The organism is Alistipes sp. ZOR0009, from assembly GCF_000798815.1.
Taxonomy (GTDB): domain Bacteria; phylum Bacteroidota; class Bacteroidia; order Bacteroidales; family ZOR0009; genus Acetobacteroides.
This window is the reverse complement of record NZ_JTLD01000033.1, coordinates 115034-206185: the sequence shown is the minus strand read 5'-3', so window position 1 is coordinate 206185 and position 91152 is coordinate 115034. Positions and strand designations below refer to the sequence as shown.

Genomic DNA, 91152 nt, shown 5'->3' with positions numbered 1-91152 from the left:
GAGCAACAGGATTCGAACCTGTGACCCTCTGCTTGTAAGGCAGATGCTCTGAACCAGCTGAGCTATGCTCCCTTTTCAAAAAATTCGACCTCAAAAGAACGTTGCGTTTGTTTTCAAAAGCGATGCAAAGGTAAGGCAAATTTTTAAAACTGCAAGAGGCGCTCGAAAAAAATTCGTCTCTCGTTGCGTTTTCCTAAACCACTTCTGCCACAACAAACGTGCTACCTCCAATGAATATCAAATCGTTATTCGAAGCCATTTTTTTTGCGCGCAAAAGAGCCTTTTGAACATTTTTTTCAACCTCACCCTTGAAGCCAACAGCATTACATTTCTCTGCAAGCAATTCAGCATCCATTGCACGAGGAATACTTGCCTGCGTAAAAATATAGTAAGCATCTTTAGGAAGCAGCGTAATTACCTTACTAATATCCTTATCGCTAACCATTCCGAAAACCCAAAATAGCTTCTCGTAGGGTGTTTTTGCTATTTGATCAACAATAAAGGTGATGCCATCTACATTGTGCCCGGTATCACAAATAGTCAACGGATTAGAGGACAGCTGATACCAACGCCCTCGCAAACCTGTTTGCTTTGAAGCATGCCTCAACCCTTTCCTTATGGTTGCTTCTGAGAGCTCAGGAAAGTATGGTTTCAGCTCATCAACTGCAGCAAGTACGGTAAGAATATTTTTTTGCTGGTAGCTCCCCTGCAAATCAACCTCCAAGTTACGATATGCCGATACACCGTTGCAATCCTCAACCGAAAACACCTGGATGCCATCTTCCTGCAAAAATGTTTCTGTCACCACATATTTTTGATCTGCAAAAACTAGCTTAGCATTACGACCTTTCGCTATTTCCTCAAATACAGGAGATGTTTCTACGTGAGTTTCCCCTACAACGACAGGAATCCCATCTTTTATAATACCGCCCTTTTCGCCCGCAATTTTAGCCAACGTATCCCCTAAAAATTCGGTATGATCAAACCCAATATTGGTGATTACGCTTACCAATGGCGAAATAATATTGGTAGAATCAAGGCGGCCACCCATTCCAACCTCAACAACAGCAATATCAACCATCTCCTCTGCAAAATACTTGAACGCTAAAGCCACCGTCATTTCAAAAAAAGATGGCTGAACGGTTTCAAATAGATGCTTATGCGCCTCAACAAAGTCAACCACGTACCGTTCCGAAACCTCAACTCCATTCACCTTGATGCGTTCACGGAAGTCGCGCAAATGCGGAGATGTATATAAGCCCACCTTCAAACCGGCATCTTGCAGTATTGAAGCCAGCATGTGAGATGTTGACCCCTTACCATTGGTTCCTGCCACATGTATTGACTTAAACTGCCTGTGCGGATGTCCAAAAAACTCATCAAGTGCTAAGGTGTTGTCTAAATTAGCCTTGTAGGCACTTTTACCAATCCTATGAAACATAGGAAGCTGGCTAAACATATAATCGAGCGTCTCCTGATAGGTCATGTTGATAAATTTGCTGCAATTTTAGCTATAAAAGGGGAACATTTGTCTTTAAAATGGACTTAATATTTACATAAATGTGCGTTAAATTGACTATATTGTTAGTGATAACGACACATAAATCTAGTTGATTATGAGTAAAACGAAGTCCTCAAAAGGTGTATCCAAGATATTCGTTTTGGACACCAACGTTATCCTACACGACCACAGCTGCCTTCGCAACTTTCAGGATAACGACATTGTTATCCCTATCGTGGTTTTCGAAGAGCTCGACAAGTTTAAGAAAGGCAATGACGAGGTCAACTATAACGCCCGAGAATTTACCCGAGAGCTGGACAAGGTAGCTGGCGACAACCTCTTTAACGGAGGCATTCCTCTTGGGAAAAACCTAGGAAAACTCCGGGTCGAACTTGGGCACAAAGCATCCGACAAGGTTAGCGACTCCTTCTTCGAAGATACCGCCGACAACAGGATTCTTAGCATTGCTCTTTACGTGAAGGATCAGAATCCAGACCGACCTGTAATCCTTGTCTCCAAGGATATCAACCTTCGCCTTAAGGCTAAAGCCTTTGGACTTCCAGCCCAAGATTACCTTACCGACAAAGTTGCCGACATTGATATCCTTAAGAAGGAAATTGAGGAGGTGCCGCTTGCCGACGAAATGCTCGAACTCTTCTATAAAAACAACGAACTTCCCGCAACGAAACTCAAGCAAACCTTCCACCATAACGAATATGTCATTTTAAGAGGAAACTCAAAATCCGCACTCGCCTACTACGACAAACCGTCAGGCAACTTCAAAAGGGTTGAAAAGCATCGTGCCTACGGAATTGAACCAAGAAATTCAGAACAAGCTTTTTCGCTTGATGCACTACTAAGAACAGACGTTCAGCTCGTAGCTCTAACCGGAAAGGCTGGAACAGGAAAAACGCTGCTAGCCCTAGCTGCGGCTTTAGAACAGGAAAAAATTTACGATCAGATACTGATTGCGCGTCCGGTTGTCCCGCTATCAAATAAAGATCTGGGATATCTTCCAGGTGATGTTGAATCAAAAATTGCGCCGTACATGCAGCCGCTTTACGACAACATCAACTTCATAAAAACTCGATATAAATCAACCAACCGCGAATACGTTCGAATCGAAGAGATCTCGAAATCCGAAAAGTTGGTTATTACGCCTTTAGCGTACATTAGAGGACGTAGCCTTACCAACGTTTTCTTTATTATTGACGAAGCTCAAAACTTAACACCCCACGAAATCAAAACCATAATCACCCGAGCAGGCGAAGGTACTAAGCTGGTTTTTACAGGTGATATATTCCAAATAGACTCACCTTATCTCGACATCAAGTCAAATGGGTTAACCTACCTTAGCGACAAAATGCTCGGACAAGAGATTTTTGCTCACGTTAATCTGGTGAAAGGGGAGCGCAGCTTACTTGCAGAACTAGCAAGCAACTTACTATAAAACAAAAAGCGAAGGAGGTTTCAACCTCCTTCGCTTTTATATCATTAGCCTTAACGACTAGTTAAATAAAAAGATTTACCCCTGCATTTTCAGCTCGCTCCATATAGGTGGCAACGCCTCCCACCGAAACGTTGTCAAGCAGCTCTTCGTGCTTTACGCCCATAACATCCATTGACATTTGGCATGCAATAAATTCAACCCCATTATCTACGGCTTGTTGAATCAAACTTTCCAAAGAGTCGATACTTTTGCGCTTCATCTCGTTGCGCATCATCATTGTTCCCATACCCAGCATGTGCATCTTAGACAGTTTCAACTTCATACTGTCTGATGGCATCATCCAGCCAAACATTCTTCCCATAAGATCTTTTTTCACCTTTGGCTTATGTTCCTTTTTGATGACATTCAACCCCCAAAACGTGAAAAACATGGTAACCTTATGCCCTGTAGCAGCAGCTCCGTTGGCAAGAACAAAAGACGCCAATGCCCTATCTAGGTCATCGCTAAACACAATTAGCGTCTTATTCATTGAGCCTCCAGCCGTCGAAAAGACTTCCTTCTGGCCAATTTTTTCTGCCATTGCGGTTATCACACCTTTATCTGTAGTCAATGATATCAGCTTATTACCCGTACTATTGCACCAACTTTGAACATCACGTGCAAAGCCAGGATCGGTAGATGTTATCTCAATAGTATCCCCTACCTGAGCCTCATCAAACGACTTCTTCAACTTCATAATAGGGCCAGGACATTGCAATCCACAAGCATTTACCTTATACGTTCCCACCTTTATTTTAGGAGTTGTTTGATAAATTTGATCATCCTTTGCTACTGTTAGGTTAGCATAGATATCCTCATTACCTTGCTTCTGAACCGCTGTTTGATAAGTTTTATAGCCGCCGGACAAGTTGAAAACTTGCTGAAATCCGCTCTGCATCAAAATGCGAGTAGCGACATGTCCTCGCAAACCAACCGCACAAAAAACGGCTATTTCCTTATCTCTAGGAAGTTCATCCAAATGCTGGCGAAGTTCATCTAACGGAATATTTACAGCGCCAGGAATAGTTCCTAGCTCGCTCTCCTCTCGGGTTCTTACATCTAAAAGAAAGTATTCCTTGGCTGTATCCTCCACCAACCTACGCCAGTAAATAGGAGCCATTTTTCCATTTAAAATATTCTCGGCTACATAGCCAGCAATATTTACAGGATCTTTGGCAGAAGAATAGGGCGGCGCATAGGCATGTTCTATATCTATTAAATCGTAAATGGTACCATTATTTTTAATAATAGTAGCGAGCATATCCAAGCGCTTATCTGTACCTTCATAGCCTACCACTTGCGCACCGTAAAGTTTCCCAGTTTCGGGTGCAAACATAATCTTTATCGACATCGGAATAGCCCCTGGATAGTAACCAGCATGAGATGCAGAATGGGTTGTTGATTCAAGATAGGGAATTCCTTCCTTCTTCAACGTTTTTCCGGCAACACCTGTAGAGCCCACTGTAATATCAAAAACCTTAGCAATTGCCGTAGAAATTGATCCTTTGTACTTTATTTTATTTCCAAAAACGATGTTATCAGCACAAATACGCCCCTGCCTGTTAGCAGGACCAGCAAGATAGGTTATTGTGGGCTTTTGAGTTATAGGATTTATGTACTCGATAGCATCTCCTACTGCATAGATCTTTGGGTCGGTCGTTTGAAGATGCTCGTTAACCTTTATACCTCCAGTTACCCCTATCTCCAAACCAGCATCTTTCGCCAGCTTGTTTTCGGGACGTACGCCTATAGAGAGGATAACCATATCAGCCGACAGCTCTCGACCGCTACGTAATGAGACTTTCAGCACGCTATCCTGTTTACGAAATGCGGTAACCGCTTCCTTCAAATAAAACTCAACATTCTTTGTTTTTAGATGCTGATGAACAATCGAAGCCATTGAGTAATCTAGCGGAGTCATCACCTGCTCCGACATCTCTACAATAGAAACGAGCACCCCCAACTGATGAAGGTTTTCAGCCATCTCCAGCCCAATAAAACCAGCACCAACAACAACCGCACGCTTAATCTGATTAGCAACAATATAGTTCTTTATCCTATCTGTATCAGCCACATTGCGCAAAGTAAATATCCCTTCGCTATCAATCCCAGTCAAAGGAGGACGAACAGGCTCGGCCCCTGGAGAAAGAACTAACTTATCATACGATTCTTCGTAGCTTTCGCCTGTTAATAAATTCTTCACGGTTATGCTGCTAGCGGCACGATTAACGGCAACCACCTCCGAATTCACCCGCACATCTACGTTAAAGCGGGCTCCAAACGACTGTGGTGTTTGCAAAAAAAGCGCATCACGCTCCTCTATTGTTCCTCCAATATAGTATGGTAAACCGCAGTTCGCATAGGAAACATGCTCCCCGCGTTCAAACATTACAATCTGGCTATCTTCGTCCATTCGACGCAATCGAGCTGCCGTAGTTGCTCCTCCAGCAACGCCTCCTACAATAAGATACTTCATATTTTGAATTTTGTTTTTACTTCAAAAGATTTGACAAAGGAGTTGGAATGCAAATATCTTCAGCCTTCATAGCAGTAACTTTATCCAATCCCTTCTCTGTTAAACTTACAATAACCACCCTTCGATCTTTTTCTCCAATAGAGCGAGTTACATACCCCTTCACCTCTAACGATCCCAACACCTTGGAAAGACGTGAGGTAGAAAGAGAGCAATCTGTACATATTTCCCCCGCATTTCGAGAGCCTTCGCTAAGCATGCATAGTATAATCCCCTCGTTTATGGTAATCCCATAAGTAGACAAGAACATAGCCTCGAATTCGAACAATGCTTTGTATATGTCTTTAAGCTTACAAATTGATTTCATTTATTTGATACTATCAACTATTAACACGCGCAAATATATTCCCTTACTCTATCACGACAAAGCGACCTTCTCCTAATGTTAGCTAAGTAACACTACATCTTTGTTTGATAGAAAAAATCACAAGACTAAAACAAAAAACTCGACCATTACCACTTGGTCGAGTTTGTGCTATAGTAGCCTAAAAACAGAAAAACTACGAGAGTAAAAGTCGGCTTCCTACCGAACTATAGTACGAAACATTGGGGAGGTTACGCTTAAAAATAGCATAAGCGTCAAGACCAGAACAATGACATACGCCTAGTTTTTCGAGATTCAACGTTTCGAGGTACGAGCTAATTCTGTCAACCTCTTCGTCTCCTGCATTCAAGAGATGAAATCCTCCAAGAACAACTCGAACTGGTTTTCCAAAGCGTTTTTGAGCAGCCTGTATCATATTGGTAATCCCCCTATGCGAGCAGCAACTCACCAAGGCCATTCCACTTGAAGTTGCAATAGCAAGAAAGAGTTCATCTTCGAACCAATCCTGCGCAAATTGATCGTTATGCTTAACTGTAAAACCGCTCATATGCGTTTCCTTGGTATCAACAATCGGAATATCTGGAATAACGTAGACGCCATCTGCGACCTCCTCTACCTGATCTACAAAATGTAACCGGTCTCCTAAGTCTCGAATATCCATGTCTGATCCTACATAACGGGATGTTCCTCTGTACTTCTTATCAAATATTGCTCTTTTTACAAACACTTTAGCACGCTTATTCATATCTAAAAAGGCGCTAAGTCCCCCTATATGATCGTAATGACCATGGCTAATAACGACTACATCTACGTGCATAAGGTCAATACCCAGCTTTTTTGCATTATGCAGCAACAGATCGCTTTGTCCTGCGTCAAACAGAATGCTCGTTCCATTTGCCTCTATATGAAAAGCGAGCCCATGCTCAGCCTTCAATTCTGACTGAAAAGAGGTATTTTCTACCAGCGTTGTAATTTTTACAGCCATAAGAAGTAAAAAAATTGAAGAATAAAGAACTTCTAATGCTTACAATTATGGCCATCCTCCTGATGATGGCTGCACCCCACACCAGAATCGGCCAACTGTCCTTCAAGCCATGCTTGAGCAACCTCCAGAACCAACCCCGAGCAACCACGTACAACTGCTATACCATGATTGGTAAGCACATTCAGTGCACCACCTCCCATATTACCGGCCAGCATAATCGTTACTCCCTGCGCCTGAAGTTCTGAAGCAATGTTAGACTTACAGCCACAACCTTGTGGCGATGGTATTATCTCCGTTTTTACAATCTGACGATTCTCATCAACTGTTATTACGGTATACTTTTCGCAGTGACCAAAATGATCATCAATTTTCTCACCACGCGTTGGAAGTGCAATTTTCATTGTGCCTATTTTATTCGGTTAATAATATATTCTACAGTCTGTCCTTGAGCGACAACCACCATTTGAACTCCTTTTGAACGAAGTATTTCTACCACCTTATTTCCAAATCGACCGGCCACTACCACCGTCGTCCCCAGCTCTAGCAGCTGCTCCACAACGAACCGTCCAGCCTCTTTGGAATTATCCATCTCCCTATTTTCAACAAATGACAGCACTCGAGTCGCTGTATCGTAAATTCCAAAGAAAGGGCTACGTCCAAAATGAAGGTCAACGGGAGCCAACAAATCCGAGTGGCTAGCAGATATAGCTACAATCATAAATCAGATATTTAGCGTTACACATTCAGTGCGACAGAGTGGGCAACTGCCCACAGCCGCCTCTCCGTCAATATTAAAGTCGATTTGACAGGAAGAACAGCGATACCAGCGTGTGGCCATAAGCACATGCCCCCCTTCTATTCGGATAGTAGCCGCCTCTACCAACGCTTTGGCCAACTTCTGACGAGCCCCGCTATATATTCTTGTAAACGTAGGTCGGGATACCTCCATTAACAAAGCAGCCTCAGCATGAGTCATTGACTCATAATCGCATAGTGTAAACGCCTCATACTCCTCATAGGACAAAACAACCTCCGTACCTTGCGAGTGCTGCACTCCGAAAGGCATAAAGCCTCCGAAATTGGGTGCTCGCTGTATTAACCGTTGTTTTTTTCGCCTTGCCATCAGTCTTGTTTTGGTCAAAAATAACGAACATATGTTCATTACTTGAATTTTTAAATTTATTTAAGAATAACATCTGTAGTCAACAACTACTATATGAAGAATATCGAAAACCTATCCCAGATTCCCCAACAAGACTAATATCGTATACGAGGGTCTATAGCAAGCCTAATAGCCCAAAAAATACAACCTCTCGTCAAAACCACTTTTTTTTGTACTTTTACGTTAATCAATACCCCGCGTATGAAAACCCTTTACATCCTACGCCACGCCAAAGCATCCAATAGTTACAGCACATTTGCAGACATCGACCGTCCTCTTAAAGAAACAGGAGTACAAGAAGCCTACCTGCTCGGTCGCACCCTTAAGAAAGCGAACTTTCGAGTAGGCCAAGTAATGGTGAGTACAGCAGCACGCGCCCTTCACACTGCAACCATAGTGGCACGCACGGCTCTCATCCCCTTTGCACATATATCTATAGACCATCGCCTATATCTCCCTGAAGCTGGCGTAACCCTTACCATAATTCGGCAAACAAACAACAATATAAATGAGCTAATGATAGTGGGACACAACCCTGATCTTTCAGAACTATGCAATGAACTTCTCGACAACTTTAGTACAGAACTTCCAACCTGTGGCTTAGTAAGCATCTCCTTTAATGCGAGTTCGTGGAGTTCTATTGGTAAAGAAAACAGCCACAAAGAATTCACCATATTTCCCCAATAACCTATGCCACTAAAAGATAGAAAGTACATCAACAGAGAAATTAGCTGGTTGGCATTCGACCTGCGCGTCCTTCAGGAGGCACAGGACAAGAATGTTCCGCTCATTGAACGCATTCGCTTTTTAGGTATTTTCTCAAACAATATGGACGAATTTTTCCGTGTACGCGTCGCCACACTGCTGCGCTTATCCATGCTAGACAAGAAAGAGCGCGGATATTACGGAGAAAGCCCAAAACAAATACTAAACAGCATTGCCAACCTCACCAAGCAGTCGCAAATACTTTTTGAAGAGGTATACAACGGGCTGGTGGAGGAACTCAAAGAGCACAACGTTTTTATCGTAAACGAAAATGAGCTAACCTGTGAGCAGCAGCTATACGTGAAAGACTTTTTTCGCACCAACATTCGCTACCTGCTAAGCCCCATCATGCTAAATCAGGTAGAAAAGCTCCCCCAACTCAACGATAAATCGATATATCTTGCCATAAAATGTTCGAGTACCGAGCACAACCGTAAGGACTTTGCGCTAATTGCCGTACCTCGAGATACCTCCCGATTTGTGGTACTTCCTCAAGATGGAAAACGAAAGATGATCATCCTTTTAGATGATGTTATTCGGGCCAACCTTCCCGAGGTTTTCAAAATTTTGCCTTACAACAAGTTTGAAGCGTACACCATTAAGCTCACCCGCGATGCGGAAATGGACGAAGATACAGACCTTACAGAAAGTATTTTAGACAAGATATCTAAAGCTGTAAAAAACAGAAAGAAAGGTGACCCCGTTAGATTTGTTCACGATCGTGAAATTCCTAAAGATTTGCTAAAGTTTTTAACCTCTAAGCTAAGCATTAAGAGCACCAACGCGCAGGTGGGTGGTGGACGCTACCATAACTTTAAGGATTTCATTAGCTTCCCAAACCTAATCGGCAGCAGCGCCGAAAACACACCTCTACCACCACTTTCAATCAAATCGTTCGATACCAGCAGCAGCCTAATAAGCGAAATCGAAAAAAAGGATAGATTTCTACACTATCCCTACCACAACTTTGCCTATTTTATTCGGCTATTACGCGAAGCGGCCCTCGACCCTGATGTCGTAAGCATTAAAATATCACTTTACCGCGTTGCCTTCGAGAGTAAGGTGGTACGTGCGCTAATCAACGCTGCCGAAAACGGTAAAAAGGTAACAGCAATGGTAGAACTTCGCGCCCGCTTCGACGAGCAGGCCAACATCTACTGGTCACAACGCATGGAAGAAGTCGGCATAAACGTACTCTTTGGCCAACCAGGATTTAAAGTACATAGCAAGCTCCTTCTAATTACCAGAAAAGATGGAAAGCAGCAAAATCACATTGCAGCTATCAGCACCGGCAACTTCCACGAAGGCAATGCTGGACTATACACCGACTTCACTCTATTCACAGCCAACAAACGGATTACCTGCGAAGTAGCGCACGTGTTCGATTTTATCGAAACTCCATACCACACGTTCCGATACAAGCACCTGCTCGTTTCTCCGCACGGAATGCGCAAAGGGTTGATGTCTTTAATAAACGCAGAAATAAAGAATGCAAAAAAAGGGCTTCCTGCCTTCATTTTTTGTAAGGTAAACAACCTTGTAGACGAAAGCATTGTCGATAAAATTTACGAGGCCAGCAGTGCTGGAGTTAAGGTACAACTCATCGTTCGAGGCATGTGCTCCATGATTGCAGGCATAGAAGGCAGAAGCGAAAACATTCAGATGACGAGCATTGTAGACCGTTTCTTGGAGCATTCTCGTATCTTTGCGTTTGGCAATAATGGCAAAACAAAATATTTCATTTCCTCTGCCGACTGGATGACCCGTAACCTTGACCATCGGGTAGAAGTTGCTGCGCCAATTTACGATCCTGAAATTCAGATGGAGATTCAGAAGATTATCGATCTAAATCTAGCCGATAATCAAAAAGCTCGAATTATAGATGCTGAGCTAAAGAACCAGTATCGGCACGAACCCAATTCGGAACCAATACGCTCCCAGATAGAACTTTACAACTACTACAAGCAAAGAGTATACTAACAGAACCAACATGAACTTTTACAGATTTGCTGCCATAGACATCGGCTCTAACGCTATTCGCCTACTCATCACCAACGTGTTTGAAAGTGATGGAGAAGTCATATTTAAAAAATCTTCCTTAACCCGCGGACCACTCCGTTTAGGAGTAGAAGCTTTCGAACTGGGATACATCAGCGAAGAGAAGGAAGATAAGTTGCTACATCTTATGACTGCCTACAAGCACTTGATGATTGTAAACGAGATCGAAGGCTATAGAGCATGCGCCACTTCAGCCATGCGCGATGCCAGCAATGGCAACGATATTGTAAAACGAATAATGGAAGAAACTGGAATAGAAATAGAGATTATCGATGGCAAAGAAGAGGCTAAAATTATCTATGACAGCCACATTGCCGATATGCTAGAGCCTGGTAAAAACTACATGTATATGGATGTTGGTGGTGGGAGTACCGAACTAACACTACTTATCAACGGAAAATTCGAAACATCGAGATCGTTCAACATAGGGACACTTCGTCTGCTCAATAAAACGGTAGAGAAGCACACCTGGGATCAAATGCACCAGTGGGTTTCAATTATAACCGAAAAATATGGGGATATCGAACTTATCGGGTCGGGCGGAAATATCAACAAGCTATACAAGCTAGCAGGAAGTAAGCCCAACGCTCCCTTAACAAGAGCTAAGCTTATGGCTCTATCAAAACAACTTGTAGACCTTACTGTTGATGAACGGATCATCCAGTACGGCATGAACCCCGACCGTGCGGATGTTATCGTCCCTGCCACCGAAGTATTTTTGATGGTAAGCCGATGGCTCGGTTCGAAAAACATCTACGTTCCAGTAATTGGAGTTGCTGATGGCATTGTTCGCAGCCTTTATGCCCACTATAAGAAGGGGGAAACTCTTAAAAACATAGAAAAGAAGTAACATGGAACTAACGCTTACCACTCCGGCTCTGCTCTTTCCTGCAATTTCGCTGCTGCTGCTAGCCTACACCAACCGTTTCCTACACTTGGCTCAGCTCAGCCGCAACCTGTATTCCCAGTACCGCAACAGCCCCGATAAAATGGTGCTCATGCAGCTTCAAAACTTACGCAAGCGCATAAATATCATTCGAAATATGCAGGTAATGGGAAGCGCAGGCTTTTTGCTTAGCGTTTTATGCATGCTGGTTCTGTTTAGAAGTTGGATGATAATGGCCAAACTGCTATTTACAGCAAGCCTTGGACTTCTAATCATTTCTCTAGCACTATCAGTTTGGGAATTGTACATCTCGGTAGGCGCCCTAAACTATCAGCTCGAAGATATGGAGCATATTCTCGAAGACAAAAAAAACAGCGGGGAAAAGTGGGACGTGCAAGAGTAACTTTTCAAAAGAGCGGAATATCGCTCTTTTTTTATTCATGTACCACAAATATTCCGCATCCTTTAAAATATGAATTATTAACCATCAACATTTTAGACCAACCATAGGATTAAATCAAAAGCAGTATCTTTGCCCCACTTTAGTAAAAAGATGCAAACAAAAAATAGAAAAGTAGCGTTCTACACGCTAGGTTGCAAGCTCAACTTTTCCGAAACGTCGACGCTTGCCCGTCAATTTCTTGATGGAGGCTACGAAAAAGTCTCGCATCATGGTGCAGCCGATATATATGTGATCAACACATGCTCCGTTACCGAGCATGCCGATAAAAAATGCCGCCAAGCAATTCGTAAGTTTGTAAAGCAATCTCCTGGCGCAATTATCGCCGTTACAGGCTGCTACGCCCAGCTAAAACCAGAAGAGGTAGCCAATATCGATGGAGTTAAACTCGTTCTTGGTGCAGCGGAAAAGGGTGATTTATATCAAAAAGTGGAGGAAATTATGTCGCATAATCAGACCTCCACAGAAGTTCACTCCTGCGAAATAAAAACGGTAGACAACTTCTTTAAAGCCTACTCGCTTGGAGATCGAACTCGATCCTTCCTGAAGGTTCAAGATGGATGCGACTACAAGTGCTCATACTGTACCATCCCGCTAGCAAGAGGAAAAAGTCGAAATATTCCTATTGCAGAGTTAGTAAAACAAGCAAATGAAATTGCAGCAAACGGAGTAAAAGAGGTCATCCTAACAGGAGTAAACATAGGTGACTTTGGAAAAACAACAGGAGAAACATTCATAGACTTAATAAAGGCACTTGATGAAGTGCAAGGTATTGAACGTTACAGAATATCGTCCATAGAGCCTAACCTGCTCACCGACGAAGTTATTGAGTTTTGTGCCCAATCAAGTAAGTTTCTCCCCCACTTTCACATACCTCTACAAGCTGGTACCAATAAAATATTGGGGTTAATGCGCAGACGCTACCGTCGCGAGATTTTCGAGAATAGACTTCTAAAGGTGCGCTCTGTTATCGAAAGCCCCTTCTTTGGAATTGACGTCATTGTTGGGTTTCCTGGAGAAACGGAAGAAGACTTTCAAGACACCTACAATTTTCTTGAAAGACTCGCTCCTAGTTTTCTACATGTATTTCCCTACTCTGAACGCCCCAATACTCCAACTGTTTTCATGGAAGGAAAAGTTAAGGATAGCGAAATAACCCACCGAGCCCAAAAGCTAGGACAACTCTGCGAAACACTTCACCACAACTTCTACAAAAAGAATATTGGTAACGAAGGGTTGGTGCTGTTTGAAAGCACCAATCGGAATGGAAAAATGTTTGGTTTCAGTGAAAGGTACATTAAGGTAGAAGTTCCGTACGATAAAAAGATGATCAACCAAATTGCAAGGGTAAAGTACATCAGCATTGCCCCTGATGGAAATATGATTGGAGAACTTGCTTAAGATATTACAATTAACGCAGAGAGGGATGTCTGTATGCATCCCTCTCTGTATTTTTAGCGAATTCATCAAGATTACAGCTATCTACAAGCATATAATATGCACGCCCCCTTTCGAGAATGAAACCATTCTTTCTTAATTTTAGCAAGTGCAAACAAAAAAGCCGGGCTGTAAGGATCATCTTTTAATCAATGATTTTACCTTTGCAGCGTTATTTTGGATAATTATTTAACCTCAAAATCGACTCTAAAAATGCTAGACTACGAAAAAATTTGCAGACAAACGATATCGGTAGCCGTAGAAGCAGGGAGCTTGCTGAGGGATGAACGAAAAATATTTAAAAAGGAGGCTGTTGAAACAAAAGGTCTACACGACTTTGTCTCATACGTTGACAAAGCTTCTGAACGGCTAATTGTAAATGGTCTACAGAACATACTCCCAGAGGCTGGTTTTATTGCAGAAGAAGGAACTATCGCAACGGAAGACAAGCACTACAAATGGATAGTAGACCCTCTTGATGGAACCACCAACTTCATTCACGGCTTAAGTCCATTCTCTGTAAGCATTGCTCTTATGGAAGGAAGCGAGATTGTTGTGGGCGTAATTCAAGAAGTTAGTTTAGACGAATGTTTCTACTCATGGAAAGGATGCCACACCTCTTTTCTAAATGGCACACCAATAAACGTATCCTCTGCAAAAACGACACAAGATAGCCTCATCGCGACAGGATTCCCCTACCACGATTTTTCTAAAATGCCAGATTATTTAAGTATCTTGGAATACTTTATGAAAAATTCTCATGGAGTCCGAAGACTTGGATCCGCAGCTGCGGATTTAGCGTACGTTGCCGCAGGAAGATTTGATGCCTTCTACGAATACAGCCTTCAACCTTACGACGTCGCAGCAGGTGCCTTTATTGTACAACAAGCAGGTGGACGAGTATGCGACTTCAAGGGAGGCAGCAACTATATCTTTGGGAAAGAAATTGTAGCTTCGAACGCCCTTTTTGCTGAAGAAATGAACCGTACTATACAGATATATTTGAATAAATAACAACAATGATTTCGAAAATTGGATACATGGGTTTCTATTTTTTAAGCTGGATAGCATGGGCTCTCCCATTACGCGTCGCTTATGGAATATCAGACCTATTTTACTTGATTATCTATAGAATTGGCAACTACCGCGTAAAAGTTGTTAGGCAAAACCTACAAAACGCGTTTCCTGAAAAGACAAAAGAAGAGCGGCTCGCCATTGAAAAAAAATTCTACAAGCATCTTTGCGATCTTTTCATCGAATCGATGCAGCTTCTGCATATGACTAAAAAGGACATAAAGAGAAGGTTTAAATATACCAACATAGAGGTATTCCAAAAATATTACGCCGAAAACCGTCATGTTGTAGTCGTGCTAGGACACTATGGAAACTGGGAACTAAATATAGGCTTCCCACTATGGTGCGGATTCCGAACACTAGCCACCTATAAACCGCTAAACAACCTCCATTTTAATAAAAAAATGCAAGAGTCTAGAGGCAAGTTTGGAGTCGAAGCCGTATCTATGAAGCAAACTGCCAAAAAAATGTTCGAAAGTGCGCGAATTCAGCCTACTGTGCTTGCCCTAATTGCAGATCAAGCACCAATGGAATCAGAAAGTGATTTCTGGACCAAATTTCTAAATCAAAATACATCCGTATTTCTAGGACCCGAAAAAATCGCTCAAAAATTGAATGCGCCTGTCATCTTTCTTGACATAACAAAGCCTAAGCGAGGATTTTACGAAATTGAGGCAAAAGTTCTCTTCGATCAATCGAAAAACACGCAACCTCTAGAAATAACCAAAGCCCACGTTAAAAGTCTGGAGGATCAAATAAAAAGACAACCAGAATACTGGCTTTGGTCGCACAGACGATGGAAAAGATCTATGCCCAAAACCGCTACATTACAAAACATTCATGAATAGAGTTGCGGTAATAATTCTCAACTGGAATGGAATTACGTTTTTAAAACAGTTTCTACCTTCCGTTATTGCAAATACCCCGGCTGCTATTGCCGATATTATTGTTGCCGATAATGGTTCGAACGACGAAAGCGTTCAGCATATAAAAGCCACACACCCATCTGTGCAGATTATCCAATTTGACAGAAATTACGGATTTACTGGCGGATACAACAAAGCCATTTCAAGTATCAACCACGAGTATACCGTTCTTTTAAACTCTGATGTAGAAGTTCCTCAAGGATGGTTGGAACCTCTTGTTGCTGAGATGGACAAAAATAAAGAAGTGGGAGCCTGTATGCCTAAAATTATAGCTCAGCAAAACAAGGATAGTTTTGAATATGCAGGTGCTTCAGGCGGTTTCCTCGATAAGTTTGGCTACCCTTTCTGCCGTGGAAGAATTTTATCTTCGCTTGAAAACGATAATGGACAGTACGACAATCCAACTCCCGTTTTCTGGGCCTCTGGTGCCTGCCTAATGGTACGCACAAGACTCTATCGTGAGTTAGGAGGGCTTGACAGCGATTTCTTTGCCCATATGGAGGAAATAGATTTTTGCTGGAGGTTACAGCATGAAGGATACAAAGTAATGGCATATCCACAAAGTAAGGTTTACCATGTTGGAGGAGGAACTCTACCTAACAACAACCCTCGCAAAATGTACCTTAACTTTCGGAATAGCCTTCTAATGCTCACCAAAAACCTCCCTAAAAGACTGTTATTCCGAACGCTCTTTATAAGAATGATACTCGACGGAGCAGCTGGAATCGTATTTCTACTTCAAGGCAAATGGAGTTTTTTTGTTTCGGTTTTAAAAGCTCATCGAGATTTTTATAAAATGGCTGACAAATTTATCGAAAAAAGGAAAAGTATCAGCAAGCACTCAACGTTAGGACTTTACAAAAAAAGTATCATTTTGAGCTATGTTGTTAAAGGGAAAAAAACTTTTAGCAGATTAAACAAAGCAGATTTCATTGAAAAATAAAAAGCGCCAATTGGCGCTTTTCCTATTTTAAAAATACATCTTCAAAGTTAAATCGATCATTATAATCCTCCATAGAGCATTTAATAACCTCGTAAGCTTCTTCTCTATCGTAAACATGGCTAATCTCCACGTTACGCTTCTCTCCTGGAAGATCCTTATAAGTTAAGAAATAGTGTTTCAACCGCTCTATTGCCATTGGCGGACAATCCGTAATATCTTTGTATCCTCCATAAACCGCGTCGTTCTCAAGAACAGCAATAATTTTATCGTCCGAATCAACGCCATCAATCATCCTAAAACCGCCAATAGGCCTTGCACTTACAAGAATATCACCATGCGCAATATCTTTTTCTGTTAAAATGCAAATATCAATAGGATCTCCATCTCCTTTAATTCCAGGGCGATTGGTCTTATCAATAGTCATTTGAGCAACCTTCTTCCCTGAGTATGTTTGCGGAATAAACCCGTAAAGAGCAGGGACAACATTCGAATACTTTTGCGGTCTATCAAGCCTCAGGTATCCCGATATTTTGTCAACCTCATACTTCACCGTGTCGGTTGGAACCATTTCTATGAAACATGTAACAACTTTGGGAGCATCATCTCCAATAGAAACTCCATGCCAAGGATGTGATTTGTATCTCAAACCCATCAGTTTTCCTACAATTGGATCCATCGATCTCATAGTCCACAATTTGAATGATTATAGTAAAGATAGCGAACTTTCCAACTTTATACCTCGTGATCCCTTAACTAATACCAAAGAATCAGAAATTGGATTGTTCTTAATGTAATCAATAAGCTCGTTAGTATTACTAAAAAATAGATGATCAGCATCTTCTAGCGCCTTAAATTCAGCACCGATAAAGAAAGCTGTACCTACTTTAAGGTCTTCAACAAGGGTTATAATTTTACGATGCTCCTCAACAGAAGCGGTGCCTAATTCAAGCATATCGCCCAAAATGGCAACCTTCCTAGCTACATTAAACTTAGAAAAGTTTACCAAGGCTGCATCCATGCTGGTTGGATTGGCATTATAACAATCTACAATTACCAAGTTGTTATCTGTTCTCATTAGCTGAGAGCGATTATTATCTGGGGTATAATTGCGAATTGCGTCCCTTATTTTCATAGGCTCTACGTCAAAAAAGATCCCCAAAGCGACGGCCGCTAAAACATTATCAGCATTGTAACCTCCAACAATTTGGCTATCCAACTCCAATCTTTTAACGGAATCTGCACTCAACTCCATTCTTAAAAAAGGATGATCTAAGTCTGTAGGTAGAATGGCAACCTTCATCGCAGACTTTCCGTACGGAACAAAGGTAGCAATTCCTCGCTCTTGAGCCATCCCCATTAAATGCTCATTATCTGTATTTAAGAAAACTTCCCCGTTCACAGATTTCAGGTAATCATACAGTTCTCCTTTGGTCTTTTTAACACCCTCAAAAGACCCAAAACCCTCTAAATGAGCCTTCCCTACATTTGTAATTAAACCCAACGTTGGCATCGCAATCGATGTAAGCTCATCAATATCCAGCGGGTGGTTTGCACCCATTTCAACTACTGCAATCTCACAATCGCTAGGAATTGCGAGTACGGTAAGCGGAACACCTATATGGTTGTTAAGATTTCCTTTGGTTGATGACACCCGGTATTTTTTCGAAAGCACAGCGGTAATCAGCTCCTTTGTAGTTGTTTTCCCGTTTGTACCCGTTAGGCCTACAAAAGGAATTGACAACGAACGACGGTACATCCGAGCGAGCTCCTGCAATGCATGCAGTACATTATCTACAAAAACAACCTTATCACCCGTTATCCCAACCCTATCTACAATAGCCATGGAAGCACCTTGCTCCAATGCTTGTAAAGCGAAGTCATTCCCATCAAAATTACCACCCTTTAAGGCAAAAAAGATTGTACCTTTCTCAATCTTCCTTGTATCGGTAGATACTGAACGACATTCTAAGAATTGCTGATAAATTTTTTCTAGTGCTTTCATACCTATCCATCTAAAAAAAGAAAACCTCAAAAATGAGGTTTTCTTTAATAAACACAATTATTTCTTTCTTGTTTGCTTCGGAATCCTATCACCTAGGCTTTCCATTGCGCATCTAAATCCTATATCGTCTCTAGATTCATTTTCATCCAAGTAACGTCGTGTTCCAGGAATCAACCAGTATGCTCTATCTCTCCAAGAACCTCCTTTGTAAACACGAGATTTATCGCTAATTAAAGATGTCATACCTTCATTTGGACGCTTCTTTGCCTTGTTATTTCCAGGGTAATACATCTTGTTGGTGGTACTAACGCTATCAGAACCATTCTCATTTTCATAGCCCAATAAAGTACCTAAATCACCATCCTTGATATTTCTGTTATCACCCTTACGATAGTTGTAACGATTAACAGATTTAACAGTATCCATTCTTAGCCTTTTCAAAGAATCGACCATTGGTGTTCCATCTTCCTTCTTCAAGTACTCGGTAAATACGTTACCACGGAAAGGACGGAAATCTTCAACATCTTCAGACGATTGAGGACGATATACATCCAAAACCCACTCGTTAACATTCCCGGCCATATCGTACAAGTTGAAGTCGTTAGGCCAGAATGATCGAACTGGAGCTGGCTTTGAATAGCCATCATTCGCGCTACCTGCAGTACCTTTATAGTCACCTCGCCCGCGTCGGAAGTTGGCGGTTAGATCACCTCTGTTCTTTGGATCAGGGTTACGCAACGAGTGACCATTCCAAGGATAGGTTTTACGTTCAACAACGCGCTCGTCAAACGTGTTCCCGATAAGCGCAATGGCTGCATACTCCCACTCAGCCTCGGTAGGAAGGCGGTACTGTGGCAACAAAATACCATCTTCTAAAGTAACACGACGTGTTCCCTTGCCATCTTTAGAAGAAAGACTTGGCAAGTTCTTATTCACCAACCCTTCATACTGGCCAGCCAAGTAAGCATCCGTATTAAACTGAGAGTTTGGATCGTACTTTAGAACGCCAGCCTCAATCAAACGCAGCTCATTAACTCGATCCGTTCTCCAAATACAATAGTCGTTAGCCTGTCTCCACGAAACACCAACAACAGGGTAATCGTTGAACTGAGGCAAACGAAGATAGTTCTTCATCAATGGATCGTTAAATGCCAATTCGCGTCTCCAGACATTGGTGTCAGGAAGCGCATTTCTATAAACCTGAGGGTAGTTAGGATATGCCTTTCTCAACCAGAAAAGGAACTCTCGATAGTCGACATTAGTTACCTCGTTTTCATCCATGTAAAAATTGTCGATGGTAACTCTTCGAGTAACGTTATTCCAATCGTAGTAAATGTCATCATTTGTTTGTCCCATCTGGAAGGTACCTCCTTCAATGAACACCAAATTTGGGCCTAAATCCTGCTCCTGTGCCTCACGTACCTCATACCCGCCCATCGATGGATCGTTGTAGGCCCATCCTGTTGTTGGGGATGAACCTTTTCTTGCCGTATTGCTATTCCCACCACAACCAACTAATGCTAATGCGGTAATAGCCAACAGCGGGAATACCTTGCTTCTAATTTTCATAGTAAAATCCTTTGGTCTTCTTTATCCCTTCTTTTTCCACCCCAAATATAAATAATTAATATTCGAAGAAGAATTTTAACTGTAGATTTCTTAGTACAACTTACAAAAAAGGCAACTACTATAGAATAAAATATTTAGAAATAGAAAAAATCTAACAGCGGGAAAAAGTTTTAACTTTACAAGTTAGAAAGCAGCATTTACCACCAAAAATTGAAACGAAGAAACATGAATATTAGAATTGGCAATGGATATGATGTACATCAACTTGCAGAAGGACTCGATTTATGGCTAGGAGGCATTCAGATTGAGCATTCCAAAGGATGCGTAGCCCACTCGGATGGTGACGTGCTAATCCACGCTTTATGTGATGCGTTACTTGGAGCAGCTGGTTTGAGAGACATCGGATTTCATTTCCCCGATACCTCCGTTGAATTTAAAGGTATCGACAGTAAAATACTACTTAAACGCACCGTCTATGCCATACTTCAACACGGGTTTGCCATTGGCAATGTGGATTGCATCATCTGCTTACAACAGCCCAAAATTAAAGATATGATCCCTTTAATGATTGCAACGTTGGCAAATGTGATGGAAATCGACCGAAATCAGGTAAACATAAAAGCAACAACTACCGAAAAGTTGGGTTTTGTAGGAAGGGAAGAAGGCATCGAAGCTCATGCCGTTGCCCTTTTATTCAAAAAAGAGTAACTCTATGAGAAAGGATATAACCTCTCTGAGCGAATTTTCCCAAGAAATTTCAAGAAACAGGATCGTTCTCGCCTACTTTGGACGAGAAGAATGCCAAACCTGCGTAGTTCTAAAACCCAAAGTGAAGGAGCTGGTTACATCTAAATTTCCTGAAATTGTACTTTTAGATATCGATACTTCACTTGCTCCTGAAATTTACGGGCAATATACCATATTCACAGTTCCTTCAATTCTTCTTTTTCTTGATGGCCGCGAAATTTTAAGAAGAAGCCGGATTATAAGTATTAAAGAATTAGAAGACAGCACTAACAGAATATATAATACGCTTTAATCAAGTATAAAAGGAGATTGGCTCCCGTTGTTTTCTTAAGCAGAAATTTAATTCTTGTAAAATTTAACCTACTTTTACCCACACAACATTAAATCCTGAAAAATGCAAAAACAAATTCGAACCTTTTTAATTTGTACTTTTCTTGTTCCTATCTACTCCGCCTTTGCACAAGAAGCCCCTAAAGTTGGTGCTCCTTTTCTAAAAATTGCCCCTGATGCACGTTCTGCAGGCTATGGCGATCAAGGTGCCGCAACAGCACCCGATAATAACTCTCAATTTTGGAATCCGGCAAAATACATCTTCTCTGATTACAAAACAGGTGTCTCCTATACATTTACACCTTGGCTCAGAAACAGTGCTGACGACATGAACCTTCATTTCCTATCAGGCTTTTATAAAATTGACGATAGACAGGCTGTGAGCGCTTCGTTACGATATTTTTCTCTTGGCAGTATTCCATTTACCGATATTTCGGGGAATCTCATGCAAGATGTAAAAGCAAATGAGTTTGCAATTGATGTTGCCTACTCTAGGAAATTTTCAGAAAACCTATCTTCATCTGTGGCTTTTAGGTACATTAGATCTGACTTAACAGGCAGTTCTAATGAGCAGTATAAAGCTGGGTCCGTTTTTGCTGCAGATGTTGCGCTTTACTATCAAAAAAAGTTAGAAATTAATGAGATCGCATTTGGTGTAAACGTATCAAACCTCGGTCCTAAGATTTCGTACAGCACCGACGGTGAAAAATCATTTATCCCTGCCAACCTGCGTTTAGGAGCCCGCTATACCTTTAATTTAAATGAGCAAAACAAGCTTTCGTTACTTGCAGAAACCTCCAAGTTGCTTGTTCCTACGCCTAATATAAAAAATGGAATCGATAAAAATGCCGACAAAACAGTACTGGAGGGAATATTTTCCTCGTTTGGTGATGCACCCAGCGGATTTAGCGAAGAAATGAAAGAATTTGTATACTCGCTTGGAGCAGAATACACCTATGCCAAGACAGTATCGCTAAGAACTGGATACTTTCATGAGGCAGAAACCAAGGGTAACAGAAAGTATTTTACTTTTGGTTTAGGAGCAAACTACAAATCATTCATCTTTGATGTAGCTTATCTTGTTCCTACTAGCAGCGGAAACAACAGCCCGCTTGCAAATACCCTGAGATTTTCAGTTGGCTTTAAGCTTGATAAATAAAATATTATCAGTAAAAAAGGGCGGTCTTAAAGATCGCCCTTTTTTATTATGTGTGTTAAACAGTATCGACAAGCTTCTTTTAAAAGTTGGTTTAACAAAAAAATACTATATTTAGGAAATAAAATAAGTATTCGGAAATGTTTAAGGAGCTAGCTGTTGGATTGTGTGTTGTGGGGGGATGTTTGTGTTCAACGCTTGGCTATTCACAAACAGATATAATTGGAAGGGAATATAATCCGATAAAAGTCGGCGCTGCTTTTTTGTCAATAACGCCCGATTCGCGTGCGGCTGGTTACGGCGACCAAGGAGTCGCATCCATAGCCGACAACAACGCTCAATTTTGGAATCCCGCTAAATATCCATTTCATGAAGCCAAAGGCGGCGCATCTTTTACCTATACCCCTTGGCTAAAAAATTTGATTAGTGGAATAAGCTTAAATTACCTTGCTGGATTTTACAAGATAGATCAAGTTCAAGCGGTGAGCGCCTCGCTTCGCTATTTTGCTCTTGGGAAAATTGAATTCAAAGATGAATCTAACATGCTCCAAAAGCAGTTTAGCCCAAACGAGCTCGCTTTTGATGCCGCCTACTCCCGCATGTTTAGCAACGAAATTTCATCTGCAATTGCTTTTAGATACCTACGCTCTGATATAACAGGAAACTCGTTAGAAACTAAAACAGCCAGCTCTTTTGCGGCAGACATTGCCCTTTACTACCAAAAAGAGCTACGTAGAGGTTACAACAAAAACGAAATAGCATTGGGAGCAAGCATAACTAACATAGGATCGAAAATAGCCTACAGCAACGATGCCAACAACAAGGCATTCATTCCCACTACGCTTAGGATAGGCGGACGATACACCGCTGAAGCTGACAGAAAGCATCTTTTTTCTATCATGCTTGAAATTTCGAAACTGCTAGTTCCAACCCCAAAATACGACGAGAACAACCAAAACCTAAACGCCAATAAATCTGTAATAGAAGGGCTATTTTCATCATTCGGAGATGCGCCGAACGGATTTAAGGAGGAGCTGCAAGAAACAATGCTTTCAGCAGGGGCAGAATACACCTATAATAGTGCAGTTAGCCTTAGAGCAGGACTCTTTAATGAGTCCAAAAACAAGGGGAATAGAAAATTTTTCACATTTGGCGGCGGAATTAAGTATAGCGCATTTATACTCGACTTTGCCTACTTAGTACCAACAGCCAATGGAGCAAACAACCCTCTGGCCAACACCTTCCGAATCACGATTGGCACAGAACTTGGCAAAGATAAATACGGACGACGATCGTCATCCAGAAGACGATTTAGATAAACAAAAAGGCTCGATAAATTCGAGCCTTTTTCATGCTGCTGAGCGGCTGCATCAAACACCTCTGCCAAAATGTCGCGACATCAAGATCGTAAAAATGACAAAAGCATGGCAGTATTACACTTTTATACCGTAAATTGCAGACATGTAGCCCTAAAATGTCAGTGCATCTATTTTGAAAAAGTTTGCATACATTTTGATGCATACTGCTACGATTAGTATCACAAATTAATTGTTCCACTATGAAAAAGACTTGGATTGTCTTGGCTGTAATTGCCGCAGTTATTCTGATTATATTTTTATGGTTCAAGAATTCGTACAACGGACTTGTTGTCCTTGACGAAAATGTTAAGGGAAAATGGGCTAACGTTGAGTCGCAATACCAACGCAGGGCAGACCTTATCCCTAACCTTGTAAATACCGTAAAAGGATATGCCGACTTCGAAAAATCTACGTTAACACAGGTAATGGAAGCCCGTGCAAATGCGACAAAAATCACCATTAGCCCAGAAAAGTTAGATGAGAATAGCATCCAAAAGTTCCAAAATGCGCAAAACCAAGTTTCGTCTGCATTGGGTAGATTGATGGCTGTTGCCGAAAACTATCCTAATCTAAAAGCAAACCAAAACTTTCTAGACCTACAATCGCAGCTAGAAGGAACTGAGAATAGGATAACGGTTGCCCGAAATGATTTCAATGCAGATGTAAAAACCTACAACCAAACCATCAGAAAATTCCCTCAAATGATTTTCGCATCGATGTTTGGTTTTGAAAAGGCAGCCTACTTCGAGGCTGACAAGGGCGCAGAAAAGGCTCCTGAGGTAAAATTCTAGCATACAAATGGAGCAACGCAACGTTGCTCCTCAACATTTTTACCATGAAAAGCCAACCGCTGTTCAGCGAAGCAGACAAAAAAAAGATTGTAAACTCAATAAAGGAAGCAGAGATGAACACCTCTGGTGAGGTGCGCGTACACATCGAAGCTTACTGCAAAGAGGCAAATGTGCTTGATCGAGCTTCTAAAGTATTTGCAGAGCTAAGCATGCACAAAACAGACCTCCGCAATGGGGTCCTATTCTACCTTGCCACCCACGATCGAAAGTTTGCCATACTTGGTGATGCCGGAATCAACCAAAAGGTTCCTACCAACTTCTGGGAATGTATCAAGGAAAGAATGGCGGATAAATTCCGAAAAGGCCTTTTCACCGAAGGGCTTTCTGAGGGAATTATAGAGGCTGGTTTACAGCTTAAAAAGCATTTTCCAAGAGCCTCCGATGACAAGAACGAGCTATCCGACGATATTTCTTTTGGAAATACAACGGAGTAGCAAAAACTAAAGCCAATGAAATTACTTTACAGCATACTATTCGTTGTAATCTCGGCCCTATCCGTTTTTGGACAGAAGTTGCCAGAGCAACCTAATCCACCACGAATAGTCAACGATTTTGCCAACCTACTTTCGCCCCAAGAGGTGCAGCAGCTCGAATCTAAGCTTCGGGCATACAACGATACCACATCTACCCAAATTGCGATTGTCGTTGTACCTTCACTAGACGGTTACGATCCAAGTGAATACGCCTTCGCTCTCGGAAAAAAATGGGGTATCGGCCAAAAAGGGAAAAATAACGGCATCCTCGTTCTTATCAAACCAAAAGTTGGAAATGAACGTGGTCAGGTATTTATTGCTACGGGCTATGGCATGGAAGGCTCCATAACTGACGCCCGCGCAAATCGTATTATCGACCAGACTATAATACCTGCATTTCGGCAAAACAAGTATTACGAAGGGCTGGACCAAGCAACAACGCAGCTCATACAATTTGCCAGAGGTGAATTTAAGGCAGATAAAAAAGGGGCTAAAACAGTATCCCCATTTGCCTCTATCCTAATATTTATTGTGCTGGTAGCCGTCTTTGGAATTATTGCGGCAATAGCCCGCTCCAAAAAATACACCTCTGGGTCAGTTTACTCCTCGGGTGGATTTCAAAGACATAGCTCTGCAGCAAGCAACCTACCTTTCTGGCTCTTGCTTATGGGTATGGGAAGCAACTTAGGAGATAGACACCGAAATAGCGGTAGCGGCTGGAGCGATTTCTCTGGCGGTGGCGGCGGCGGTTTCGGAGGCTTTGGCGGTGGAGACTTCGGCGGCGGAGGTGCTGGCGGAAGCTGGTAAAAACGATCTAGCTAAATATAAAAAAGGTCTCGGAAGAGACCTTTTTCTATTTACAAGTATGAGCCTTGTAGCTCGGTGCCGATATCTTAACGTAGTAGATTATAGCCAGTAAATTGAGTACGGAGGAAACAATCAGAGATGTTGATAAGCTTGTTTTATCGGCAATGATACCGCCAAGCAGCATACCTAGGCCAACTCCAATATCAAACCCAGTAAAGTAGGTTGAGTTAGCCGTTCCGCGCTGGTTATGTGCACCAAAATTCACAATCATGGTTTGTATGGCAGGGAAAAGCATTCCATAACCGCCACCCAACACCAGCGCCATTGCAAAATAAATAAACGACACCTGAAACACCCCCAGCATTCCTACGCCAATCGTAAGGAGAGCCATAGAGATAAGCGCTATTTGGTTAAAAAAGCCCTTATCAATAAACCGCCCTGTGAATAATCGCGATGCGATTACACCAATTGCCATGAGAATAAAGAATAGTCCAACATTCTGTATCCCCATTTCGCGCCCATACAATGCCGCATAGGCCACCAAGAAACCATATGAAAAGCAAACCAGCAAAACGTTAATCCCTACTGGGATTGCTTTTACCAAAATAAACCGATCCAACGATATGGGCTCGTTCCTTTTCTCAATCTGCTTGCGAGGCGCCTTTATCAGCAAAGCAAAAAGAACTCCAAGAGCAGAGGCTGCCATTGAAACCATTGCAATAGAAGGAAAGCCCAAAGAATCGAGCAACGTTAGCCCGACAACAGGCCCCAACGCCATTGCTAGGTTAGATGACATTCCATAAATTCCAATGCCCGTACCTCTTCGGTCTGATGGCATTATATCGATAGCCAGCGTATTTCCCAACGGGATAATTATCCCCCACACAAATCCCTGTAGAATGCGAACCACCAGCAGCATTGCAAATGATGCAAAAAGCGTATAGCCTCCAAAGATGACGGTAAACAGAGAAAAAACTATCACATAAAATGGCTTACGCCTAAGAGAATCTATCAAAAAGCCAGATAGCGGACGAATTACTACCGCCGAAATAATGTAGGACGAGACAATAATCCCCACATCGGAAGGTTCGAAGCCCAATACATTTATAAGGTATATTGGCAGCGTCGGCATTAGCATATAAAAAGCCAGCATCATCAACGAGTTGGCTAGAAAGGCAAAAATAAAGCTAGACGTAAATAGCTTTGCGGAGTTATGTTCCATGCGCTGGATACAATTTAAATTTAGGAGAACAATAAAGGCTGCCTACTACGGGCAGCCTTTACTTTATAATTGGTGGAATGCTATTCTTCGCTTTCGCCAGCAAACGAAGCATCTACAAGGATACGTCCGCAGTACTCGCAAACGATAACCTTCTTGCTTAGCTTAATATCAAGCTGACGTTGTGGTGGGATTCGGTTAAAGCAACCTCCGCAAGCATCACGCTTAACGGTAGCTACGGCCAACCCGTTGCGAGCGTTGCTACGAATACGCTTGTAGGCGTAAATAAGACGAGGCTCGATAAGCTGCTCCAGCTTTTGAGAACGCTCTGTCAACTCGTCCTCCTCTTTCTGAGTTTCAGAGGTGATTTCGTTTAGCTCACGACGCTTGTTTTCTAGGTCGATAGCACGCTCCTGGATGTGAAGCTTTGCATCCTCGATTAGGCGATTCTTGTCCTTAACCTGAACGGTAAACTCACGAATACGCTTTTCTGAAAGCTCTATTTCTAACGTTTGGAATTCGATTTCCTTTGCTAGCGACTCAAATTCGCGGTTGTTGCGAACGTTGTTTTGCTGCTCTTCGTATTTTTTGATTAACCCCTTCGAGTTTTCGATATCCGATTTTTTCTTGGCAATCTGGCTATTTAGATTAAGAATTTCGTTCTCGAGGTTCCTTACGCGGGTGTCCAACCCTTCTATTTCGTCTTCAAGGTCTTGAACTTCGAGCGGAAGTTCCCCTCTTAGCGTTTTAATCTTATCGATTTCAGAATCTACAACCTGAAGCTCATAAAGCGTTCTGAGTCTTTCCTCTACCGAAAGCTCGTTGGCCTCTACGGCTTTGTTTTTTTCTGTTGCCATATTCAGTGAAATAAGTAATTTACTGGGTTATCAATGTACTTCGTCTTGTAAAGTGCGAAATTAACTATTTTTTCCATAATTAAATCATAAAAAATATCAATAGTAAATCGCTCTGTTTCAAAGTGACCTGCATCAACCAGCAGCAGCTTATCTTGGGCATCAATAAAGTCGTGGTATTTTACGTCGCCGGTAACGTACGCATCGGCCTGCTGAGCGGCTGCAAGGCGGGTAAACGAGGCTCCGCTACCGCCACAAACAGCCACCCTCCTCACCTGTTTTCCGGTTGGGTTGGAGTAGCGAAGCAGCTTGGCTCCAAGCTTTCGCTTTACGTAGGCCAGAAAATCGGCTTCGTCCATCGGAAAATCCAAATCGCCAATCATACCAAGCCCTACCTGGGCATACTCGTTTTCGAGAGGAATAATGTCGTAGGCCGGCTCCTCGTAGGGATGCGCTTTTACTAGCGCTTTTATAACACCAGATAGCACCAAGCGCGTGCAGATAACCTCTACTTGCACCTCTGACTCAAAATGCACCTTTCCTAGCTCGCCAACAAACGGCTTGGCTCCCTCCTGCGGACGAAACGACCCCTCGCCGCTAAAGTTGAAGCTGCAGCAATCGTAGTTGCCAATAGCGCCAGCGCCAGCCGCAAACATGGCCGAACGAACCGCGTTGGCATGGCTAATAGGGATAAAGGTTGCCACCTTTACCAGCTGCCCCTTAAGCGGACTCAGAATTTTTCTGTTGGTAAGCCCCAGCACCCGGCTCAGCTTATCGTTTACCCCGCCCCAAACGCTATCGAGATTGGTATGCGCGGCATATAGCGCTATGTTGTTTTGAATAGCCTTGAGCACAATACGCTCTACAGCATTCTTTCCGGTAATTGTTTTTAATCCCGAAAAAATTACGGGATGGTGCGAAACCACCATGTTAGCACCAAGCGAAATGGCCTCCTCGACCACCTGCTCCGACACATCCAAGCAGACAACCACACCGGTTACCTCCATGGTAGGCGAGCCTACAGCCAACCCCGCATTATCGTAGCTCTCCTGGAACTCGCGGGGGGCAACTCCCTCTATCAGCGCTGCTATATCTTTTACTTTCATCCTATAAATGGCTATAAAATCACACGAAAAACAATAAATACCTTTGGAAAAGCGCCACTACCGGCGGAAGATAGCTTTTGAACATCGGAAAACGATAAACGGACTGCGGAAAATGACCATCTACCTTTGGAAAACGCCATCTACCTTCGGAAAATGACCATCTACCTTCGGAAAATCATCATCTACCTTCGGAAAATTACCAACTACCTTCGGAAAATGGGCAACTACCTCCGGAAAATTCATCCCTACCGAAAGAAAAGAGCCATAGACCTGCTGAGAATTGGGCTCCTCGAACAAGCTGCTCGCCTACCGTAAAGGGCTGCTGTACTTACAGGCTGATGGTTAGCCATCCTTCTTAATTAATGGCAACGTACCGACCTGCCGTAAGCGCCCAGCAAGGAGCGCTTGAGGCACCTTTTATGGTAGCTTTGCGCTAACCTCTACCAGCATTTCCCTGATTTTGGTTAGACGGTCGATAATTTCGAAGTTGTGTTCGGCCCCCTCCTTGTTCTCCTTCAGGCGCTTTTGAGCCCCTTCGAGCGTCATGCCCTGCTCCTTTACCAGATGGTAGATGAGCTTAAGGTTGTCAATGTCCTTAACGGTAAATAGACGGTTCCCCTTCTTGTTTTTTTTCGGGTTGATGATGGGAAAATGCTTCTCCCAAAAACGAATGAGCGAAGCGTTTACAGCCAGCATTTCGGACACCTCGCCGATGGTGTAAAACAGCTTTTCTACTTTTGTTTCCTTGTAAGGCATAGCGTAATTTTTAGTCTAAGCTTTGACCGCTACGGCTAACCTTTTGGATTAGCCTATGGTAATCTGCCGGACTAATATCGGCAAAAAAGAAATGCGCAGGATTAACTGGGCGATTATTTTTTACTACTTCGTAGTGAAGATGAGGCGCAACGCTCATTCCGGAGCTTCCAACGGTGCCTATTTGGGCTCCCTTTTTCACGCGTGCACCTCTACGAGCCGTAACCCTTTCGAGGTGGGCGTAAAAAGTCATGTACCCATTTCCGTGGTTAATGAGCACCGAGTTTCCGCTCGATCGGCGGCTGTCAATCTTTACAACCGTACCCTCCGCTGCGGCCAGCACAGCCGAGCCTGCTGGCGCCGTAAAGTCGACCCCGTTGTGCATCTTTAACGTTTTATAGAAAGGGTGGATACGAATCCCCTGCGGGGCTGCCAGCTGGCGAATATCCTTACTTTCTAACGGTATAATAGAGGGTATAAAGTCTACTGAATCTTTTAATCGGGCCGAGAGCTGCTCTACCCTACGCAGCAACGAGTAGGTTGCAGGCACTCCCTTTTGGTTTACCCGCTCTAGCGTAGATTGGCTTTGCTTGATAAGCTCGGTATTATCTTTTCCTTCGATCTCCTCAATTTTAAGAGCATAGGTTCCCCCTGCTAAAAAGACGCTATCCTTGTAGGGCTCGGCCTCAAAAATTACCCGGTAAATATTCTCATCGCGCGTTTGAATATCGCCTACCACCTCCTGCACCTCCTCGTAGCGCTTGTTTAGCTCGCGATACTGCTTCGAGAGCAGCTTATTTTCGTGCTTCAGCTTCTTTTCTATGGGCGTGTCGAAGAAAAAGGAGTACACCGTGTAGTAGATGGCCGAAATTACAGCAGCCGTAATGACGATGTATAAAATTCGGACAATACGCTTTTTGAGCGTAGGTACCACCTTGTGGTAGCTGAGCGACTCGGGGTTGAAATGGTATCTATGCTTGCTCATCGCCTTCTTCTTTTTTTCGATTTGGGCTCCTTAACATCGTGCTTAGCCTTAGGCGCACTGCCGATGATATCCTCGTAGTCGGATAGCTCCATATCGCGGCTGAGGTAGTTTACCGGATTAACGGGCTTGTTACGCACCAGCACTTCGTAGTGCAAATGCGACCCGGTAGACTTTCCGGTGCTTCCCATCAAGCCAATCTTTTCGCCGCGCTTAACGCGCTGCCCCTGCTGCACCAATACCCGAGTAAGGTGCGCGTAACGGGTGTGGTATCCAAAGCCGTGGTTAATCAAAATCTGATTTCCATATCCACGGAAAGAGTATTCGGTTAGCTCAACATAGCCATCGCCTGTAGCGTAAATGGGTGTTCCCTTCGGACCAGAAATATCGATTCCCTCGTGGTATGCCCAACGGTGGTAAACCGGATCCATACGTCCTCCAAAGTTCTCCATAACACGCAGCGGTCCACGTAGAGCAACCGGGTTGATGGCTGGTACGCAAAGCATCATCTTTTCCTTATTCTTGGCCAAAACAGAAACCTGATCGAACGACTTAGACTGCAGGTAAACCTTTTTGGTGATCATATCCAGCTTTTCGGTCATGGAGATGAGGATGTCCGAATTTTCGAAGCCATCCAGCTTGGCATACCTGTCAGCCGATCCGATTCCTGCTTCGCGAACCTCGGATGGAATAATATCTAGCTCAAAAATTGATCGGTAAACGGTATTGTCGCGCTCCTGTATGTCGGTAAGCAGCCGATCGGTTTCGTCAAAGCGCTTGTTAAGCAGCTCGTACTTAACCCTAAGCTCCGCATTCTGACGACGAAGGTTGTGCGACTTGGGCGTATCGAAAAATAGCCCGTAAATAATCATAAAAACAGAGGCAATGGCAAAGCCAATAAGAAAGGTGGCAAGGCCACGGGTGAATCTAGTCTTTAAAGGAATGGCAACGATATCGAACGAGAGCGTCTCCGGATTGAATCGATAGTGCATTTTTGCCATTAAACCTTGGATTGTGAAGTTAACATTTTACTTTTGGAAGGGCGAATCTAGCAGAAATAAACTAATTTTACAACCTGCTAATTTTGGCCATGAAACGGGTAAAACGCCCATTTTATTGCCCGTAACTGTTAATAATTGCAGAGAAGGGGCGCTCCGCTTTGCAGATAGCGCGCCAAAAGGTAACTTGCAAAGCTCATCAAAATGAGCCATAACCTGAAATTAAGTAAAATTGAAATAAAGTCGGTTCTCTATGAATTCGAATGAGATTAGAAAAACATTCTTTGATTTCTTCCGGTCGAAGCAGCACGAAATAGTGCCATCGGCTCCAATGGTTGTTAAAAACGACCCAACGCTTATGTTTACCAACGCTGGTATGAACCAGTTTAAGGACATCTTCCTAGGCAATGCGCCTGCCAAGTATCCACGTGCGGCCGACACCCAAAAGTGCCTCCGCGTATCAGGTAAGCATAACGACCTTGAGGAAGTAGGCCACGATACCTACCACCATACCATGTTCGAGATGTTGGGAAACTGGTCGTTTGGAGACTACTTTAAGGAAGAGGCCATTGCATGGGCATGGGAGCTCCTAACCGAAGTTTACAAGCTACCTAAGGATAGGTTGTACGCATCGTACTTTGGCGGTAGCGAAGCCGATAAGATGGAAGCCGACGTTGAAGCATTCGAAATTTGGAAAAAATACCTGCCAGAGGCACAAATCCTACCAGGATCGAAAAAGGATAACTTCTGGGAGATGGGAGATACAGGTCCATGCGGTCCTTGCTCCGAAATTCATATCGACCTACGCGACGACGACGAGCGCCAAAAAGTGGCCGGTCGCGACCTTGTAAATAAGGACAATCCGCTAGTTATAGAGATTTGGAATAACGTATTCATGCAGTTTAACCGCAAGGCAAACGGCGAGCTAGAGCTGCTACCTGCCAAGCACGTGGATACAGGAATGGGATTCGAGCGCCTGTGTATGGCCCTTCAAGGAAAGAAGAGCAACTACGATACCGACGTTTTCCAGCCAATGATTCTTAAGCTAGCCGAACTTTCCAACAAGAAGTACGGCGAAAATAAGGAGGCAGATATCGCCATGCGCGTTATTGCCGACCACGTTCGGGCCATTGCCTTCTCTATTGCAGACGGACAGCTACCTTCGAACGTAAAGGCTGGATATGTGATTCGTCGCATCCTTCGCCGTGCCGTTCGTTACGGGTACACCTTCCTAGGCTTTACAGAACCGTTCATCAACAAGCTTATTCCAACCCTAGTTGGACAAATGGGCGAACAGTTCCCAGAGCTTAAGTCGCAGCAAACGCTTATAGAAAAAGTTATAACCGAGGAGGAGGCTGCATTCCTTCGTACCCTCGAAACAGGAATTCGCCTTCTTGATAATATCATCGAAAAAGGGAAAGCCGAAAGCAAAAATGAGATTGATGGCAAAACAGCCTTCATCCTTACCGATACCTACGGTTTCCCCTACGATCTTACCGAACTTATTGCCCGCGAAAAAGGATTCACCATCGATAGAGCAGGCTTTGAGAAGGAGCTAGAGGAGCAGAAGAGCCGCTCGCGCAACGCTGCCGCTGTAGAAACCGACGACTGGATGGAGCTTCGTAAGTTCGAAACCGAAGAGTTTATTGGCTACGATCACACCTCGGCTGATGTTGTTATTGCTCGCTACCGTGCGGTAAAAAGTAAGAACAAAACACTTTACCAGCTGGTTTTCGACCGCACTCCATTCTATGGCGAAAGCGGCGGACAGGTTGGTGACTCGGGCTACATTGAATCTGAAACCGAGCGTATCAACATCATTGATACCGTTAAGGAAAACAACCTGATTGTACACATTACCGATAAGCTGCCACAGGATGCTTCGGCAAATTTCCAGGCGGTAGTTAACGAAGAGGCTCGCACAGCAACAGCCAACAACCACTCGGCTACCCACCTTCTTCACTTTGCGCTTCGTCAGGTGCTTGGCACACACGTAGAGCAAAAAGGATCGCTAGTACGCCCCGATGGACTTCGCTTCGACTTTGCGCACTTCCAAAAGGTAACCGACGAGGAAATCCGTCAGGTAGAAAAAATAGTAAACGAGCTTATCCGCAAAAACTCTCCGCTTAACGAATACCGCGAAACTCCAATCGAGGAGGCTCAGAAAATGGGTGCAATGGCGCTATTCGGAGAAAAGTATGGCGATAAGGTACGTGTTATTAAGTTTGGCGAATCGGTTGAGCTTTGTGGAGGAACCCACGTTCCTGCTACTGGCCAAATCGGATTCCTAAAAATTACCACAGAGAGCGCTATCGCTGCCGGTGTTCGCCGTATCGAAGCCGTAACGGCTCAAAAGGCCGAAGAGCTGGTGTACTTCCACCAAGATCTTATTAAGGAGGTAAGTAGCCTATTCCATAACTCTCCAAACCTCGTTAACGCCATCAAAAAGGCTATTGAGGAAAATGTCGACTTTAAAAAGAAGGCAGAAGAGTACATGAAGGAAAAGGCAGTTGCCATGAAGGAGCACCTTCTTAAAAGCATGGAAGACTTAAACGGAAAGAAGCTTATCCGATTTACGCTTGATATGCCGGGCGAAATGGTTAAAGATATAGCCTACCAGCTTCGCGGCCAAATTACCGAAGACCTTGTTTTCGTTGCCGGAACCTACGATGGTGGCAAACCGCTTCTAACCATCATGCTTAGCGACAACCTCGTTGCAGGTGGATTAAATGCATCAACCATTGTGCGCGAAGCAGCCAAAGAGATACAAGGCGGTGGTGGCGGACAGCCATTCTTTGCCCAAGCAGGCGGTAAAAATGCCGACGGAATTGCTGCTGCAGTTGCTAAAGCAGTTGAGCTTGCTACAAAATAGTCAGATTTGTTAGACGTTAGAAACAACGTTAAACTCTAGATAGAATCCCGCCCCTGTGATTGGTCGCGGGATTTTTTCTTTTACCAAAAGCCACAAAAAGCCGCGCTTTCTTGCTATAATTGCAGTCCATCTAAATAAAGGTAAAACATGGCAAAAAATGCGCTAGTAATCGGCGGCGGCTCCGACATGGGCAAGGCAATCATCCAAAAGTTACAGTCAGACTATACCATATACTATACGTACAACACCCCAAAAGAAAATCTGCCCGAAGGAAATCGCCTGCAGCTCGATATTACCAACGTAGAGGCCATCGAAAAAACCTTTGAGCTAATCGGGAATCTGGATTTGGTAGTTACTGCCGCATTTCCCTACATCAATACCGACTTAGCCTCGTTTGACGACTACGAACGTATAGAAAAATTTCTTAGAGGCCACGTTGCGATATTTACCCTTGCCAAAAAACATCTAAACAAAGTGGGGCTACTTGTAAATCTTTTAGGACAAAGCGCCGACTTCGGTTTACCATCCGCTCCACACTACGGCGCCAGCTTTGCCTATATAGATAACCTTGCCAAGAGCTACAACGCCCGCTATGGACGTGCTGGCGAAATGAAAGTTTTTAACCTACAGCTTGGCCCTGTCGAAACGTCGTTATGGGCTGGCGTAAGTACCGACGAACGTAAATATTTCGAAGATAAGGTACTTTCATTCATCCAACCCGACGAAGTAGCCGAGCTGGTTTACAACATCGCACAAATGAAGGTTGTTCCAACCAAGCTGGTGCTCGACGGTTTCTTTAGCTTACCCGAATAGGCTATGGGCAGCACTAAAGGGCTTTCAACACTTATTTTAGGATGCCTACTAATGGGCTCGATGGGCGTTTTTGCCCACTTTATAGAGGGCACACACCCTATTAATGTGCTGCTATACCGTTTCACCTTTTCGCTGGCAGGATTTTTGGTTATTGCAGCACTTTGCCTAGCCTTTAGCCCCAAGTCGGCCAACGCATACATCAAAAGCAACCTTTCTTCCATAAAAAAGCATCCTGTAATCTACCTTTTTACGGGATTGGTGTCGGCTCTTGTAATGGCCACCTACGTTTGGGGTACGCTTCTTTTTTCGCTGGGCATGAGCGTTGTGATGCTTTACACCGCATCCATTTATCTGCCCTTTGCCGAAAAGATGATGCGCCGATATTTCCTCCCCAGCATCCCTAAAACATCATTCGGAACAAAATACTACGTTTCATCGGCCATTAACCTCACCGGATTGCTACTAATTGTGGGTTCTACCCTCTCCAACGCCAATCTAAACGTTGTTGGACTTGTATCCGCCATTTCGTCGGGCTTTTTCTTCAGCATTATGATGGTTATGGTGCGCGCATTAAAAAGCGTTGATGTAGCCCCCGAACATACGCTTATAAGTGGGATTGCCGTAGGATTTGTGCTTTTTATACCCTTCGCGTTCATTCTTCCGGTAACCATTTCGGTTTCAAATATAGGATTTGCGACAGGTCTAGGAGCCTTTGCCACTACCATCGGCGGTATCTTTTATTTTAAAGGATTTAGCAGCGTTCGGGCCGATATTGCCCCGCTGATAGCCTACTTCGAACCAATATTCGGATCGTTACTTGCGCTCATCTTTCTAGGCGAAAAATACTCGCTCCTAGCCATAGTTGGCGTACTTCTTATTATTGGTACAAACTTCGTTTACACCATTTACTCCCGTAAAGCGCTGAAGTAAAACCGATACACTCAAAAAAAGAAGCGGCACTCCGCATTCTAGCATACTTACCGTACTTTAGCAAAGTAGCCAGCCAAAAGTGGCCTATCCAATTTAGTTTTAATATTTTTGTATGGTTAGATTGACTCTACAATCTAATCCTTTATTAACCATGACTCAAACACCATGAGAAAATTACTTTTGATAGCAGCCATCGCCTTCTCGCAGCTTGGCGGATTTGCACAGGCTATCTACGAAGACGAACGCTATGTTCCAGAAACAGATCCTTTAGCAATGGCGAAGGTAAAGCAGTGGCAGGGCCTAAAGTTTGGGCTTCTAATGCACTGGGGAACCTACAGCCAGTGGGGTATTGTCGAAAGCTGGCAGCTGTGCCCCGAAGATGAGGGTTGGTGCGAACGTACGGCCGGAAAAAACTTCAAAAACTACTTCGAATATAAAAAGGAGTACGAAGGATTGAAAAATACCTTCAACCCAACCAAGTTTAACCCCGACATGTGGGCTAAAGCCGCAAAAGAAGCAGGAATGCGCTACGTGGTTTTTACCACTAAGCACCACGATGGCTTCTGCATGTTCGATTCAAAGTATACCGACTACAAGGTAACCGATGCAGCCTGCCCTTTTTCTAAAAACTCGAAGGCAAATATTGCCAAGGAGGTGTTTTCGGCATTCCGCAATCAAGGACTATGGGCCGGAGCCTACTTCTCTAAGCCCGACTGGCATTGCCAGTGGTACTGGGATCCTTACTACCCTCCTTTCGATAGAAACGTGAACTACAACCCCGTTACCTATCCCGAAAAATGGAATAAGTACGTGGAATTTACCCACAACCAAATTCTCGAGCTGCTATCGGACTACGGTAAGATCGATATCCTTTGGTTAGATGGAGGTTGGGTTGCCAAAAAAGACGACAAGGTAATCGCCGAAGCCTATAAAGGCATTATGGACGAAGCTAAAGGCGGTTTTGTAAAGCGCCGCATCGTAAATCAGGATATTAAAATGGACGAGCTGGTAGAAAAGGCACGCCAAAAGCAACCAGGCCTCATTGTTGTAGACAGAGCGGTGCATGGTAAAAACCAAAACTACCTAACGCCCGAAAATCGCGTTCCCGAAAAAACGCTTCCCTACCCTTGGGAGTCTTGCATCATCGCTGGTGGCGGCTGGTCGTACACGCCTAACGCCAAGTTTATGAGCGGACGCGAAGGCGTGCAGCTGCTTGTCGATATTGTAGCTAAGGGTGGAAACCTGCTGCTAAATATTGCTCCTGCCCCCGACGGAACTTGGCCCGATGGCGCCTACAACCTGCTAAAGGAGTACAGCAGCTGGATGAAGGTTAACCAGGAAGCTATTTACGACACCGAACCCGTTGCCCCCTTTAAGGAAAACAACATCTGCATGACTCAAAAAGGTAGCAGCACCTACTTCCTGTATATGGCAAAGGATGGCGAGAGAATTCCCTCCGAAATTGTCATAAAATCGCACCAGCCAGCCAAAGGGGCTAAGGTAACCCTGCTGGGATACAAAGGAAACCTCAGCTGGAAAAAGGATGGTAACGGATTCCGTGTTTCCATTCCTTCCTCGCTCAAAAATACGCCTCCATGCAGCTACGTTTGGACGCTTAAAGTCTCGAAGCTCGCAAAATAAGCTGGCTCTCGTAACAAAACAGCATAGGGCTGCTCCACATAGGGCAGCCCTCTTTTTTCAACAAAGCCGCCATAATATCGTCCCAGCACCCCCTTGCGCGCTTATTCAAGAAAAAACGCCTCCCCTAAAAAGGCAGAGCGACTCTTATGGGGTGAGCCCCTAAGAAGCCGTAAAATCAGGTCTACCAAAAGAAAGAAGACCTCCCTCTACCCTACACCAAAGATCCCTTGTAGCAGGAGACTCTTGCAATGTAAAATAGCCATCCTTTTAAGGCGGTTATTCGAGTTTCTTTAAAAGGTGCTACGATTAAAATCGGCCAGCTTAGCAGCGCATCAGGCTAGGCGTACCCTCCTTGCCTATTTTGCCCTTTGCCGCGCTCTGCTCTAACATTATATTACACTACGGTGATGCTCCTGTCCAAGGCTTCGAACTTCGGATTTTTATTCTCCAGCATTTTCACCTCAAAGTGGCCCATAAAGCAGCTTATAGCCTTCATAAGCTCGCTTTGCAAGGCGGTAGACCCCCAATATACGCTTTGTAGCGCCATTCCAAATGCACCAAAACAAGGAAACACTTGATAATCTGCGTTTTATTTTTGCAGGTACGAAAAATGATTTTTCGTACCTGCAATTTGATTTTGCAGATAGGAAAAACCATTTTTCGTACCTGTTTTTTGCTTTCGTAGATAGGAAAATCCATTTTGCATACCTGCTTTTTGATTTCGTAGATAGGAAAAAGCATTTTGCACATCTACTTTTTGGTTTCGGAGATATGAAAAACCGTTTTGCACATCTACTTTTTGGTTTCGGAGATATGAAAAACCATTTCGGAGACCTACTTTTTGCTTTCGTAGATAGGAAAAATCATTTTTCATATCTGCTTTTGGGTTTCGGAGGTATGCAAAACGATTTCGGAGACCTGCCTTTTAGTTTCGGAGGTATGCAAAACCGTTTCGGAGTCCTACTTTTTAAAATTGCTGGAAGTATCCCTTCTAAGTGAGTAAGCAAAATGGTTTTTCTAGAAAATCGTTGAGCCCATATTTCCCTATTAGAAAAAAGATGATGCCGAATGAGCCTAAAATTCAAATCAAAAGGGTTTAGATGCCATCGAATAAAAAAAATCGAATAAAAAATCGTCCTAACCAAACTAAAGATTCAGAAAAGCCCCCTCGTTCCCTCCCTTTTCGCTTAAATACGCTACTGTCGCAGCTACAAAATCGAAGAAAAGGGAATACATCCCCCAAAAAACCATAAGCGCTGCTTCAAAAAAAAACTTTTTTTTTCAGAAGCAGCACATTTTTATCCCTGATTTAATGGCAGTTGCTTCAACAAGCCCCTTCCAAAACTAAAAATATAAAATAAATACTATAAAAATAGTTGTTATTACTATTTTTATAGTTACATTTGTTTGTAGATAATTTTAAATAGCAATGGAAAAGTTAACACGTCAAGAAGAGAAGGTAATGCTAGCAGTATGGAAAACCGGCGAAGGTACTGTAAAGGATGTGCTCGAAAACTATCCTGAAAAGAAAAGGCCTCACTACAACACGCTTGCTACCGTTATCAAAGTGCTGGAGTCTAAAGGTTTTATCGATCACAAAACCTACGGAAACGTAAACGTTTACTTCCCCATTGTAAAGCAAGAGGAGTATACCTCCAGCTTCCTGTCGAGCTTCGTTAATAGCTACTTCGAGAATTCGTACAAAAACATCGTATCGTTTTTTGCCAAAAACGAGAAGCTTACCGAAGACGACCTGAAGGAGATCCTCGAGATGGTAAAACAAAATAAGAAGGAATCATGACCGTCGAGTTTCTAATATACTTAGGGAAAGCATCCCTAAGTATACTGCTCCTGATGCTGCTCTTTAAGGCAGCCCTATCGGCCGACCAGACGCTCGTCCGAAACCGATTCTATCTGGTTGGAGCAATCGTTTGGAGCGTAGTGGTTCCCATTCTAACCATGCAGCAGGGAACCTCGCAGGGAAACTTACTTCCGGCGGTGGTCATAAGCCCAACCTACACCATAAATATTCCCGAACTCGTAGTTACCCCCAGCAGCACCAGCGCCAACGGCGATTGGGGCAGCACCTGCAACATTATTCTTACCGTTTACCTTACTGGAGTGGCCATTTTCCTGCTTAAAATGGTAGGCTCGTACATCAGAGTAATCTATATCATTGCAACCGCAAAAAATTTGGCTATCGATAGCTACCAAATAAAGGTGACCCGCGCGGCCATCTCCCCCTTTGCCTTCTTTGGATGGATTGTCTTTCCCGAGAAGCTAATTGAACACCGCGATTTAACCAAGATGCTCATCCACGAGCGCGTTCATAGCCGGCATTGGCACTCGTTGGATATGCTTTTAGGCGAAATATTTACGGTGTTCCAATGGTTTAACCCAGCGTCGTGGATGCTTAAGCGGCTAATTGTCGAAAACCACGAGTACACCGCCGACCGAGCGGTTGTCGATCTCGGAATCGACACGTACGAGTATCAAGCCTCGCTGGTAAACGCCACGGTAGGGAGAGAGGTGGTTCCGGTAAACCATTTCAGCTTAATCCTTATTAAAAAACGCATCAAGATGATGAACAAAAATCGTAATTCAGCATGGTTACGAGTAAAAGGAATACTCGTTCCAGTAGCATTCGTATCGGCACTCGCGCTTACCTCGTTTACCGTGGAAATGGGGGTTGATAAGATATCGAAAAATAACGCAACCTCAACTTCGAACGATGCATCCACCAATTTTACTCAATTAGCAAGTGAAGCAACACTTCAGGATGATAAGATCTACAATACTGCTGAAGTGATGCCCACCTTTAAAGGTAAAGATGCAACTCTAGGCTTCCGAGAGTACATTGTTAAGAACCTTAAATATCCTGAGGTTGCTCTTAAAAACGGCATCCAAGGAAACGTTTACGTACAGTTTATTGTAGAAAAAGATGGCTCTGTTTCCAATGTAAATATTCTAAAAGGAGTTGACCCATCCCTGGATAAGGAGGCCATACGAGTAGTATCTCAAGCAACTGGATGGAAAGCAGGCGAAATAAAAGGAACGCCAGTACGAATTTCCTTCACCTTCCCTATTCACTACATGCTCTCCGATTGGACAAAGGTCTCAAAAAAAGGTAAAGGAGAAGAGGCAATTTACTTAGTTGCCGAGGACATGCCCACCTTCAATGGTAAAGAGGCCAGCTTAGGCTTTAGGGAGTACGTAGGTGCAAAGCTGAAATACCCCGAAGAGGCAGCAAAAAAAGGAATACAAGGAACCGTATATGTACAGTTCATTGTAGAAGCATCAGGTGAAGTTTCTAACGTAAAAATACTCAGAGGCACAGATCCCTCTCTCAACCAAGAGGCCATCCGAATTGTTAAGAATTCTCCCAAATGGGATCCAGGAAAGCAGAAGGGAAAGCCAGTAAGAGTATCGTTTACCTTCCCTATTAAGTTTAAGTTCGACGGGGCTCCCGAATCTACACAAACGAGCGAAGACCTATCAAAGGTTCTCAAAATCGTGAACGGCAAAGAGTACACAGGAGATGTTAACAACCTCGGAACCGTAGATAAAATTACTATTCTAAAAGGAGAAAGTGCCGTTGCAAAGTATGGAGAAAAGGGGAAAAATGGTGTAATTGAAATGACTGTAGTAGAAGGCACCTCAGAATCAAAAGTTCTAACTGGCGCAAACATAATTGGGAAAAAGTAGGTATAGCGATTCATTCTTACAAACAATCCTAAATCTTTCATTTTAAGCTATACACTTAATTAAGTCTCCCAAGTCAGCATTAATTTAAGCACTGCCGCCCCCCTCGGCAGTGCTTAAATTAATCCTACGAAACCGAATCTAACGCTTACCCATGAAAGCATTACAAATCTTAGTATCAACACTTCTATTCTTTAGCAGCACTACCCTCTTCGCACAACGCGAGGAGTACAACCGCGCCATCATAAACGACGATAGAGAGGCCATAATCAGGTTTGGCGAACAGCTGCTGTCAACTGGACAACCATCTAAAAAGGTGTACAGTCGTTTGGCGCTTGCCTACAAGGACAAGAACAGCTACAGCAAAAGCATCGACTACCTCAACCGAGCCTACCTACTCGACTCTAACGATGTGAAAACATCCCTGCTGCTTAGCGAAGTTTACCTCGCCAAAGGCGAGGAGGACAAGGCTCTGCTCTCCCTACAAAAAGTTAACGAGCTCGACTCCAACAATACGCAAGCCCTTAGCCTGATGCTAAAATTTTATCTTAGCAGTAGAAACATGCAAAGCGCCCTCTTTTTTGCTCGTAGACTTTGCGCTATAGATAGCAGCAACGCATCCTACTTCCGAAATCTAGGACGCGTATACGAATCTAACAACGAATCAAAAAATGCGCTTCCGGCCTACATAAAGGCAGTTCAGCTCGACTCTTCCAATATCGGAACAGTGCTTCTCCTTTCCAGCGCGCAAATAGCGAATAACAAATACACTGAAAGTATTGCTACTGCCCAAATGGGGCTTGCACAGCTTCCCGACAAAAACTCACGCCTAGCAATTCTACTCCGCCGCAATATTGCCAACGCCCATTACAGAAATGAGGAGATTGACTCGTGCCTTACCTACATAAAGAATCTAATAAACGACGGTGATAGCACCGAAACTTACTGCGACAAGCTGGGCGGCTTTGCCAGCTTCAAAAAAGGATTTTATCTCGATGCTTCGGAATATTTACAGCGGGTTTACAACAAAAGCGTAGATATGGATAGCTTAATGTTCGAAATCCCCTACTATCTAGGCAAGTCGTACTACGAAGTTAACGATAATAAAAACGCATTAAGATATATTGCCAAGGCCATCGACAACTTAAAGCCCGATCACACCAAGCTATTTATGGGCTATATCGAGTATGGCAACATATTCGAAAAAACTCGAAGATTTTCAGATGCCATAGAGAGCTTCAACAAGGCCAAAGAGTACGATCCAGAAAGCACAATCCCTTACTATAGCATTTCCGATATCTATAGCAACGAATTTAAGGAGTTTCCTAAAGGAATTAACGAGCTGAAAAGTTTCCTTCGAAAGGTTGACGAAAAACGGAAAATGGGTAAAACCATTTCGCCCGAATTAGAAAGCAGCTACTCCAGCGTAAAGAAAAAAGTTGAACGAGATAACGAATACTTTTTCTTCGAAGTTGGTACCGATGGGAAAAAGCAGGCCTATAAAACAAAGGTGAACAGTAAAGGTGAAATTATAGAGAAAAAGCCCCTCTCCCCTAAAAAAGTCAATTAACGAAGAAAGCGAGCACCTAGGCTCGCTTTCTTACAAATATCTTGAGAATTCCAAAGGTTAGAATTCCAAAAACGGGAGCAGCAATCAGCGCAAGCACCACGCTTCCTATTATGTACTGATGCAGCGCAGCCATTACCAAATCGTAGTTGGCTGTTGCTAACGTTATATGCACCGCCTTATCTACAAAAAAAGCCCCTAGCCCCATGCTTAAAACCAAAATTGGGCCAAGTATCGGCGGAACGCTCAAATAGCTAGCCGCAATAACCAGCGGCTTGTTTAACCTAAACAGAAAAGCCGCACCAACAGCAATTAAGGTCTGTAATCCCCAAGCCGGAACTATCGAAATAAAAACGCCCACCGAAATGGAGATACTTTTCGTAAAATCGCTCTCGTTGGGGTCAACCATCAAATCTTTTACCTTTAAGGAGTATTCCCTAAACCTTACCCCAAGAGATTTCTTCATCTTTTCGGGCTCTTGCTCCTGCTGCATGGTAGAGTTGTTCTCTGCTACGCTCATTCATTTAATATTTTGAATTCCAAAATTAACAAAAATCAGACCGAAACCACTTGCCATTTTTGGCAGTTCTAAAATTCGTTACTTATTTTACAATAGACGTTAACTGAACAAGTAGATTAGGTTATCAGTTTATCAACTAAACCGCAAATATTATTTAGTATGCAACGATTAACATTACTAACGGTAGCACTGATGGCGCTATGCGCGTACACCAGCGCACAGGAAGCGCCTAAAGATTCCATTAAATATGGATGGGCAGTTAAAGGAGAAGGAAGCATAGGGTTTTCGCAGGTGGCTCTGAGCAACTGGACTGCGGGAGGCGAAAACACCTACTCCCTAAACAGCATCTTCAATATAAACGCTGTTCGTACTTGGAGCAAGTCTATTTGGCAAAATGGAGTAAACCTAGGCTACGGAATTCAGCATCTCGAAAGTAAGGGGACAAAAAAGGTGAACGATCAAATTAGCCTCAACTCCCAATTTGGCTATAAGGCGTCGGGCCATTGGTACTACTCGGCACGCGCCAACCTCCAAACGCAATTTGCCAACGGCTACGACTACGGGGTCGATCCAAAAAAGTTTACCTCACAATTCTTTGCTCCAGCGTTTCTGATTACCTCGTTGGGTATGGAGTTTATCAACAAAAGCCAAACGCTCTCCATTCTCATCTCGCCCATATCGGCCAAGTACACCTTTGTGCGCAACGATTACCTCTCGAGCATTGGCGCCTTTGGCGTAACGCCAGGTGAGCATAGCAAATCGGAAGTGGGTGCTGTAGTTGCCGCAAAGTACAAGAAGGAGAATATCATCAAAAACGTAAACATCGAAACATCGCTGCAGCTCTTCTCCAGCTACAACGACAAGCCCCAGAATATCGACGTCAACTGGCAGATGATACTCTTTATGAAGGTAAACAAATATTTGGCCACCACGCTTACTACCAACCTGATTTACGACGATAACGTAATCAGCAAAATTCAGTTTAAGGAGATTTTGAGCGTTGGGCTAGCCTACTCGTTTTAGCCAATGCAGCCACAAGCGCTTTGCGTAAAACAGATGCTACCACACCGATTTAAACAGTTCTACCTACTTTAAACTTACGCCATAGTTAATATATTTGCCGCAAAATAAGCTATATGGTAAAACACGTTGTTTGCTGGAAACTAAAGAGTGAGGTAAACGGAAGAAGTAAGCTTCAAAATGCGCTCGAAGCAAAAGAACGGCTCGAAGGTTTAAGAGAGGTGATTGATGAGATCCGTTACATCCACGTAGGGATAAACGCCCCTGGCACTCCCGAAGGAAACTGGGATCTGATATTAGAAAGCGAGTTCACCACGCTTCGCGATCTGGAAGCCTACGCCGTGCACCCCGAGCACCTAAAGGTGGTTGAGTTTATAAAGCAAATTACCGAAGCGCGCATCTGCGTGGACTATGCAAAAGGTTAACATCTTGGTATAATATAAAGCGAGGAGCTCCCATTTAAATGGGGCTCCTCGCTTTTCTGTGCATATTGCCTCGAAGGCTACTTTTTATCGGGAATAAACTCCAGCGAGATGGAGTTAACGCAGTGGCGCGTGTTTGTCTTTGTAAAACCTTCGCCTACGAAAACATGCCCCAAATGCCCTCCACACCGGGCACAAGTTATCTCTGTGCGACGCCCATCGGCATCGGTGGTGCGCTTTACTGCCCCCTTAATCTCATCGTCGAAGGCAGGCCAGCCGCAACCCGAATTAAACTTGCTATCCGAATGGTAGAGCGGAGCGCCACATTGCCGGCACACGTAGGTTCCTTTATCAAAAAACTTATCGTACTTTCCCACAAAAGGGCGCTCAGTTCCCTTCTTAAGTATCACGTATTCCTCCTCGGGTGTTAGCTTACGTAGCTCCATTTTTCCTCTTTTTTTCGATTTGACATCCTTCTGCTGCGCCGCAACACCACCTACAACAAGCAGCATTAGCAGTATCGTAATCCATTTCATGGCATCATTTTTTATGAGGAGATAAACAACATAAAAGGTAAAAAGCTAGACAATCCTCTACCATTCGTTCAAAATATATAAAATTTAGAATCGATGCGGATCGAAAACGGCTATCTTCGCAAAAACCAACCTGAAAAAGCTCCCGCATGAGATACCTCAACAACGTTTTATGTATACTTGGTGCCACCCTTTTGCTTACACAAGCCAAAGCGCAGGAAATTGGCAAACTACGGATTGGGATCGAAAGTGGAACATCCACCTACGTCTCGGAATTTAGGGAGAGCGCCTCTATTAGAGCCACCAACTCCATCTCGCTATGGGAAAGCACCGCACACGACGAAATAGAAACCTCCCTTAACCGCTTCTATACCGGTATTAAAGGCGAATACCTATCGAGCGATGGCTATCTGACCCTACTTTCGGGAGTTCGCTACACCCACTTCGAAAGTACTATTGAGCGCGACGATTTTTGGAATCTAAGTAGCAACACCTCCAAATTTTACATTCTTTACAACCAAAACGGGACACTCACCGAATACGCCCAAGCCAGAAACGTGAAGCAGTCGGCCGACTATCTAGGGATTCCCTTAGAGATGAGAATGTACACCATGCGCCCCCGCTTTTTTCGGCTATTTGTAAAAATGGGGTTCGATCTCAGCTTCAAGGTAGGACACCGCACCAAAGTCGATCTGGTAAGCCCAACCATGCGCCCCTACGAGCATCTGGTAGCCAATTCGCTTGGCGCTCCAGCGTCGTTCCTCTCCACGTTTAATCCCAGTATCGGATTTAAGCTCGGCAAGGAGCACAGCCTCAACGCCAACTTCGAGGTGCTGCTTCCTGCCTACATCCTCAGCAACAACACCTCGTCGATCGTAACCAGCAAGGCTGGTATCGGCGTGCAGCTATTCATCTCCTATCCCATAAACTAAGAAAATGAAAAACATAGCCTACCTTATAGTAGCCCTTTTTGCAGTAGCTGGTTGCAGCAGGGAGTCCGATCTCCGAAAATCCATCTTTATTCCCGATCCCGACGACGCCCGCCTGCCCGCCTACACCGAGTGGGGCTACAACACCTTTGGAGCCTACCTAAACGAAGAGGCATTTACCAACGAGCAAGTCTCGAAGCCAGTAACCATATACGCATCGAGCACCAGCACCGAATTCCGTTTTGAGGGCTACATCGGCGAGAACTACTTCGATAAAAATGGGAAAACAACCGTGCTCGCGATCAAAACTACCGCGCTTACGCTTAAGGCTATTGAGGAGATAGAGTCACTCAACGGAAAATCCATCTCGTTGTCCGACCCCGCTGTTGCTGTTACCGTTTATGATGATGGCGCAACGCAGCCGCTCCATATCACCACCGGAAAGTTGACCTTCAACCGTGTCCAGAAGGTGCTAATCGACAAAAAATATAGCCAAATGATCATATCTGGCTACTTTGAGCTAGCTGGAGATAGAGGTAATGGCTCGCGGGTGGTTCTAAGCAAAGGAAGATTTGATGTTGGCGTAAAAGACTACTACAACTTCATTACGCTGAAATAGCCAACGCCCGCACCGCATACCCAAAGCCCGGCCATGCTGTCGGGCTTTTACGTTGATGGCTGTTGCCCCTTGTGCCGCTCTAGGATGAAGCGCTCCACCTCTGCCATATCCTCCACAGGCAGGCTCTGCACGAGCTCCACCAGGGCCACCGCGCTATCCTTTCGGCGGATGGCCTGCAGCGGATGTTCGGCCATATCGTCGGTAGGCTTGGTGGGCGTCCACTCCAGTAGGTCGTTGGGCGTACAGCGGAGATGCAGGCAAAGATGCTCCATGTCGGCCAGCTCCACCATTCGATGCCTGCCGTTGGATATGTTGTAGGCCTTTGTGCGTTGGTAACCTAGCTTTTTAAGGTAGCTGGTAACATCGTCAATCCCCTTAAGCTTTAGCGCACGGGCTACGTTTAACTTTAGCATAAAGTTAGATTTTAATCGGTTAATACTATTTCATCCGATTAAGTTTTACGGATAGCCGTAGCGAAGGTTGCAAAATGGTGCCGTTTTGTTACGCTTGCTACCTATCCTTGACGCTTCAGCTACTCTTGTAGGCTACTTTTGCCGTGCAGCAAAGTTTCAGCTACCCTTATAGAATATCTCCGCCGTGCAGCAAAGTTTCAACTACTCTTGCAGAATATATCAACCGTGCAGCAAGATTTCAACTACTCTTGCAGGATACATCCACCGTGCAGCAAGGTTTCAAGTGCGCTTATAGACGTAATGCACCGCTTATCGGCGCTACCATTAGGCTTACGGACGCCTTGCGACTTAAGGGGAGGCTGGTTGGTAAGCTGGAGGCAACTCTCCATTTTTACAGCTTAAAGAAAACGGCTCTTTCCGTTGCCTTTAGGCAGCAGAATAAAAAAAGGGCGAAAGTTACTTCGCCCCAATGCTATCCTTTTAGCCCCTCCAGCTCCTCGTGGGCTATCTCCCACTCGTACATTTTTTCCTCTATGGATTTCTTAAGGGCATTATACTTCTTAAATAGTTCCGGATCGGAAGGGTCTATATTATGGTCGGATGGGTTGCTGAACATCTCGTCCATGCGGGCAACCGCCTCCTCCAGCTCCTCCACCTGCTTTTCGATGCTAGCAACAAGGTTTTCGGCCTTGCGAATTTGGCGGTCGAGCTCCTTCTTTTCGAGGTACGACTGCTTACCATCTGATACGCCACCGTCGTTCTTGCCCGACTGCAGCGGCGTTGCCTTGCGCTCCAGCTCCTGCAGGCGCTCCATCTTACGCTTGGAGAGAAACTCCTGAATGCCCCCGAGGTGCTCTTTTACCACCCCATCGCGAAACTCGTACACCTTGCTCACCAGCCCATCGAGGAATTCGCGGTCGTGCGATACCACCAGCAGCGTGCCATCGTAGTCCAATAACGACTGCTTTAGAATATCCTTCGAGCGCATGTCCATGTGGTTGGTGGGCTCGTCGAGAATCAGCAGGTTGTGAGGCTCGAGCATTAGCCGAGCCATAGCCAATCGCGACCGTTCGCCTCCCGAAAGCACCATTACCTTCTTATCGGCCTCCTCGCCACGAAATAGGAATGCTCCCAAAATATCGCGCAAACGGGTACGAATATCTCCCACAGCAACGTGCTCTAGGGTATCGTAGACGGTAATATTTCCGTCCATCACATCGGCTTCGTTTTGGGCAAAATAGCCAATCTTTACGTTGTGCCCCAACGCGTATTCGCCCCTTGTTTTGGGATGCTCGCCCATTAAAATCTTGGCCAAAGTCGATTTACCCTCGCCATTACGGCCAACGAGCGCCACCTTTTCTCCGCGCTCCACCACAATATTGGCTCCGCTAAAAACGTGCTTCTCGCCGAAGCTCTTACCTAGCTCCTTGGTTTCCACCACCACCTGTCCCGATCGGGGTGCTGGCGGAAATTTGATGTTCAAACGGGAGTTATCCTCGTCGTCTACCTCTATAATATCGAGCTTTTCGAGCTGCTTAATGCGGCTCTGCACCTGGTTACTTTTGGTAGCCTTGTAGCGGAAACGCTCTATAAACTCCTCTGTGTCGGCAATCTGCTTTTGCTGGTTGGTGTAGGCCGCCAACTGCTGCTCGCGGCGCTCCTTGCGCAGCTCCACATAGTGGCTGTAAGACGTTTTATAGTCGTACACCTTACCCAACGATATTTCGATGGTTCGGTCGGTCACATTATCCAGAAAAACACGGTCGTGCGAAATTAACACCAGCGCGCCAGGATAATCCTTCAGGTAGGCTTCCAACCATTGGATAGACTCAATATCGAGGTGGTTGGTGGGCTCATCAAGCAGCAGCACCGACGGGCGGCGTAGCAGCAGCTTGGCTAGCTCTATGCGCATGCGCCATCCTCCGCTAAAAGTCGATGTAGGGCGCTCGAGTTCCTCTCGCTTAAAACCTAAACCAAGAAGAGCCTGCTCTGCCTCGCCTTCCTGGTTACCTCCACCAAGCATATGGTAATGCTCGTTGGCATCGGATAACCGGCTGCACAGCTTAGCGTATTCATCACTCTCATAATCCTCTCTCGAAGCAATGAGGGTTGTCAGCTCCTCGAGCTCTCGCTCTAAGGCCTTCAGGTGTTCAAAAGCCGTTAGCGTCTCCTCCACCACCGATCGGGTATCGTTCACCTTCATCTGCTGAGGTAGATATCCGATGGTAACCTCGCTGGGTATAGCAATCACCCCTCCATCGGGCTGGCGCTCGCCGAGAATTACCTTTAGCAAGGTAGACTTACCGGCACCATTACGACCAACAAGACCAATACGGTCGCGCTTGTTAATCATAAAGGATATGCCCGAAAAGAGGTCGGTTCCCCCAAACGAAACGGTTACATTATTGATAGATATCATTTCTCGCCTAATTTATTGGCTGCAAAAGTAAGAAAATAGCGGTTATCTTTTAGATAATAAATATTGATAGATGCAAAACTAAACAGGCCGCTGCATGAGCAACGGCCTGTTTTTATCGCTTAGGCTATCCCTACACCGTAGTAAGGGCTGCACGTATTTTTCCTTCGAGCTCTTCGGCCAACTCGGGGTTATCGCTTAGCAGCTGCTTAACCGCATCGCGTCCTTGTCCCAACTTAGTGTCGCCGTAGCTAAACCACGAGCCGCTTTTCTTCACAATTTCATACTCCACACCAAGGTCGATAATTTCACCAATCTTCGAAATACCTTCGCCGTACATGATGTCGAACTCGGCTTTACGGAAAGGTGGAGCCATCTTATTCTTAATAATCTTCACCTTAGCGCGCGTACCCGTAGCATCCTCACCATCCTTGATTTGGGTGCTCTTACGGATATCAATACGCACGGAAGCATAGAACTTAAGCGCATTACCCCCTGTAGTTGTTTCGGGGTTACCAAACATAACGCCAATCTTTTCGCGCAGCTGGTTGATAAAAATACAGGTCGTGTTGGTTTTGCTAATAGTTGCCGTTAGCTTACGAAGCGCCTGAGACATCAAACGAGCCTGTAAGCCAACCTTATTTTCGCCCATGTCCCCCTCAATTTCAGCTTTAGGGGTAAGTGCCGCAACAGAGTCGATTACCACAATATCAATTGCTCCAGAACGGATTAGGTGATCGGCTATTTCCAAGGCCTGCTCTCCATTGTCGGGTTGAGAGATTAGCAACGTTTCCACATCAACGCCCAGCTTCTCGGCATAAAAACGGTCGAAAGCATGCTCGGCATCAATAATGGCAGCAATACCTCCTGCTTTTTGAGCCTCGGCAATAGCATGAATGGCAAGCGTTGTCTTACCAGATGACTCTGGCCCGTATATTTCGATCACACGTCCGCGAGGATATCCACCGATACCCAGAGCGACATCCAAGCCAATAGAACCAGAAGAGATAACTGGAACATCTTGAGTAGGCTTATCGCCCATCTTCATGATAGCCCCCTTACCAAAATCCTTCTCAATTTTATCAATGGTCGCCTGAAGTGCTTTTAGCTTGTCCTTGTTAATTTCTTGTTTTACAGCGGTCATTTTATGGAATGTTATTTTTTGTACGCGTCTAAAATCTGCTGATCGTGACTCTTCACCTTTACCTTTTCAAAAATTTGCTCGATGATCCCGTTGCCGTCAATCACGTAAGTTTTTCGGATAACCCCCATGTACTTCTTACCGTACATGCTCTTTTCACCCCAAGCGTTGTAAGCCTCCAGAATTACCTTGTCGGTATCGGCAACCAGCGTAAAAGGAAGGCTATGCTTTGCTATGAATTTTTTATGCGACTCCTCGGAATCGGCGCTTACGCCAACCACCTCAAAACCTTGAGCTTTGAGTTGCTCCCATCCGTTGCGCAGGCTGCACGCTTCGTCGGTACATCCAGGGGTGTTATCTTTGGGATAAAAGTACAGAATTAAACGCTTCCCCTTGAAGTCACTCAAGCTAATCTTTTCTCCGTTCTGATCGCGTCCCTCGAAATGAGGAGCTACATCTCCTATTTGTAGTGCTGCCATATCCAATAATTTTACAATAAAACTAAGAAATAAATCTGATAAAATATGGGCTTTTTTAATATCGCTGATGATTTTTAGGTTGTTAAACCCCTACGAATAGCTATTTTAGCGAGGTAAATTTCAACTGGCTATGCATAATCTTCAGAAATACCTAACATTACTGCTACTTCTTTTTTTGGGATTTAGGGGGGAGGCACAAACCGGCTCGTCGTCCGAGGCTAACGACCTTTTTGCAAAAGGGAAGTATGCGCAATCTATCCCGATATACCGCACGCTACTCAACCGCTTTCCAGAAGATCCCACCTTCAACTACCGAGTTGGTGTGGCCTACTTTTTATCCAACGAAAATTTACATGAAGCATATAAGTACCTAAAAATAAGTTCCACCAAGGAAGTTCCCTCTATGGTATACTACTACCTTGGAGAGGTGTGCCGCTACCTTTACCGATTTGACGAATCGTTGGAGTACTACAAACGTTTTATGATGAACGGAGGCTCTCCCGATATCTCCAAAACAACCATCGAAATGGCTGCCAGCGCTGCCTCTAACGGACAAAATATGCTAAAGTACGCAGCTAAAGTAACCCCCATCGCTACGGCAGAAGTCCCTTCGTCCGAGTTCTACAAGGCATACGATAGCTACGCTGAGGATGCTGGGTTTGGCGCCATCCCAGATAACCTAAAAACCGTCGTAGATAAACGAAAGGGAAATAAGTCGCTAATTTTTTCGAAAAAAGACGGAGGAGCAGTTGGCGACATTTCCGTTTACGCCAGCTATGGGCTGGGAGAAACCAACAGCTTAGATCTGTACTATATAGAAAAGCTTTCTGACAACACATGGAGCCGTCCTCAACGGCTACCTAGCTCGATAAACTCACCGTTCGACGAGAGTTACCCTTACATGTGCGCTGACAATTCCACCCTATACTTTGCATCTAAAGGCCTATACAGCGTTGGAGGGTTTGATATTTACAAAGCAACCTACAATAAAGAGTCAAAAGAATGGAGCGCCCCCGAAAATTTAGGTTTTCCCATCAACAGCCCCTATGATGATTTTCTATTTGTACCCAATCCCGATAAATCGTACGCATGCTTTGCCTCTTCGCGCAGCACTAAATCGGCAGATAGCCTTTCCGTTTTCAAAATTGGTGAGATCGGAAATCCGCTGCATCTAGAAATTACGGCTCCCATGGCATTAGAGATGCAGTCTTTACAGCTAGCACCAAAGACAGAAACCTCACAAAGCGAGACAACAGAAGTCAATACAAATATAAAGCCAGCCACAGGGGTAGAGCAGCTAGCCAGCTACCGCAAAATAAAAGATATGCTAGCAAACAACGATATGCTGGCAGATTCTACCGTAAACAAAATAGAACGGCTGCGGGCGGTTTGGTCAGACCTTCCTGATTCTTCACGAAAAGATATCGAGAAGCTCATATACCTCAACGAAAAGAAGCTTGCAGAACTAAACACCATGCATTCGCAGCTGACAGAAAAAGCAATGAGCATGGAGCAAGACTTCATTTCGGGGAAATTAAAAATTGAGGTTGAAGCCAAACCCATAGTTAACGAATGGTTTGCGCTAAACAGTAAGCTATCAGGATACCTTAGCACTGAACAGCTGGAGAAGTTGAAGCAATCCCCGTTAAGAATGGGTGCCGCAATTGCAATGATCGATAGCATCGCATCTACCACTACACAGATTAGCGATATCAAGCAGATATACGAAGCCTCAAGTGGCGAAGAAAAAAGTGGAGCCGGGAAGAAAATGGAGGAGCTACAGGCCCTGTCTGCACGACTAATGAACAATGCAACCCTAAAATGGGGATGGTTCTACAACGCCTACTTCGAAGTGATGGCTAGCCTTGCAAGCACCACAAAAGGAATAAACAGTAGCGCTGACACAACCTTAATCCAAGCTGCGATACAAAATAATCTTGCAGCCAAAGGTATCCGAAACAACATGGATCAAACAGGCGATACCCCGAAAGACTACCTCAAGCTACAGGAAGCCTACCAAGTGGAGGCTGCATCTTTAAATAGGCTCAACATCTTTTTGGCCCAAATAGCGGGCGAAAAAGCCTTAGCGGACTCTATCAAAAGCACCCTTGCTCCAGATCTCGAAATTGCTGACGCTGCTGAAACATCAAGTCAAAATACCCCGTTAAACGATTTTGGTGCTATAAAACGAGACAACGTTCACCTGCCAACAATAACCTTCTCCGCTGCAAGTTTACCCAGCGAATTCAGCATCGGGACAACAGCTCTCTACAATAAACAAGCTCAAATACCAAGTATCCAAACAATACCATCTGGTATCATTTTTGCGATACAGTTAGGATCTTTCTCGCAAGATTTAAATTATTCGCTCTTCAAATTCGCTCCCATGTTCTACGAAACAAGCGGACAAGGAGCCGTAAAGAAGGTATATGCGGGAATTTTCAGGAGCTATCAAGCGGCACAAAATGCGCTACCCGAGGTTAAGATTAACGGCTTTAAAGATGCCTTTGTAGTAGCATTTGCCGATAAAAAAGCGACATCGGTAGCCAAAGCCCGTCAGCAAGAAGGAAAGGTTGCAATAAAAGACCAACCCTCTCCAACAGCATCTTCGCTCATGTTTCGAGTTGTTTTGGGCACGTTTAACAAGGAACTCCCTTCAAACATAAAGAAGATTGCAGAAGGATATCTTGGCGACAAAGAAATTATTCGATCCGATTTGGCAGATGGAAGCACCACTTTCAGCATCGGGAATTTTGATAACTTTGAACAAGCAATTTCAATAAAAGATAAGCTTATATCCGAAGGATTAGTTGAAGCTTTTGTTACTAAAATAGATTTAAACCAAGCAGCACAATAGGGAGGTTACAATGAGTTTGGAGAGCCTTTTTCCTGATTTGAAGGAAAACATTAAAAAAAAACAGACCAACAAGTACGCGTTAATACTTCACAACGATGAGGTAAATGATTTTGAACACGTAATGGAATCGCTAATTGAAGTATGCCGCCACAATAGCGAGCAGGCCGAACAATGCACTCTTTTGGCCCATCTAAAAGGAAAATGCGATGTTAAGCATGGCGAATACTCGTATCTCGAACCCATGCGCGAGGCGCTTTTGCTACGCGGAATAAGTGCTACAATTGAATAATATCACCTATTCAAACAAATTAAGGGGATTGTCATTTTTTAACAACTCTCTTAATTTTCAGAACAATGAGGAGCAAAACCAAGCGTAAAATCGGTGTAGAGGCAAAATAATGTAGATAAAATGTTCCTCGAATGTTTGGCAACTTGGAAAATGTCCTTATCTTTGCACCGCAATCACGAAAAACTGGTGAGGTGGGTGAGTGGCTGAAACCAGCAGTTTGCTAAACTGCCGTACGGGTAACCGTACCGGGGGTTCGAATCCCCCCCTCACCGCAGTTAAACGGGGTGTAGCGTAGCCCGGTTATCGCGCCTGCTTTGGGAGCAGGAGGTCGCAGGTTCGAATCCTGCCACCCCGACAAAAAACCGGAGACAAGTTCGTCGCTTGTCTTAAAATAAAAACGACGGGGTGTAGCGTAGCCCGGTTATCGCGCCTGCTTTGGGAGCAGGAGGTCGCAGGTTCGAATCCTGCCACCCCGACAAAAGCCATCGATTTATCGGTGGCTTTTTTGTTTGAATTTATATGCATTACGGGGAATCAAAAGGATGCTTCGACATCCTTTCCCTTTCTAGTACTTCTGCAAGAATTCGCCTAACGACTCATTATGTTCTAGCTCAAATGTCCGCCTAAGCTTAGTTCGTATTGCTTCTGCGGTCTTAAACCCAACGTTCACAATTTCGGCCATATCTTTTGTGGTAATTCCAACCCTAACCAACGCGCATATCTTAAGATCGGCAAGCGTCAAATCAGCATAATCTTTCTTCAGGTTTTTAAAAAAAGTAGGATAAGCAGCTGAAAATTTCTTTTCAAACAACAGCCAAAGCCTTGTTTCCTCATGCTTGCTCAGCTCTATCACGAGCCCATCTATCACCCCAACGTCCTTTCCTGTGAACTTTTCGCGCACCTTTTTGATTTTTATTTTTAAGCTACGAATGAGGTTGTTCCGAGATATCGGTTCCATAATTTTCAGAGCAATCTCCTTGTTTGTCACATTCTGCAAAATTTCGTCTTGCTCCTTTTTGATCTGCTCAAATCTATTTTCAACCTCAGCAACCTGCCGCCGAAGATTCTTGTTCGCAATCCAGAGATAAGCAGCCAGCATCACCAAGCATAAAAACAGAACAAAGAAGGTTATGCTGCATATGGAGTTTCCTATCAACTCTTCTACAATAACATTCGAATGTAAACAGCAAATCAAAATATTATCTGCAACCTTCGTATGCCCCATTTCGCGTACAAAAAAGAGCCCAAAATCAGAATGGAAATCACGAAAGGCCATACAACCGACATCCACTTCCTTGAAAATCAACAAAGAATTAGAGACAAAATACCCGAAACCCATAATATTAACTTTAGTATGCTTTACTGGTTTAAATTTAAATATTTTTCACACATTACAACGTGCCTAAAAAGTCCTAAATTTAGTTTTGGAATGTGTAACCTTAATCGTATTTTTGGCCTCATTCATAAAAATGAAACTATTAACTCATGGAAGTAAGTGTAAGCTCTGAATTTGGAGTACTGGAAGGCGTTATACTCCATACGCCAGGTGCTGAAGTTGAGAATATGACTCCAGAGAATGCTCAAAGGGCATTATACAGCGATATCCTTAATCTTGCCGTAGCCAAGAAGGAATACCAGCAAGTAAAAGGCGTACTAAGTAAAGTAACTCAGACTTTTGAAATTGGCGACCTGCTAACCAAAACCCTATCGAATCAGACGGTCAAGGAAGTTCTTATTCAAAATATCTGCGCGTCAGAAAAGGTTCTCCCGCTTGTAGAAGATCTAATAGACCTACCAGCGCCCACATTAGCCAAGCTTCTAGTAGAAGGTTTACCGCTTAAGCGTAATACGCTTACCAACTTTTTAAGCAAAGATCGCTATTCCCTACAACCCCTTTACAACTTCTACTTCACTAGAGATGCTTCAATCTCGGTAAACGACAAAGTTTTAATCGGGAAGATGGCCAACGGCGTCCGCGATAGAGAAGCCATCATTATGGAGGCAATATTCAACCACTCTGGTGAATTTATAACCTCAACGGTCAACCCATACAACTCCATGGATGCAAAAGCGATATCCATAGAAGGAGGAGATGTTATTGTAGCCCGAGAAGACGTATTGCTCATTGGCAATGGATGCAGAACAACCACTCAAGGAATCGACTTCATTTTAACTCGCCTTCTGAAAAGGACTAATAAAAAGAAGTTCCACATCATTGTACAGGAACTACCCGATACCCCAGAGTCATTTATCCACCTAGACATGGTGTTTACTCTACTGGACTACAACAAGTGTATGGTTTACGAACCAATTATCCTTGAGAACAACAAGTATCAAACAGTGCATATCACCATTGACAACAACAAAGTTGATATTAAGGCTGTCGACAATATGCTTGTTGCACTTAAGTCGCTAGGAATGGATTTGGAGCCTGTTGTTTGTGGAGGAACTAAAGACATTTGGAATCAAGAGCGCGAGCAGTGGCATAGCGGCGCCAACTTCTTTGCCTTTGCACCAGGAAAAGTGATGGGGTACGCCCGCAACATCTACACCATGGAGCAAATGAATAAGCATGGATTTGAAATCCTCAGAGCAAAAGACGTAATCAACAATATTGTTGACATCAACAGCTACAGCAAATGCGTTGTAACAATAGATGGATCTGAACTTCCTCGTGGTGGAGGTGGTGCCAGATGTATGACAATGCCCGTAAGAAGACAAAGCGTTAACTGGTAAAATAAAAAAGGCTGATCAGATGATCAGCCTTTTTGCTAGTAAACAATTCAACCAACTGCATCCTTAACCAGCTTTGCAGCATCTAGCAAGGATATCGCAGATAAAACTTTTAGTCCAGATTCATCCAAAATTCTCTTACCTTCTACAGCATTTGTCCCCTGCAAACGAACTATCACTGGCACATCAATGGCTCCTATTTTTTGATAAGCGCCAACAATACCTTGAGCAACCCTATCGCAGCGAACAATACCGCCAAATACATTAATGAGAATCGCCTTTACATTGGGATCCTTAAGAATTATTCTAAACCCTGCTTCGACGGTAGTTGCATTAGCCCCTCCTCCAACATCCAAAAAGTTGGCGGGCTCTCCACCTGAAAGCTTAATAATATCCATTGTAGCCATTGCCAAGCCGGCTCCATTCACCATACACCCGACATTCCCATCCAGTTTTATAAAGTTAAGGTTGCTTTCTGAAGCCTCTACTTCAAATAAATCCTCCTCGTCTTTATCTCTATAAGCCGCAATATTAGGATGACGAAATAGCGCGTTATCATCAATGCTCATTTTGGCATCAACAGCGAATATTTTATTATCAGAAGCCTTTAAAAGCGGATTAATTTCAAGTAAAGAAGCGTCCGATTTCAGGTAAGCATCGTAAGCCGCTCTAATAAACTTTCCGAAGTTCTTTAGGCTTTCTCCTCTCAAGCCTAACTTAAATGCAATATTTCGAATCTGATTTTCCTGTAAACCGACTGGCTCCACAACTTCCTTGTGGATTAGCTGAGGTGTTTTATGTGCAACCTCCTCTATATCCATACCACCCTCGGTCGAAAAGACGATGGCATTTTTACCGAGTTTTCTATCAAGCAATATGGATAAATAGAGTTCCTTGGGTTCAGACTCTCCTGGATAGTAAACATCCTGAGTGACCAACACCTTTCTGACAAGTTTTCCTTCTGATGTTGTTTGCGGCGTAACGAGATGCATTCCAATAATCTTCTCAGCAACATCTTCGACCATATCCAATGTTTTGGCCACCTTTACACCGCCACCCTTACCGCGTCCACCAGCATGTACTTGTGCCTTAATCACCCAGAGTTTTGAGCCCGTTTTATCCTCTATCTGCGTTGCCGCATTTCGAGCCTCTTGAGGTGTATACGCCAAAATTCCATATGGAACTTGAACTCCATATCCGGTGAGAATTTCTTTAGCCTGATACTCGTGTAGATTCATATTGATAAAAGTTAGGAGTGGTTTAAATGTTAGGTTGTTGTATCTTTACCCCTCAATTTTGAAATTAAAATGAGGAAGCTAGAAATACACGAGTTAAACAGAATAGATGTTGAAGAGTTCAAAAGAGTCGAAAAATACCCTATAGCAATCGTTCTCGATAACGTCAGAAGCCAAAACAACATAGGCTCCGTATTTCGTACAGGAGATGCCTTTAGAGTTGAAAAAGTGGTGCTAACAGGAATTTGTTCAACTCCCCCCAATAAGGAAATCCACAAAACGGCATTGGGCGCAGAAAAGAGCGTTACATGGGAATACTTTGGCGAATGCCTCGATGCCATAAAACAGCTAAAAGAAGAGGGTTATACCATAATTGCTGTAGAACAAGTGGAAGGTAGCATTAAGCTCCAAAATTTCGAGGTGAAAAAAGAAGAGAAATACGCGCTAATATTCGGTAACGAAGTAAAAGGTGTGGACGAAGAAGTTGTCAAGGCGAGTAATCTCGCCATAGAAATTCCACAAGAAGGGACAAAACATTCCCTAAATGTGTCGGTAACGGCAGGTATTATTATGTGGGACTTTTTTAGAAAAATGGCCTTATAAAAAAAGGCGATCCTAAAGGATCGCCTTTTTTATTTATCTTAACTCAGTTACTGAGCAATTGCCTGGAATGCTGCATTTTGAAGGTAAGCACGGAATTCGTACTCTGTTACAGCAAGTTTCTTTAAAGAAGCATCACCAGAAATAGCTTGCTTCAAGTTGCTCAATACTGCAGATTCGTTTCCTTGACGAGCAGCAATAACAGCCTTTAGGTAGTACCCCTTAGGTGAATTTACTTGCTCAAGAACTTTTGCAGAATTTTCAGTCTTGCCTACAAGAAGAAGAGCAAGAGCTTGGTTGAATGAGTTTGTACCTGCAAGGTAATCTACTGCTGCAGTGTATTGACCCTTAGTTATAGCAATTGCACCAAGGTTGTACTTAACCTGCTCACCAGCATCACCTGCTTGGATGAATAATTTTTCAGCCTCAGCAACCTTGCCTTGAGCTAGAGCAACAGCTCCTAGGTTATTCTTTACAATACCGTCATTGTTGATTGCAGCAGCAGCCTCGAATTGAGAAGCAGCGTCAGCAACCTTACCTTGAAGTAGGTAGATAGCTCCTAGGTTGTTAATTGCCTTGTAGTTCTTAGAATCTAGTTGGATAGCACCTTGGTAAGCTGCAATCTTGTAGTTCATATCAGAAGAAAGAGTTGCACCATAAACCAACTGATCTGCAGATACATTAGTAAAGTCTTTGTTAGCAATCTTAGCCTTGATCTGATCGTCAGAAAGACCAATGTTGTTAACATTAGCAATTAAGCTAGACTTTCTAAGAGCAGGAAGAATGGTGTTCTTAAGATCTGGCCATGCAGCAGAAATATTCTTGATTTCGCGATCACGTACGTTTGGATCATTGTACATAGAAACAACGCGAAGAATAAGTTCCTTATCAGCAATATTAGACTTGTTAACTAAAGCAACAAATCCGTCCCAGTCTTCACCAAGAGATGAAACTTGAGCATTGATTGAAGATCCCTTAGCAACCTTAGCCTTCTTCGCTTTTTTAGGTGCAAAAACAGATGCTACAGCCTTGTTAGTTTCAGTACCACGCTTTGCAGATAGCTTATCATTAAGCTCTACAGAACCGTCTGGAGAAGCGTAAGATTTGATAGCAAGACCTTCGAAAGATTTGTTTACAGAGTCAGCCTTAGCAGCAGCAATGTAAGACTCTAGAGCCTTAACTTGATCTTTTGTAAGTTCTTTCTTACGAACAACTGCTTGGTTGATCATAAATAGAATGTCAGCGCTTTGTTGCTCTGGGGTAACTCTTTGGTAAGTTTGTTGGTAGAAAATAGGTTGAGCAGCGTTGTTTGCCATTGTGTAAAGAGCGCTAACTCCATCTGCCAACTTAAATGGTTGATCGAAAGGAATTGACTTCTTCTTGTAAAGAATATTTACACGAAGCTGAAGTGTTGCCATGCGCAATTGATCGTTGAAAGGGAATTCAACTTCTTGCTCGTAGCTACCACCTGTTTCGTAGTTAATAACTTGGTAGTTATCCTTTACGTCTTCACCTTGAAGAACCTTGGTTGGTGCAAGAACTTCGCCACCACTGTAAACAAGAACAGGAGTTACTTCTAGAACCGCCTTCTTGTTAAAGAATTTTGGAGGAAAGCTAACGTTAATCTTCGCCTTTACCACTCCAGCCTTAGCTTCCAATGAGGTAGGAACACAAGTCACCTTCACTTGATCAGCAGCTTTCTTCATCTTTTCTGGATTGCTACAACTTCCTAGAAGTAGAATAGCAGCCACCATCGATGCTAAATAGCTAATACGAATGTTTCTCATAATCGCTTGTCTATTTTGTATTAAAGTTTTATTTAAATACAGGTCATTTACTTGCAAACTTATAAATCTTTAAGCTAAAAACGAAATAATGCAACAAATAAATGCTCTTTTTAAAAAACAAAAACGCCGTTCGGCATTTAGTCTACAGTAAGCAACTTTTAGGCCAAAAGTTCAAAAAATATCCTATTCCATTTATCCTTGTTAGCAAAAAAGGGGGAAAATGATTCTCCCCCTCCTCTATCTCTATTCGATAATGCTAGTCGGCCTTATTTGGATTGGCTGGTCTATCCCCTCTTTTAGGTCCATCAGGACGAGGTTCTCTTGGAGCCTGCTCTGGTTTTGGAAGAAGCGCCCTACGGCTCAACTTCAGCTTGCCAGTTTTTTTATCAACCTCTATAAGCTTAACATCAATGATATCGCCTTCCTTAAGAACGTCTTCAACCTTTTCTACACGCTTATGATCAATTTCCGAAATGTGAAGAAGCCCGTCTTTACCTGGAAGAATCTCTACAAATGCACCAAACTGAAGAATTGACTTAACCTTACCTCGGTAGATTTCACCCTCTTCAGGAACAGCTACTATTGCCTTAATTTTCTGAGCGGCAGCCTGTAGCCCATCTCTATCTTCGCTGTAGATATCAACAATACCCTTGCTGTCTACTTCAGAAATAGTAATGGTAGTATTGGTTTCTTTTTGGATCTCTTGAATGATCTTTCCTCCTGGCCCAATAACAGCACCAATAAATTCTTTTGGAATAATCAACTGCTCAATACGTGGCACGTGAGGCTTGAAGTCCTCGCGAGGCTCCTTCATTGTTTCTAGGATCTTACCTAGGATATGCATACGTCCAGCACGAGCTTGCTCTAAAGCTTGAGATAGCACCTCATAGGATAAACCATCCACCTTGATGTCCATCTGGGTAGCCGTAATCCCGTTTTCAGTACCGGTCACCTTGAAGTCCATATCACCTAAGTGATCTTCATCTCCAAGAATGTCTGAAAGTACAGCAAATTTACCGGTCTTCTTATCAGCGATAAGCCCCATGGCAATACCAGAAACTGGACGCTTAATCTTAACACCAGCATCCATAAGCGCAAGTGTACCTGCACATACAGTAGCCATAGATGAAGAACCGTTTGATTCTAGAATATCAGAAACAATACGAACTGCGTATGGATTTTCTGGATTCAAAGGTACCACAGGCTTAAGAGCGCGGAATGCCAAGTTTCCGTGTCCCACCTCACGACGGCTTAAGCCACGTGATGCACGAGCGTCACCTGTCGAAAATGGAGGGAAGTTATAATGCAATACAAATTGCTCAGTTCCTTGAATAAGAACCTCATCAACTTGTTTTTCGTCAAGTTTAGTACCTAAGGTTACGGTCGTAAGCGACTGGGTTTCGCCACGAGTAAACACAGCAGAACCATGAGCTGCAGGAAGGTAGTCTACCTCACTCCAAATTGGACGAATCGTTTTGGTATCACGACCATCCAAACGCAACCCTTCGTCAATAATCATACGACGCATTGCCTCCTTTTGCACATCATGGAAGTAGCGACCTACTAAGGCTGCCTTTTCTGCAAGAACCTCTTCAGGAAGAGTGGTTTTATACTCCTCTAAAACGGCCGCAAACTTGTCAGAACGCTCATGCTTAGAGGTCATTCCTTTAGCCACCTCGTATACCTTATCGTAGGTAGCAGTCCAAACCTGCTCGCGAAGCTCATCATCATTACGCTCATGGCAGTAAGTACGCTTTACGGTTTTTCCCACCATTTCAGCCAACTCCATTTGAGCAGTACAATGCTTTTTTATTGCCTCATGCGCAAACTTAATAGCCTCTAGCATGTCAGTTTCAGAAACTTCCTTCATTTCACCTTCTACCATCATTATATTGTCGATAGTAGCGGCAACCATGATGTCGATATCTGCCTGCTTTAGCTGAGAAAAAGTAGGATTAATCATCATTTCACCGTTAACACGGGCAACGCGCACCTCCGAAATAGGTCCGTTGAACGGAATATCAGAAACGGCTAATGCTGCCGATGCTGCCAATCCGGCTAGGGCGTCGGGCATAATATCTTTATCGGCAGAAATTAGGTTTACGGTAACAAAAACTTCTGCATGAAAATCATCAGGGAATAGCGGACGAAGAGCTCGGTCTACCAAACGAGATACAAGAATTTCGTAGTCAGAAGGCTTTGCTTCACGCTTCATAAAGCCACCAGGGAAACGCCCTGTAGCTGCAAATTTTTCCTTGTAATCAACCGATAGAGGCATAAAATCAACATCCTCTTTAGCATCTTTAGCGGCGGTAACCGTAGCAAGAAGCATTGTCTTGCCCATCTTAACAACCACTGAGCCATCGGCTTGCTTGGCTAACTTGCCAGTTTCAATCTCGATAACTCTGCCATCACCAAGGTCGATTGTTTTCTGGATAGCATTATACATATAAACTGTTTATTTAATTCTAAACTCTGTATTAGAAACAAATATACTCCCTTTTAACAAAAGGGAGTATAAAAAAAGGCAATTTTGCAATTGCCTTTTAAAATTATTTTCTCAAGTTAAGAGCCTTAATGATTGCTCTATATCTTTCAATTTCTGTATCCTTCAAATATTCGAGCAGTCTTCTTCTCTTACCCACCAACTTAAGTAGCGAACGCTGAGTGTCATAGTCCTTACGGTGAGTTTTGAGATGCCCGGTTAAGTGATTGATACGGTATGAAAATAGCGCAATCTGACCTTCTGCTGAGCCAGTGTCGATATTAGACTTCCCGTACTGTTGAAAAATCTCTTCTTTCTTTTCTGCTGTTAAATAGCTCATCTCTAAAAATTTTTATAACGTTCGCCTTACAAAAAGGACGTGCAAAACTACTGATTATTTTTTTACTTAACAACCAATCGCTCATATTTAAGCGATATTTTTTATCTAAAAGCCCACCATTCAGATTTTTTAAGATGCCCCCTCCACTATTTTTTTGCCTATCGAGCAGTGCAGACATTTTTTCAGATCGCAGTATTCGCTCTTTAGATGCAGCAGCGCCTGAGTGTAGAAGGCGCTACCTGTGGGCATCCCCAACTCCCTCCACTTATCAATAAGCGAATTGTCGTCAGGAGAAATAGTCTCAAGCAAATCCAAGGCTCGCTCTTTAAACGAGTAGCTATCGTTAAAATGGCCATATGCAAAAACAAAAGGAATCCAGAGATTTATTGCCAGCAAGTTAAGAGCGCTATCGCCCAGCCATTTTGAGCGACCTTTAGAAGGGCTCCCAAATGCAAAATGGGAGATCCAGTAATCCGACACTTCGGCATCCTCGAAAAAACGCTTAAACTCTTGAATGTTTCTACACGAAATGACCATCGAAAAAAGATTCACCTCGCGGCATAGCACGGCAGCAAGCTGAGCGATGCGGATAGTTGGGAAATTATGGGGACGAGTGCGTAAAAATTTCCACAAGCTGCCCTCCAGCGGCTTTAGCTTATACTTAGCGCGCAAAAAAGCATACTCCGCTTTTAAGCTACGGTAATACTCATCATCAACAACCTTCTCCAACAAGCCCGACTGCCCAAAAAGCAGCGCTTCTACGGCCATTCTTCGGTTACGATGCTTTAGGATCAGCTGATAAGGAAGCGACTTAGCCAGCAGCTCGAACGGAAGGGCGTTTATGGAGAAACCAAAGGTTCTCAACAGGAAAATGTAAAATACCTCCTCCCAATTTTTCGAAGTTCGGATCAGCTCCTGCTGTATGGCCTCTACCCGCTTCCCCAGCCGCTCCACCAGCAATCGGCCCATCAGCTGCTTAACAACAAACTCGTCGACCTTTTTGATGTGCGGCTCACATGCCACCCAGCCGGTTGAATTTTGTATTTCGCGGTAGCGCTCCTCCAACTGCGAGTTAAAGTTCATCACAGCGCACTTTATGAGGCTACCGGTTGTCCTATGTATAGTAGAGTCGTCATCATGAGCAACAACATGTAGAATTACATTGTCGTACGCCTTATTTTTATGATGGTTATGCCGCACCCAATCTGATGTTCGCTGATGAATCTCAACATTCCCAGCCCAAACCTCCTCGCCAATTTGGATCTTTGCATTGAAAAAATCGGGCCCGGCAGCAGTGTTGTGGCTACCAACATGGAGAGGCACCACCTTTTCGCCCGTAGTGCAGTACAGGTTTTCAACATCGAAAAGCTGAAATTTCCACAAAAACTGAAGAAACTCTTCGTTCATAATCGTCACTTTTAAAAAGTCAACAACCTGACTTTAAATATATAGTAAAGATTTTAGATACGAAACAAATCCATCCTTTTTGTGAAATATCCGCATAAAAACTTTAAAACAGCTTAAATCAAGATGAACGCTTATTTTTATACATTGCCAAAGTTCGATCAAAAGGCAAAACATTCAATTATCTACGCTTAAAAAGATATGATGATGCAGCACAAAGTTGAAATTATAGTCGAAAATGTAGGATTAAGAGAGAAGATAGATCCAGGAATGTCGCTTGGAGAAATCGCGCAGCAGCTTAACGTTGGCTTAAAGCAACCTATTCTTGGCGCCTTCGTAAACAACAAGCTCCGGGAACTTTCTTACAAAGTATTCTCACCAAAGGTTGTTCGGTTTATAGACATAAATCATCCTTCGGGCCGAAGAATGTACGAACGCTCGCTCTTCTTTGTGCTATCGATGGCGATCAAGGAGATTCTTCCGGGCAAAAACCTTCGGGTGGAGCACTCCATATCGAAAGGCTACTACTGCGAAATAGAGGGAATGGCAAGCATCGACCCCAAAATCGTGATGGCGATATCGAACAGGATGAAGGAGATTATCAACGAAAACCTGCCATTCCGACGCGAAAAAATGCTCACCGAGGATGCAATACCGATGTTCGAAAAGGAAGGTATGCTCCAAAAAGTGAAGCTTCTAAAAACTAAGCCCAAGCTATTTACCTCGGTATACTTCCTAAACGGCATCATAGACTACTACTACGAAGAGCTAATTCCATCGACAGGCTTACTTACCAACTTCGACTTGGTTAACTACTTCGAAGGAATGCTGCTGATGATTCCCCGAAAGGACAACCCCGAAAAGCTCGAGGATATCATCCTTCAGAATAAGATGTTCGATGTATTCCAAGAGCAAAAAGATTGGCTAACAATTATTGGAGCAGAAACGATTGGCGATATCAACCGCATAATACTAGACGGAAACGGCGGCGACCTTATTAAGGTGGCAGAGGCGCTCCACGAAAAAAAGGTTGCCCAAGTTGCCGACCAAATATTTTGCCGCAAGGATGTGCAGCTAGCTCTAATTTCAGGGCCATCATCCAGCGGAAAAACAACCTTCTCCAAAAGGCTGGCCATACAGCTTCGGGTGCTTGGATTAAAGCCAGTTGTAATTGGCATGGACGACTACTTTGTAGACCGAGAGCATACCCCAAAGGACGAGAATGGGGATTACGACTTCGAATCCATTTACGCCGTAGATATCGATCTCTTCAACAAAGATCTTACCGCCCTTATGAACGGAGAGTCGATACAGGTGCCCCGATTCGACTTTGCAACCGGAAGGCGCACGTACGATGGGCATACCCTAGCGCTAGAGAAGAACAGCATAATTGTTGTGGAAGGCATCCACGCGTTAAACCCGCTGCTTACCTCAAAAATAGAGGAGCGGAGAAAGTTTAAAATCTACCTCTCTGCCCTAACCTCCATTTCGATGGATAGGCACAACCACATACCGACCACCGACAACCGGCTTATTCGCCGTATTGTTCGAGATGCGCGCTACCGCAGCTACTCGGCGTACGACACCATAAAGCGCTGGCCAAGCGTAAGAAAAGGAGAGGATAAAAACATATTTCCCTACCAAGAGTACGCCGACGTGATGTTCAACTCGGCGCTCCTTTACGAGCTGGCCGTGCTGAAGCACTATGCCGAGCCGCTTCTTAGGGAAGTTCCGCCCACTGCACACGAATTTGCAGAGGCCCATCGGCTTCTTAAGTTCTTAGGATACTTTGTCCCTCTTGCCGAAAACGAAATTCCGCCTACATCTATTTTAAGAGAATTTTTAGGAGGAAGCAGCTTTAAGTTTTAATCGTATTACACTTAATACATGACCCTTACAAACACCAACGCGCTTTACCCTAAATAAAAAAAGGGTAGAGAGCGTTGGTGTTCCTGTTTTTTCTGATTTTCTTTTATATTTTTAAGCTTCCTTTTGATGTAATTTCATCAAATTACATTAGTTCCGTGGATTAAAAAGTAACCAAAATATAGGGAATGGTGCGTTTTTTGGGAATGTTGGTGGTGTTTTTGTTGCTTTCGAGCTCCTATGCAAGTGCTGGAGATAATCCGTCGTTAATAATTACGGCTCCAAAGCAGGTTGTTGCGGGGACATCCTTTACAGTTAACGTAGAAATAGCAAAAAATGAAATAGAAGGGATTGCCCGCTACCAGCTGGCGCTTCCTCAAGGTATCAGCATTGAACCTGGTACCTGCTCTAATGCCGATTTTGAGTTTAGCAACCAGGTGCTAAAGCTCATGTGGTACCGTCTTCCCAAAACTACCTCGCTAAAGTTCTCGTTTAAGGTTAAAACGCACACCAACATTAAGGGAGACCTAACCATTGGCGGCTCGTTTATCTGCATTACCTCTGCCAATATCACCAAAAACATACCAGCCGAAGCCATCTTGGTCGACATCACCCAGTCGCCAGGGGTAAACCCAAGCACGGTTGTAGACTTAAAGAACTTCAAACCCAAAGAAACTCCTGCCGAAGATAGGACGCTAACCTTTGTACCCGCAACCCAGCAAATGGAGTCGGTAAAAATGGTATCGAAGGCGCTAAGGCAGGCACCCAACTTCGACCCAAAAAGTAACTCGTACCTAGTAAGCATACTGCTAGATAAGGGCAATGCCACCAAATATGCCAAGCTCGAGGAGGCCATCCCCGAAGGGTATACCGCCGAACCGGTGGAGACACGTGGAGGAATCTTCGACTTTAAGGAGGGAAAGGTAAAATTCCTTTGGCTCGAGCTACCCAGCCAAACCCGCTACTTTGTTAGCTACAGGCTGAAACCCAAAGGCGCAACAACGGCAACCAGCCGACCTACCATCAGCGGGTACTTTGCCTTTATCAACGGCGACAATACCGAGGTGCACGAGGTTGCCCAAGTACAGGACGATATCAAGAAGTTTGCACTTGGCTCCGAGGTTGGCACCGCTACCTCGCAAGGCGGCGCTCGCGACATACCTATTAAATATGTAGGTATTGCAAAGCAAGCTGGCAAGGAAACCAAAACGGCAGAAGTGAAGGCTCCACACGAAGAGGTAAAACCTGCCGCTGAGAAGAAGGCTGCAGCAAAGGTTGACGACAAAGCACCAGCGACCACCACCCCTGTTGTGGCAACAAAACCTGATACCCAAAAGCCCGAACCAGCCAAGGAGACCTCCAAAGCGGTAACCAAAGAAGCCCCCAAAGAGACTTCGAAAACCGTAACCAAGGAAACCACCAAGGAGGCCAACGAAAGTACCAGCAAAAAGCCTGTAGAAGGCGTCATCTTTAAGGTGCAGCTGGCCGCTGTTAGCAAGGAGGCCGACAAGGCAGGTGCCGACGAGAAATTTAAAATACTAAGCTCCTTCGCAAAGGAGGAAGCAAATGGTCTTATACGCTACTTAATTGGCCCTTACCAAACGTACCAGGAGGCGCTGGATGCCAAGAATAAGGCAAAAAGTAATGGCATTAAAGACGTATTTATAGCCCCCTACAATAGCAAGGGTGTACGGATTAGCATTAAGGATGCTTTTGCATCAGAAAAAAATTAGGTTGTTGGATGAAGCGTTTTATAAAAAAAATTACGGCAGCAGTCGCATTTCTTGCCATAGCTAGCGTTGCAGGCGCGCAGGACGATGAGATTACCAAGCTGCTGGAAAAGTACTACCAGGATAAGCTCCGAACAGAGGTGGAGGTCGAAAACCCGACCTACCGTCCGGTTATTGGGCTTAGCACCGGGTTTATGACATTCTGGGGCGACGTGCAAAATCAGGGAAACTCTCCCCTACTCGGAAAGCCCGCCTTTAAGCTCAACCTATCGGGTTTTATAGATCGCAAGCACAACTTTAAGTGGAATGTGTTTTGGATAAACGGCGAGATATCGGGCTACTACGATAAGGACATCAACTTTAAGACGCAGATTAACCAGTATGGCGTAAACCTAGAGTACACCTTTGCCACCCTATTCAAGCGTGGCAAGTTTAATCCGTACCTCTCGGTTGGCTTTTCGCCCATCAACTTCTCGCCCATGGGCCTTAACCCCCTAACGGGCAAGTACGACCGAAACCTTAGAAAAGAAAGCGAGAAGAAAGGAACAAAGTACGGCGAAACATCATTTACAATACCGGTGGATGCGGGGCTTAACTATGCGCTGCACGATAGGGTAGCCATACGTCTTGGTGCAACCTACAACTATACGTTCTCCGACTATCTGGACAACGTATCGCCCACCAACCGCCCCGACTCGTACGCAAAAAAAACGAACTCGCAAACCGATAGCTACCTGTTTACCTACCTAAGCCTCAACCTCGACCTTTTCTCCGACCCTAAAACATTTAGGCGCAAAACCTACATGCAGGTGCTCGAGAATGAGGATGCGCTTACCATGGATCAGGATGGCGACGGCGTTTTCGACTTCGACGATATGTGCCCCGATACGCCATCGGGCGTGGAGGTCGACGAGAAGGGCTGCCCGCTGGATAAGGACAACGACGGCGTACCCGACTACCTCGACCAGGATAACAGCACCCCGCTCGGAACAAACGTAAACGGCAAGGGGGTTGCCATCTCGAAGGACGACTTTGCCATACTCGACAACCAGTTTGGTGCCGTACGCCGCGAGGATGCAGCCGTTACCCTATCGGACAGAGGAGCCCGAAAGTACAAGCAAAAGGGCGCAATGCCCACCAAGTTTGCCAGCGTAGATAAGAATAGGGATGGCGACATCTCCTACGAGGAGCTCAAGCAAACGGTTAACGACTTCCTCGATAAGAAATCGACCTTTACCACACAGGATATAAACGAGCTTTACGAATACTTCTTTGCTCAGTAAACGAAAACAAATCGGGCCTCCATTGGAGGCCCGATTTTGTTTTGTGGAGCCACTAACGCGTAAGCGCGCTAATCAAGTTTCCCGCCATCAAAGAGGTTTAAATCTTACTAACTCTACAGAAGTTCGCTCCACCAATTTACCCTACTCTTGCCCCAACTTATCCGATCGTTGGGGTTATACAACCACATCGTTTAGGTTGGTGAACCCCAACGTTTAGGTTAGGTAACCACATCGTTGGGGTGTTTTACCCCATCGTTGCGTCAAATTATATAAACCTTCGGCTACAGTAACCCCAACGTTGGGGTTATGTAACCCAAACGGAGGCATGTTTTGACGCAACGTTGCCTTAAGTTGACGAATTGATGGGGTTAGCTAACCCCTCGGTTGTGGTTGTTTGACGGAACGATGGGGTAGTTTGACGGAACGATGGCTATCGGAACCACATCGGTTCGTCACGGAACCACAACGTTGGGGTTGTACAACCACATCGTTTAGGTTAGGTAACCACAACGTTTGGGTTGGTGAACCGCATCGTTGGGGTTAGGGAACCACATCGTTGGGGTTAGGGAACCACATCGTTGGGGTTGGTGGACCACAACGTTGGGGTTACACAACCTAAACGGAGGGGTTCTGAACGTATCCCGAACGGTGTTTTATGGTAGAATAGGTGTCGGGGCAAGGCAGGGCCGTTAATGCATCCAACCTATAAAGTAGAAATACGAGCATCGCGCCCCTACAGCACTCCTATAGCAACAGGGAAGTACATTTGGAGCCGATGCGGCGTGTACCGCCCTTGCGATAAATAAAAAGGCCCGCACTGCTGCGGGCCTATATGCCTAGTTAAAGAATTCGTCGTTAGGTGGAGTGGCTGCGCCATCCTGATTGTCGTCGAGGTGGAGCTCGTTATCGAGCAGCCCATCCAGCGAGTCCCTCTGCGGAACATATCGGGTATGGCAGGTATACATCTTGGCAATCTTCCCCTTGGGTTTCTCGAACTTGCCTTGATACTGAGGGTAGCGCGCATCCTTCATCACCTTCTCCATAAAGAGCCCGTAAACAGGGAGAGCCGTTTTACAGCCTTCGCCGGTATCGGTAGTTCGGAAGTGAACCGCACGCGACTCGGCACCTACCCAGCAGCCAGATACCAGGTTGGGCGATATCCCGATAAACCATCCGTCCGATTGGTTGGACGAGGTACCCGTCTTGCCACCAAATTCGGTGTTCGACTTAAATAGGTCGTACTCGAAAAGCGCTTGGGTGGTAGCACGAGGCTCGGTTAGCCCAGCCTTCAGCATCTCGAGCATGTAAAATGCGGTGTACTCGTTGATAACCCGCTTCTTTTCGGGAGCAGCCTCATAAATGACATGCCCCTTACGGTCTACTATTTTTGTTACAAGAATCGGCTTAACGGCGTATCCTCCATTAATCATCGGGGCGTACGAGTCTACCATTTCGTATAGCGAAACATCGCTCGATCCTAACGATACGGATGGAACGCTAGCCAGCGGTGTGGTGATTCCCATTTTGTGGGCATACTCAATCACCTTATCCCAACCCACCTGCTGGGTTAGCTGTACGGCTATGGAGTTGATCGATTTGGCGAAGGCATACTTCAGCGTCACCTCGCTACCCGTAAAGTGGCCGTCGGCATTTTTGGGTGTCCACGATTTGGGTTGCCCCTTCTCCACGTAGTTTACGGTGATGGATCTATCCACCATCTTGTCGCAAGGGCCCATACCAGCATCCATAGCGGCGGTGTACACGTAGGCCTTAAATAGCGAGCCTGGCTGACGCCTCGACTGCTTTACGTGGTCGTACTTAAAGAATGGATAGTTGATACCGCCCACCCACGTTTTAATGTAACCCGTATTCGGATCCATCGACATAAAGCCTGTATGCAGGAATTTCTTGTAGTAGCGCAACGAGTCCATTGGGCTAAAGGTGGTATCCTTAACGCCATCCCAAGTAAACACCTTTATTCTATTGGGCTTATTAAGATGGTAGTATATCGAATCTTTGTTTCCTTTAAACTTAATGGATAGAGCAGAGTAGCGCGAGGTTTGCTTGGCAGCATCCTCTATAAAGTTAGGAATCTCCACGCCCCTATCGTCGGCCCAAGGGTTGCGTCCCTCCCAGTGCCATGTAAAACGACGCTGCAGCAGCTTCATTTGCTGCGCCACCGCCTCCTCGGCATACTGCTGCAGGGTAGGATCGATGGTTGTATAGATTTTCAACCCGTCTTCGTACAGGTCTATTTCGTTCTCCTTAAGCCACGCCTTTAGGTAGCTGCTCACCGCATCGCGAATGTACGAGGCGTTGCCGTCGATGTTTTCGTAGGGGTTATAGGCAAGCACCAGCGGCAGCTTCTTTAGCGAGTCGCACACGGCCTTGGTAATATACCCGTACTTTTCCATCTGCTCGAGCACCACGTTACGGCGAGCCAAGGCGCGCTCGGGCTTACGAACGGGGCTATAGTAGGTGGGAGCCTTAAGGATGCCCACCAAAAGGGCCGCCTCTTCGGGCTTCAGCAGGCGCGGCTTCTTGGAGAAGAAGGTGGCTGCCGCCGTTTTTATCCCGTGCGAGTTGCTACCAAAGGTTACCGTATTGAAGTACATGGTAAGGATCTCCTGCTTATCGTAAAAGAGCTCAATCTTCAACGAGGTAATCCACTCCTTTATCTTATATAGGGCAACCTTTACTCCCGGAACATATCCTAGCAGCCCACGAGAGTAGTCGTCTCTGGTTTTGAATAGGTTCTTAACCAGCTGCTGGGTGATGGTGCTCCCTCCTCGCCTATCGCCACGTGCGGTGGAGTATAGGGCGCTGACGGTACCTCTAAAATCGACCCCGATATGATCGTAAAAGCGAGCATCCTCGGTAGCCACAAGGGCGTTAACCAATGCAGGAGGTAAATCCTTATAGCCAACAGGCGTTCTATTTTCGACAAAGTACTTCCCAATAAGCTGGCCATCTTGGGAGTATAGCTCCGAGGCCACGTTCATGTTGGGGTTCATCAGATCCGAAATTCTGGGCGAACGACCGAATAGCCAAAAGAGATTGATGTCAATTATAAATGCAAATAGGAAAATGGAAACCAGAACGACACCTATATAAAATAGGATTTTCTGGTACCAGTTGTAGGACTTTGCCTTTTTGAATTGTCCTTTAATTAGGCTAACGACCTTTTTTACAAAATCTTTCAGCCAAATGAGCAGCTCTAACAAACGCTCCTTTGTAATCTTCATTCTACATCTTAGATTTGCGCCAAAGATAGCTTTTCTGGGATTTTGAACGCAAATTTAACAGTTTAAAATAGCTTTTCTATGATTTTAATGCTGGGTAACTCGCCCAATAATAATTACTTTTGCCGCCATTATTACGTTAGTTGAAAAAAATGAGGCTGAAGTTTTCGAAATCCCTGCTGCCAGCGCTGGTAGCATTAATTATAATGCCGTGCTGCGGCAGCAAATCAAGCGATGGTGGCAACGAGTTTTACTTTGACGTAGACAAAACCAGATACCCTGTTTGGGGAATTGACGTATCGCGCCACCAAAGCCACATTAACTGGGAAAAGGTTTCCGATTCGGGCATCGATTTTGTGTTCGTAAAGGCTACCGAAGGGGTTACCGTTCGAGATCCGCTATACAAGAATCACTTCGAGGAGCTCAAAAAGCACCAAATAATTCGTGGGGCCTACCACTTCTTCAGCTACAAATCAACCGGTAAGGATCAGGCCAAAAACTTCATCAACACCGTAAGGCTTGATAAGGGCGACCTTCCTCCAGTACTCGATGTCGAGTTCAAGCGCAGAATGCCTTCGCGCAAGAAGATCATCAGCGAGGTGAAGTCGTGGCTAAAAGATGTGGAAAACCACTACGGCGTAAAGCCCATCATTTACCTAGATTACGATTTCTACCAAAAATATTTAAAGGGGTCAATCAGCAAAGACTACGTTCTCTGGATTACCGATTACTACGGAGAACCTGAAGACTGGACCTTCTGGCAGCAAACAGACCGATACAAAATACCTGGGGTAAACACCAGAGTCGATCGCAACGTTTTTGTAGGCTCGAAAAGAGAGCTGCGAGAGCTGCTGATGAAAAGATAAAAAAGAGAGAGCCCCAATGGGGCTCTCTCTTTTTTATACTATATCCTTTAAGCTCGCCAGAAATGCCTTTCGCTGCTCCTCGGTTGATCCCATAATGCCTGCAAAAAACTTATGCTGCTCGAGCTCAAAACCACAGAAGCCGAACACACCCTTGTCCTGCGTATCCACAAACGAGCTGTACATGCCATCATGGTATACCGACTCCGGCTGTCCATGGGTAGATATCAGCAATGACTTCTTCCCTTTTAGGGGCTGCCCAAATCCGCTCTCGTCAACCGTATAGGCGAAACCGTAGGTTAGCACCCTGTCGAAGTACCCCTTTAGTATTGCCGGAAACCCCGTCCACCAAATGGGCGAGATAACAATAATCCTATCTGCCCAACGAATTTTATCCTGCTCAACCTTCACATCTTCGGCCACAGTGCCGCTAAAAATAAGGTTGAAATCTTCGGGCATTAGCACCGGATTGAACTCCATTTCGTACAAATCGGAAACCTTCACGTCGTCGCCCTTAGCCTTAAGCAAACGAACCACCTCCACCTTAATCGAATGGTTAAGGCTAAAGGGATTGGGATGAGCATAAATAACAAGTGATTTCATACACGTCAGATTTTATAGAGGTTGGGTAATCTGGCATTTTACTTGCGTAAAACGAAAGTTGCCGGTCGTAATACCACCAAACGCCACTCTTAATAACAAGTTTTTGGGGCATTTGTTGCTCTACAACATTCCTCTAATATAGCAGCTTTTTTAAGCTAAGATTCTATTTCGTCGTAAATAATTTGCTTAGTTTTCATCCTCTAAAACCTAAATTTGCAGTTCATATAAGAAAGTGAAGATGAGAATATACCAAATTGCAATAGCCTCCGCACTTACCATTTTAGTCAGCATCGCATTTGCATGCGCTGATAACGGTACGGGAGATAAAAAAAGCACGGCCTCCATCTCAGAATTACCCCCCATCCCTAAGGAGATGAGCTACGCCAACGAGCCTGTTCCCCTTGTAAACTTCGATACCTACGAAAGCCTACAGCGCGAAATTATGGTGAACACGTTCTGGCACTCCCAGACGCTATTTAACCTGATGCAAGCCTCAAGATACTTTCCGCTTATAGAGCCAATACTCAAAGCAAACAACGTCCCCGACGACATTAAGTATATTACAATTGCCGAAAGCAGCTTGCAAAACGTGGTATCGCCAGCTAAAGCGGCAGGACCTTGGCAAATACTGGAAGGTACAGCCAAGCAGTACGGCTTAGAGGTAAACGAGAATGTCGACGAGCGCTACCATGTCGAAAAGGCAACAGAAGCCGCCGTCAAATATCTTAGCCGTGCTAAAGAATCGCTAGGAAGCTGGACATTGGCTACCGCCTCGTACAACATCGGGCTAACAGGGCTAAAGCGCCACATCGAAAGGCAGAAACAAGCATCATACTACGACCTTCTTCTTGGAGATGAAACAGGACGCTACATTTTTAGGGTGCTTGCCTTTAAGCTTATTCTTTCAGATCCTAAGTCGTACGGCTTTGATTTGACGAAAAAAGACCTGTACCCACCATTACAATACACCCAGGTTCAGGTTGACTCTACTATCGAAGATTTAGCTAGTTTTGCCATCGCAAACAAAACCAACTATAAGCTGTTAAAGCTCTACAACCCATGGTTGAGAACTAATACCCTACCTAAAAACCCAGGAAAGGTGTACACTATTAAAATTCCAAAGGAAGGTTTTAGAGAGAATGCCTACACACAACGATAAGACCATTGACGACGCACTCCTTCATGATGAAGGAGAAATAAATGTGCTTGGTGCGCGCGTCCATAACCTACGCAACATCGACGTAACCATACCTCGCAACGCGCTAACCGTAATTACAGGCCTCAGCGGCAGCGGTAAATCATCCTTAGCGTTCGAGACAATATATGCCGAAGGACAACGACGCTACCTCGAAACGCTATCGGCCTACGCCCGCCAATTTATGGGCAACATGGAGCGCCCTGATGTAGATAAGATAACTGGCCTTAGCCCCGTTATTGCCATCGAGCAAAAAACAACCAACAAGAATCCCCGCTCAACAGTCGGTACCATTACCGAAGTGTACGACTTTATGCGTCTTCTTTTTGCGCGTGCCTCCATTGCCTACTCCAAAAATACGGGAGAGCAAATGGTACGTTACACCGACGACCAAATTGTGGATCTCATCACCGAGAACATGGAAGGCAAAAAGGCGGCGGTGCTTGCCCCTCTGGTAAAAGGAAGAAAGGGACACTACAAGGAGCTATTTGAGCAGCTAAGTAAAAAGGGCTTTCTATACGCCCGCGTCGATGGTAATATCCTCGAAATTAAGGCGGGGATGAAGCTCGACCGCTATAAGGTTCACCATGTAGAGCTGGTGGTTGATAAGCTGGTCGTAAAACAGGACGACCGCAAGCGCCTTCGCGAATCGGTTGTTACCGCCATGAACCAAGGTAAAGGTACCATCATGGTGCTCGACTACGAAACGGATGCAACCCGTTTCTATAGCCGCCATCTGATGTGCCCATCTACCGGTATTTCCTACAACGAACCAGCCCCCCACTCCTTCTCGTTCAACTCCCCACAGGGAGCTTGCCCGCACTGTAACGGACTTGGACATGTGGTGGAACTCGACGTAGACAAGATTATTCCAAACCCCAAGCTTAGCATCCGCAAGGGAGGGATTGAGCCAATTGGAGCTTTTAAGAATGCCCTCATCTTTTGGCAGATCGAGGCTATTGGCCGCAAGTATGGCTTTACCCTAAACGATCCTATCGAAGATATTTCGGAGGATGCCATGAACATCATTCTATACGGCTCTGACGAAACATTCCGCCTATCGGAAACGCCAATGGGAACAACAGGATACGTTCTTAGCTTCGATGGTATAATTGCGTACCTGAGCAAAGACGACGACGATAGCGAAAAGGCCAAGAAAAAGGTAGAACAGTTTACCCGATATACCGTATGCCCCCAATGTAACGGCACTCGACTTAAGGAGGAGGCGCTTTACTTTAAGGTGGCAGAAAAAAACATATCAGAGCTGTCGGCCATGGATATCGAAACCCTTCTTGAATGGTTTCTCCATGTCGACCCGCTGCTAAATAGCAAGCAAAAAGCGATAGCTCGGGATATTTTAAAGGAGATTCGCGAGCGCCTAAGCTTCCTAATTGATGTTGGTTTAGGTTATCTCTCGTTAAGCCGCTCTTCGGGAACCCTTTCTGGGGGTGAGAGTCAGCGCATACGTTTGGCTACCCAGATTGGCTCTAAGCTGGTTAACGTACTCTACATTTTAGATGAACCTAGCATCGGCTTGCATCAGCGCGACAACATGAAGCTCATCACCTCGCTCAAGCAGCTACGCGATTCGGGAAACTCCGTAATTGTAGTAGAACACGACGAAGATATGATGAAGGAAGCAGACTATATTGTAGACATGGGACCTCGCGCAGGCGTTCATGGTGGAGATGTGGTTGCTGCAGGCACTTTCGAAACGATTAAAAACGCCGACTCCTTAACGGGAAAATACCTTCGCAGCGAAAAAAAGATAGCAATCCCCGAGCAACGACGCCAAGGCAACGGCGAATGCCTTACCATAAAAGGAGCAACAGGCAACAACCTGAAAAATGTGTCGGTATCCCTTCCTCTAGGAAGTTTTATCTGCGTAACGGGAGTGTCAGGAAGCGGAAAATCAACGCTTATAAACGGAACGCTACACCCCATACTCAGCAAGCATTTCTACCGATCTACAAAAGAGCCAATGCCATATAAGGATCTGGAAGGGCTTAAACATCTCGATAAGGTTATTGATGTAGATCAATCTCCGCTCGGTAGAACCCCACGATCCAACCCTGCGACCTATACCAACGTGTTCGGCGACATTAGGAAGCTATTTGAATCAACCCCAGAATCCAAGATTCGTGGATTTAAAGCGGGACGATTCTCCTTCAACGTAAAAGGAGGACGCTGCGAAAAGTGTAAGGGGGCTGGAGTACAGACTATAGAGATGAACTTTCTCCCCGATGTATACGTAACCTGCAAAACATGCAACGGAAAGCGTTACAACCGCGAAACGTTGGAGGTTAAGTATAAAGGCAAAACGATTAGCGATGTGCTAAACATGACCATCGATCAAGCTGCCGTTTTCTTCGAGCATATCCCATCCATACATCAAAAAATTAAAGCACTAAAAGATGTTGGACTTGGCTATATAACCTTAGGGCAGCCATCAACCACCCTTTCAGGAGGAGAAAGTCAGCGAGTAAAACTCGCTACCGAACTCGCCAAACGGGATACCGGTAACACCCTATATATACTAGACGAACCAACAACAGGCCTCCACTTCGACGATGTACGCCAGCTGCTGGATGTACTACAAAAGCTGGTAGACAGAGGTAATACAATGATCGTTATAGAGCATAATCTTGACGTAATCAAAGTTGCCGACTACCTTATTGATATGGGGCCTGAAGGGGGAGCCGGAGGAGGCGTAGTTGTTGCTACTGGCACTCCCGAAGTAGTTGCCAAAAACAAAAAAAGCTACACCGGACAATTCCTGAAAGCATATCTTAAATAAGAGAAAGATCCTGTAATTGAGAGAATAGCACCACGAATCAACTTTTTAACAAAAGTTAAATTCAGCTATTTACTTCACCAATACAGGAGCACGGAAGGAATAAACGATTAATATTGCATCGTTAAGCATTGAAATGATGAAAGCAAGTCAGCAAATAGCAAATTGGTTTTATTTCTTTTATTACTTCTTTTTTGAAAAAAGAGGGGGCTTAACTATTGTGTAGACTTAACGAATACGACATATAGCGGAGCCCCAAATGGGGCTCTTTTTTTTACCCAAAATCGCAAATGAAAAACAAGCTCAATATACCGCCCACAAAAGCAGAATTAGGACAAGCACCGAATTCCTTCTTTACCGTGTATTTCTTTTACTTTTTCTATTACTGGAGAAAGCAGGGATCTTTATGTGTATACTGAAATTAAATAGGAAGTAACAAAACATAAAGGTCCCACAGGTTGGGGCCTTTTTTTATTTAGCAATTCAAAGAACTAGAACAATGACATTAGAATACGAATCGCCAATAATGGTAGCAATCCAAGGTGTTAGAGGCGCTTTTCACGAAATAGCAGCACGCCAAGCGCTAGGTAACGACATTGTCACCGTCGAGTGCCTTACGTTTAGAGAGCTCGTAGAGGCAACCTCCTCAGAGCAAGCAGATGCTGCACTTATGGCAATTGAAAACTCTGTAGCAGGAGGAATCCTCCCCAACTACGCACTTCTTCGAAATTCCGAACTTCAAATTGTCGGAGAAGTATACCTCCGTATTGTTCAAAATTTGATTGCACAACCAGGCCAAACATTAGATGATATTACAGAAGTAGCATCACACCCAATGGCAATACAGCAATGCGTTGATTTTTTGGAACAACATCCGCACATGCGCGTAGTGGAATCGGAAGATACCGCCTTAAGCGCAAAAAAGATCGCTGAAAAAGGACTTAAAGGTAAAGCGGCTATCGGCTCATCGCTTGCAGCAGAAATTTTCGGGCTAGAAATCATCGCCCCAGAAATAGAGTCCAACAAAGAAAACTATACGCGCTTCCTTATTCTTACCCGTAAAAATGGAAGAATACATAACACCACATCGGACAAAGCCAGCATTTGCTTCTCTGCCAAGCACGAACCTGGCGCACTAGCTCGGATTCTAAACGACATTGCGGAGTGCGGAGTAAACCTCACAATGCTTCACTCACTACCTAAAGTGGGTTCCAAATGGGAGTACGTATTCCATGCCGACCTGAGTTACAACAACTACATGCAGTATTTGGCCACCGTTAAAATGCTAAGCGAAAGCGTCACCTACTTCAAAATATTAGGCGAATACCAAGCAGGTTCTGAGATATTCTAACGAATTAAACAGCAAAAAATGCACGTAAAACCATCGAGTCGAATCGAAAAAGTTAGCGAATACTACTTTTCAAAGAAGCTTAAGGAAATTGATCAAATGAGAGCAAATGGCGTCAAGATCATCAACCTAGGCATCGGCAATCCTGATCTCCAACCAGCATCGGAGATGATAGAGAAGCTTTGCGAAACCAGCCAAAAGAGCGGCGTACATGGGTACCAAAGCTACATAGGAACCACAACGCTTCGACAGTCATTTGCCGATTTTTACCAGCGCTACTATGGTGTCGATTTAGACCCTGCAAATGAAATTCTTCCACTTACAGGATCTAAAGAGGGCATCATGCACATCTCGATGGCTTTTTTAGACGAAGGTGATGAGGTCCTTATTCCAAACCCCGGTTATCCTACCTACTCTGCCGCAACCAAGCTTGCAGGTGGAATACCCGTAGAATACAACCTGCTGGAGGAAAATGATTTTCATCCCAATTTCGAAGAGATTGAAAAGCAGGACCTGAGCAAGGTTAAGCTGATGTGGGTAAACTACCCGCATATGCCAACAGGCGCTCAAGCATCACAATATCTTTTTGAAAAGCTCGTGCAATTCGGGAAAAAGCATAAAATTCTGATCTGCCACGACAACCCGTACAGCTTCATTCTTAACTCGAAACCGATAAGCATGCTATCAGTTGACGGGGCTAAGGATGTGGTGCTAGAGCTAAACTCCTTGAGTAAATCCCATAATATGGCAGGATGGCGTATTGGTATGCTTGCGGGGAAATCAGAACACATTGGCGCAGTGCTTACCTTTAAAAGTAATATGGACTCGGGAATGGCACAACCAATTCAGATGGCCGCCTCGGCTGCGCTAACTGCAAAACAGGAGTGGTTTGACCTCCTAAATACGGAATACTCCAAAAGGCTTACCATTGCAAAAGAAATTGCCAGCAACATTGAATGCCAGCTTCCCCGACAACATTCGGGCATGTTTCTCTGGATAAAAATACCAGACAACATCGAAAACGCAGAAATTATGGCAGATAAAATTCTGTACCAAAAAGGAGTATTCATAACACCAGGATCTGTTTTTGGCAGCAATGGTAATCGCTTTTTACGCATTTCTCTTTGTGCTGATGAACCAACACTGAAAGAGGCTGCCAACATTTTAAGTACTTTTGAACTCGACTAAAATGAATATAAGCATAATCGGCCTTGGGCTAATAGGAGGCTCCATGGCTCTAGATTTAAAAATGCTGGGGCATCGAGTTGTTGGAGTTGACAACAACCCATTTCACCAGCGTGAAGCGCTTGATCTTGGGCTGGTAGATCAGTGCCTACCGCTGGAACAAGCTGTCTCTGCATCGGACATTGTGGTTGTCGCTGTTCCTGTAGGCTCAATGCCAGCAATCATCAAAGAAGCGCTAAAACATTTACCTCAAGAGGGTGTTATCTTTGATGTTGGTTCTACCAAACAGCAGATTTGCAAAGAGCTAGAGGGGCACCCTCGACGGAATAGATTCGTAGCGGCACATCCTATTGCAGGAACGGAATATAGCGGCCCTTCAGCAGCCCATTCAGGACTATTCTTTAGCAAGTTGGGCATAATCTGCGATGTGGAACAAAGCGCTCCAGATGCAGTAAATAAGGTGGAGGACCTTTTTGTTCAAATTGGGATGGAATTAAAAAGAATTGGTTCGGAAGAGCATGACAAGCACCTAGCCTATGTCTCACACATTTCGCACCTTTCTTCCTTCACGTTAGGTCTTACCGTGCTAGACATTGAAAAAGATGAAAGTTCAATTTTTGATATGGCTGGCAGTGGTTTTGCATCTACCGTCCGGCTGGCTAAGAGTTCTCCCGAGATGTGGGCACCTATAATGGTGGAAAACTCAAAGCATCTGCTTGAAGCCTTAGATAGCTATATTGAGATTCTAAATCAATTCAAAAAGAAGATTCTCAACAACGACGAAGAAGGCCTTAAGGAAATGATAAAAGATGCCAACCGAATCAGAACTGTACTAGAACGAAAAAATTAGAAAGAAAAAAATAAAGAGCAATGGCAGCAAATGAACTAAACGACTTAATTCCAATGTCTGAATGGCTTCCTGGAATTACACTTGAACGCCCGCTAATCATTGGAGGACCATGCAGCGCAGAAAGTGCAGAACAAGTAATGCAAACAGCAAAGGAGATTAAAGCCTTAAACAAGGTTGATATATTCCGTGCAGGCGTATGGAAGCCTAGAACCTTCCCTAACAACTTCGAAGGAGTGGGAAGCATTGGGCTCTCATGGCTACGCGAAGTTAAACAGAAAACCGGTCTTCCTGTTGCAACTGAAGTTGGATCTGTACAGCATGTGTACGAAGCAATTAAGTATGGCGTTGATTTAATTTGGATTGGGGCACGTACCACAGCCAATCCATTTGCCATGCAGGAAATTGCAGATGCTCTTAAGGGTGTAAACATTCCTGTTCTTGTCAAAAATCCATTGAGCCCCGATTTAGAACTCTGGGATGGAGGGATCAACCGTATTTACGCTGCAGGGATCCGTAAGTTAGGTGCCATCCATCGCGGTTTTTCGAGTTGGGGAAAAACAGAACTTAGAAATACGCCTCACTGGCAAATTCCTATCGAGCTAAAGCGCCTACATCCAAACCTCCCTATAATCGGAGATCCTAGCCATATTTGTGGAAATAGAACTATGATCGAGGAGATTGCGCAACGTGCAATGGATTTCAGCCTAGATGGATTAATGATCGAATCGCACTGCAATCCAGACGCAGCATGGAGCGACGCAAAGCAACAGGTAACTCCACTCCGCCTTGGCGAAATTCTCGGCAATCTAAAAATGAAGGCAGAAACCACCGACAACCCTCAATTTAACCGTACCCTGGAGGAGCTTCGCCTGCAAATAGACTCTTTTGACGATCAACTTTTAAGCATCCTAGAAAATAGAATGAAAATTGCAGAAAAGATTGGGATGTACAAAAAGGAAAACAATATCAGTATATTGCAATCTACCCGATGGAGCGACATTATCATTAAGATGATAAACAAAGGGGCGAACAAAGGATTGAGTGACAAATTTATATCTGAAATATTTCAGTCTATTCATGAGGAGTCAATAAACCATCAAATTAACATTACGAAAAAAAAGGAATAAAAATGATGGTAGAGGTAAAAGTAAAAGGGACAGATGCAGAATCGTCCATCTTGATAGGAGAAACGATCGCCAATATTGGTAAATATTTGCCTTCGACTGGCGTTTACGTTCTCACCGACAAAAAGGTAGAGCATCTTTATGGCCAACACTTTGCAGCGTATCCCTCTTTTACCATTGGGCAGGGAGAAGAGCACAAAACCCTGCAAACAGTTGAAACCATCTACCGTTGGCTGCTAGAAAACAACGCCGATCGCAGCTCTTTCATTTTGGCAGTTGGCGGAGGACTTGTTTGTGATGTTGCTGGGTATGTTGCCTCAACTTTCATGAGAGGAATTAAGTTTGGCTTTGTATCCTCCACCCTTCTTTCTCAGATTGATGCTAGCGTGGGCGGCAAAAATGGGGTAAATCTGGATGGCTTTAAAAATATCATAGGAACTTTTAATCAGCCTAAGTTCGTTATTTGTGATCCCAATATGCTAACAACCCTCGATGAGCGCGACTACAGAAGTGGCCTCGCCGAGGCTGTAAAGCACACCCTCATTGCTGATGCCGAAATGTTCTCTTTCATCGAAGAAAACTCTGAAAAGCTACTTGCACGCGACGCCAATACTGTAAGTAGGGTGGTAGAAAATTCTGTGAATATTAAGGCAAGAATCGTTTCTATGGATGAAAGAGAAACAGGCGAGCGTCGGAAGTTAAATCTTGGACATACATGGGGACATGCTGTTGAAAAAACAACCCAACTACCTCATGGAGAATCGGTAAGTATTGGACTCGCATTCGCTGCAAAACTTTCGAATCGGTACGGCCTAATGAATGAAAATGAAGTCCAGCGCCTCCTTAACTTGCTTAATAAGCTCGGGCTACCAACTTCCGTTTCGTTAGATAAACAGAAGGCATATAGCTACATGCTAAAAGATAAAAAGAAAGAAATGTCATCCATCCACTTTATTCTGATGGAAGGAATTGGGTCTGCCAAAGTTGAACTATTAAGCACCAAGCAGCTTCACGATCACTTTAACGAAATGGAGGCATCCCTATGATCTGCACCAGCTTTGGGAATATCGATTTCCAACCTCTTATGAGCAAACTTTCTGCTTGTGAAATGGCAGAAATCCGTCTTGATTTAATGAAGTTAAGCGATAATGAGGTTGCCGAAATCTTTCGTTCGCATCCAAACCTTATTGCCACCTGCCGCCCACAAGCAATGGGATCTGATGAGCAAAAAAGATTGCTACAAATGGCCATTAAAAATGGAGCAGCTTTCGTTGATTTAGAAGTCGAATCGCCTATATCTCTAAAAATAGAAATGATGGGACTTGCTTGTCAACATGGTTGTAGGGTTATTATCTCGTACCACAACTACGAATGTACACCAAGCACTAACGAGCTACATGCAATCATAAATTTGATTATTAAGGAAGGTGCTGATATCGTAAAAATAGCAACAACGGTACAAAACAAAGCAGATGCAGCCAGAATTCTAAGTCTATATGAGCATTATCAATCTCTAGTTGCTTTAGGAATGGGAGATGAAGGAAAGATAACCAGAATAGCCTCGCCCCTGCTCGGTGCCCCATTTACCTTTGCTGCACCAAACACCTCAAAAACAGCACCAGGACAAATGACCGACGTGGAAATGAGTACCATCTACAAAATAATCGAGGGTGATGCATAACCTACTTGCCGTTTTTGGATGTCCAATATTACACAGCAAAAGCCCCCTGATGTTTAATTCATTATTGGGAGGTGAGGGTTTGTACACTAGAATTAGGGTAAACTCCTCGTCCGACTTGGTTGATGCCATTAAAACCCTAAATCTAAAAGGAGCAAATGTTACTGCTCCTTTCAAGGAGGAGATAATACCGCTCTTAGATCAACTCTCGGAAGAAGTTCAGTTTATTGGTGGTGCAAATACGATTTGTAACAAAGAGGGTAAGTTAATTGCCTATAATACGGATTGGTACGGTGCAACTGAAGCAATAAAACTTTCGGGACTTTCGATTAAAGGTTTAAAAGTCGTACTTCTAGGCCTTGGTGGAGCAGGAAAAGCTGTTGCCTATGGCCTTTTAAAAGAAGGTGCTGATGTGACCTTGGTAAACAGAACCGCATCGAAAGCAAAAACAATTGCCAATAAGCTAGGATGCCAATATCAAACAATCGAGAATCTCCCGACGCTTTTAAATCACGCCGAGCTTTTTGTCTCTGCGATTCTACCAGATTCAAAATTGGATAATTTGCAATGTATTCCTAAAAACATTTGGGTATTCGATGCCAACTACCACGGTTCGTCAATTACTCAAATGGCTATAGCAGGCGGTAATCCAACTATTGATGCAAAAAAATGGCTACTACACCAAGCTATAAAATCATACGAGCACATATTCGATGCTTTCCCAAATATTCAAAAAATGGAGAAAGCATTAGAATCTTGCACTACAGCAAAAATCAATGTGGTAGGGGTGTGTAACGAACCTGATAAAATAGAAATAAACAGCGAGCTAATACTCATCCCCCAAAACGAGGCCTCCAATTACATTCGAGCAAATAAACCTGATTTGGTTATTTACACCCCAAATTTGGGCATTAAAGAAGTTGAAGAAATTTATGCTTATGAAAGAAATAAAGCCCTTGAACGTTAACGGAATTGTTCGCATTCCTGCTTCTAAAAGCATAGTACAACGGGCAATAGCAGCGGCAATGCTATCAAATGGCACATCCGTGATTCATAATCCGAGTACCTGTGACGACTGCTTGGCAGCACTCAACATCGCCAAACAAATGGGAGCCACTGTTACAGAGGAATTAAATCGATGGACAATTTCAGGAAATTTCAGACCCAGCAATAATGAACTTTCGTGCGGAGAGGCTGGTTTGGGCATAAGGATGTTTACCCCAATAGCAGCAACGCTAAACGTACGACAAACCCTCTCCGGACATGGTTCGCTTATTACCCGCCCAATGACCGGATTGGAGGACGCAATCAATCAGCTTGGGGCTAGCTGTAGTACATCCAACGGATTCCTTCCGGTAACCGTGCAAGGGCCTATGGTTGGAGGTAACGCAACTATAGATGGCTCCTTAAGTTCACAAATACTGACAGGCCTACTGATGGCTGCTCCGCTTGCTCTGAAAGAGGTAAATATTAAAGTCAAAAATCTTAAAAGCGTCCCATATATCAATATGACGATTGAGATAATGAAGCAGTTCGGAATCAATGTAAACCATAATGGCTATGAAGAATTTTTTATTGCCTCGAACCAATCTTACAAGGCAACAGAAATAAAATCAGAAGGCGATTGGAGCGGTGCTGCATTCTTTCTTGTAGCAGGAGTCATTTCTGGCAACTTAAGGGTTGAAAATATTTCCTCAAAATCACAGCAGGCAGATAAAGAAATCGTCTCAGCAATACAGCAAGCAAACGGGAAAATACTCGAAGAAAATGGCTGCTATACCGTTGAAAAATCGCAGTTAAAGGCATTTTCCTTTGATGCGACGAATTGTCCAGACCTCTTCCCTCCTCTAGCAGTACTTGCCGCCGCCTGTAAAGGAACCTCCTTAATAAAAGGAGTTAGTAGGCTAAAACACAAGGAGAGTAACCGAGCCTACGCAATCCAAAAAGAGTTTAAAAAAGCAGGCATTAGAGTTGAAATAGAGGGTAACGAAATGTACATAACTGGAGGAAAGCCAAAAGGTTGTGAAATGGATTCACACAACGACCATAGAATGGCAATGGCAGCAGCAACACTTGCTCTCATTGCTGCAAGCCCCATTCAAATTAACAACCCAGAATGCGTCACAAAATCGTATCCCGAATTTTGGATGCATTTGGAAAATATTCAATCTGAAAATCATAAAATCTAAACAGAATGAACTCGTTTGGCCGTCTATTTAGAGTTACCATATTTGGGGAATCCCATGGAGCATCGGTCGGAATTAACATTGACGGATGTCCTGCTGGTTTATTGCTTTCCGAAAGTGATTTAATTCCCGATCTTGCCCGTCGAAAAAGCGGCGCAAAAGGAACAACCCCTCGCAACGAAGAAGACCTTCCCGAAATAATATCTGGCATTTTTAATGGACATACAACAGGGGCTCCCATAACAATCATTTTCCGAAATAAGAACACTATATCAAAAGATTACCAAAACCTTGTAACATCACCTCGGCCTGGTCATGCTGATTTTGTAGCACAAGAAAAGTTTAAGGGCTATCAGGATTACCGAGGTGGAGGACACTTCTCCGGAAGGCTAACTTTGGGCATCGTCGCTGCAGGTTCCGTTGCCAAAAAGATAATTGACCAGGTAAAAATCAACGCGCAGCTCACTTCTGTGGAAGGACGAACTGATATTGATCGCGCCATAGACGAAGCCGTTGCCACAAAAGATTCAATAGGTGGCATTGTAGAATGCCGTGCAACAGGAATACCCATTGGGTGGGGTGAACCATTTTTTGATTCAATAGAGTCCTGCATTGCCCATATTGTTTTTGCCATTCCTGCCACTAAAGGAATTGAATTTGGTTCTGGCTTTAGCTCCTCCGCCATGCGAGGTAGTGAGCACAACGACACCATCATTGCCGCTGATGGCAAAACAAATTCAAATCATGCAGGAGGTATAAATGGAGGCATTAGCAATGGAAATGAATTAGTATTTCGAGTTGCGATCAAGCCCACCTCCAGTATTGGTGTTCCTCAACAAACGCTCAATAGAGAAAGTGGAAGTGTTGAAGAGTTAGTTATAAATGGAAGGCATGACGCGTGCATCGCTTTACGTGTACCGGTAGTTGTTGAAGCAGCTACAGCAATTGCCCTTGCCGATTTTTCATTGATTAATAAGAATTCGTAGTGCAATTACAAATAAAAATAGGCTAACCATATGGTTAGCCTATTTTTATTTGCTAAAAACTAAAAAAATATTTCGGCATAAATATCATTGTTCCCAATTCCTTGAGAACGAAGAATCGCATGTACATCATCAATCATAAGGTTATTTCCGCAAAGATAACAAAGCGTACCTCGTTCTACCGGATTAGCCTTTAGATAGTCGGTCACCCGCCCATGAAAAACACCTTTCTTATCACGCGAAGTACAGCTGACATACCGATCTGAAGGATATTCCTCTTTTTCGTACTGATCTTCTCCGTTCCTAATGCCATGAAGCAATACGTAATCTAATTCTGGATAACTTTTTATAAAGCTATGAAATGGAGATATTCCAGTTCCGGATGCTATAAATAAGAATTTCTTAGCTGCAACATCAGCTGGCTTAATTCTAAAATGTCCCCAAGGACCTTCGACCAATACTTTATCACCAGGTTTTAATCGATGCAAAGCTGTTGAAACCATTCCGTTATCTACCTCTTTTATCAAAAAATCAATAGTATTGCTTTGCTCTCCACTATAAATCGAATAATGCCTCGACTGAATATCTCCTGGAACATTTAAGGCTACATACTGTCCACTTCTAAATGTCCTACCCTTTTTTTCCAACCTAAGAATATAAGTTGCATTAGGTAGCTCATCAACACTAACAACCGCATGAAGCTGTTCAATCTCTTCCATCTTAATTTTCTCAATTAGGGGTATTTGCTGGCTAACTTCCATCGCTGATATCTGCGTACTAAAAAGTAAATAATTGTTTTTCCCTTTCTTCTTCGATTTACATCCGCATCCTGAATTTTCTCCAGCTTTAGATGACGAATTCGATTTGCAGGCACATTTTCCCATACTTCTCCGTCTTTTTTCTGGCGGATAAACGCAGATCTAAGAGAAATGTTTGCTGACTTTTTATTTTAGCTGATTAGCAAAGTATTTAACATCATACCCTACAACGCATTAGTAACCTTATTTACCAGTTTTTGTGGAAGTTCATGCAGCTTACGAAGGTGAAGAGCCCCACCAATTTGTATGAGCCCAAATAAAATATACGCCCACGATGTCAAAATAGCCAATCCAAACATCCCAACGGCAGGATAGACTATTACCTGCAAAGCGATAACCCCTATTAATGATGATATCAAAAGCATCCACCACCACAATTTTACACCATATTCCTTTAAATCAATCGCCAGACTCATCCCATTTGACGATTTAAGAATAAGCCAAAGTCCCACAAAAAAAGGAAGCTGCTCTACGGAGAATAAAGGGTTCCAAATAAGTATCGAACCGAAAAATATATCAATAAAAGCACTCGAAAGATACCATCCCCATCCATGCAGCTCCTTTCTGTTCGTAACCGTATAGAATAGCTGGCTAAACCCAACAATAAGGCAGATGATAGAAATAAGCATTGTTAACGAAAAAAAACTTTCATCGGGAATTTGAATAATTCCAATACCAACACCAATAAGTAGCAGTCCATTTAAGAGTTGAACCCACCAATATCTAATTGCTTTGGTCAGCTGTTTTTTAGGTAAAATTCTCATAACATGGGATTTTAAATAAAACAAAAAGCGTTTACTTCTTTCTCTTACACTATTTAACAATGGTTTTTATCAATAAGTTCTTTAATCCCTCCTTTTTAAGAAAGGAACGACTATTTTGCACCGAAAATCACAATAAATTAAACCTATGAACTCTTTCGACAGCAAAGCTCAAGGATGGGATTCTCCTGAAAAACAAAAAATGGCCACTCGCATTGCCAATGCCATTGCTTTAGAAATCGACTTTACCCAAATCAAAACTCTCTTAGATTATGGAGCAGGAACAGGGTTGGTGGGACTGCATTTTGCCGATAAGGTAGAACACTTAACTTTCATGGACACCTCAGAAGGAATGCTTAACGTATTATCAGATAAAATAAAAGACTACTCAATAGAAGCAAATGTGTTAAATATAGACTTGTCAAAAGACTTAAACTATGATCAGAAATTCGACGCGATAGTCACGTCAATGGCGTTACATCATATTTCAGACACACTTGCCATCCTCTCCAGATTTTCAAAATTGTTAAATCCTAACGGGAAGCTTATTATTGTTGATTTAGAAGAGGAAGATGGTTCGTTTCACGGAAATTGCTTTGACGGACATAACGGTTTTAATGTTGAGAAACTATCCTCCCTATGCCAGAAAGCGCAACTTAATGTAAGCAACACGAACACTATTTTAAAAATAAAGAAGAACGATCGTAGCTACCCGCTATTTATGCTAGTTGCTCAAAAGTATTAAAGTTACTGGCAGTATTTTGAAAAAGTTTGCATAACACTATCCACGTAACTTTTGCTTACAGGAATATCTAGCGTTGAAGGCAAATCCAACTCCAACTTTAAACCATCCTTATCTTTCCTTATAATCTTAACCTTTTCGAAATTGACCATATACGAACGATGACAGCGAAGAATTTCGCTATTAACAAATGTTTCTTCGAGTTTTTTTAGCGAATTACGAAGCATGAACTTTGAAATTTTCTCCTTGTTGTAGTAATGAATATTCACATAGTTGTCTGCAGCCTCAATAAAAATAAGATTATCAATCTTAAGAGATAAACGCAAGATGCCTTTTTCATCATAAAAGGCAACCATCTTGGATGGATCAAAAATAGGCTCCCCTTGAGTTAGAGCATTCAGTTTG

General features: G+C 43.9%; 83 protein-coding genes, 3 tRNA genes and 1 pseudogene (1 of these 87 running past the window's edge). 51 read left to right on the top strand and 36 right to left on the bottom strand.

The features are described from left to right. Positions 1-193 precede the first annotated feature (193 nt). Positions 194-1486 (bottom strand): bifunctional folylpolyglutamate synthase/dihydrofolate synthase, encoded by a 1293-nt coding sequence (locus L990_RS10910; RefSeq protein WP_047448827.1) that lies wholly within the window; start codon positions 1484-1486, stop codon positions 194-196. A gap of 130 nt (positions 1487-1616) precedes the next feature. On the opposite strand from L990_RS10910, the gene L990_RS10905 reads away from it, so the two are divergent. Beyond that, entirely contained in the window at positions 1617-2951 is a 1335-nt protein-coding gene (locus L990_RS10905) for a PhoH family protein (protein WP_047448824.1), read from the top strand. A 61-nt stretch (positions 2952-3012) separates the two neighbouring features. On the opposite strand, the gene L990_RS10900 is transcribed toward L990_RS10905, so the two are convergent. From L990_RS10900 to L990_RS10875, 6 genes are all read right to left on the bottom strand, one after another. Further along, positions 3013-5466 carry an FAD-dependent oxidoreductase gene (locus L990_RS10900; protein ID WP_047448821.1) on the bottom strand — a complete coding sequence of 818 codons (2454 nt, stop codon included), beginning with the start codon at positions 5464-5466 and terminating at the stop codon, positions 3013-3015. A gap of 16 nt (positions 5467-5482) precedes the next feature. Next, a complete protein-coding gene (locus tag L990_RS10895) occupies positions 5483-5830 on the bottom strand; it encodes a MarR family winged helix-turn-helix transcriptional regulator (protein ID WP_047448818.1) in 348 nt (115 codons plus the stop codon). Positions 5831-6023: 193 nt separating this feature from the next. After that, positions 6024-6833: an MBL fold metallo-hydrolase gene (locus L990_RS10890; protein ID WP_047448815.1), complete on the bottom strand. Its 810-nt coding sequence runs from the start codon at positions 6831-6833 to the stop codon at positions 6024-6026. A gap of 32 nt (positions 6834-6865) precedes the next feature. After that, entirely contained in the window at positions 6866-7234 is a 369-nt protein-coding gene (locus L990_RS10885) for a NifB/NifX family molybdenum-iron cluster-binding protein (RefSeq protein WP_047448812.1), read from the bottom strand. Positions 7235-7239: 5 nt separating this feature from the next. Beyond that, complete coding sequence (locus L990_RS10880; RefSeq protein ID WP_047448809.1) at positions 7240-7551, bottom strand: NifB/NifX family molybdenum-iron cluster-binding protein; 312 nt, start codon at positions 7549-7551, stop codon at positions 7240-7242. Between the two features lie 3 nt (positions 7552-7554). Further along, the gene (locus L990_RS10875; RefSeq protein WP_047448806.1) at positions 7555-7956 is read right to left on the bottom strand and encodes a DUF134 domain-containing protein; all 402 of its coding nucleotides are present in this window, start codon (positions 7954-7956) and stop codon (positions 7555-7557) included. A gap of 240 nt (positions 7957-8196) precedes the next feature. On the opposite strand from L990_RS10875, the gene L990_RS10870 reads away from it, so the two are divergent. The 8 genes from L990_RS10870 to L990_RS10835 all read left to right on the top strand — a co-directional run bounded on the left by L990_RS10870 (position 8197) and on the right by L990_RS10835 (position 16544). Then, a complete protein-coding gene (locus tag L990_RS10870) occupies positions 8197-8682 on the top strand; it encodes a SixA phosphatase family protein (protein WP_047448803.1) in 486 nt (161 codons plus the stop codon). 3 nt (positions 8683-8685) lie between these two features. Beyond that, positions 8686-10740 carry an RNA degradosome polyphosphate kinase gene (locus tag L990_RS10865; RefSeq protein ID WP_047448800.1) on the top strand — a complete coding sequence of 685 codons (2055 nt, stop codon included), beginning with the start codon at positions 8686-8688 and terminating at the stop codon, positions 10738-10740. Between the two features lie 10 nt (positions 10741-10750). After that, positions 10751-11668, top strand: coding sequence for a hypothetical protein (locus L990_RS10860; RefSeq protein ID WP_047448797.1), 918 nt, complete (start codon positions 10751-10753; stop codon positions 11666-11668). A gap of 1 nt (position 11669) precedes the next feature. Further along, positions 11670-12107 (top strand): DUF2721 domain-containing protein, encoded by a 438-nt coding sequence (locus tag L990_RS10855; protein WP_047448795.1) that lies wholly within the window; start codon positions 11670-11672, stop codon positions 12105-12107. A 150-nt stretch (positions 12108-12257) separates the two neighbouring features. Beyond that, a complete protein-coding gene (mtaB, locus tag L990_RS10850) occupies positions 12258-13565 on the top strand; it encodes a tRNA (N(6)-L-threonylcarbamoyladenosine(37)-C(2))-methylthiotransferase MtaB (RefSeq protein ID WP_047448792.1) in 1308 nt (435 codons plus the stop codon). Between the two features lie 249 nt (positions 13566-13814). Next, positions 13815-14615, top strand: coding sequence for an inositol monophosphatase family protein (locus tag L990_RS10845; RefSeq protein WP_047448789.1), 801 nt, complete (start codon positions 13815-13817; stop codon positions 14613-14615). 5 nt (positions 14616-14620) lie between these two features. Next, positions 14621-15523: a lysophospholipid acyltransferase family protein gene (locus L990_RS10840; RefSeq protein ID WP_052180921.1), complete on the top strand. Its 903-nt coding sequence runs from the start codon at positions 14621-14623 to the stop codon at positions 15521-15523. Further along, entirely contained in the window at positions 15516-16544 is a 1029-nt protein-coding gene (locus L990_RS10835; RefSeq protein ID WP_047448786.1) for a glycosyltransferase family 2 protein, read from the top strand. Before L990_RS10840 ends, L990_RS10835 begins: the two co-directional genes overlap by 8 nt. Positions 16545-16566: 22 nt before the next feature. Here L990_RS10835 and L990_RS10830 read toward each other — a convergent pair whose 3' ends face one another. From L990_RS10830 to L990_RS10820, 3 genes are read right to left on the bottom strand one after another with little or no spacing between them, the layout of a single operon-like run. Continuing rightward, entirely contained in the window at positions 16567-17229 is a 663-nt protein-coding gene (locus tag L990_RS10830) for an inorganic pyrophosphatase (protein WP_052180920.1), read from the bottom strand. 18 nt (positions 17230-17247) lie between these two features. Continuing rightward, positions 17248-18546 (bottom strand): UDP-N-acetylmuramoyl-tripeptide--D-alanyl-D-alanine ligase, encoded by a 1299-nt coding sequence (locus L990_RS10825; RefSeq protein ID WP_047448781.1) that lies wholly within the window; start codon positions 18544-18546, stop codon positions 17248-17250. Between the two features lie 57 nt (positions 18547-18603). Further along, positions 18604-20115 (bottom strand): SUMF1/EgtB/PvdO family nonheme iron enzyme, encoded by a 1512-nt coding sequence (locus L990_RS10820; RefSeq protein ID WP_047448777.1) that lies wholly within the window; start codon positions 20113-20115, stop codon positions 18604-18606. A 225-nt stretch (positions 20116-20340) separates the two neighbouring features. Between L990_RS10820 and ispF the strand changes: the two genes are divergently transcribed. The 7 genes from ispF to L990_RS10785 all read left to right on the top strand — a co-directional run bounded on the left by ispF (position 20341) and on the right by L990_RS10785 (position 25837). Next, entirely contained in the window at positions 20341-20823 is a 483-nt protein-coding gene (ispF, locus tag L990_RS10815) for a 2-C-methyl-D-erythritol 2,4-cyclodiphosphate synthase (protein WP_047448774.1), read from the top strand. Between the two features lie 4 nt (positions 20824-20827). Further along, positions 20828-21154, top strand: coding sequence for a thioredoxin family protein (locus L990_RS10810; protein WP_047448771.1), 327 nt, complete (start codon positions 20828-20830; stop codon positions 21152-21154). A gap of 102 nt (positions 21155-21256) precedes the next feature. After that, complete coding sequence (gene porV, locus L990_RS10805; protein WP_047448768.1) at positions 21257-22351, top strand: type IX secretion system outer membrane channel protein PorV; 1095 nt, start codon at positions 21257-21259, stop codon at positions 22349-22351. Between the two features lie 137 nt (positions 22352-22488). Next, complete coding sequence (porV, locus tag L990_RS10800) at positions 22489-23667, top strand: type IX secretion system outer membrane channel protein PorV (RefSeq protein ID WP_052180919.1); 1179 nt, start codon at positions 22489-22491, stop codon at positions 23665-23667. A 239-nt stretch (positions 23668-23906) separates the two neighbouring features. Next, positions 23907-24497 (top strand): LemA family protein, encoded by a 591-nt coding sequence (locus L990_RS10795; RefSeq protein ID WP_047448765.1) that lies wholly within the window; start codon positions 23907-23909, stop codon positions 24495-24497. A gap of 44 nt (positions 24498-24541) precedes the next feature. Beyond that, a complete protein-coding gene (locus L990_RS10790; protein ID WP_047448762.1) occupies positions 24542-24991 on the top strand; it encodes a TPM domain-containing protein in 450 nt (149 codons plus the stop codon). A 15-nt stretch (positions 24992-25006) separates the two neighbouring features. Next, complete coding sequence (locus L990_RS10785; RefSeq protein WP_047448759.1) at positions 25007-25837, top strand: TPM domain-containing protein; 831 nt, start codon at positions 25007-25009, stop codon at positions 25835-25837. Between the two features lie 46 nt (positions 25838-25883). Here L990_RS10785 and L990_RS10780 read toward each other — a convergent pair whose 3' ends face one another. The 3 genes from L990_RS10780 to L990_RS10770 all read right to left on the bottom strand — a co-directional run bounded on the left by L990_RS10780 (position 25884) and on the right by L990_RS10770 (position 29016). Then, the gene (locus L990_RS10780; protein ID WP_047448757.1) at positions 25884-27059 is read right to left on the bottom strand and encodes an MFS transporter; all 1176 of its coding nucleotides are present in this window, start codon (positions 27057-27059) and stop codon (positions 25884-25886) included. Between the two features lie 80 nt (positions 27060-27139). Next, the gene (locus L990_RS10775; protein WP_047448756.1) at positions 27140-27913 is read right to left on the bottom strand and encodes a zinc ribbon domain-containing protein; all 774 of its coding nucleotides are present in this window, start codon (positions 27911-27913) and stop codon (positions 27140-27142) included. A gap of 2 nt (positions 27914-27915) precedes the next feature. After that, positions 27916-29016, bottom strand: coding sequence for a Nif3-like dinuclear metal center hexameric protein (locus L990_RS10770; protein WP_047448755.1), 1101 nt, complete (start codon positions 29014-29016; stop codon positions 27916-27918). Positions 29017-29142: 126 nt separating this feature from the next. On the opposite strand from L990_RS10770, the gene L990_RS20005 reads away from it, so the two are divergent. Further along, the gene (locus L990_RS20005) at positions 29143-29331 is read left to right on the top strand and encodes a hypothetical protein (protein WP_156121504.1); all 189 of its coding nucleotides are present in this window, start codon (positions 29143-29145) and stop codon (positions 29329-29331) included. A gap of 102 nt (positions 29332-29433) precedes the next feature. Here L990_RS20005 and L990_RS10765 read toward each other — a convergent pair whose 3' ends face one another. From L990_RS10765 to L990_RS10755, 3 genes are read right to left on the bottom strand one after another with little or no spacing between them, the layout of a single operon-like run. Beyond that, the gene (locus L990_RS10765) at positions 29434-29772 is read right to left on the bottom strand and encodes a MerR family transcriptional regulator (RefSeq protein WP_047448752.1); all 339 of its coding nucleotides are present in this window, start codon (positions 29770-29772) and stop codon (positions 29434-29436) included. A 10-nt stretch (positions 29773-29782) separates the two neighbouring features. After that, complete coding sequence (locus L990_RS10760; protein ID WP_047448749.1) at positions 29783-30754, bottom strand: M23 family metallopeptidase; 972 nt, start codon at positions 30752-30754, stop codon at positions 29783-29785. Continuing rightward, positions 30751-31752 carry a M23 family metallopeptidase gene (locus L990_RS10755; protein WP_052180918.1) on the bottom strand — a complete coding sequence of 334 codons (1002 nt, stop codon included), beginning with the start codon at positions 31750-31752 and terminating at the stop codon, positions 30751-30753. The genes L990_RS10760 and L990_RS10755 overlap by 4 nt, the downstream gene beginning before the upstream one ends. A 250-nt stretch (positions 31753-32002) precedes the next feature. Between L990_RS10755 and alaS the strand changes: the two genes are divergently transcribed. The 4 genes from alaS to L990_RS10730 all read left to right on the top strand — a co-directional run bounded on the left by alaS (position 32003) and on the right by L990_RS10730 (position 38005). Continuing rightward, positions 32003-34621, top strand: coding sequence for an alanine--tRNA ligase (alaS, locus tag L990_RS10745; RefSeq protein WP_047448743.1), 2619 nt, complete (start codon positions 32003-32005; stop codon positions 34619-34621). 147 nt (positions 34622-34768) lie between these two features. After that, positions 34769-35434 (top strand): SDR family oxidoreductase, encoded by a 666-nt coding sequence (locus tag L990_RS10740; protein ID WP_047448741.1) that lies wholly within the window; start codon positions 34769-34771, stop codon positions 35432-35434. A 3-nt stretch (positions 35435-35437) separates the two neighbouring features. After that, positions 35438-36364, top strand: a complete 927-nt coding sequence (locus L990_RS10735; protein WP_047448739.1) for a DMT family transporter — start codon at positions 35438-35440, stop codon at positions 36362-36364. A 165-nt stretch (positions 36365-36529) separates the two neighbouring features. After that, positions 36530-38005 (top strand): alpha-L-fucosidase, encoded by a 1476-nt coding sequence (locus L990_RS10730; RefSeq protein ID WP_047448737.1) that lies wholly within the window; start codon positions 36530-36532, stop codon positions 38003-38005. Positions 38006-38399: 394 nt separating this feature from the next. On the opposite strand, the gene L990_RS20000 is transcribed toward L990_RS10730, so the two are convergent. Together L990_RS20000 and L990_RS19995 are read right to left on the bottom strand one after the other, a co-directional pair. Beyond that, positions 38400-38579, bottom strand: a complete 180-nt coding sequence (locus L990_RS20000) for a hypothetical protein (protein ID WP_156121503.1) — start codon at positions 38577-38579, stop codon at positions 38400-38402. Between the two features lie 15 nt (positions 38580-38594). Next, positions 38595-38879: a hypothetical protein gene (locus tag L990_RS19995; protein ID WP_156121502.1), complete on the bottom strand. Its 285-nt coding sequence runs from the start codon at positions 38877-38879 to the stop codon at positions 38595-38597. Positions 38880-39434: 555 nt separating this feature from the next. Between L990_RS19995 and L990_RS10720 the strand changes: the two genes are divergently transcribed. From L990_RS10720 to L990_RS10710, 3 genes are all read left to right on the top strand, one after another. Beyond that, positions 39435-39806: a BlaI/MecI/CopY family transcriptional regulator gene (locus L990_RS10720; RefSeq protein ID WP_047448732.1), complete on the top strand. Its 372-nt coding sequence runs from the start codon at positions 39435-39437 to the stop codon at positions 39804-39806. Continuing rightward, positions 39803-41710 (top strand): M56 family metallopeptidase, encoded by a 1908-nt coding sequence (locus L990_RS10715; protein ID WP_081981678.1) that lies wholly within the window; start codon positions 39803-39805, stop codon positions 41708-41710. The genes L990_RS10720 and L990_RS10715 overlap by 4 nt, the downstream gene beginning before the upstream one ends. Positions 41711-41861: 151 nt before the next feature. Further along, positions 41862-43277, top strand: a complete 1416-nt coding sequence (locus L990_RS10710; RefSeq protein WP_047448727.1) for a tetratricopeptide repeat protein — start codon at positions 41862-41864, stop codon at positions 43275-43277. A gap of 16 nt (positions 43278-43293) precedes the next feature. Here the strand turns inward: L990_RS10710 and L990_RS10705 are convergent, their stop codons facing one another. Beyond that, a complete protein-coding gene (locus L990_RS10705) occupies positions 43294-43794 on the bottom strand; it encodes a DUF2062 domain-containing protein (RefSeq protein WP_047448724.1) in 501 nt (166 codons plus the stop codon). 159 nt (positions 43795-43953) lie between these two features. Between L990_RS10705 and L990_RS10700 the strand changes: the two genes are divergently transcribed. Further along, positions 43954-44817 carry a DUF3078 domain-containing protein gene (locus L990_RS10700; protein ID WP_047448721.1) on the top strand — a complete coding sequence of 288 codons (864 nt, stop codon included), beginning with the start codon at positions 43954-43956 and terminating at the stop codon, positions 44815-44817. A gap of 113 nt (positions 44818-44930) precedes the next feature. Then, the gene (locus L990_RS10695; protein WP_047448718.1) at positions 44931-45239 is read left to right on the top strand and encodes a Dabb family protein; all 309 of its coding nucleotides are present in this window, start codon (positions 44931-44933) and stop codon (positions 45237-45239) included. An 80-nt stretch (positions 45240-45319) separates the two neighbouring features. On the opposite strand, the pseudogene L990_RS10690 reads toward L990_RS10695, so the two are convergent. Further along, positions 45320-45772: pseudogene (locus L990_RS10690) on the bottom strand (methionine-R-sulfoxide reductase); the annotation flags it as partial. 146 nt (positions 45773-45918) lie between these two features. Between L990_RS10690 and L990_RS10685 the strand changes: the two are divergent. Then, positions 45919-46701 carry a hypothetical protein gene (locus tag L990_RS10685; RefSeq protein ID WP_047448715.1) on the top strand — a complete coding sequence of 261 codons (783 nt, stop codon included), beginning with the start codon at positions 45919-45921 and terminating at the stop codon, positions 46699-46701. 4 nt (positions 46702-46705) lie between these two features. Then, positions 46706-47317, top strand: coding sequence for a hypothetical protein (locus L990_RS10680; protein WP_047448713.1), 612 nt, complete (start codon positions 46706-46708; stop codon positions 47315-47317). 47 nt (positions 47318-47364) lie between these two features. Here the strand turns inward: L990_RS10680 and L990_RS10675 are convergent, their stop codons facing one another. From L990_RS10675 to bcp, 5 genes are all read right to left on the bottom strand, one after another. Next, on the bottom strand, positions 47365-47730 hold the full coding sequence (locus L990_RS10675; RefSeq protein WP_047448710.1) for a helix-turn-helix domain-containing protein: 366 nt from the start codon (positions 47728-47730) through the stop codon (positions 47365-47367). A gap of 242 nt (positions 47731-47972) precedes the next feature. After that, positions 47973-48119: a hypothetical protein gene (locus L990_RS19990; RefSeq protein ID WP_156121501.1), complete on the bottom strand. Its 147-nt coding sequence runs from the start codon at positions 48117-48119 to the stop codon at positions 47973-47975. Between the two features lie 83 nt (positions 48120-48202). Beyond that, positions 48203-50149, bottom strand: coding sequence for an ABC-F family ATP-binding cassette domain-containing protein (locus tag L990_RS10670; RefSeq protein WP_047448708.1), 1947 nt, complete (start codon positions 50147-50149; stop codon positions 48203-48205). Positions 50150-50279: 130 nt separating this feature from the next. After that, positions 50280-51290 (bottom strand): recombinase RecA, encoded by a 1011-nt coding sequence (recA, locus tag L990_RS10665; protein WP_047448705.1) that lies wholly within the window; start codon positions 51288-51290, stop codon positions 50280-50282. A gap of 11 nt (positions 51291-51301) precedes the next feature. Then, positions 51302-51766 carry a thioredoxin-dependent thiol peroxidase gene (bcp, locus tag L990_RS10660; RefSeq protein WP_047448703.1) on the bottom strand — a complete coding sequence of 155 codons (465 nt, stop codon included), beginning with the start codon at positions 51764-51766 and terminating at the stop codon, positions 51302-51304. A gap of 130 nt (positions 51767-51896) precedes the next feature. On the opposite strand from bcp, the gene L990_RS10655 reads away from it, so the two are divergent. The 5 genes from L990_RS10655 (at position 51897) to L990_RS10635 (ending at position 55388) form a co-directional block, all read left to right on the top strand. Continuing rightward, positions 51897-54623 (top strand): tetratricopeptide repeat protein, encoded by a 2727-nt coding sequence (locus L990_RS10655; RefSeq protein WP_047448700.1) that lies wholly within the window; start codon positions 51897-51899, stop codon positions 54621-54623. A 10-nt stretch (positions 54624-54633) separates the two neighbouring features. After that, entirely contained in the window at positions 54634-54912 is a 279-nt protein-coding gene (locus L990_RS10650; RefSeq protein WP_047448698.1) for an ATP-dependent Clp protease adaptor ClpS, read from the top strand. 185 nt (positions 54913-55097) lie between these two features. Continuing rightward, a tRNA-Ser gene (locus tag L990_RS10645) sits at positions 55098-55184 on the top strand. A gap of 8 nt (positions 55185-55192) precedes the next feature. Further along, a tRNA-Pro gene (locus L990_RS10640) sits at positions 55193-55267 on the top strand. Positions 55268-55313: 46 nt separating this feature from the next. Then, positions 55314-55388 (top strand) — tRNA-Pro (locus L990_RS10635). A gap of 89 nt (positions 55389-55477) precedes the next feature. Here L990_RS10635 and L990_RS10630 read toward each other — a convergent pair. After that, positions 55478-56251, bottom strand: a complete 774-nt coding sequence (locus tag L990_RS10630; protein WP_156121500.1) for a helix-turn-helix transcriptional regulator — start codon at positions 56249-56251, stop codon at positions 55478-55480. A gap of 146 nt (positions 56252-56397) precedes the next feature. Between L990_RS10630 and L990_RS10625 the strand changes: the two genes are divergently transcribed. Next, the gene (locus L990_RS10625; RefSeq protein ID WP_047448689.1) at positions 56398-57648 is read left to right on the top strand and encodes an arginine deiminase family protein; all 1251 of its coding nucleotides are present in this window, start codon (positions 56398-56400) and stop codon (positions 57646-57648) included. A gap of 47 nt (positions 57649-57695) precedes the next feature. Here the strand turns inward: L990_RS10625 and sucC are convergent, their stop codons facing one another. Continuing rightward, entirely contained in the window at positions 57696-58883 is a 1188-nt protein-coding gene (sucC, locus tag L990_RS10620) for an ADP-forming succinate--CoA ligase subunit beta (protein WP_047448687.1), read from the bottom strand. A 69-nt stretch (positions 58884-58952) separates the two neighbouring features. Here sucC and L990_RS10615 point away from each other — a divergent pair, with 69 nt between their 5' ends. Beyond that, complete coding sequence (locus L990_RS10615) at positions 58953-59483, top strand: RNA methyltransferase (protein ID WP_047448685.1); 531 nt, start codon at positions 58953-58955, stop codon at positions 59481-59483. Between the two features lie 47 nt (positions 59484-59530). Here the strand turns inward: L990_RS10615 and L990_RS10610 are convergent, their stop codons facing one another. The 4 genes from L990_RS10610 to L990_RS10595 all read right to left on the bottom strand — a co-directional run bounded on the left by L990_RS10610 (position 59531) and on the right by L990_RS10595 (position 65499). Beyond that, positions 59531-61267, bottom strand: coding sequence for a tetratricopeptide repeat protein (locus L990_RS10610; RefSeq protein WP_052180916.1), 1737 nt, complete (start codon positions 61265-61267; stop codon positions 59531-59533). A gap of 256 nt (positions 61268-61523) precedes the next feature. Then, positions 61524-63716, bottom strand: coding sequence for a polyribonucleotide nucleotidyltransferase (gene pnp / locus L990_RS10605; protein ID WP_047448683.1), 2193 nt, complete (start codon positions 63714-63716; stop codon positions 61524-61526). Positions 63717-63819: 103 nt separating this feature from the next. Continuing rightward, positions 63820-64092, bottom strand: a complete 273-nt coding sequence (gene rpsO / locus L990_RS10600) for a 30S ribosomal protein S15 (RefSeq protein ID WP_047448680.1) — start codon at positions 64090-64092, stop codon at positions 63820-63822. 129 nt (positions 64093-64221) lie between these two features. Beyond that, positions 64222-65499, bottom strand: a complete 1278-nt coding sequence (locus L990_RS10595; RefSeq protein ID WP_047448678.1) for a DUF2851 family protein — start codon at positions 65497-65499, stop codon at positions 64222-64224. A gap of 204 nt (positions 65500-65703) precedes the next feature. Here L990_RS10595 and L990_RS10590 point away from each other — a divergent pair, with 204 nt between their 5' ends. The 3 genes from L990_RS10590 (at position 65704) to L990_RS19985 (ending at position 70375) form a co-directional block, all read left to right on the top strand. Further along, positions 65704-67365, top strand: coding sequence for a nucleoside kinase (locus L990_RS10590; RefSeq protein ID WP_047448899.1), 1662 nt, complete (start codon positions 65704-65706; stop codon positions 67363-67365). A 185-nt stretch (positions 67366-67550) separates the two neighbouring features. Then, the gene (locus tag L990_RS10585) at positions 67551-69095 is read left to right on the top strand and encodes an SPOR domain-containing protein (protein WP_047448676.1); all 1545 of its coding nucleotides are present in this window, start codon (positions 67551-67553) and stop codon (positions 69093-69095) included. 8 nt (positions 69096-69103) lie between these two features. Beyond that, positions 69104-70375, top strand: coding sequence for a DUF6089 family protein (locus L990_RS19985; protein WP_047448674.1), 1272 nt, complete (start codon positions 69104-69106; stop codon positions 70373-70375). 836 nt (positions 70376-71211) lie between these two features. Here the strand turns inward: L990_RS19985 and L990_RS10575 are convergent. Continuing rightward, positions 71212-73620, bottom strand: coding sequence for a penicillin-binding protein 1A (locus tag L990_RS10575; RefSeq protein ID WP_052180915.1), 2409 nt, complete (start codon positions 73618-73620; stop codon positions 71212-71214). A 149-nt stretch (positions 73621-73769) separates the two neighbouring features. On the opposite strand from L990_RS10575, the gene L990_RS10570 reads away from it, so the two are divergent. After that, positions 73770-74483, top strand: coding sequence for a glycoside hydrolase family 25 protein (locus L990_RS10570; RefSeq protein ID WP_047448669.1), 714 nt, complete (start codon positions 73770-73772; stop codon positions 74481-74483). Between the two features lie 33 nt (positions 74484-74516). On the opposite strand, the gene L990_RS10565 is transcribed toward L990_RS10570, so the two are convergent. After that, the gene (locus L990_RS10565; RefSeq protein WP_047448668.1) at positions 74517-75083 is read right to left on the bottom strand and encodes an NAD(P)H-dependent oxidoreductase; all 567 of its coding nucleotides are present in this window, start codon (positions 75081-75083) and stop codon (positions 74517-74519) included. A 238-nt stretch (positions 75084-75321) separates the two neighbouring features. On the opposite strand from L990_RS10565, the gene L990_RS10560 reads away from it, so the two are divergent. The 11 genes from L990_RS10560 to L990_RS10510 all read left to right on the top strand — a co-directional run bounded on the left by L990_RS10560 (position 75322) and on the right by L990_RS10510 (position 88429). Beyond that, complete coding sequence (locus tag L990_RS10560) at positions 75322-76242, top strand: lytic transglycosylase domain-containing protein (RefSeq protein WP_047448664.1); 921 nt, start codon at positions 75322-75324, stop codon at positions 76240-76242. Further along, complete coding sequence (uvrA, locus tag L990_RS10555; RefSeq protein WP_052180914.1) at positions 76223-79075, top strand: excinuclease ABC subunit UvrA; 2853 nt, start codon at positions 76223-76225, stop codon at positions 79073-79075. Before L990_RS10560 ends, uvrA begins: the two co-directional genes overlap by 20 nt. Positions 79076-79571: 496 nt before the next feature. After that, positions 79572-80423 carry a prephenate dehydratase gene (locus tag L990_RS10550; protein ID WP_052180913.1) on the top strand — a complete coding sequence of 284 codons (852 nt, stop codon included), beginning with the start codon at positions 79572-79574 and terminating at the stop codon, positions 80421-80423. A gap of 18 nt (positions 80424-80441) precedes the next feature. Beyond that, positions 80442-81608 carry a pyridoxal phosphate-dependent aminotransferase gene (locus tag L990_RS10545; RefSeq protein WP_047448658.1) on the top strand — a complete coding sequence of 389 codons (1167 nt, stop codon included), beginning with the start codon at positions 80442-80444 and terminating at the stop codon, positions 81606-81608. A gap of 1 nt (position 81609) precedes the next feature. Next, a complete protein-coding gene (locus L990_RS10540) occupies positions 81610-82455 on the top strand; it encodes a prephenate dehydrogenase (protein ID WP_047448655.1) in 846 nt (281 codons plus the stop codon). Between the two features lie 20 nt (positions 82456-82475). Beyond that, positions 82476-83582, top strand: coding sequence for a chorismate mutase (locus L990_RS10535; RefSeq protein WP_081981676.1), 1107 nt, complete (start codon positions 82476-82478; stop codon positions 83580-83582). A 2-nt stretch (positions 83583-83584) separates the two neighbouring features. Continuing rightward, positions 83585-84625, top strand: coding sequence for a 3-dehydroquinate synthase (aroB, locus tag L990_RS10530; protein ID WP_052180912.1), 1041 nt, complete (start codon positions 83585-83587; stop codon positions 84623-84625). Positions 84626-84687: 62 nt separating this feature from the next. After that, positions 84688-85260 carry a type I 3-dehydroquinate dehydratase gene (locus L990_RS10525; RefSeq protein ID WP_197057273.1) on the top strand — a complete coding sequence of 191 codons (573 nt, stop codon included), beginning with the start codon at positions 84688-84690 and terminating at the stop codon, positions 85258-85260. Next, positions 85253-86224 (top strand): shikimate dehydrogenase family protein, encoded by a 972-nt coding sequence (locus tag L990_RS19235; protein WP_081981675.1) that lies wholly within the window; start codon positions 85253-85255, stop codon positions 86222-86224. Before L990_RS10525 ends, L990_RS19235 begins: the two co-directional genes overlap by 8 nt. After that, on the top strand, positions 86196-87446 hold the full coding sequence (aroA, locus tag L990_RS10515; protein WP_047448646.1) for a 3-phosphoshikimate 1-carboxyvinyltransferase: 1251 nt from the start codon (positions 86196-86198) through the stop codon (positions 87444-87446). Before L990_RS19235 ends, aroA begins: the two co-directional genes overlap by 29 nt. Positions 87447-87451: 5 nt before the next feature. Then, positions 87452-88429: a chorismate synthase gene (locus L990_RS10510; RefSeq protein ID WP_047448641.1), complete on the top strand. Its 978-nt coding sequence runs from the start codon at positions 87452-87454 to the stop codon at positions 88427-88429. A 59-nt stretch (positions 88430-88488) separates the two neighbouring features. On the opposite strand, the gene L990_RS10505 is transcribed toward L990_RS10510, so the two are convergent. Together L990_RS10505 and L990_RS10500 are read right to left on the bottom strand one after the other, a co-directional pair. Continuing rightward, on the bottom strand, positions 88489-89310 hold the full coding sequence (locus L990_RS10505; RefSeq protein ID WP_081981674.1) for an FAD-binding oxidoreductase: 822 nt from the start codon (positions 89308-89310) through the stop codon (positions 88489-88491). A gap of 98 nt (positions 89311-89408) precedes the next feature. Beyond that, positions 89409-90008: an HdeD family acid-resistance protein gene (locus L990_RS10500; RefSeq protein ID WP_047448637.1), complete on the bottom strand. Its 600-nt coding sequence runs from the start codon at positions 90006-90008 to the stop codon at positions 89409-89411. Between the two features lie 145 nt (positions 90009-90153). Between L990_RS10500 and L990_RS10495 the strand changes: the two genes are divergently transcribed. Next, positions 90154-90750 (top strand): class I SAM-dependent DNA methyltransferase, encoded by a 597-nt coding sequence (locus tag L990_RS10495; RefSeq protein WP_047448634.1) that lies wholly within the window; start codon positions 90154-90156, stop codon positions 90748-90750. Positions 90751-90752: 2 nt separating this feature from the next. Here the strand turns inward: L990_RS10495 and L990_RS10490 are convergent, their stop codons facing one another. Beyond that, on the bottom strand, positions 90753-91152 hold the end of the coding sequence (locus L990_RS10490) for a LytR/AlgR family response regulator transcription factor (protein WP_047448626.1). Its footprint extends 449 nt past the window's final position; 400 of the gene's 849 nt are visible here — the last part of the coding sequence; its start codon lies off the right edge, out of view — the gene reads right to left on this strand; its stop codon occupies positions 90753-90755.

What these genes read in the sequence shown, in the direction of transcription:
- L990_RS10910 (WP_047448827.1), bottom strand. Translation starts at nt 1,486, where the DNA reads ATGACCTATCAGGAGACGCTCGATTATATGTTTAGCCAGCTTCCTATG.
- L990_RS10905 (WP_047448824.1), top strand. Translation starts at nt 1,617, where the DNA reads ATGAGTAAAACGAAGTCCTCAAAAGGTGTATCCAAGATATTCGTTTTG.
- L990_RS10900 (WP_047448821.1), bottom strand. Translation starts at nt 5,466, where the DNA reads ATGAAGTATCTTATTGTAGGAGGCGTTGCTGGAGGAGCAACTACGGCA.
- L990_RS10895 (WP_047448818.1), bottom strand. Translation starts at nt 5,830, where the DNA reads ATGAAATCAATTTGTAAGCTTAAAGACATATACAAAGCATTGTTCGAA.
- L990_RS10890 (WP_047448815.1), bottom strand. Translation starts at nt 6,833, where the DNA reads ATGGCTGTAAAAATTACAACGCTGGTAGAAAATACCTCTTTTCAGTCA.
- L990_RS10885 (WP_047448812.1), bottom strand. Translation starts at nt 7,234, where the DNA reads ATGAAAATTGCACTTCCAACGCGTGGTGAGAAAATTGATGATCATTTT.
- L990_RS10880 (WP_047448809.1), bottom strand. Translation starts at nt 7,551, where the DNA reads ATGATTGTAGCTATATCTGCTAGCCACTCGGATTTGTTGGCTCCCGTT.
- L990_RS10875 (WP_047448806.1), bottom strand. Translation starts at nt 7,956, where the DNA reads ATGGCAAGGCGAAAAAAACAACGGTTAATACAGCGAGCACCCAATTTC.
- L990_RS10870 (WP_047448803.1), top strand. Translation starts at nt 8,197, where the DNA reads ATGAAAACCCTTTACATCCTACGCCACGCCAAAGCATCCAATAGTTAC.
- L990_RS10865 (WP_047448800.1), top strand. Translation starts at nt 8,686, where the DNA reads ATGCCACTAAAAGATAGAAAGTACATCAACAGAGAAATTAGCTGGTTG.
- L990_RS10860 (WP_047448797.1), top strand. Translation starts at nt 10,751, where the DNA reads ATGAACTTTTACAGATTTGCTGCCATAGACATCGGCTCTAACGCTATT.
- L990_RS10855 (WP_047448795.1), top strand. Translation starts at nt 11,670, where the DNA reads ATGGAACTAACGCTTACCACTCCGGCTCTGCTCTTTCCTGCAATTTCG.
- mtaB (WP_047448792.1), top strand. Translation starts at nt 12,258, where the DNA reads ATGCAAACAAAAAATAGAAAAGTAGCGTTCTACACGCTAGGTTGCAAG.
- L990_RS10845 (WP_047448789.1), top strand. Translation starts at nt 13,815, where the DNA reads ATGCTAGACTACGAAAAAATTTGCAGACAAACGATATCGGTAGCCGTA.
- L990_RS10840 (WP_052180921.1), top strand. Translation starts at nt 14,621, where the DNA reads ATGATTTCGAAAATTGGATACATGGGTTTCTATTTTTTAAGCTGGATA.
- L990_RS10835 (WP_047448786.1), top strand. Translation starts at nt 15,516, where the DNA reads ATGAATAGAGTTGCGGTAATAATTCTCAACTGGAATGGAATTACGTTT.
- L990_RS10830 (WP_052180920.1), bottom strand. Translation starts at nt 17,229, where the DNA reads ATGAGATCGATGGATCCAATTGTAGGAAAACTGATGGGTTTGAGATAC.
- L990_RS10825 (WP_047448781.1), bottom strand. Translation starts at nt 18,546, where the DNA reads ATGAAAGCACTAGAAAAAATTTATCAGCAATTCTTAGAATGTCGTTCA.
- L990_RS10820 (WP_047448777.1), bottom strand. Translation starts at nt 20,115, where the DNA reads ATGAAAATTAGAAGCAAGGTATTCCCGCTGTTGGCTATTACCGCATTA.
- ispF (WP_047448774.1), top strand. Translation starts at nt 20,341, where the DNA reads ATGAATATTAGAATTGGCAATGGATATGATGTACATCAACTTGCAGAA.
- L990_RS10810 (WP_047448771.1), top strand. Translation starts at nt 20,828, where the DNA reads ATGAGAAAGGATATAACCTCTCTGAGCGAATTTTCCCAAGAAATTTCA.
- porV (WP_047448768.1), top strand. Translation starts at nt 21,257, where the DNA reads ATGCAAAAACAAATTCGAACCTTTTTAATTTGTACTTTTCTTGTTCCT.
- porV (WP_052180919.1), top strand. Translation starts at nt 22,489, where the DNA reads ATGTTTAAGGAGCTAGCTGTTGGATTGTGTGTTGTGGGGGGATGTTTG.
- L990_RS10795 (WP_047448765.1), top strand. Translation starts at nt 23,907, where the DNA reads ATGAAAAAGACTTGGATTGTCTTGGCTGTAATTGCCGCAGTTATTCTG.
- L990_RS10790 (WP_047448762.1), top strand. Translation starts at nt 24,542, where the DNA reads ATGAAAAGCCAACCGCTGTTCAGCGAAGCAGACAAAAAAAAGATTGTA.
- L990_RS10785 (WP_047448759.1), top strand. Translation starts at nt 25,007, where the DNA reads ATGAAATTACTTTACAGCATACTATTCGTTGTAATCTCGGCCCTATCC.
- L990_RS10780 (WP_047448757.1), bottom strand. Translation starts at nt 27,059, where the DNA reads ATGGAACATAACTCCGCAAAGCTATTTACGTCTAGCTTTATTTTTGCC.
- L990_RS10775 (WP_047448756.1), bottom strand. Translation starts at nt 27,913, where the DNA reads ATGGCAACAGAAAAAAACAAAGCCGTAGAGGCCAACGAGCTTTCGGTA.
- L990_RS10770 (WP_047448755.1), bottom strand. Translation starts at nt 29,016, where the DNA reads ATGAAAGTAAAAGATATAGCAGCGCTGATAGAGGGAGTTGCCCCCCGC.
- L990_RS10765 (WP_047448752.1), bottom strand. Translation starts at nt 29,772, where the DNA reads ATGCCTTACAAGGAAACAAAAGTAGAAAAGCTGTTTTACACCATCGGC.
- L990_RS10760 (WP_047448749.1), bottom strand. Translation starts at nt 30,754, where the DNA reads ATGAGCAAGCATAGATACCATTTCAACCCCGAGTCGCTCAGCTACCAC.
- L990_RS10755 (WP_052180918.1), bottom strand. Translation starts at nt 31,752, where the DNA reads ATGGCAAAAATGCACTATCGATTCAATCCGGAGACGCTCTCGTTCGAT.
- alaS (WP_047448743.1), top strand. Translation starts at nt 32,003, where the DNA reads ATGAATTCGAATGAGATTAGAAAAACATTCTTTGATTTCTTCCGGTCG.
- L990_RS10740 (WP_047448741.1), top strand. Translation starts at nt 34,769, where the DNA reads ATGGCAAAAAATGCGCTAGTAATCGGCGGCGGCTCCGACATGGGCAAG.
- L990_RS10735 (WP_047448739.1), top strand. Translation starts at nt 35,438, where the DNA reads ATGGGCAGCACTAAAGGGCTTTCAACACTTATTTTAGGATGCCTACTA.
- L990_RS10730 (WP_047448737.1), top strand. Translation starts at nt 36,530, where the DNA reads ATGAGAAAATTACTTTTGATAGCAGCCATCGCCTTCTCGCAGCTTGGC.
- L990_RS19995 (WP_156121502.1), bottom strand. Translation starts at nt 38,879, where the DNA reads ATGAAAAATGATTTTTCCTATCTACGAAAGCAAAAAGTAGGTCTCCGA.
- L990_RS10720 (WP_047448732.1), top strand. Translation starts at nt 39,435, where the DNA reads ATGGAAAAGTTAACACGTCAAGAAGAGAAGGTAATGCTAGCAGTATGG.
- L990_RS10715 (WP_081981678.1), top strand. Translation starts at nt 39,803, where the DNA reads ATGACCGTCGAGTTTCTAATATACTTAGGGAAAGCATCCCTAAGTATA.
- L990_RS10710 (WP_047448727.1), top strand. Translation starts at nt 41,862, where the DNA reads ATGAAAGCATTACAAATCTTAGTATCAACACTTCTATTCTTTAGCAGC.
- L990_RS10705 (WP_047448724.1), bottom strand. Translation starts at nt 43,794, where the DNA reads ATGAGCGTAGCAGAGAACAACTCTACCATGCAGCAGGAGCAAGAGCCC.
- L990_RS10700 (WP_047448721.1), top strand. Translation starts at nt 43,954, where the DNA reads ATGCAACGATTAACATTACTAACGGTAGCACTGATGGCGCTATGCGCG.
- L990_RS10695 (WP_047448718.1), top strand. Translation starts at nt 44,931, where the DNA reads ATGGTAAAACACGTTGTTTGCTGGAAACTAAAGAGTGAGGTAAACGGA.
- L990_RS10685 (WP_047448715.1), top strand. Translation starts at nt 45,919, where the DNA reads ATGAGATACCTCAACAACGTTTTATGTATACTTGGTGCCACCCTTTTG.
- L990_RS10680 (WP_047448713.1), top strand. Translation starts at nt 46,706, where the DNA reads ATGAAAAACATAGCCTACCTTATAGTAGCCCTTTTTGCAGTAGCTGGT.
- L990_RS10675 (WP_047448710.1), bottom strand. Translation starts at nt 47,730, where the DNA reads ATGCTAAAGTTAAACGTAGCCCGTGCGCTAAAGCTTAAGGGGATTGAC.
- L990_RS19990 (WP_156121501.1), bottom strand. Translation starts at nt 48,119, where the DNA reads ATGGAGAGTTGCCTCCAGCTTACCAACCAGCCTCCCCTTAAGTCGCAA.
- L990_RS10670 (WP_047448708.1), bottom strand. Translation starts at nt 50,149, where the DNA reads ATGATATCTATCAATAATGTAACCGTTTCGTTTGGGGGAACCGACCTC.
- recA (WP_047448705.1), bottom strand. Translation starts at nt 51,290, where the DNA reads ATGACCGCTGTAAAACAAGAAATTAACAAGGACAAGCTAAAAGCACTT.
- bcp (WP_047448703.1), bottom strand. Translation starts at nt 51,766, where the DNA reads ATGGCAGCACTACAAATAGGAGATGTAGCTCCTCATTTCGAGGGACGC.
- L990_RS10655 (WP_047448700.1), top strand. Translation starts at nt 51,897, where the DNA reads ATGCATAATCTTCAGAAATACCTAACATTACTGCTACTTCTTTTTTTG.
- L990_RS10650 (WP_047448698.1), top strand. Translation starts at nt 54,634, where the DNA reads ATGAGTTTGGAGAGCCTTTTTCCTGATTTGAAGGAAAACATTAAAAAA.
- L990_RS10630 (WP_156121500.1), bottom strand. Translation starts at nt 56,251, where the DNA reads ATGGGTTTCGGGTATTTTGTCTCTAATTCTTTGTTGATTTTCAAGGAA.
- L990_RS10625 (WP_047448689.1), top strand. Translation starts at nt 56,398, where the DNA reads ATGGAAGTAAGTGTAAGCTCTGAATTTGGAGTACTGGAAGGCGTTATA.
- sucC (WP_047448687.1), bottom strand. Translation starts at nt 58,883, where the DNA reads ATGAATCTACACGAGTATCAGGCTAAAGAAATTCTCACCGGATATGGA.
- L990_RS10615 (WP_047448685.1), top strand. Translation starts at nt 58,953, where the DNA reads ATGAGGAAGCTAGAAATACACGAGTTAAACAGAATAGATGTTGAAGAG.
- L990_RS10610 (WP_052180916.1), bottom strand. Translation starts at nt 61,267, where the DNA reads ATGAGAAACATTCGTATTAGCTATTTAGCATCGATGGTGGCTGCTATT.
- pnp (WP_047448683.1), bottom strand. Translation starts at nt 63,716, where the DNA reads ATGTATAATGCTATCCAGAAAACAATCGACCTTGGTGATGGCAGAGTT.
- rpsO (WP_047448680.1), bottom strand. Translation starts at nt 64,092, where the DNA reads ATGAGCTATTTAACAGCAGAAAAGAAAGAAGAGATTTTTCAACAGTAC.
- L990_RS10595 (WP_047448678.1), bottom strand. Translation starts at nt 65,499, where the DNA reads ATGAACGAAGAGTTTCTTCAGTTTTTGTGGAAATTTCAGCTTTTCGAT.
- L990_RS10590 (WP_047448899.1), top strand. Translation starts at nt 65,704, where the DNA reads ATGCAGCACAAAGTTGAAATTATAGTCGAAAATGTAGGATTAAGAGAG.
- L990_RS10585 (WP_047448676.1), top strand. Translation starts at nt 67,551, where the DNA reads ATGGTGCGTTTTTTGGGAATGTTGGTGGTGTTTTTGTTGCTTTCGAGC.
- L990_RS19985 (WP_047448674.1), top strand. Translation starts at nt 69,104, where the DNA reads ATGAAGCGTTTTATAAAAAAAATTACGGCAGCAGTCGCATTTCTTGCC.
- L990_RS10575 (WP_052180915.1), bottom strand. Translation starts at nt 73,620, where the DNA reads ATGAAGATTACAAAGGAGCGTTTGTTAGAGCTGCTCATTTGGCTGAAA.
- L990_RS10570 (WP_047448669.1), top strand. Translation starts at nt 73,770, where the DNA reads ATGAGGCTGAAGTTTTCGAAATCCCTGCTGCCAGCGCTGGTAGCATTA.
- L990_RS10565 (WP_047448668.1), bottom strand. Translation starts at nt 75,083, where the DNA reads ATGAAATCACTTGTTATTTATGCTCATCCCAATCCCTTTAGCCTTAAC.
- L990_RS10560 (WP_047448664.1), top strand. Translation starts at nt 75,322, where the DNA reads ATGAGAATATACCAAATTGCAATAGCCTCCGCACTTACCATTTTAGTC.
- uvrA (WP_052180914.1), top strand. Translation starts at nt 76,223, where the DNA reads ATGCCTACACACAACGATAAGACCATTGACGACGCACTCCTTCATGAT.
- L990_RS10550 (WP_052180913.1), top strand. Translation starts at nt 79,572, where the DNA reads ATGACATTAGAATACGAATCGCCAATAATGGTAGCAATCCAAGGTGTT.
- L990_RS10545 (WP_047448658.1), top strand. Translation starts at nt 80,442, where the DNA reads ATGCACGTAAAACCATCGAGTCGAATCGAAAAAGTTAGCGAATACTAC.
- L990_RS10540 (WP_047448655.1), top strand. Translation starts at nt 81,610, where the DNA reads ATGAATATAAGCATAATCGGCCTTGGGCTAATAGGAGGCTCCATGGCT.
- L990_RS10535 (WP_081981676.1), top strand. Translation starts at nt 82,476, where the DNA reads ATGGCAGCAAATGAACTAAACGACTTAATTCCAATGTCTGAATGGCTT.
- aroB (WP_052180912.1), top strand. Translation starts at nt 83,585, where the DNA reads ATGATGGTAGAGGTAAAAGTAAAAGGGACAGATGCAGAATCGTCCATC.
- L990_RS10525 (WP_197057273.1), top strand. Translation starts at nt 84,688, where the DNA reads ATGGCAGAAATCCGTCTTGATTTAATGAAGTTAAGCGATAATGAGGTT.
- L990_RS19235 (WP_081981675.1), top strand. Translation starts at nt 85,253, where the DNA reads ATGCATAACCTACTTGCCGTTTTTGGATGTCCAATATTACACAGCAAA.
- aroA (WP_047448646.1), top strand. Translation starts at nt 86,196, where the DNA reads ATGAAAGAAATAAAGCCCTTGAACGTTAACGGAATTGTTCGCATTCCT.
- L990_RS10510 (WP_047448641.1), top strand. Translation starts at nt 87,452, where the DNA reads ATGAACTCGTTTGGCCGTCTATTTAGAGTTACCATATTTGGGGAATCC.
- L990_RS10505 (WP_081981674.1), bottom strand. Translation starts at nt 89,310, where the DNA reads ATGGGAAAATGTGCCTGCAAATCGAATTCGTCATCTAAAGCTGGAGAA.
- L990_RS10500 (WP_047448637.1), bottom strand. Translation starts at nt 90,008, where the DNA reads ATGAGAATTTTACCTAAAAAACAGCTGACCAAAGCAATTAGATATTGG.
- L990_RS10495 (WP_047448634.1), top strand. Translation starts at nt 90,154, where the DNA reads ATGAACTCTTTCGACAGCAAAGCTCAAGGATGGGATTCTCCTGAAAAA.